Origin of the sequence: Flavobacterium sp. (assembly GCF_047602195.1) — a bacterium.
GTDB lineage: Bacteria > Bacteroidota > Bacteroidia > Flavobacteriales > Flavobacteriaceae > Flavobacterium.
The window spans coordinates 288358-403700 of record NZ_JASGHW010000002.1 but is presented as its reverse complement, the minus strand read 5'-3'; the positions used below and the strand labels follow the sequence as shown (position 1 = coordinate 403700).

The 115343-nt window shown below is 47.2% G+C and carries 90 protein-coding genes, 1 tRNA gene and 3 pseudogenes (2 of these 94 only partly in view); 49 read left to right on the top strand and 45 right to left on the bottom strand.

All coding sequences use genetic code 11. The annotated features are described in order from the left end of the window. The 7 genes from QM717_RS02735 to QM717_RS02705 all read left to right on the top strand — a co-directional run. On the top strand, window positions 1-553 hold the 3' portion of the coding sequence (locus tag QM717_RS02735) for a DUF3109 family protein (protein WP_415034588.1). Its footprint begins 14 nt before the window's first position; the window shows 553 of its 567 coding nt (coding positions 15-567); its start codon lies beyond the left edge, outside the window; the stop codon is at window positions 551-553. 266 nt (window positions 554-819) lie between these two features. Continuing rightward, the gene (locus QM717_RS02730) at window positions 820-1806 is read left to right on the top strand and encodes a ribonucleotide-diphosphate reductase subunit beta (protein ID WP_415034586.1); all 987 of its coding nucleotides are present in this window, start codon (window positions 820-822) and stop codon (window positions 1804-1806) included. Window positions 1807-2028: 222 nt separating this feature from the next. Continuing rightward, the gene (locus QM717_RS02725) at window positions 2029-4482 is read left to right on the top strand and encodes a ribonucleoside-diphosphate reductase subunit alpha (protein WP_415034584.1); all 2454 of its coding nucleotides are present in this window, start codon (window positions 2029-2031) and stop codon (window positions 4480-4482) included. 68 nt (window positions 4483-4550) lie between these two features. Further along, the gene (locus QM717_RS02720) at window positions 4551-5057 is read left to right on the top strand and encodes an RDD family protein (RefSeq protein ID WP_415034582.1); all 507 of its coding nucleotides are present in this window, start codon (window positions 4551-4553) and stop codon (window positions 5055-5057) included. Window positions 5058-5064: 7 nt separating this feature from the next. Beyond that, window positions 5065-5307, top strand: a complete 243-nt coding sequence (locus QM717_RS02715; protein ID WP_415034580.1) for a hypothetical protein — start codon at window positions 5065-5067, stop codon at window positions 5305-5307. 15 nt (window positions 5308-5322) lie between these two features. Next, the gene (gene dgt / locus QM717_RS02710; RefSeq protein ID WP_415034916.1) at window positions 5323-6666 is read left to right on the top strand and encodes a dGTP triphosphohydrolase; all 1344 of its coding nucleotides are present in this window, start codon (window positions 5323-5325) and stop codon (window positions 6664-6666) included. A gap of 74 nt (window positions 6667-6740) precedes the next feature. Continuing rightward, window positions 6741-9446, top strand: a complete 2706-nt coding sequence (locus QM717_RS02705) for a T9SS-dependent M36 family metallopeptidase (protein ID WP_415034578.1) — start codon at window positions 6741-6743, stop codon at window positions 9444-9446. 55 nt (window positions 9447-9501) lie between these two features. Here the strand turns inward: QM717_RS02705 and QM717_RS02700 are convergent, their stop codons facing one another. Together QM717_RS02700 and QM717_RS02695 are read right to left on the bottom strand one after the other, a co-directional pair. Beyond that, a complete protein-coding gene (locus QM717_RS02700) occupies window positions 9502-11283 on the bottom strand; it encodes a 1-deoxy-D-xylulose-5-phosphate synthase (protein ID WP_415034576.1) in 1782 nt (593 codons plus the stop codon). 45 nt (window positions 11284-11328) lie between these two features. After that, entirely contained in the window at window positions 11329-11943 is a 615-nt protein-coding gene (locus QM717_RS02695; RefSeq protein ID WP_415034574.1) for a hypothetical protein, read from the bottom strand. On the opposite strand from QM717_RS02695, the gene QM717_RS02690 reads away from it, so the two are divergent. From QM717_RS02690 to QM717_RS02675, 4 genes are all read left to right on the top strand, one after another. After that, complete coding sequence (locus tag QM717_RS02690) at window positions 11942-12385, top strand: nucleoside deaminase (RefSeq protein ID WP_415034572.1); 444 nt, start codon at window positions 11942-11944, stop codon at window positions 12383-12385. The two genes, QM717_RS02695 and QM717_RS02690, sit on opposite strands and share 2 nt — an antisense overlap. A gap of 169 nt (window positions 12386-12554) precedes the next feature. After that, complete coding sequence (locus tag QM717_RS02685) at window positions 12555-18059, top strand: alpha-2-macroglobulin family protein (protein ID WP_415034570.1); 5505 nt, start codon at window positions 12555-12557, stop codon at window positions 18057-18059. Between the two features lie 41 nt (window positions 18060-18100). Beyond that, window positions 18101-20473 (top strand): penicillin-binding protein 1C, encoded by a 2373-nt coding sequence (pbpC, locus tag QM717_RS02680; RefSeq protein ID WP_415034568.1) that lies wholly within the window; start codon window positions 18101-18103, stop codon window positions 20471-20473. 45 nt (window positions 20474-20518) lie between these two features. Next, on the top strand, window positions 20519-22909 hold the full coding sequence (locus QM717_RS02675; protein WP_415034566.1) for a T9SS type A sorting domain-containing protein: 2391 nt from the start codon (window positions 20519-20521) through the stop codon (window positions 22907-22909). A 227-nt stretch (window positions 22910-23136) separates the two neighbouring features. On the opposite strand, the gene QM717_RS02670 is transcribed toward QM717_RS02675, so the two are convergent. After that, window positions 23137-24681 (bottom strand): Rne/Rng family ribonuclease, encoded by a 1545-nt coding sequence (locus QM717_RS02670; protein WP_415034564.1) that lies wholly within the window; start codon window positions 24679-24681, stop codon window positions 23137-23139. 401 nt (window positions 24682-25082) lie between these two features. Next, window positions 25083-25373 carry an HU family DNA-binding protein gene (locus QM717_RS02665; RefSeq protein WP_091143810.1) on the bottom strand — a complete coding sequence of 97 codons (291 nt, stop codon included), beginning with the start codon at window positions 25371-25373 and terminating at the stop codon, window positions 25083-25085. A 131-nt stretch (window positions 25374-25504) separates the two neighbouring features. Between QM717_RS02665 and mutY the strand changes: the two genes are divergently transcribed. Next, window positions 25505-26536, top strand: a complete 1032-nt coding sequence (gene mutY, locus QM717_RS02660; protein WP_415034562.1) for an A/G-specific adenine glycosylase — start codon at window positions 25505-25507, stop codon at window positions 26534-26536. On the opposite strand, the gene QM717_RS02655 is transcribed toward mutY, so the two are convergent. Both QM717_RS02655 and QM717_RS02650 read right to left on the bottom strand, forming a co-directional pair. Further along, window positions 26533-26943 carry an RDD family protein gene (locus QM717_RS02655; RefSeq protein WP_415034560.1) on the bottom strand — a complete coding sequence of 137 codons (411 nt, stop codon included), beginning with the start codon at window positions 26941-26943 and terminating at the stop codon, window positions 26533-26535. The genes mutY and QM717_RS02655 overlap by 4 nt on opposite strands. A 39-nt stretch (window positions 26944-26982) precedes the next feature. After that, window positions 26983-27483, bottom strand: coding sequence for a hypothetical protein (locus tag QM717_RS02650; protein ID WP_415034558.1), 501 nt, complete (start codon window positions 27481-27483; stop codon window positions 26983-26985). Between the two features lie 185 nt (window positions 27484-27668). Between QM717_RS02650 and QM717_RS02645 the strand changes: the two genes are divergently transcribed. Genes QM717_RS02645 through gldD form a run of 3 tightly spaced genes read left to right on the top strand, consistent with a single transcriptional unit; the run spans window position 27669 to window position 29970 of the window. Continuing rightward, window positions 27669-28091, top strand: a complete 423-nt coding sequence (locus QM717_RS02645) for a single-stranded DNA-binding protein (protein ID WP_415034556.1) — start codon at window positions 27669-27671, stop codon at window positions 28089-28091. A 23-nt stretch (window positions 28092-28114) separates the two neighbouring features. After that, window positions 28115-29404 carry a gliding motility-associated protein GldE gene (locus QM717_RS02640; RefSeq protein WP_415034554.1) on the top strand — a complete coding sequence of 430 codons (1290 nt, stop codon included), beginning with the start codon at window positions 28115-28117 and terminating at the stop codon, window positions 29402-29404. Beyond that, window positions 29404-29970: a gliding motility lipoprotein GldD gene (gene gldD, locus QM717_RS02635; protein WP_415034552.1), complete on the top strand. Its 567-nt coding sequence runs from the start codon at window positions 29404-29406 to the stop codon at window positions 29968-29970. Before QM717_RS02640 ends, gldD begins: the two co-directional genes overlap by 1 nt. Window positions 29971-30075: 105 nt before the next feature. Here the strand turns inward: gldD and QM717_RS02630 are convergent, their stop codons facing one another. Then, window positions 30076-30600 (bottom strand): heavy-metal-associated domain-containing protein, encoded by a 525-nt coding sequence (locus QM717_RS02630; protein ID WP_415034550.1) that lies wholly within the window; start codon window positions 30598-30600, stop codon window positions 30076-30078. Window positions 30601-30718: 118 nt separating this feature from the next. Here QM717_RS02630 and QM717_RS02625 point away from each other — a divergent pair, with 118 nt between their 5' ends. After that, complete coding sequence (locus QM717_RS02625; RefSeq protein WP_415034548.1) at window positions 30719-31585, top strand: DMT family transporter; 867 nt, start codon at window positions 30719-30721, stop codon at window positions 31583-31585. Between the two features lie 48 nt (window positions 31586-31633). On the opposite strand, the gene QM717_RS02620 is transcribed toward QM717_RS02625, so the two are convergent. Then, on the bottom strand, window positions 31634-33670 hold the full coding sequence (locus QM717_RS02620; protein ID WP_415034546.1) for a M16 family metallopeptidase: 2037 nt from the start codon (window positions 33668-33670) through the stop codon (window positions 31634-31636). A 1-nt stretch (window position 33671) separates the two neighbouring features. Continuing rightward, window positions 33672-34995, bottom strand: a pseudogene (locus QM717_RS02615) (M16 family metallopeptidase). 445 nt (window positions 34996-35440) lie between these two features. Here QM717_RS02615 and rplU point away from each other — a divergent pair. Together rplU and rpmA are read left to right on the top strand one after the other, a co-directional pair. After that, window positions 35441-35824, top strand: a complete 384-nt coding sequence (gene rplU / locus QM717_RS02610) for a 50S ribosomal protein L21 (RefSeq protein WP_415034544.1) — start codon at window positions 35441-35443, stop codon at window positions 35822-35824. A gap of 18 nt (window positions 35825-35842) precedes the next feature. Beyond that, a complete protein-coding gene (gene rpmA, locus QM717_RS02605; RefSeq protein ID WP_091143777.1) occupies window positions 35843-36103 on the top strand; it encodes a 50S ribosomal protein L27 in 261 nt (86 codons plus the stop codon). Between the two features lie 243 nt (window positions 36104-36346). Here the strand turns inward: rpmA and QM717_RS02600 are convergent, their stop codons facing one another. The 4 genes from QM717_RS02600 to ahcY form a co-directional block, all read right to left on the bottom strand. Next, window positions 36347-36874: a ferritin gene (locus tag QM717_RS02600; protein WP_415034542.1), complete on the bottom strand. Its 528-nt coding sequence runs from the start codon at window positions 36872-36874 to the stop codon at window positions 36347-36349. A 247-nt stretch (window positions 36875-37121) separates the two neighbouring features. Continuing rightward, window positions 37122-39119: an endo-beta-N-acetylglucosaminidase gene (locus QM717_RS02595; protein WP_415034540.1), complete on the bottom strand. Its 1998-nt coding sequence runs from the start codon at window positions 39117-39119 to the stop codon at window positions 37122-37124. A gap of 195 nt (window positions 39120-39314) precedes the next feature. After that, the gene (locus tag QM717_RS02590) at window positions 39315-39719 is read right to left on the bottom strand and encodes a hypothetical protein (RefSeq protein WP_415034538.1); all 405 of its coding nucleotides are present in this window, start codon (window positions 39717-39719) and stop codon (window positions 39315-39317) included. Window positions 39720-39814: 95 nt separating this feature from the next. Then, window positions 39815-41131, bottom strand: a complete 1317-nt coding sequence (gene ahcY, locus QM717_RS02585) for an adenosylhomocysteinase (protein WP_415034536.1) — start codon at window positions 41129-41131, stop codon at window positions 39815-39817. Between the two features lie 205 nt (window positions 41132-41336). Between ahcY and QM717_RS02580 the strand changes: the two genes are divergently transcribed. From QM717_RS02580 to QM717_RS02545, 8 genes are all read left to right on the top strand, one after another. Then, entirely contained in the window at window positions 41337-41978 is a 642-nt protein-coding gene (locus QM717_RS02580; RefSeq protein ID WP_415034534.1) for a 4'-phosphopantetheinyl transferase family protein, read from the top strand. Between the two features lie 219 nt (window positions 41979-42197). Then, window positions 42198-44123, top strand: coding sequence for a T9SS type A sorting domain-containing protein (locus QM717_RS02575; RefSeq protein ID WP_415034532.1), 1926 nt, complete (start codon window positions 42198-42200; stop codon window positions 44121-44123). Window positions 44124-44232: 109 nt separating this feature from the next. Then, window positions 44233-44958, top strand: a complete 726-nt coding sequence (locus QM717_RS02570; protein WP_415034530.1) for a geranylgeranylglyceryl/heptaprenylglyceryl phosphate synthase — start codon at window positions 44233-44235, stop codon at window positions 44956-44958. Window positions 44959-44980: 22 nt separating this feature from the next. After that, window positions 44981-45223: a YkoF family thiamine/hydroxymethylpyrimidine-binding protein gene (locus QM717_RS02565; RefSeq protein ID WP_415034528.1), complete on the top strand. Its 243-nt coding sequence runs from the start codon at window positions 44981-44983 to the stop codon at window positions 45221-45223. After that, entirely contained in the window at window positions 45220-45843 is a 624-nt protein-coding gene (gene pnuC / locus QM717_RS02560; RefSeq protein ID WP_415034526.1) for a nicotinamide riboside transporter PnuC, read from the top strand. Before QM717_RS02565 ends, pnuC begins: the two co-directional genes overlap by 4 nt. Further along, window positions 45804-47918, top strand: a complete 2115-nt coding sequence (locus QM717_RS02555) for a DUF4301 family protein (protein ID WP_415034524.1) — start codon at window positions 45804-45806, stop codon at window positions 47916-47918. The genes pnuC and QM717_RS02555 overlap by 40 nt, the downstream gene beginning before the upstream one ends. Next, window positions 47918-48322, top strand: a complete 405-nt coding sequence (arfB, locus tag QM717_RS02550) for an alternative ribosome rescue aminoacyl-tRNA hydrolase ArfB (protein ID WP_415034522.1) — start codon at window positions 47918-47920, stop codon at window positions 48320-48322. The genes QM717_RS02555 and arfB overlap by 1 nt, the downstream gene beginning before the upstream one ends. A 239-nt stretch (window positions 48323-48561) precedes the next feature. Further along, on the top strand, window positions 48562-50754 hold the full coding sequence (locus QM717_RS02545) for a TonB-dependent receptor (RefSeq protein ID WP_415034520.1): 2193 nt from the start codon (window positions 48562-48564) through the stop codon (window positions 50752-50754). A 52-nt stretch (window positions 50755-50806) separates the two neighbouring features. Here QM717_RS02545 and QM717_RS02540 read toward each other — a convergent pair whose 3' ends face one another. Then, complete coding sequence (locus tag QM717_RS02540) at window positions 50807-51232, bottom strand: hypothetical protein (protein ID WP_415034518.1); 426 nt, start codon at window positions 51230-51232, stop codon at window positions 50807-50809. Between the two features lie 161 nt (window positions 51233-51393). On the opposite strand from QM717_RS02540, the gene greA reads away from it, so the two are divergent. Together greA and QM717_RS02530 are read left to right on the top strand one after the other, a co-directional pair. Then, complete coding sequence (greA, locus tag QM717_RS02535; protein ID WP_415034516.1) at window positions 51394-51870, top strand: transcription elongation factor GreA; 477 nt, start codon at window positions 51394-51396, stop codon at window positions 51868-51870. A 38-nt stretch (window positions 51871-51908) separates the two neighbouring features. Next, complete coding sequence (locus tag QM717_RS02530; RefSeq protein ID WP_415034514.1) at window positions 51909-52298, top strand: HIT family protein; 390 nt, start codon at window positions 51909-51911, stop codon at window positions 52296-52298. A 95-nt stretch (window positions 52299-52393) separates the two neighbouring features. Here QM717_RS02530 and QM717_RS02525 read toward each other — a convergent pair. Further along, window positions 52394-53558, bottom strand: a pseudogene (locus QM717_RS02525) (sensor histidine kinase). 171 nt (window positions 53559-53729) lie between these two features. On the opposite strand from QM717_RS02525, the gene QM717_RS02520 reads away from it, so the two are divergent. Genes QM717_RS02520 through aat form a run of 3 tightly spaced genes read left to right on the top strand, consistent with a single transcriptional unit; the run spans window position 53730 to window position 55689 of the window. After that, a complete protein-coding gene (locus tag QM717_RS02520) occupies window positions 53730-54608 on the top strand; it encodes a flavin reductase family protein (protein ID WP_415034512.1) in 879 nt (292 codons plus the stop codon). 20 nt (window positions 54609-54628) lie between these two features. Then, on the top strand, window positions 54629-55006 hold the full coding sequence (locus QM717_RS02515) for a DUF3127 domain-containing protein (RefSeq protein ID WP_415034510.1): 378 nt from the start codon (window positions 54629-54631) through the stop codon (window positions 55004-55006). Window positions 55007-55053: 47 nt separating this feature from the next. Beyond that, window positions 55054-55689, top strand: coding sequence for a leucyl/phenylalanyl-tRNA--protein transferase (gene aat / locus QM717_RS02510; protein WP_415034914.1), 636 nt, complete (start codon window positions 55054-55056; stop codon window positions 55687-55689). Here the strand turns inward: aat and QM717_RS02505 are convergent. The 9 genes from QM717_RS02505 to rplM form a co-directional block, all read right to left on the bottom strand. Beyond that, a complete protein-coding gene (locus tag QM717_RS02505; RefSeq protein ID WP_415034508.1) occupies window positions 55679-57568 on the bottom strand; it encodes a DUF3857 domain-containing protein in 1890 nt (629 codons plus the stop codon). The two genes, aat and QM717_RS02505, sit on opposite strands and share 11 nt — an antisense overlap. Next, window positions 57565-59439, bottom strand: a complete 1875-nt coding sequence (locus QM717_RS02500; RefSeq protein WP_415034506.1) for a DUF3857 domain-containing protein — start codon at window positions 59437-59439, stop codon at window positions 57565-57567. The genes QM717_RS02505 and QM717_RS02500 overlap by 4 nt, the downstream gene beginning before the upstream one ends. Beyond that, complete coding sequence (locus tag QM717_RS02495; protein WP_415034504.1) at window positions 59436-60005, bottom strand: DNA-3-methyladenine glycosylase I; 570 nt, start codon at window positions 60003-60005, stop codon at window positions 59436-59438. Before QM717_RS02495 ends, QM717_RS02500 begins: the two co-directional genes overlap by 4 nt. Continuing rightward, a complete protein-coding gene (locus tag QM717_RS02490; protein WP_415034502.1) occupies window positions 60002-60649 on the bottom strand; it encodes a queuosine precursor transporter in 648 nt (215 codons plus the stop codon). Before QM717_RS02490 ends, QM717_RS02495 begins: the two co-directional genes overlap by 4 nt. Window positions 60650-60651: 2 nt before the next feature. Then, window positions 60652-64272 carry a TraB/GumN family protein gene (locus QM717_RS02485; RefSeq protein ID WP_415034500.1) on the bottom strand — a complete coding sequence of 1207 codons (3621 nt, stop codon included), beginning with the start codon at window positions 64270-64272 and terminating at the stop codon, window positions 60652-60654. 120 nt (window positions 64273-64392) lie between these two features. Continuing rightward, window positions 64393-65214, bottom strand: a complete 822-nt coding sequence (tsf, locus tag QM717_RS02480) for a translation elongation factor Ts (protein ID WP_415034498.1) — start codon at window positions 65212-65214, stop codon at window positions 64393-64395. Window positions 65215-65368: 154 nt separating this feature from the next. Next, on the bottom strand, window positions 65369-66178 hold the full coding sequence (gene rpsB / locus QM717_RS02475; protein ID WP_415034496.1) for a 30S ribosomal protein S2: 810 nt from the start codon (window positions 66176-66178) through the stop codon (window positions 65369-65371). 208 nt (window positions 66179-66386) lie between these two features. After that, complete coding sequence (gene rpsI, locus QM717_RS02470) at window positions 66387-66773, bottom strand: 30S ribosomal protein S9 (protein WP_415034494.1); 387 nt, start codon at window positions 66771-66773, stop codon at window positions 66387-66389. Further along, window positions 66773-67228 (bottom strand): 50S ribosomal protein L13, encoded by a 456-nt coding sequence (gene rplM, locus QM717_RS02465; protein WP_415034492.1) that lies wholly within the window; start codon window positions 67226-67228, stop codon window positions 66773-66775. Before rplM ends, rpsI begins: the two co-directional genes overlap by 1 nt. 225 nt (window positions 67229-67453) lie before the next feature. Between rplM and QM717_RS02460 the strand changes: the two genes are divergently transcribed. Together QM717_RS02460 and QM717_RS02455 are read left to right on the top strand one after the other, a co-directional pair. Further along, window positions 67454-68479: a LacI family DNA-binding transcriptional regulator gene (locus tag QM717_RS02460; RefSeq protein WP_415034490.1), complete on the top strand. Its 1026-nt coding sequence runs from the start codon at window positions 67454-67456 to the stop codon at window positions 68477-68479. A 3-nt stretch (window positions 68480-68482) separates the two neighbouring features. Continuing rightward, window positions 68483-69184: a class I SAM-dependent methyltransferase gene (locus tag QM717_RS02455; protein WP_415034488.1), complete on the top strand. Its 702-nt coding sequence runs from the start codon at window positions 68483-68485 to the stop codon at window positions 69182-69184. Here the strand turns inward: QM717_RS02455 and QM717_RS02450 are convergent. The 12 genes from QM717_RS02450 to QM717_RS02395 form a co-directional block, all read right to left on the bottom strand. Further along, window positions 69167-69826 carry a methyltransferase gene (locus QM717_RS02450; RefSeq protein ID WP_415034486.1) on the bottom strand — a complete coding sequence of 220 codons (660 nt, stop codon included), beginning with the start codon at window positions 69824-69826 and terminating at the stop codon, window positions 69167-69169. The genes QM717_RS02455 and QM717_RS02450 overlap by 18 nt on opposite strands. 64 nt (window positions 69827-69890) lie before the next feature. Continuing rightward, window positions 69891-71411 carry a B12-binding domain-containing radical SAM protein gene (locus QM717_RS02445; protein ID WP_415034484.1) on the bottom strand — a complete coding sequence of 507 codons (1521 nt, stop codon included), beginning with the start codon at window positions 71409-71411 and terminating at the stop codon, window positions 69891-69893. Beyond that, complete coding sequence (locus tag QM717_RS02440; RefSeq protein ID WP_415034482.1) at window positions 71401-72078, bottom strand: FkbM family methyltransferase; 678 nt, start codon at window positions 72076-72078, stop codon at window positions 71401-71403. The genes QM717_RS02445 and QM717_RS02440 overlap by 11 nt, the downstream gene beginning before the upstream one ends. Next, window positions 72075-72899, bottom strand: a complete 825-nt coding sequence (locus tag QM717_RS02435) for a class I SAM-dependent methyltransferase (RefSeq protein WP_415034480.1) — start codon at window positions 72897-72899, stop codon at window positions 72075-72077. Before QM717_RS02435 ends, QM717_RS02440 begins: the two co-directional genes overlap by 4 nt. Beyond that, entirely contained in the window at window positions 72884-74056 is a 1173-nt protein-coding gene (locus QM717_RS02430) for a hypothetical protein (RefSeq protein ID WP_415034478.1), read from the bottom strand. Before QM717_RS02430 ends, QM717_RS02435 begins: the two co-directional genes overlap by 16 nt. Further along, window positions 74049-75614 carry a glycosyltransferase family 87 protein gene (locus QM717_RS02425; protein WP_415034476.1) on the bottom strand — a complete coding sequence of 522 codons (1566 nt, stop codon included), beginning with the start codon at window positions 75612-75614 and terminating at the stop codon, window positions 74049-74051. The genes QM717_RS02430 and QM717_RS02425 overlap by 8 nt, the downstream gene beginning before the upstream one ends. Next, window positions 75611-76726 carry a hypothetical protein gene (locus QM717_RS02420; RefSeq protein ID WP_415034474.1) on the bottom strand — a complete coding sequence of 372 codons (1116 nt, stop codon included), beginning with the start codon at window positions 76724-76726 and terminating at the stop codon, window positions 75611-75613. The genes QM717_RS02425 and QM717_RS02420 overlap by 4 nt, the downstream gene beginning before the upstream one ends. 3 nt (window positions 76727-76729) lie before the next feature. After that, complete coding sequence (locus tag QM717_RS02415; RefSeq protein ID WP_415034472.1) at window positions 76730-78184, bottom strand: hypothetical protein; 1455 nt, start codon at window positions 78182-78184, stop codon at window positions 76730-76732. Further along, window positions 78181-79554 (bottom strand): B12-binding domain-containing radical SAM protein, encoded by a 1374-nt coding sequence (locus tag QM717_RS02410; protein WP_415034470.1) that lies wholly within the window; start codon window positions 79552-79554, stop codon window positions 78181-78183. The genes QM717_RS02415 and QM717_RS02410 overlap by 4 nt, the downstream gene beginning before the upstream one ends. After that, window positions 79551-80333 carry a class I SAM-dependent methyltransferase gene (locus QM717_RS02405; protein WP_415034468.1) on the bottom strand — a complete coding sequence of 261 codons (783 nt, stop codon included), beginning with the start codon at window positions 80331-80333 and terminating at the stop codon, window positions 79551-79553. The genes QM717_RS02410 and QM717_RS02405 overlap by 4 nt, the downstream gene beginning before the upstream one ends. Then, window positions 80323-81783 (bottom strand): B12-binding domain-containing radical SAM protein, encoded by a 1461-nt coding sequence (locus tag QM717_RS02400; RefSeq protein WP_415034466.1) that lies wholly within the window; start codon window positions 81781-81783, stop codon window positions 80323-80325. The genes QM717_RS02405 and QM717_RS02400 overlap by 11 nt, the downstream gene beginning before the upstream one ends. Next, window positions 81776-82678, bottom strand: coding sequence for a nucleotidyltransferase domain-containing protein (locus tag QM717_RS02395; RefSeq protein WP_415034464.1), 903 nt, complete (start codon window positions 82676-82678; stop codon window positions 81776-81778). The genes QM717_RS02400 and QM717_RS02395 overlap by 8 nt, the downstream gene beginning before the upstream one ends. Before the next feature lie 300 nt (window positions 82679-82978). Between QM717_RS02395 and QM717_RS02390 the strand changes: the two genes are divergently transcribed. Then, complete coding sequence (locus QM717_RS02390; RefSeq protein WP_415034462.1) at window positions 82979-85612, top strand: DUF5916 domain-containing protein; 2634 nt, start codon at window positions 82979-82981, stop codon at window positions 85610-85612. 92 nt (window positions 85613-85704) lie between these two features. Here QM717_RS02390 and QM717_RS02385 read toward each other — a convergent pair whose 3' ends face one another. The 5 genes from QM717_RS02385 to QM717_RS02365 form a co-directional block, all read right to left on the bottom strand. Further along, entirely contained in the window at window positions 85705-86364 is a 660-nt protein-coding gene (locus QM717_RS02385; protein ID WP_415034460.1) for a DUF1579 domain-containing protein, read from the bottom strand. A gap of 83 nt (window positions 86365-86447) precedes the next feature. Then, entirely contained in the window at window positions 86448-87590 is a 1143-nt protein-coding gene (locus QM717_RS02380) for a hypothetical protein (protein WP_415034458.1), read from the bottom strand. A gap of 1 nt (window position 87591) precedes the next feature. After that, the gene (polA, locus tag QM717_RS02375; protein ID WP_415034456.1) at window positions 87592-90423 is read right to left on the bottom strand and encodes a DNA polymerase I; all 2832 of its coding nucleotides are present in this window, start codon (window positions 90421-90423) and stop codon (window positions 87592-87594) included. Window positions 90424-90541: 118 nt separating this feature from the next. Next, a complete protein-coding gene (locus QM717_RS02370; RefSeq protein ID WP_415034454.1) occupies window positions 90542-91999 on the bottom strand; it encodes a GEVED domain-containing protein in 1458 nt (485 codons plus the stop codon). A gap of 33 nt (window positions 92000-92032) precedes the next feature. Continuing rightward, the gene (locus QM717_RS02365) at window positions 92033-92185 is read right to left on the bottom strand and encodes a hypothetical protein (protein WP_415034452.1); all 153 of its coding nucleotides are present in this window, start codon (window positions 92183-92185) and stop codon (window positions 92033-92035) included. Between the two features lie 148 nt (window positions 92186-92333). Between QM717_RS02365 and QM717_RS02360 the strand changes: the two genes are divergently transcribed. From QM717_RS02360 to QM717_RS02340, 5 genes are all read left to right on the top strand, one after another. Continuing rightward, the gene (locus QM717_RS02360; RefSeq protein WP_415034450.1) at window positions 92334-93008 is read left to right on the top strand and encodes a response regulator transcription factor; all 675 of its coding nucleotides are present in this window, start codon (window positions 92334-92336) and stop codon (window positions 93006-93008) included. Between the two features lie 73 nt (window positions 93009-93081). Beyond that, the gene (locus QM717_RS02355) at window positions 93082-94395 is read left to right on the top strand and encodes a sensor histidine kinase (RefSeq protein WP_415034448.1); all 1314 of its coding nucleotides are present in this window, start codon (window positions 93082-93084) and stop codon (window positions 94393-94395) included. Between the two features lie 94 nt (window positions 94396-94489). Continuing rightward, on the top strand, window positions 94490-94684 hold the full coding sequence (locus tag QM717_RS02350) for a hypothetical protein (RefSeq protein ID WP_415034446.1): 195 nt from the start codon (window positions 94490-94492) through the stop codon (window positions 94682-94684). A 165-nt stretch (window positions 94685-94849) separates the two neighbouring features. After that, window positions 94850-96085 carry a metallophosphoesterase gene (locus QM717_RS02345; protein ID WP_415034444.1) on the top strand — a complete coding sequence of 412 codons (1236 nt, stop codon included), beginning with the start codon at window positions 94850-94852 and terminating at the stop codon, window positions 96083-96085. Between the two features lie 75 nt (window positions 96086-96160). Then, window positions 96161-96457: a thioredoxin family protein gene (locus QM717_RS02340; RefSeq protein WP_091143626.1), complete on the top strand. Its 297-nt coding sequence runs from the start codon at window positions 96161-96163 to the stop codon at window positions 96455-96457. Here QM717_RS02340 and QM717_RS02335 read toward each other — a convergent pair. Both QM717_RS02335 and QM717_RS02330 read right to left on the bottom strand, forming a co-directional pair. Beyond that, on the bottom strand, window positions 96442-97086 hold the full coding sequence (locus tag QM717_RS02335) for a polysaccharide deacetylase family protein (RefSeq protein WP_415034441.1): 645 nt from the start codon (window positions 97084-97086) through the stop codon (window positions 96442-96444). The genes QM717_RS02340 and QM717_RS02335 overlap by 16 nt on opposite strands. Window positions 97087-97149: 63 nt before the next feature. Continuing rightward, window positions 97150-100353, bottom strand: coding sequence for a protein O-mannosyl-transferase family (locus QM717_RS02330; protein ID WP_415034439.1), 3204 nt, complete (start codon window positions 100351-100353; stop codon window positions 97150-97152). 230 nt (window positions 100354-100583) lie between these two features. On the opposite strand from QM717_RS02330, the gene QM717_RS02325 reads away from it, so the two are divergent. Continuing rightward, window positions 100584-100654, top strand: a tRNA-Gln gene (locus QM717_RS02325). Window positions 100655-100759: 105 nt separating this feature from the next. Here the strand turns inward: QM717_RS02325 and QM717_RS02320 are convergent. Further along, the gene (locus QM717_RS02320) at window positions 100760-101584 is read right to left on the bottom strand and encodes a universal stress protein (RefSeq protein ID WP_415034437.1); all 825 of its coding nucleotides are present in this window, start codon (window positions 101582-101584) and stop codon (window positions 100760-100762) included. Between the two features lie 175 nt (window positions 101585-101759). On the opposite strand from QM717_RS02320, the gene rimP reads away from it, so the two are divergent. Genes rimP through infB form a run of 3 tightly spaced genes read left to right on the top strand, consistent with a single transcriptional unit; the run spans window position 101760 to window position 106258 of the window. Next, window positions 101760-102224 (top strand): ribosome assembly cofactor RimP, encoded by a 465-nt coding sequence (gene rimP, locus QM717_RS02315; protein ID WP_415034435.1) that lies wholly within the window; start codon window positions 101760-101762, stop codon window positions 102222-102224. Between the two features lie 15 nt (window positions 102225-102239). Beyond that, window positions 102240-103484, top strand: a complete 1245-nt coding sequence (gene nusA, locus QM717_RS02310; protein ID WP_415034433.1) for a transcription termination factor NusA — start codon at window positions 102240-102242, stop codon at window positions 103482-103484. 47 nt (window positions 103485-103531) lie between these two features. Further along, window positions 103532-106258 (top strand): translation initiation factor IF-2, encoded by a 2727-nt coding sequence (infB, locus tag QM717_RS02305; protein WP_415034431.1) that lies wholly within the window; start codon window positions 103532-103534, stop codon window positions 106256-106258. Between the two features lie 127 nt (window positions 106259-106385). Here the strand turns inward: infB and QM717_RS02300 are convergent, their stop codons facing one another. Next, window positions 106386-106775, bottom strand: coding sequence for an SPOR domain-containing protein (locus QM717_RS02300; protein WP_415034429.1), 390 nt, complete (start codon window positions 106773-106775; stop codon window positions 106386-106388). 216 nt (window positions 106776-106991) lie between these two features. Between QM717_RS02300 and QM717_RS02295 the strand changes: the two genes are divergently transcribed. From QM717_RS02295 to QM717_RS02270, 6 genes and pseudogenes are all read left to right on the top strand, one after another. After that, window positions 106992-108320 (top strand): c-type cytochrome, encoded by a 1329-nt coding sequence (locus QM717_RS02295; protein WP_415034427.1) that lies wholly within the window; start codon window positions 106992-106994, stop codon window positions 108318-108320. A 95-nt stretch (window positions 108321-108415) separates the two neighbouring features. After that, a complete protein-coding gene (locus QM717_RS02290; RefSeq protein WP_415034425.1) occupies window positions 108416-111472 on the top strand; it encodes a TAT-variant-translocated molybdopterin oxidoreductase in 3057 nt (1018 codons plus the stop codon). 37 nt (window positions 111473-111509) lie between these two features. Further along, window positions 111510-112916: an NrfD/PsrC family molybdoenzyme membrane anchor subunit gene (gene nrfD, locus QM717_RS02285; protein WP_415034423.1), complete on the top strand. Its 1407-nt coding sequence runs from the start codon at window positions 111510-111512 to the stop codon at window positions 112914-112916. After that, entirely contained in the window at window positions 112906-113433 is a 528-nt protein-coding gene (locus tag QM717_RS02280; RefSeq protein WP_415034421.1) for a DUF3341 domain-containing protein, read from the top strand. Before nrfD ends, QM717_RS02280 begins: the two co-directional genes overlap by 11 nt. Window positions 113434-113441: 8 nt before the next feature. Continuing rightward, window positions 113442-113987 carry a c-type cytochrome gene (locus QM717_RS02275; protein WP_415034419.1) on the top strand — a complete coding sequence of 182 codons (546 nt, stop codon included), beginning with the start codon at window positions 113442-113444 and terminating at the stop codon, window positions 113985-113987. A gap of 30 nt (window positions 113988-114017) precedes the next feature. Continuing rightward, window positions 114018-115343: pseudogene (locus tag QM717_RS02270) on the top strand (quinol:cytochrome C oxidoreductase); it runs 274 nt beyond the window's last position.

Sequence of the window (115343 nt, the reverse complement as noted above, 5' to 3'; positions counted from 1 at the left end):
CAAAACCATCATTTCCGAAGACATTCTTGAAAAAGATTTTGTCTGCAACCTTTCCGCTTGCCATGGCGCCTGCTGTGTAGACGGAGATGCAGGTGCGCCTTTGAATGAACAAGAAACAAAGGTGTTAGAAGATATTTACCCGCAAGTAAAACCATTTCTCCGACCCGAAGGAATTGCCGCTATCGAAGCGCAAGGAACCTGGGTGGTCGGTTCGGACGGTACACTTGAAACGCCGCTGATCGACAGTAAAGATTGTGCCTATGTAATCTTCGACGGCAAAACCGCGCTGTGCGGAATAGAACAGGCGTACAACCAAGGGAAGGTGTCTTGGAAAAAACCCGTTTCTTGCCATTTGTATCCGGTGCGTGTCAAGGATTTCTCTGAATTTGCCGCAGTCAATTATGACCGTTGGGACATCTGTGATGATGCCTGCACTTTGGGAAAGGAGCTCGAGGTTCCGGTTTACAAATTTGTAAAAGAAGCACTCATTCGCAGGTTTGGGCAACAGTGGTATGATGAACTGGAGCAAGTAGCCAACGAACTCAAAAAATAATTTTTCTTCTGCCTGATTCGGCTTTGTTTTTTCAATATTCCAAAAGCCTCTGTTTACGGCACTCTTATTAAATTTAACTTTTTTAAAGTATTGATTTAAAGCAAATTGCGTTTTGATAAAATGCGCATTTCGCCTCGGTTCGTTGTTAAAAACTAGGGGCGATTGTGAATAAGTTTGACTTTCATTTCAGGATTCAAATACCAATCTTTGTAGACGGAAATAAAAGCCAAAAAAGTGTTAAAATTTCCCCCAAACCACACTATAATATGTCAGCAATAGAACCGATTTTACAGGAAAACAAAAACCGTTTTGTCATTTTCCCAATCAAGCACCACGACATCTGGGAATGGTATAAAAAAATGGAAGCCAGTTTTTGGACTGCTGAAGAAATTGACCTTCACCAAGATTTGTCCGACTGGAACAACAAACTCAATGCCGATGAAAAATATTTCATCAAGCACATTCTCGCCTTTTTTGCCGCCTCTGATGGAATCGTAAACGAAAATCTCGCCGAGAATTTCGTCAACGAAGTCCAATATCCCGAAGCCAAGTTTTTCTACGGCTTCCAGATCATGATGGAAAACATTCACAGCGAAACCTACTCGCTTCTGATCGACACCTATGTAAAAGACGAAGCCGAAAAAGACCAGCTTTTCAACGCACTCGAAGTGTTTCCTGCCATCAAGAAGAAAGCCGAATGGGCCTTGAAGTGGATCGAGTCCGATTCGTTTGCCGAAAGGTTGATTGCGTTCGCCGCTGTAGAAGGGATTTTCTTCTCGGGTGCATTTTGCTCAATTTATTGGCTCAAAAAACGCGGACTCATGCCGGGTTTGACGTTCTCTAACGAACTCATTTCTAGGGATGAAGGCGTGCATTGCGATTTCGCCGTGCATTTACACAACCACCACCTGGTTCATAAAGTGCCGACGGCGAGAATCCGCGAAATTATTGTCGAAGCGCTCAATATCGAAAGGGAGTTCATTACCGAATCGTTGCCGGTAAGCTTGATCGGAATGAATGCGAACCTGATGACGCAATACCTCGAATTTGTCACCGACCGTTTGCTCGTGGAATTGGGTTGCGCCAAAGAATACAACGCATCGAATCCTTTCGATTTCATGGACATGATTTCGTTGCAGGGCAAAACGAACTTCTTCGAGAAGCGCGTGGCCGAGTATCAAAAAGCCGGGGTTATGAACAGCAGCCAAGGCAACGACGATTCACAAAAAATCAGCTTCGACGCCGATTTCTAGCAATAAAATCAAGACATAGGAGTTCAATACACCATTTTTGAATTCTGAATTTTCAGATTGCCCGAATGCCTAGCCCCGATTGCGGCGGCATCCTTTTGCGAAGCATGAGCAAAAGATACAGCCAAAAGCGGGACCAAGCTTCAAACAAAACAAAAACAAAACCATTACAATTAACCCGAAGCCAGGGAAGGGATTTCCTGTTTTCACAAAACACTTCTGCTTATGTATGTAGTAAAAAGAGACGGCCACAAAGAGCCGGTCATGTTTGACAAGATTACCGACAGGATCAAAAAATTGTGCTACGGCCTCAACGATCTCGTCGATGCCGTGAAAGTTGCGATGCGCGTCATTGAAGGATTGTATGACGGCGTAACGACTTCGGAACTCGACAATCTCGCTGCCGAAACCGCTGCGGCGATGACCATTGCGCACCCTGATTATGCGCAATTGGCTGCACGTATCGCCATTTCGAACTTGCATAAGAATACCAAAAAATCGTTCTCGGAAACCATGTACGACATGTATCACTACGTCAATCCGAGAACCGGAAAAGAGTCTCCGCTTTTGTCCGAAGAAGTGTTTAAGGTGATTGAAGAAAACGCCGAATTCCTCGACTCTCACGTCATCTACAACCGCGATTTCAACTACGATTACTTCGGTTTCAAGACCTTGGAGCGTTCGTATCTGCTCAAAATCAACGGAAAGATCGTCGAGCGTCCGCAGCACATGCTCATGCGTGTGGCCGTCGGGATCCACTTGAACGATTTGACTGCGGTTATTGAGACCTACGACCTCATGTCGAAAAAATACTTCACGCATGCCACGCCGACCTTGTTCAACGCCGGAACACCAAAGCCACAGATGTCTTCGTGTTTCCTTTTGGCAATGCAGGACGACTCGATCGACGGGATTTATGATACATTGAAACAAACGGCCAAAATCTCGCAATCGGCGGGAGGGATTGGTTTGTCGATCCACAACGTAAGGGCGACGGGTTCTTACATCCGCGGTACGAATGGTACTTCTAACGGAATTGTTCCGATGTTGCGTGTGTTCAATGACACGGCGCGTTATGTGGACCAAGGCGGGGGCAAACGCAAAGGAAGTTTTGCGATTTATATCGAAACCTGGCATGCCGATATTTTTGAATTCCTCGACCTCAGAAAAAACACCGGAAAAGAAGAAATGCGTGCGCGTGATTTGTTCTTGGCGATGTGGACTTCCGATTTGTTCATGAAACGCGTACAGGAAGACGGCAAATGGACCTTGATGTGTCCGAACGAATGTCCAGGATTGTATGAGGTTTATGGCGAAGAATTTGAGAAATTGTACGAATCTTACGAAGCGGCCGGCAAAGGAAGAAAAACCATCGATGCACGCGAATTGTGGGAGAAAATCCTCGAATCGCAAATCGAAACCGGAACACCTTACATGTTGTACAAAGATGCCGCGAACCGCAAATCGAACCAGAAAAACCTCGGGACGATTCGTTCTTCCAATTTGTGTACTGAAATTCTAGAGTACACTTCCAAGGACGAAATCGCCGTATGTAACCTCGCATCGATCTCGTTGCCGATGTTTGTCGAGAATGGCCAATTCAACCACGAATTGTTGTTCAACGTTACCAAGCGTGTGACCAAGAACTTGAACAAAGTCATCGATCGCAATTATTATCCAGTGCCACAGGCCGAGAACTCGAACATGCGTCACCGTCCGGTAGGATTGGGCGTACAAGGTCTGGCCGATGCGTTCATCATGTTGCGTATGCCGTTTACAAGCGACGAAGCCAAACAATTGAACCAGGAAATCTTCGAAACACTTTATTTCGCAGCCGTTACCGCTTCGATGGAAGCCGCCAAGGAAGAAGGGCCGTACTCGACTTTCCAAGGATCGCCGATTTCGCAAGGAGAATTCCAGTACAACCTTTGGGGGTTGAAGGACGAAGACCTGTCAGGTCGTTGGGATTGGGCTTCGCTCAGAAAAGAAGTGTTGGAACACGGTGTCCGCAACTCGCTTTTGGTGGCACCGATGCCGACCGCGTCGACGTCGCAAATTCTCGGAAACAACGAGGCTTTCGAACCGTATACCTCAAACATTTACACGCGTCGCGTATTGTCGGGCGAATTCATCGTTGTCAACAAGCACTTGCTCGAAGACCTCGTCAAACGCGGATTGTGGAACGAAGACCTCAAACAGGAAATCATGCGCCACAACGGTTCGGTACAGAACATCGAACGCATTCCGCAGGATTTGAAAGACTTGTACAAAACCGTTTGGGAAATGTCGATGAAAGACATTATCGACATGTCACGCCAGCGCGGGTACTTCATTGATCAGTCGCAATCGCTCAACTTGTTCATGCAGGACGCCAATTATGCGAAACTGACCTCGATGCATTTCTACGCTTGGCAATCGGGTCTCAAAACGGGCATGTACTATTTGAGAACCAAATCGGCCGTAGACGCGATCAAGTTTACGCTCAACAACGAGAAAAAATCAGAGCCACAACCCGTAGCCGCCGAAGTGGCCGAAGTAGTGGAGACTGCTGCTGCAACGATCACTACGCCAGCCGCGCCGGTATCCGATTCGGAGCCGATCAGCGCAGAAGAATACCGCGCGATGATTGAAGCCGCGCGCGCTTCACAAGGCGACGACTGCGAAATGTGCGGTTCTTAAAATAACTGACCCAATAATCAAGAAACGGCCGTCTGTATAGGGCGGCTGTTTTTTCTTTAAATACTTTTATGGAATCAAAATTTACAGATGTAACCGACAATATGCTTGCGCCGCACGGGCTTCGGATAGCCAATTTGGTTATTGATTACCTCGCCATTACGGGGGTGTCATTTGTGTTTGGCCTCGTCGTCGGGATTATGGGAATGCGTCTGGACGGCAGCATTGAACCCTCATTTCTGGACGAGATGAATAAGCTGCAGGAATACCTGCTCGGGATTGTGATCGCGATGGGTTATTATGCGGGATTTGAATTGCTGACGGGCGGAAGGACACTTGGAAAACTCATTACGGGAACCATAGCCGTTACTGAAAATGGCGAATTGCCGTCTTACCGTACCTTGCTGATCAGGAACCTCTGTAGGTGCATCCCTTTTGATGCATTGAGTTTTTTGGGCAGCCCGTGCAGGGGTTGGCATGATTCCATTTCAAAGACCTGCGTCGTCCGGAAAAAAGTACTCGATGAGCACAAGATGGCTTTTTTGAATGCCATTGAAAACACAAACGAAACAAATTAGGCAAGCTATGACCAAAACAAAAGGGGTTTATGTCGGAAAAATAGAACAGGATGAGAAAGGGAATTACTTCTGCGGACCATACCTGCTTGATTTCAAGACGGTACATGTGGGAAAATTCAAGATCGGCGACGAGGTCAATCTCAAATCGGTAATTGCCAATCCGAGTGATGCGAGCCTTGCGAAATACGAAAAAAAGTCGCGCGATTTTTCCCTGGTCAAAGACAATCCGGATCCCAAAGACCCAAAATAACCCCAACGAAGTATGATGCACTGGGAACAACTTTTATCATTGCGACGCCAAGGCGACAAAGGCAAGCGTTTGCGAAAAGAGCAAGACGACACGCGGCTCGGCTTTGAGGTCGATTATGACCGCATTATTTTTTCCTCGGCTTTCCGGAGCTTGCAGGATAAGACGCAGGTCATCCCGCTTTCCAAAACCGATTTCGTCCATACGCGGTTGACGCACAGTCTCGAGGTTTCGGTGGTCGGGCGCTCGCTCGGACGCTTGGTCGGAAAAAAAATCATCGAGAAATATCCGTATCTGGCCGAAATTCACGGTTACCACATGAACGATTTCGGGGCGATCGTGGCCGCGGCATCGCTCGCGCACGACATCGGGAACCCGCCGTTCGGGCATTCGGGTGAAAAGGCCATCGGCGAGTATTTCAAAATCGGCAACGGGCTGCGGTACAAAGACCAATTGACAGAAAAACAATGGCAGGATTTGGTCGATTTTGAAGGCAATGCCAACGGTTTCTCGGTGCTGACGAGTTCGCGCCCCGGAAACGAAGGCGGATTGCGGATTTCCTATGCGACCCTTGGCGCCTTTATGAAATACCCCAAGGAAAGTTTGCCCAAAAAGCCCACTTCGAACATAGCCGACAAGAAATACGGTTTCTTCCAGAACGACAAGGCATTCTTTTCGGAAGTCGCGGCTGAACTCGGTTTGATTCCCAATAAATCGGGGCCGGACATCGGTTTTGAAAGACACCCGCTCGCGTATCTCGTCGAAGCAGCCGATGATATTTGTTACACCATTATCGATTTTGAGGACGGGATTAACCTCGGGCTGGTTTCAGAAGATTATGCGCTCGAGTATTTGATCAAATTGGTCAAGGACAGCATCGATACGGCCAAGTACAAAACACTCCAGACCAAAGAGGACCGCATCAGTTATTTGCGCGCGCTCGCTATCGGCAGTTTGATCAACGACGCGGTCAATGTCTTTGTGGAAAACGAAGAATTGATTTTACAGGGCAAATTTCCCTACGCCTTGACGGACAAAAGCAAATACAAGGCGCAGATGGACGACATCATCAAGCTCAGTGTCAAGAATATTTACCAGAGCCGCGAAGTCATTGAAAAGGAAATCAAGGGGTATCAAATCATCAATACCTTGCTTGATAAATTCATTACAGCCTACAACAATAATCTTGAAGGCTGCGCGACCAATTACGACAAACTGCTCCTAAAGGTATTGCCCGAAAGACACCAGCTCGAAAGGGAAAATCTGTATGACCGATTGTTGCACATTTGTCATTTCGTATCGCTACTCACCGATGGGAATGCACTCATTTATTACCGCAATATTTTGGGGCATTTGGATTAACCGTTAATGTTTGGCGCAATAGTATGTTTTAACAAAAAATTCACTATGTTTGTCAATCAAAAAATTTATTAATCATGAAAAAAATTACGCTATTAGGTGTTTTTCTGGTTTCTATGGTGGGGTTTGCCCAAACCAATAAGCAGAAAATCCAGACGTATTTCGAAAACAACCGATCGAAGTACGGCTTGAGTGGACAGGACATTTCCGACTTGACCATTCAGAATGAAGTACTTGGATCGGGTACGAAGATTACAAGCTGTTATGTGTCGCAAAGATATAACGGGACTGAAATTTATAATATTCAGGCCAACGTGTCCATCAAGGATGGCCAGGTTTTGCGCGAAAACAACACCTTCATTGCCAATGTCGCACAGAAGGTAAACGCCACTGCACCGGTATTGACCATGTATGAGGCTGCTTCAAGAGCTTACAGCCAATTGGGCATGGGTTCAGATGCTTCATTTACACAAATTGAAAACCTGAACGGCAAAACCATTTTGCTCAGCGATGGAGTACAGGAAGACCCAATCACCGCAAAATTGGTTTACCAGCCTATGGGCAACCAATTGAAATTGGCTTGGGCATTCCAATTCTATACACACGATGCCAAGCACTATTGGTCGGTGAGAATCGATGCGCTCAACGGGCAGGTTCTCGACAAACAAGATTTGACCATCAACTGTACTTTCGGTAACGGCAGACATTCCGAGCACAACCACGGTTTCAACTTCTACGAGGCTGGCTTCAAGAACAGTGCTGAATCGGTATTGGAAGTCAATGCAGGTTCTTACCGCGTAATTCCTTACAACTACACGAGCCCTAACCACAGCCCGTTCCAAGTGATTACTTCTCCAAGCAACGCTTTGGCTTCACCAAACGGATGGCACAACGCCAACGCTATCGGCGGAACCACTGCAGGTTTGATCTTTACTTATTCAAGAGGTAACAACATGTTGGTGCAGGAAGATGCCAACGGTGACAACGGAACTGGTACCAGAGCAGACGGTGGTGCTGAGTTGAACTTCGATTTCAGCTATCCTGGACCAACAGGAATTCCTAACACTTACACGAACGCTTCGATCACCAACTTGTTTTACATGACCAACATCATGCACGACGTTTGGTACCAATATGGTTTCGATGAAGCCAGCGGTAACTTCCAACAAAACAACTTGGGTAGAGGTGGTGTCGTTTCGGCGGCAGGTGATGCTGTTTTCGGCGATGCACAGGATGGTTATTCCCAGACTACACCAACATTGAACAACGCGAACTTTACACCGACAAACGATGGTGTACGTCCGAGAATCCAAATGTTCATGTGGGATTTGGGTGCGCCTCCAACCAACTTTATCATGATCAATTCACCGGCTCCTATCGCTGGACCACGTGCGGCTACAACCAACGTATTCGAAGGGACGGATCAAATTCCGGTACCGGTTGCGCCAAATGGGATTACTGCTGATTTGGTATTGTACACCAACGTACCCAACAATGGAACGGCCCAACACAACAACCCAATCACAATCCACAACGCTTGCTTTCCTGCAACGAATGGTTTCGAATTGAGCGGAAAAATCGCTTTGATCAGAAGAGGAAACTGTAACTTCTCCAACAAAGTGAAGAATGCACAAGACAATGGTGCTTTGGCTGTAATTGTTTACGATACAGTTCCAAACAACCCGGTAAGACTTTCAATGAGTTCTACAGGAATCTTGGGAATCACTATTCCAGCGGTTTTCGTAACCAAGGAAATCGGTGATGCTTTGGCTGCTGAGGTAGCTAACGGACCAGTAAATGCAACTTTGGAAGTACCGGCTGACCTTTACAGATTTGCCGATGGTAGCTTTGACAACGTCGTTATCGGACACGAATACGGACACGGTATCTCTAACCGTCTTGTCGGTGGAGGTTTGGCAGGATGTATGACCAACTACGATCAAATGGGTGAAGGATGGTCTGACTGGTTCGGTTTGATGATGCAAATCAAAGCAGGCGAAACAGGTGTTGAGCCTAGAGAAATTGGAACCTATGTCATCAACCAACCAAACGATGGTTTCGGTTTGCGTGATTTCCCTTACTCAACCGATATGGGCGTCAACCCAAGAACTTTGGTGGATTCGAACTTGCCAATCCCGGCAGACCCTGCTGATACGGCTTACCGTTACAAAATCGGTGAATTCTGGGCTTCATGTCTTTGGGATTTGACTTGGGCTTACGTTGAGAAGTATGGTTTTGATGCCGACATCTACACTGGTACAGGTGGAAACAACAAAGTGATGCGTTTGGTTCTCGATGCTTTGAAACTCGAGAATTGTAATGCCACCAATATCGTAACGGGTAGAGACAATTTGTTCGCTGCTGACCAGGCAACTACTGGCGGTGCCGACTACTGTTTGATTGCTGACGTATTCACCAGGAGAGGTGTTGGTTTGAACGCTTCTGCCGGAAGTGCCAACGACTGCAACGACCAGGTAGAAGACTTTACTGCTTTCCCAGAAGGTCCAAACTGTACCTTGGGCGTGAACTATTTCCAAGCAAAAGACATGTTCCGCGTCTATCCGAACCCTTCAAACGGTACGTTTAACGTTCGCATCAGCCAGTATGTCGGAAAAGTAAGCATGCAGGTAGTTGACATCAACGGAAGAGTCGTTTACAACACCAACAACGAAGATTTCAACGTGGAGAAAACAGTTAACCTGAGCCACTTGCAAACAGGTATGTATGTGTTGAAAGTGAATGGTTCTGAAATCAACTTTACACAGAAACTCATGATCAACTAAGCATTGGTCATCCAAAATAAAAGCCGGTACTCAGTGCCGGCTTTTTTATTTTAATTTATTTCAAAAAGGAATAGGATTTCAATTTTTCGAGCAGGCTTTTGGTATCAAACCCACAAATAGCTTGTAGTTGTTCGACCGTTCCATGTTCCGGGAAATGGTCGCGAATTCCCAAGATTTCGAGCTTGGCCTTGTATCCATTGGCGCTCGCAAATTCAGAGACCGCACTGCCAAAACCACCTTTAACCACGCCATCCTCAACAGTCAGGATGCGCTCAAACTTTTCAAAAATCTGATGGAGTTGGGATTCGTCCAAAGGTTTTACAAAACCAAAATGGTAATGCGCAAAATCGCCCGGATTGTCCAGTGCCTTGAGCGCGGCGGTCACATGATTGGCTACGGTTCCCGTACTTAGGATCGCCGTTTGGTTTCCTTCTTTGAGACAGACCGCTTGGCCGATTGGAACCCGCCGATACGGTTGTTGCCAATCCACCGTCACGCCACGGCCCCTGGGGTAACGGATCGCAATCGGATGCGCCAATCCCAATTGTGCCGTGTACAAAATATTGCGCAAATCGACTTCATCATGCGGTGCATAAATCATCATGTTGGGAATGCAACGCAAATAGGCCAAATCAAAAATACCGTGATGCGTGGCACCATCTTCGCCCACGATTCCCGCCCGGTCCAGGCAAAAAATGACCGGTAGATTTTGCAAAGCCACATCGTGGATCACCTGATCGTACGCGCGTTGCAGAAAAGTCGAATAGATGTTGCAAAACACCACCATGCCCTGTGTGGCCATCCCGGCCGATAAAGTCACGGCGTGTTGTTCGGCAATGCCTACATCGATGGCACGCTCAGGGAAGACATCCATCATGAACTTGAGCGAACTTCCCGACGGCATGGCGGGCGTAATGCCTACAATTTTGTCATTTTTCCGGGCCAAATCCAATACGGTCAAGCCAAAAACATCCTGGTATTTGGGTGGCAAATGCGCCTCCGATTTGGGAATGATTTCCCCGGTAAGCTTGTCAAATTTTCCCGGCGCATGGTATTGCACCTGATTTTCCTCGGCCTGTTGCAACCCTTTTCCTTTGGTGGTGATCAGGTGCAGGAATTTGGGGCCTTTTATCGTTTGTAAGCGCTTTAGTTCTTTGATGATGGCCGAGAGGTCATGGCCGTCGATTGGACCGCTGTAATCGAAATTAAGCGACTTGATCATGTTGTTCTGTTTCGGATTTTTGCCTTCCTTGACCGAAGTCAGGTAATGTTTCAAGGCGCCTACGCTCGGATCGATCCCAATCGCATTGTCGTTCAAGATGACCAGCAAATTGACATCGGTGACCCCGGCATGGTTGAGTCCTTCAAATGCCATCCCCGAGGCAATCGAGGCATCGCCCACGACTGCAATATGATTTTTGGTGTCGTTTCCTTGCAAATGCGAAGCGATTGCCATACCCAAAGCGGCAGAAATCGCCGTCGATGAATGGCCCACACCAAAAGTGTCGTATTCGCTTTCACTGCGCTTTGGAAAGCCCGAAATGCCGCCGAGTTGTCTGTTGGTGTGGAAAATATTTTTCCTTCCGGTCAATATTTTATGCCCGTAGGCTTGGTGCCCGACATCCCAAACGAGTAAATCTTCGGGCGTATTGAACACATAATGCAAAGCGATTGTCAATTCCACCACACCGAGACTAGCGCCCAGATGCCCTTCCTTGACCGAAACGATGTCAATGATAAAATCGCGCAATTCCTTGGCCAGTTGCGGAAGCTGGTCCTCGCGCAAAAGCCTTAAATCGGATGGGTTTTGGATATGTGAAAGTAAATTTTCAGGCATCGGCTGGCAAAAATGTACACAAATTTACGATTTAGTTTTGTTTGCCTAATAATTACTTTCGCTCATTGTAATGGAATCTTTGTAGACTTTGATTTTGGGCATCTTTTTTTCGGGAATCACCATGCCGTAAACAAATTCATCAGTTTTGTCGCATGATGGCTGCGCAACGGTATCAGCTCCGATGTTGCCAAGCACCGGTTTTCCCAACAAGTCTTCATTGGCAGAAGAATCTACAACAATTTCAACTGCGTCGATTGCGCGTTTTTCACCATTCCTATCGGAGCAGCTAAACAATGTGGTTCCCATAGCGACAAACAAGGCAAGCAAAAACATTCGGCTGAAACTCATTTGGGAATGCAATACTTGTCTCGGAATCGAGATGACCAGCCGATCCAGTTGCTGTGTTTCAAACCTGCCGCAAATGCTTTTGTTTTGATGTGCGATAAAGTATTGCTGGATTTGGGGATTGCTCATTTTTGTAAAATCGACTACACATTTAGAACAGTTGTTGCAAAATCGTCCGTTGCTTTTCGGAGCCATGTTTTCCCATTTCTCGGGACAAGGCTCGGGAACTGAAATTTTAAATTGCTCTTGCATGGTGGTTTGTGTTGGTTTCATTCCATAACGCAGTTTGTGATGAAAAGCGTATTTTTGGCACATGGAAAATGTATTTACCGACGAGTACTTCATGAAAAAAGCCTTGCAGGAAGCCGAAATGGCGTTTGAAAAGGGCGAAATTCCCGTCGGGGCTGTAATCGTCGTGAACAACCACGTCATTGCGCGCAGCCACAACCTGACCGAAATGCTCAACGACGTGACCGCGCATGCCGAAATGCAATCGATTACCGCTGCGGCGAATTTCCTCGGCGGCAAATACCTCAAGGATTGTACGCTTTACGTCACGCTCGAACCCTGTCAGATGTGTGCCGGCGCGTTGTATTGGAGCCAAATTTCCAAAATCGTTTTTGGCGCGCGCGACGAGCAACGTGGCTTCATCGCGATGGGAACGCAGTTGCATCCCAAAACGGCCGTAGTCTCGGGTGTGATGGCCACTGAAGCCGCCGATTTGATGCTGCGTTTCTTTGCCCAAAGGCGCAAGTAATCCGCGTTGTTGCGGACCTTCTTTTATCGCGAATTTTCTTTATAAAAGATTCGGAAAAAATACCTTACTTTTAATACAATATAAAAATCGGTTTCGCAGTTATGGCAGAAATCCGGATGTTGAAATGCATTTGGATCGCCACGTTCTGTAACCATAAACTCTTGATACGATGAAAACAAAGGGAATAATTTTCGTGTTTTTCACTTTTTTGGTATTCCAGGCTTGCAACAAAAAAACGGCAGCCGAATTCAATTCAGATTTTTCCTTATTCAAACAGTACATCACGAGTTTTACGGCGGGCATCGTCCCGGCGCGATCGGACATCCGTGTGGTGCTGGCGTTCAATAAATCCGAATGGAAAGCCAACCAGCCACTCGACAATGAGCTGTTCAGCATTTCGCCTTCGGTCGATGGGAAAGTGGTCGCGCTTTCGGGCAACACGGTGGCGTTCATTCCCGAAAACAAACTGGACCAGAATACCGAATACCAAGTAACCTTCCACCTGTCCAAAATTGTCAAAGTGCCTGAAAAACTCAACGATTTCAACTTCTCGCTCAAGACAATCAAACAAGATTTTACGATTACGACCAACGACGTGCAATCGTACAGCAAAGATTTCCAATACCTCAATTGTACGCTCAAATCGGCCGACGAACTCGATTTGGCTACGGCGCAAAAACTGGTTTCGGCCACGCAGAAAGACCAAAAGCTCAAGATCAAATTCGACAAGACCTTGAGTTCGAAAACCGAATTCCGTTTTGTCGTCGACAGCATCAAACGCCATGTCGAAGATTCCGAAATCGAAATCGCCTACGACGGCAATGATTGCGGCATCGACCAAAAGGGCCTCATCAAATTCCCGATAGCGGGCAAATCGAATTTCAAGATCATCGATGTGGTCGTGCCTGACGACAGCAACCAAAGCTTGCTCGTCAATTTTTCGGATCCGTTGCAGAAAGGCCAAAACTTCAATGGGCTTGTAGCTGTTGAAACTGCCGAAAACCTCAAGTTCGCCACACAGGGCAACGTACTCAAGGTGTTTTTCGAACAACCGCTCAAAGGCAATTTGCTGCTCGAGGTTTTCGAAGGCATCGAAAGCGAGGAAGGCTATAAAATGAAAAAGGGGTTCGCGACCAAAGTATCGTTCGAGCAAATCAAACCCAATGTGCGGCTGATGAGAAACGGGACCATTTTGCCGAGTTCGAGCAACCTCAAACTCAATTTCGAGGCGGTCAACCTCAAGGCGGTCGATGTTAAGGTCTACAAGATTTACAAGAACAATATCCTGCAATTCCTGCAGGAAAATGAAATCAACGGGGCACGCAACCTGCGTCAGGTGGCACAACCGGTGGCCAAACGCGTGTTGAATCTACAAGGCAATTCGCTGACCAAGCTTGACAAATGGAACACTTTTGCACTCGATTTGGCCAAGATCATCACGCCCGATCCGGGGGCGATTTACCGCGTCGAATTCGAATTCAAAAAGAAATATTCGCTTTACAAATGCGACTCGACCGAACCCGATGAAGACACCGAGGAACCGGAAGATCCCGATGAAAACGATGTCAATTACAGCGGCGATTATTACGACGATTATTACTATGATGATTATGAATGGCGCGAACGCCAGGATCCGTGTACGAACTCGTATTATTACAACACCAAGATTGCGACGAATGTTTTGGCTTCGGACCTCGGCGTGATTGCCAAACGCGGGGAAAACAAATCGTATTTCTTTGCCGTCAATAACCTGTTGACGACCGAACCCGTGGGCGGTGCACAGATTGACCTGTACAGTTTCCAAAAACAGAAATTGGCATCTTCCAAAACCGATGCTTCGGGGACGGCTTATTTCAAGCTCGACAAGTTTGCCTATTTCGCGATTGTGACGCAGGGCCAGCAAACCACTTATATGAAGCTCGATGACGGGACTTCGCTATCGGTTTCCAATTTCGATGTATCGGGCGAAACGTTGCAGAAAGGGCTCAAAGGATACATTTATGGGGAACGCGGGGTGTGGCGTCCGGGTGATAATCTGTACCTGTCTTTTATCTTGAACGATGCGGCGAATCGATTGCCCAAAGCACACCCGATTAAATTCCGACTTTCGGATCCGAATGGCAAAGTCGTCTACCAGAAAATCGTCAAATCAAACGACCTCAATCATTATGCATTCGTCGTGCCGACCAATGCCGATGCGCCGACCGGAAGCTGGGAGGCGATGGTCAATCTTGGTGGGGCGCGTTTCTACAAGAACATCAAGATCGAAACCATCAAACCGAACCGACTGCGGATCAAGAATTCATTCAACAAAACCATCCTGACTTCGGCTTCGCCAAGCGTTGCCAATCTAGAAGTGACCTGGCTGCACGGTGCCATCGCGAAGAACCTGAAGGCCGATATGACGGCCAAGTTTTCGCAACAATCGACGACTTTTAAAAACTATCCCAAGTATGTGTTTGACGATTTGGTCCGCAAATTCGGCACCGAGGAAATCAATGTGTTTTCCGGACGAATCAATGAAAACGGCAAGGCTTCTGTCAGTATCGAACCCCAACTCGAAAACGAAGCACTAGGTATGCTTAAGGCGGCATTTGTGACCAAAGTCTACGAAGAAGGCGGCGATTTCAGCACCGATGTGATGAGCACTACCTATTCGCCGTACAAGACCTACGTTGGGCTTAAATCGGCAGAACCCAATAAATATGGCATGCTCGAAACGCGCAAGATGAACCGTTTCGATATTGTGACTGTCGACGAAAATGGCAGGCCGAAACCGGTCAACGGACTCGAGGTCAAGGTATACAAGGTCGAATGGCGTTGGTGGTGGGATGCTTCCGAGGACAATTTGTCGAATTACAACGCGGCCAACGGTACTATCGCATTCAAAAGTTTTATCGTTAATACGGATGCGTCGGGCAGGGGTGCTGTCCAATTTTCGGTAACCGATGAACAATGGGGCAGGTACATGGTTCGCGTCATTGACCCCAATGGCGGACATGCCACTGCCGAAACGGTTCTCATCGACTGGCCATATTGGTCCGGCAAAACGAGGAATACCGATGCGTCTTCGGCCAATATGCTCGTGTTTTCGACTGATAAAAAGAATTATGCGGTAGGCGAGAAGGCACAGGTTTCGTTTCCGTCGAGCGAAGGCGGGCGTGCGTTGATTTCGATTGAAAACGGCTCCAAAGTCGTCAAGGCACTTTGGGTCAAAACCGTCAAAGGAGAAACCAAGGTCGATGTGCCAATCGTTCCCGAAATGGCGCCGAATGTCTATTTCAACATTACTTTGCTGCAACCGCATGCCAATACAAAAAACGATTCGCCGATTCGTATGTATGGTATAGTACCTATAGAGGTAGTCGATAAAAACACTATTTTAAAACCCAAAATTTCGATGCCCGATGTACTCAAACCCGAGCAGCCTTTTAGCCTCAAGGTCAGCGAAGAATCGGGTAGGCGGATGACTTATACGATTGCCGTCGTCGACGAAGGTTTGCTTGACCTGACACGTTTCAAGACGCCTAATGCCTGGGACAGTTTCTATGTCCGGGAGGCGCTGGGTGTGAAAACCTGGGACATTTACGACGACGTGGTTGGTGCCTATGGCGGTAAAATCAACCAGATTTTCAGTATCGGGGGTGACCAGGATTTGGGCGGTGGGAAAGCCAAAAAAGCCAACCGTTTCAAACCTGTTGTGATTTATCTCGGTCCTTTTGTTTTAGAAAAAGGCCAAACCAAAGTCCACAAATTACAATTGCCAAAATATGTCGGTTCGGTCCGTACGATGATCGTGGCCGCCGATGCAAATACCAGTGCTTACGGAAATGCCGAAAAAGCCACGCCGGTCAAGAGTCCGCTGATGGTTTTGGCATCGGTACCGCGTAAAATTTCCCCTTCTGAAAAAGTCACGATTCCTGTAACCGTGTTTGCGATGGAAAACGGCATCCGCAATGTCAATGTCCAAATCAAGACCAATAACGGACTCAGGGTCATTGGGAATGCCTCACAAAACCTGTCTTTCACGCAACCTGATGAAAAATTGGCTTATTTCAATTTGGCCGTTGGGGGCGCGACGGGTATCGGAAAAATACAGGTCGTCGCGACTTCGGGTGGACAAAAGTCAACCTATGAGGTCGAGATCGACATGACCAACCCGAATCCGATCACCCATACATTCAAAGATGTCATCCTCGAACCCAACAGCAGCAAAACCCTGTCATGGGAAACCTTCGGTGTGGCCGGAAGCAACAGCGCGCGACTGGAAGTTTCATCCATCCCGACCATCGATTTCAACCGCAGGCTCCAATATTTGATTACCTATCCGCACGGTTGTGTCGAACAGACGACTTCATCGGTATTTCCGCAGTTGTTTTTGGGTGACGTGGCCGATATTACGGGTGAACGCCAAACGCAAATCCAGAAGAATATTACCGCAGGGATCAACCGTTTGGGCGGGTTCCAATTGGCCAACGGCGGTTTTGTCTATTGGCCAGGCAATACCTATGCCGACGATTGGGGCAGTTCTTATGCCGGGCATTTCATGATCGAGGCCGAGAGAAAAGGGTATGTGTTGCCCATCGGTTTTAAAACCAAATGGATTGCCTACCAGCAGAAAGAAGCCAAAACCTGGCGTTTCTACCCGCAATACGGCAATGATTTGGCGCAGGCGTACCGTTTGTATACCTTGGCTTTGGCCGGATCGCCTGACTTGTCGTCGATGAACCGTTTGCGCGAAACCGCCAACATTTCGAATGAGAGCAAGTTGCGGTTGGCGGCGGCTTATGCCTTGGCTGGACAAAAATCGGCTGGGGAGCTGTTACTGGCCAAAAGTGTGATTGACCAGGAATACCAACCGAACGGTTATTACTATTATTACGGATCTTCGGATCGGAATCGGGCAATGACTTTGGAAACCTTGGTGTTGTTGGGTCAAAAACAAAAGGCATTTGCCATGGCCCTTAAATTAGCCAAAAGCTTATCGGCCGATCAATGGATGAGTACGCAAACGACAGCTTATGGTTTGTATGCGATGTCGAAATTTGCCAAAGATAATGGCAGCAAGGGAATAGATGTTGATTACATTAAAGATGGAAAGGCCGTTCAATTGGTCAGCGGCAAAGCATTGGCGGACCGAAATCTTGCAGTCAAAAACGGCGGCAATACCGTAACGATCAAAAACAACAAGAACAATACGGTTTATGTCCGTGTACTCCATTCGGGAATCCTGCCCATAGGCAAAGAGCAGCCGTACCAAAGCAATATCGCTGCTGGAGTTGTATTCAAAAACCGGAAAGGCGAGATCATCAATGTCGGCAAGATGGCCCAGGGAACCGAATTCATCGCCGAGGTCACGATCAAAAACCAAAGGAGCGAACGCGTCGAAAATGTCGCGATGACCCAAATCCTGCCTTCGGGCTTCGAGATCGTCAATACACGCTTTACGGATTACGGCGATGCGCTCAACAACACCGCCGATTACATCGACATACGCGACGACCGTACGAATTTTTATTTCCCGCTCAAGGCCAATGAAACCAAAACCTTCCGGGTGTTGCTCAATGCATCATACCTCGGTGTTTATTATTTGCCGGGGCTGCAATGCGAAGCCATGTATGACCATTCCTATCTCGCACGCACCAAGGGGCAATGGGTTGAAATAATAAAGTAATTTAACCACTTTGTGAAAACTCAGTGAACTTTGCGGTTAGAATGAAAGCTAAAGTCTCCGCGTTTTTAAAGCGCATCCTCTTTTGGATCAAAAGCAACCGGATCAAAAGCAGCATTGCGTTTTTGATGCTGGTTGTCTATTATTTTTCGCTTCCGCGGAAATTGTTCGAGGAACCTTACGCGACTGTCATCGAAAGCCAGGAAGACGAACTGTTGGGGGCCAAAATCGCACGGGACGGGCAATGGCGTTTTCCGGCCCAAGATTCTGTTCCTGATAAATTCAAAAAATGTGTGATCTATTTCGAAGACCGGCATTTTTACCATCATCCGGGATTCAATCCGGTGGCAATGGCCAATGCCGTCAGGCAAAACAGCAGCGCGGGAAAAATTGTCCGTGGCGGCAGTACATTGACCCAACAGGTCATTCGGTTGTCGCGCAATGGACAAGGCAGGACCTATTTCGAAAAAGCCATCGAACTCCTCCTGGCCACACGATTGGAATGGCGCCATTCCAAAGATGAAATCCTCGAATTGTATGCCGCGCATGCGCCTTATGGCGGAAATGTCGTCGGTCTGGAAATGGCCTCATGGCGGTATTTTGGGGTAGAGTCGCACCAACTCTCATGGGCGGAAAGTGCAACGCTGGCGGTTTTGCCCAATGCGCCAAGCCTGATTTATCCTGGAAAAAACCAACAACGACTATTGACCAAACGCAATCGCTTATTACTCAAACTGCAACAAGAAAAGATCATCGACCGGCAAACCTACGAATTGGCCATAGCCGAACCCTTGCCGCAAAAACCCTATGACTTGCCCCAGCTAGCGCCGCATTTGCTGCAACGGATTGCCAAAAACCACGAAGGCCAACGCATCAAGACCACGATCAATCTTTCGTTGCAGAATCGCGTGAACCAGATCGCGAAATATTACTACAACCAATACCGGCAAAATGAAGTGCACAACCTTGCCATTTTGGTCGTCGATATCCAAAACCGTGACATCATCAGCTATGTGGGCAATGCGCCGACGGACAAGGAACACCAGAAAGATGTCGATGTCATTTCGGCCCCAAGAAGTACGGGCAGCATCCTCAAACCGTTGCTGTATGCCGCGATGCTCGACCAGGGCGATTTGTTGCCGAATACTTTGGTCGCCGACATCCCAACGCAGATTTCAGGCTACAAACCCGAAAATTTTAACCTGACTTTCGACGGGGCGGTTCCGGCACACCGCGCGTTGGCACGATCGCTGAACATCCCGGCGGTATTGATGCTGCAGGATTTTGGCGTCAATAAGTTTTATGAAGAACTGCAGCGTTTCAGACTCAGGGACATTTCGAAACAACCCGATCATTATGGGTTGTCGCTCATTTTGGGGGGCGCCGAAAGCAATTTATGGGATTTGTGCCGAACTTATGCCGGAATGTCCTCGACGCTCAACTATTTCAACGCGAATCAGGCAAAGTACCGTACCAAAGAATTTGCGGAATTGAATTATGTGGATGGTTTCAAAAATGATTTCGGCGCACCAAGTTTCAACAAAACCATTTTGGGTGCGGGAAGCATTTATTTGACGTATAAGGCGATGGAGGAAGTCAACCGTCCCGAAGGGGATGAAGCATGGAAATTTTACGACAGTTCGCTTAAAATTGCCTGGAAAACCGGTACAAGTTTTGGCAACCGCGATGCGTGGGCCATCGGGACGAATTCGAGGTATGTGGTTGGGATTTGGGTAGGCAATGCCACGGGCGAGGGCCGGCCCGAACTGACTGGGGTTTCAAGCGCCGCTCCGATTTTATTCGATGTGTTCAATCTGCTGCCGCGAAAACGTTGGTTTGCCGAACCACTCAACGATTTGGAAGAAGTGGATGTTTGTGCGCAAAGCGGTTACCTGGCCAAAGACGATTGTCCAAAAATCAAACAGATGATTCCATTGAAAGGAAAAACGACAGCCATCTGTCCGTACCACAAAACCATTCATTTGGACCGAACCCAGCAATACCGTGTCAACAGCAGTTGCGAAAATGTAGCAAACATTGTAACCAAAAGCTGGTTTGTTTTGCCGCCCGTGATGGAATGGTACTACAAAAGCCAGCATATCGAATACCAATTGTTGCCGCCGTACCGCGGAGATTGTATAGGGACCACTACCGGAGTGATGGATTTCATTTATCCAAAAGCCAATACCAAGATTTACCTGACCAAGAATTTCAACAGCGAGGTACAGCCCGTGGTCTTGAAGGTGGCGCATCCGCAACGCGAGAAACAGTTGTATTGGTATATCGATAATGTGTATCAGGCTACGACACAAACATTTCATGAATTGCCCATTTCACCAACAAATGGATTCCATGTCATCACCGTTGTAGATGAAAGCGGGAACGAAATCCGCAGAAGGATAGAAATTGTACGCTAGGGAATCAAAATAATTTATAAATTGCACCAAACCAAAACATTGCATATGAAAATAAAACTACTTGTTCTCAGTTTATTGTTCCTGCCGTTTGACTTTTTCGCGCAGGTGACCGCTTATCCCGTTCCGGACATCAACCAATGCGAAAATGCGGTATTCGACCTTAGCCAGCAAACCCCAATCGTTCTGGGCAACCAAGGACCTTGGCCGTCGGCCTATGAGGTCATGTATTACACTTCTCAGACAGGCGCGCAAACCGGAAGCAGCGAAGGGGCGATATCAACGATGAATTACCACAATTACACACTTGTGGGCGATAGCCAGATCATCTACATCCGTGTGATGCGGGTCAGCCCGTCTGCATCGGCAGTGACCGCTTTTACAATCCGCAACAGCTACATTCCGCCGATGGTGGGTATGCCCGATATCGTGGCCTGCGGACCAATCATTTTACCGCCGCCGGCACCCGGAACTTCTTTCAATACAGGGCCTAACGGGACGAACCCGCCGGTCGATAATCCGTTCTTTTTCACAATGTATGTGCACAACAGCAATGGCTATTGTTCGAGCGATTATCCGTTTACGATTACCAGGGTACCGCCAGGGCCTTATCCGGTACAAGATGTTTCGGCTTGCACGGCTTATGCGATTCCGTATGTCGATGGAGCATTTTACTACAACAATCCAGAAGGGACAGGGAATTATTTTGCGGCCGGGACGCCTATTACCAGTTCGATGACGTTGTATGCGATTCCGGCGGGGTCCAATAGTTGTTTCCAACCCAATTCATTCGACGTACACATCGGTACGCCCGAAGTCAATCAGCCGGCGACCCCTCTGTACGGTTGTTTTGCCGATGTCGCGGGACAATCGACCTATGATTTCCACACCAAGTTCTTTGAGATTGCGACTGCGGCCGGAAATATATTCAGCGTGCACAACTCGCAACTGGAGGCAGAAAACAACCAAAACGGGATTGATTATGAGCAGCCTTTGAACATCACGGCACCGCAAACCGTATACGTCAGGGTCAGCAATGGCGGCAACTGCTATTCGGTAGTGACGCTCGACCTGATTCCTGAGACATGTACCTCCAATACGATATATGGTTCGATTAATTTCAACCAGGACAACAACGGATGTGAACTTTCTACGATACGCGCTCCTTATACCGAGGTGATCAGAACCTTTGGCAACCGAACCTTTTCGACCTATACGGACATTGCGGGCTATTATTATTTTGAAGGGGTCCAGGAAGGCAGCAATACGCTGACCACCATTGTACCTGCCAATTTCTCGGCGTCACCAGAGAGCCAAGAAGTTGATTTGATAGGCACAGAATCTTGGGTCGATGCGGCGCCGTTCTGTTTTTCGGCTACGGGCACATTCAACGATCTTGAAATCAATCTGATTCCCGTAGGTAGCCCGAGGCCCAATGGAACCTTGTATTACAGCATGTATTTTGCCAACAAGGGAACAACGGTTTTGAGTGGTTCTGCAGTGCTTCAGTACGATGCCGCTCGCCTGACTTTTGTCGAGGCGCCTCCTGGATCGGTACAGGCACCGGGGACAGTTACGATCAATTTTACCGATTTGCAACCATTTCAGATTTGGGGTGGAAGCATGCATTTTACCGTGAATCCACAGCCGGCGGTTGTGTTGGGCGATGTGTTGACGGCAACGGCCAGCGTGACCACATCGATCGATGAAGATTTGCAAAACAATACGGCTGTGGTGTCGCAAATCGTGGTCAATTCGTATGACCCGAACGACATCATCGTACACGAAGGGGCATTCATCACCCCGGAACAAGCCGACGATTACCTGCACTACACCATTCGTTTCGAAAATGTGGGAACCGCTGAGGCCATCGATGTCTTGATCAAAAACAAACTCGACGACCGCTTGGATTGGTCGACTTTTACACCGTTGGGCAGCTCCGCTTATGGTATGCGTATCGGGCGTAGCGGTGCCGATCTTGAATTCCGGTTCGACGGGATCAACCTGCCACCGAACATGGACAATGATCCGGATTTGGTAGGATATGTGAGCTATAAAATCAAGCCGTTGCCTGGTTTGACCGTAGGGGAAGTCATCTCGAACGATGCGGCTATTTATTTTGACGATAACGCGCCGATTTTGACCAATACGGTCACGACGCAAATCGAGGCTACTTTTGGGGTCGTGGAGAATGAATTCGACACACTCAAGATTTATCCGAACCCATCGCAGGAGGTAGTAAGTATCGATTGGAAAACGAATTCGAAAACGATTGGCGTTGCCATTTACGACTTGCAAGGCAAATTGATCTTGGAATCGAACCGCGAAATGGTTTCTGGAAAAACATCGGTCGATGTGTCGAGAATCCAAACGGGGATTTATTTGATGAAAGTGACTGCCGATGGAAAATCGACGGTGAAGAAATGGGTCAAGTTGTAAGAAGAAAGACCGTTTCACTGTTAGAACCAAGACCGCTTCGCTGCTAGAACCAAGATGGGAAATGGATTCGTTTATGAGTTTGCGTGAGGGATTGCAGCAAGGTGCCGCGCACCGCGGAAAGCCCGACGGCGCATAGCGATCGTGTTTAGTATGAGGTGTTCAAGCGCCGGCACGCCCAAATGATATAAAAACAAAAAACCGCCAATCATAATGAAAGGCGGTTTTTTTTATTCTTTTATGGCATTTCCTTTATCGTCAAAGAAATGATACTCCAGATACGTGTAAGCGTCACGAGGTATGATTTTCACCCATTTCCGGTGCTCGAAAAACCATTTCGAGCGCGGTGATGGAAAACCTTTACTGAGGTAAGCAGCCACAAACGGGTGTGCGTTGAGCACCACTTTCTTGTGGGTTTTGATAATGCGTTCCAGATCGGTGTTGATCTTGTCGACAATCTGGATCGGCGCTTCGATTTCGCCGTTTCCGTTGTTCGGATCTTCTTCCCTGGTTTTGATGTTGACTTCGGGGCGGACCCTTTGTCGGGTGATCTGCACGAGACCGAATTTGCTCGGCGGCAGGATCTTGTGTTTGGCTTTATCGTCGCTCATTTCCTCGCGGAGGTGGTCGAACAGCACTTTTCTGTTGTCGGGGTTCGACATGTCGATGAAATCGATCACGATGATGCCACCCATATCGCGCAAACGCAATTGTCTGGCAATTTCAGCGGCGGCAATCATGTTGACCTCGAGCGCGGTGTCTTCCTGGTTGGTCGCCTTGTTCGAGCGGTTGCCGGAGTTGACGTCGATGACATGCAACGCTTCGGTGTGCTCGATAATCAAATAGGCGCCTTTGCTCATGGAAACGGTTTTTCCGAACGAGGTCTTGATTTGTCTCTCGATGTGGTACCTTTCAAAGATCGGGGTGTCTTTCGACTGATAAAACTTTACTATTGATTGTTTGGAAGGCGCAATCTCCATGAGATAGTCCTTGGTTTGGTAATACAACTCCTCATCGTCTATGTGGATTCCGGTAAAGGAATCGTTGAAAACATCGCGGAGTATCGAAGAAGCCCGGTTGAGCTCTCCCAATACCTTTGACGGATGATGGGCCGTTGGTAATTTTTTACACATTGCAGTCCACCTGCTTAAGAGGTTCTGCAAATCTTTTTCTAATTCGGCGGTTGACTTGCCTTCGGCTACCGTTCTGACGATAATGCCGAATCCTTTCGGTCTGATGGCCTGGACAAGTTTCTTGAGGCGGTCCTTTTCTTCGCGTGAATCGATTTTTTGCGAAACCGATGTACGGTCGGAGAAAGGCACGAGAACGATGAATCGGCCGGCCAGTGACAGCTCCGAGGAGATGCGTGGACCTTTGGTCGAAATCGGTTCCTTGACCACTTGTACCAGTACAGATTGATTGGCGCTGAGCACATCGGCTATGACCCCATTTTTGTCAATCTCTTTTTCAAACTGGAAGTTTTTTAGGGTGAAATCTTTTATTTTACCTGCGCTTACAAGTTTTAAGAATTTCAGTTGGGAAGATAAATTGGGACCGAGGTCGTGGTAATGCAAAAAGGCGTCTTTTTCGAAGCCTACGTTTACAAAAGCGGCATTGAGCCCGGCAACCGGTTTGCGGATTTTCGCGATGAAAATGTCGCCCACCTGGAAGTTGCTTTTTTCTTCTTCCTTGTGCAATTCTATTAGTTTTCCATCTTTTAATAAGGCAAAATCTACGGCTTCAGAACTCGATCTGATGATTAATTCTTTATTCACATCGTAAATTTTTATCCAAATTCAATTTTAGATTTTAGATTTTGGATTTTAGATTGTGTTGCAATCTGAAATCTGAAATCAGCCATCTGAAATCAAAAGCGGATGGATTAAACAATATTTACAGGTATTTTGTACCCGAAGGAAATGAGATTTTCGGATTTTCGGATTTTCAGATTCCCAGAAGTGATGCACTGTCTGATAATCCGATGGTCTGACGATCTTATAATCCAATCTCCAATTTCAATGAACGTTCAAAAAAGAAAAAAGTAGCATTACACTACTTTTTCTTTTTGTGGCGGTTAGCTCTCGCACGTTTTTTTCTTTTGTGCGTCGCTACCTTATGTCTTTTTCTTTTTTTACCACTTGGCATACTAAAAGGTTTAGGTGATTAGTTAATAAGATTATTTTGCTTCGTTATTCGTTTTTACGCCTTCCACAAATACTTTTGCAGGTTTGAAAGCGGGAATGTTGTGAGCAGGGATTTTAATAGTCGTGTTTTTCGAAATATTTCTTCCTGTTTTTTCAGCTCTGGTTTTGATAATAAAGCTTCCGAAACCTCTTAAGTAAACGTTGTCACCTGTCTCGAGTGAAGTTTTCACTTCATCCATGAAAGATTCTACAGTTGCCTGAACATCGCCTTTTTCAAGACCTAACTTTTCTGAAATTTTCGCTACGATATCTGCTTTCGTCATTTTCTTGCGGTATTATTAATTATTGTAAAAATTTGAGAGTGCAAATATAGGAATTAAAAATTGTAATATTCAACCTAAAACATTAAAATTTAATCACATAAACATTTAAATTTGCGAGCCAAATTTTTAACATGAATTTCACTAAAACGCTTATCGCGTGGTATTTACGGCACAAACGCGATTTGCCGTGGCGCCATACCACCCATCCCTACCACATTTGGCTGTCCGAAATCATGCTGCAGCAAACCCGTGTCGCGCAGGGAATGCCCTACTATTTTGCCTTTACTGAGGCTTTTCCTACCGTGTTCGACTTGGCCAACGCCCCCGAGGAAAAAGTGCTCAAGTTGTGGCAAGGGCTCGGTTATTATTCGCGTGCGCGCAACCTGCATAAAACCGCACAAATCGTCGCTTTTGATTTTGGTGGAAATTTTCCAAATAACTACCACGATTTATTGAAACTCAAAGGGGTAGGCGAATACACCGCGGCCGCGATCGCTTCCTTTTCCTTCAATGAAGCGGTTCCGGTGGTCGATGGCAATGTGTTTCGGGTTTTGGCGCGTTATTTTGACATCGGGACCGATATTGCCAACGCTTCGGCCAAAAAGGAATTTTCGGCGCTGGCTTTGGCATTGATGCCCAAGGACGACCCCGCTATTTTCAACCAGGCGATGATGGAATTCGGAGCGTTGCAATGCGTGCCCAAGAATCCCGATTGTGGTGTTTGCCCGATGAATTCGGGTTGCCTGGCTTTGAAACATAAAAAAGTAAACCAGCTTCCGGTCAAGTCGAAAAAGACAAAGGTCAAAAACCGCTTTTTGAATTATCTGGTAGTCGTTGATGAAAATGGGAATTCGGTCATCCAAAAAAGAACCGCAAAAGGCATTTGGCACAACCTCTACGAATTTCCACTGATTGAAACCGAAACCGAAGCCGATCTGGAGTTCGTACTCCCAAAAGTGGCCACGCTTTTTCCGCAAACGCTTTCCGTTTCAGAATCCAAAAGAGTCAACCACAAACTGACGCATCAAAACCTGAATATTGTTTTCTGGAAAATCGAGGTCGCCGGAGTGCTTGAAAACGCCATCAATTATGATGCATTGCAAACTTTTCCGTTTCCGATTGTGATCCACAATTTCATCGAACAAAACTGGAAAGACAGTTAAGGAGTACGTACCGTTTTTGATTGAGCCAACCAATCGTGAAAAGTTTGTTTGCCAAAAAGCGAATAAAGCATGGGCAGCAAAAATGAAAGGGTGACTGTTTTTAGAAACGAACGCAATATTCGGGTAGGAACCGATAAGGGTTGCCCGTTTTGTCCGATCGTTTTGAGTTTAAAAATCCTTTTTCCCAAGGTCCTGCCACCGAATGCTGCATCCGTCAATGCCAAATAGACAAAGAGGATTATAAAATAACAACTGAAACTAATGACAAATTCCCTGTTGAGCACTAGGAATGAACCTAATCTTTTGTTCAGTTCGAAAGCATCCGTAATCAAGACACAGGCAAATTGAACGACAAAGCTGTCTATTAAATAAGCCAAAATTCGTCTACCCAAATGTTCGATTTTCATTAGTTTCAGTTTTTTAAGAATGGTAAAAATACGACAAAACTATTTTTCAGGCTCAAGCGTAAGCGTAACTCTTATGTACTTTTCTTTTTTGTCGTTTTCTTCAATTTTATAAGTGTCGCTTTTGATGTAATATTGCTTGCCTTCGATGTCGTTCGCGTCACTTTTTGAAATGGTTAGCGTCGTTGGATTTTTTTCTTGGAAAATTTTTCTGGCTTCCGCTCCAAAATCGTTTAGAAATACATCGGCCACCAAACCACTGCCGCCTGTAGGCATCGTAATTTCAAAGCACGTAAAATAGGGATAATTTGTATTGTTGGCACGGCAACAAAGAATTGCAGAAGTTGAAATACTGGCGCCAAATCCTGAAATGCTGAAATTCCACTTTCGGCAAGCCTCACCCAATAGTCGGGCATCGGGTAAAGAAAGGACTTCTAAAGTGTTTAGATTGCAACGGCTATCGGTCGATGGCGGTCTGTTGAAGGCGTGCAAGGGAATTGATAGAATGGTTAACGATAAAACGGCTAATAACAAATTTTTCATGGCGTGAAGGATTTAAATTAATAGTATAAAGCATAAACAAGGTAAAAGTAACTTGCTTAATCTTAAAACACATACAGTATTTCTGTAGCAATTGTTAATTTTTACAGCCTTCAATAATCAAAAACCAAAATCTCTTTTTTTTTCAAATAATTGCTTAAATTTGGTCAAATACAATCCATACAAAAATGAGCGGAACCTTAAACAAAGTATTATTGATTGGGCATTTGGGCGATGAGGTAAAAATGCATTATTTCGATGGGGGCAACTGCATCGGAAGATTTCCGCTGGCGACCAACGAAACCTACATCAACAAAACCACCAACGAAAAAATCACCTCGACCGAATGGCACAACCTCGTGGTGCGCAACAAAGCCGCCGAGATTTGCGAGAAGTATTTGTCCAAAGGCGATAAAATTTACGTGGAAGGCCGCATCAAATCGCGCCAATGGCAGGCCGAAGACGGCTCGACCAAATACACCACCGAAATCCAGGTGACCGAATTTACGTTCCTGAGCGTCAAAAAAGAAATGGACCACAAAGGGATGTCCGACAAGACGCCCAATTTCGAATCGCAGAATCCGGCCGCTGAAAACGACATGCCGTTCTGATTGTTTAACCAACCTGTACCAATTTGGACCCTGAGCCCAGTTTACTGCAATCGATAGACACCAATTTACTGTTTGGTTTTACTGCCATTTTCATCCTGCTTGCGTGTTCCGCATTGGTTTCGGCTGCCGAAGTCGCTTTCTTTTCGCTTTCGCCGAATGATTTGACCCTTTGCGCGCAGCAACACCCCAAAAAAGCCGACATCATTTCGAAATTGCTGGAGAGGCCCAAAAAGCTACTGGCGACATTGGTCGTAGCCAATAATTTCGTCAACATCGGGATTGTCATTTTGTACGCGGCCATTGGACATGGTATTTTCGCCGCGATCGCGTCGCCGATTCTCAAATTTGCCGTCGATGTGGCCGTCGTTACCTTCGTCATTTTGTTGTTCGGGGAAGTCTTGCCGAAGATTTATGCGAACCGCAACAATGTCAAGTTTGCGTGTTTCATCGCCGGACCGTTGTCTTTTCTCGACCTGATCTTGACCCCGGTCAGCATTCCGTTGCGCAAATTGATCAATTACCTGCACAAGAAACTCGGCAAGCAAAAAACGAATTTTTCGGTCGACCAACTCTCGCAGGCTTTGGAGTTGACGTCTTCGGAAGGCACTTCCCAAAACGAACAAAAAATCCTCGAAGGCATCGTTTCTTTCGGAAATACCGATACCAAGCAGGTCATGAGCCCGCGAATCGATATCTTTGCACTCGACATCGAGGAAACATTTGCCGAAGTCATGCCCAAAATCACCGATAAGGGATTTTCGCGCATTCCGGTCTACCGCGACAACATCGACCAGATCGAAGGCGTATTGTTTGTTAAGGATTTGATTCCGTACATCAACAAAAAGGAATTCGATTGGAAAAGTTTGTTGCGCGAGCCGTTTTTCGTGCCCGAAAATAAAAAACTCGACAACCTGCTCAAGGATTTCCAGACGATGAAGAACCATTTGGCGATCGTGGTAGATGAGTACGGCGGCACCTCGGGATTGGTTTCACTCGAAGATGTGATCGAGGAAATCGTGGGCGACATCAGCGACGAATTCGACGACGAACACCTCAATTTTTCGCAGATAGACGAACGCAATTTCCTGTTCGAGGGCAAGATCAACATCAAGGATTTTTGCCGCATCATCGAGGCCGAGGAAGAAGTTTTTGAGCAACGAAAAGGCGAAGCCGAAACGTTGGCCGGGTTCATTCTCGAAATATTGGGCAATTTCCCCAAAAAGGGGCAGAAAATAAATTTCGACCGCTACCGTTTTACGATTGAGGCGGTCGACAAGAAACGCGTCAAACAAATCAAGGTTACCATAGAATAATGCTTAAGAACACCATTACCATTTTTGTAGTTTCCATCGTATTGCTGTCGGTTTTTGGATGCAAAAAAGAAACGCTTCCCAAACCGTCAAGCCAATTGCGGCTCGATTATACCGAAGCCGAATACGTGCATTTCGAAAACAACTGCCCGTTTACCTTCGACATGAATTCGGATGCGATCATCAAGGGAAAACCCGATTGCAATTTCGAGATCCATTACCCGAAGATGAAGGCCACGGTGTACATCAGCTACAAACCCGTCGACAACAACATCAATATCTTGCTCAAGGACGCGCAAAAATTGACCTACGAGCACGTGATCAAAGCCGATGATATTTTGGAGCAGCCATTCATCAACCGCGACAATAAAGTCTACGGAATGTTTTACCAGGTCAACGGCAATGCGGCGACCAATGCCCAATTCTACGTAACCGACAGCACCAGACATTTCATCGACTGCTCGGTGTATTTTTATGCCAAGCCCAATTTCGATTCGGTCATGCCGGCGGCGAGCTACATCAAGAACGACATGCAGAATTTGATGGAGAGTTTGCGTTGGAAAAAATAGACCGCGTAGCCTGAAAGAACGTTTCGCTGCTAGACAAAATAAAAGAGCCAAGAATCAAGATTTACAGGTCTTGGTTCTTGGCTCTTGGTTCTTTAAGTTAAAAGATTACGCCTTTTTCTCGTCGGCTGAGCAATGCTTTTTGGCCGAGCAGCAAGCGGGTTTGGCTCCGTTTGATTCGGTAGCACAAGATTCTGTTTTCTTGGCTTTTTTCTTGTCGGCTTTCTTTTCTTTTTCCTGGTCCTGTACGTAAAGTGCCGCGTGGTTTCCGGAAGTGTTTACGTTAGAAACCTTGTAGGTTTTTCCATCGGCGGCGGCCTCTACCGTTTTAACCAATGTTTCGGGCGTTTGTTTGTTGGCGTCGAACTCGACAGTAGCCGTTTTCTTTTCAAAATCAACTTCGGCTTTTTCTACACCGTCCATTTCGGCCAATTTCTTTTCGATGGTTTTCGCACATCCGATGGCACAGGACATGCCGTCGATGTTGAAGCTGGCGGTTTCCATTTTAGCAGGCGCGTTGCTTTGGGTAGAAGCTACGGCTGTTTCCTCCTTTGGCGCGCTGTCGGTTTGCTTGCAGCTTACAAAAAATACGCCGCACACCGCCATGGCCAATAATGATTTTGTAAAATTCATAATATCAGTTTTTGAATGTTGAATGTTAAGTTTGGTCTCTCCTCGCCACAAAAATATAAAAATAATAGCGCGGTAATTCATAAAATTATTACAATTTTGGAGACTCAAATCACAACAAATGGACAACAAACAGCTCAAATGGATTTTGCTGATTATCATGGCCTTAATATGGGGCAGCTCTTTTATCCTGATCAAAAAGGGATTGATTGGGCTTGATCCTTACCAATTGGGTTCGTTGCGGATGATTTTCGCAGGAATGTTCCTGCTCGTGATCGGGTTTCGGACGCTTCCGCAGATTCCACGCGACAAATGGAAATTCATGTTCCTGACGGCGATGTTCGGGATTTTTATCCCGGCCTATTTGTTTGCGATTGCCGAGACGAAAATTGGAAGCTCGATAACGGGCGTTTTGAATTCATTGGTGCCGTTGAATTCTTTGATCCTGGGCGCACTGGTGTTTGGCCTCAATTTCAAGAGAATCCAAATCATAGGCGTGAGCATTGGTTTTCTGGGCAGCCTGATGTTGGTTTTCACCGGAAGCGATACGCAAACCACGGCCAATTTCTTTTATGTTTTTCTCGTTTTCATCGCGACGCTTTGTTATGCGCTCAATGTCAATATCGTCAAGAAATACCTGGCCGACATCGATTCGCTGACAATCGCCACGGGAAATTCAGCGGCGATGATCGTACCGGCTTTTGTGATTCTGTGCTGTACGGGCTTTTTTGAGGTGGTTCACCTGTCCAAGGTGCAACATTCGATGGCTTTTGTCTTTGTTTTGGGGCTTTTTGGAACCGGAGTCGCCAATTTGCTTTTCTTTCGATTGATCAAGATCTCGTCGACGGTTTTCGCCACTTCGGTGACTTACCTGATTCCAATCGTGGCGTTCTTTTGGGGATTGGTCGACAATGAAATGTTGTCGCCGCTGCAGTTCGTTGGTGCCTGCGTGATTTTGGTGGGCGTTTACCTGTCGAGCAAAAAATAAAAAAGACCGTCATTACAACGGTCTTTTCCTCTCTTTAACTATACTCAATTATTGAAAATCGGTGTCGGAGACACCTTCATTAATTTTAACGTCCGTGGTGGTTAGGTCGATTTCCATACCGATGTTGAGCGTCGTATGGTAAGGGATTTTGATGCCCTTGACGTCGCGGTAATCGCCCAATGCAATCATTTGCGTTACCTGCTGACCTGCCTGTTCAATGGTTTTGGATTCGGCAACTTTCAATCCCGACTTGACATCGAAATAATAAGTGCTTTTCCCATCTTTGATAACATAAGCGTCGTTGCCGTTGATGGCCTCGATGCCGTTGAGTGTTACGCCCGTCTTTTTGGCCAAGGCGAGCTCGCTGAACGGATGCGCTTCCGATTTCATCTCGACCAAGTCGTCACCGGTCAAATCTTTTCTCTGGCCCTGTACGACGGTATAAGCACCTTTGTCGTTGACGACCTGTTTCATCATCGACATGCCCATGACTTTTACCTCACGCGACATTTTTCCAGTGGTGGTTTTGGAAGTCAATTCCATTGGGGCGCCCTGTACGGTTCCTGAAGAAATCGTCAGGATCGATTTGACACCGCTCAAGGCTTTTTCGCCACCAATTGTCTTGATGTAATTGTCGAGGACGGATTTGGCGGTAACACCGGCCGGAACGGCTGCTTTGGCCACGATTTTCTCGCTTGGGTTACCGAACTTGTCAAAATAGAAAATCGGGATCTTGAGTTTCTCGAGTGCGGGCAATACTTCTGAGCCTTTTCCGGTGATGATGATGCGCGTATTGTCGATCAGGAAATATTTGTTGGCCACACGCAGGATGTCGTCGGCTGTGACCGCATTGATGCTTTTGATGTAGTTTTCGTAGAAATCGGCCGGGAGGTTCTCGGTTTCGATGTTGAGTGCATAACGCGCAATGGTTTGCGGTTTTTCGATCTGCATCACAAAACGTCCGATGTAGCCCGCCTTGATGTTCTTGAGGTTTTCCGCCGACACTTTTTCGGTACGGATGCGTTTGATTTCCTTGATGAACTCGACCACCGCGCTATCGGTTACGGCATTCCTGACCGATGACGAGGAGGAGAATTTTTTGACATATTTCCCGAAGCCTATAGTCGAACCGGCCCCGTAAGTCCAGCCATGCGCCTCGCGCAAATTCATGTTGAGGTAGCCGTTGAAATCGCCGCCGAGGATTTGATTCGCGACAATCGCGGGGAAATAATCAGGGTCGCTCATTTTGAGGTTGACCGTATTGACGAGCGAGATTTCCGATTGTACGGCGTTCGGCATATCGATAAAATTGATCTGCAGGTATTGTACATTTTTCGGGTCGTTGTACGAAAGATTCGGTGCGGAGGCATTGGTCCAGGAACCGAAGAGGTCTTCGACTTTCGGTTTGACCTCATTGAGTTCGACGTCGCCGATAATGACCAGATACGCGTTTTGCGGAACGAAATATTCCTGGTAATTGTTCTTGACGTCATTGAGCGTGACATTGTTGATGGTCTGCTCGCTCAAATATTCGCCAAACGGGTGGTTTTTTCCAAAGGCGAGTACATTTTCTACTCTCCTGGCGACCGACGGGACGCTTTTTTCTTCGGTTTTAAGTCCTTCGATCAATTTGGCTTTTTCCTTATCGAATTCTTCCTGGGTGAAGTTGGGGTTCAAGGCACCGTCGGCCATCAATTCCAGTACGCGTCCGGCGTATTTGGACAAACAGTTGGCCGTGGCCCCGTTGGAAGAATATTCCACATCGGCCCCGAGAAAATCCACTTCCTCGTTAAAAGCGTCTTTAGAAATCGTCGTGCTGCCGTTTCCGAGCAATCGGCCCACCATACTCGCCACACCTTTTTTACTGCCTTCTGCATAAGGCGCATTGTCGATATAGAGGTTGAACGAAGCGCGTGGCAATTTGTGGTTTTCCACAACCAAGACCTTGAGCCCATTGGGCAATGAAAACGTTTCAGGCTTGTTGATTTTTATCGAAGGCGCCGGTCCCTGTTTGGGTTGTGGTCTGTTTTGTGCTTGCATAATGAAGGTGAAAGACAAGCATAAAAGTAAGATTGTTTTTTTCATTTTAATTTGCTTTGTCTTTGGCTGGAACATAATCCAGGATTAGTCGTTGATTTGGATTCAAATATTTTTTCGCCACTTCGCGGATTTCCTCACGTGTGATTGAGCGGAACATGTCGATTTCGGTATTGATCAAATTGACATCGCCGTACAATAAATAATAAGTCGCCAGGTTTTCGGCTATGCCTTCCACACTCGCGTTGCTGTTGACGAATTGGTTTTCGAATTTATTCTGCAATTTCTGGTAATCCTTTTCAGAAATGAGTTCGGTTTGCAATTTGACGATTTCTTCGTCCATTTCTTTGACGAGCGATTCGGTGGTGTTTTGCCCGAGCGGCAATCCGTAAAGCACATACAAACCATAATCTTCCTGGCTCACATTGAACGCGCCGATTTGCAATGCCATTTTCTTGTCGTCGACGATTTTCTTGTACAGACGCGAACTTTTTCCATCGCTCAGAATACTTGAAATCATGTCGAGCACACGGGCGTCACGCGTTTTCATCGATGGGGTGCGGTAGGCCGCCACGACTGCCGGAATCTGTATGTTCGGATCCTGGTACTCGGCTTTGAGGGTTTGCGTAATCGGTGATTCGGTAAAGGTTTCGCGTTTGATCGCCGGGCCTTTTTTAATAGGGCCGAAATATTGCTTGATCCATTTGCGGGCCGATGCACCGTCGAAATCACCGGCTACGATGAGCACGGCGTTGTTTGGAATGTAGAATTTTTTGTTGAAGGCTTGGAATTCCTCGAGCTTGGCTGCATCGAGGTGTTCCATCGAACCGATGGTTGTCCAACGGTACGGATGCTTGAAGAACATATTTTTCTTGACCTCGGCCAAGAACTTACCGTAAGGCTGGTTGTCGTAACGCAGGCGTTTTTCTTCCTTGACGACTTCGTTTTGGGTATCGACCCCTACCTGGTTGATCACCGGGTGCATCAATCTTTCGGATTCCATCCAGAGCCCGAGTTCGAGGCTGTTTGATGGGAAAACTTCGTAATAATAAGTGCGGTCGTCAGAAGTGTTGGCATTGTTGATGCCGCCATTTCCGGTCACGATTTTCATCCAGTCGCCGCGTTTGATGTTTTGCGTGCCTTTCGAACAACAGGTGTTCGAAAAAATGGGCAAAGCCAGTTCTTTCTGGATTTTCGTCTTTGGAACCCACATGGTACATCACCGAAGTAATCACCACCGGCGCCGATGGGTCATTGTGAAGAATGACGTGCAACCCATTGTCGAGGTCGTATTCCTCAAAGTTGACTTTCTGGGCCGTAACGGTTCCGCCAAGCGTAAGTGCAGCACTCAAAGCCATTACTGTTTTTTTCATAAAAAGATTAATAATTGGTAAGTTTCGTATTGGTAATCAAACGCTAAAGTTTGTTACGCCAAATGTAAATTTTTATTCGATACCTGAACAAATAAAAACGGGCAAATATGAACAAATTCGCGCTAATTTTTCAGAGGCTTAAATTTTTAGACAGAATTGTAGTGGTTGTCTGAATAATTTGGGATTGTGCCTCGGTCTTTAGACAGTGAATGAAATGAGTTGGGAGTTTGCGTTAGGGATTGCTTCGCCAGTTCGCTTCGCTCGTGTGAGGTAAGCACCGCGGGCAGCCGATAGCCCGGGCCGTAGGCAACGCCCAAAATTCCAATATTTTACGTCTTGATTCTTGGCTCTTGGTTCTATTTTCTAAAAAAATTACGCAACGGGTTGTGTGTATAGGATTTAGTTGTATATTTGCGCTCATTTTATAAACAAATAAATCATTGTTATGTACGCAATCGTAGAGATAGCAGGGCAACAATTTAAAGTAAGCAAAGACTTAAAGGTTTATGTTCACCGTCTTTCAGGCGACGAAGGATCGAAAGTAACTTTCGACAAAGTTCTTCTCGTTGATGACAACGGAACAATCACTTTAGGCGCCCCGGCTGTAGAAGGTGCTTCAGTAGAAGCCAAAGTGTTACAACACTTAAAAGGTGAAAAAGTAATCGTTTTCAAAAAGAAAAGAAGAAAAGGATTCAAAAAGAAAAATGGTCACAGACAGTACCTTACACAAATCCAGATTTCTGGAATCACTGTAGGCGCTGCCCCTAAGAAAAAAGCTGCCGCTAAGAAAGAAGTAGCCGAAGAGACCGCAACTGAAGAAAATAATTAATTTTAAAAAGATAACGTCATGGCTCACAAAAAAGGTGTCGGTAGTTCCAAGAACGGAAGGGAATCAGAATCGAAACGTTTAGGCGTGAAGATTTACGGCGGCCAGGCTGCCATCGCTGGTAACATCATTGTTAGACAAAGAGGTTCGAAGCACAACGCTGGAGAAAATGTTTACATTTCTAAAGACCACACATTGCACGCAAAAGTGGACGGGGTTGTAAAATTCCAGAAAAAGAAAGACAACAAGTCTTACGTTTCTATCATTCCTTTCGAGGCATAAGAAACGGTCAATCCAATAAAAAAGCCCATTCGCAAGAATGGGCTTTTTGTTTTGTTTTTGGTCGGGCGTCAGGCGCTTGGATATTTTTCTTAAAAATCAACATTTGTAGGCGCCGCCGGGCTGTAGGTCCCGACGCTTCGGGACGCGGCACCTTGCTTCCATCCCTCACGCAAACCCCGTCTTTATTCAAGAGTCTTGGTTCTTGAGCACAGCGGTCTTTCTTCTAACAGCGGCAGCGGTCTTTTATTGAGCGCCACCTTTTGGGGTTCCGGCCACATTGTAAATCGTAAGCTGCTGGATGTCGCGGTCGAATAAATACAAACCGCCCTTGTCGTCGCCAATCAGGTTGATCTTGTCCAAAATCGCGCGCGCCTGCGCTTCTTCCTCGATCTGCTCGGTCACGTACCATTGCAGGAAGTTGTGCGTCGCATAATCTTTCTCCTGCAGCGTCACATCGACCAAATCATTGATTGAGGCCGAGACGAAAATCTCGTGGTCGTGCAATTCCTGGAACATCTCGCGGAAGGTATTGAACGAAACGTTCGGCGCCTTGAGTTCCGAAATGTTGGCCAGACCGCCGCGCTCGTTGATGAATTTCACCAGACGCAGCATGTGCATGCGCTCCTCGTCCGATTGTTTGTACATGAATTGCGCCACGCCTTCGAGTCCTTTGGCTTCGGCCCAACAGGCCATGGCGAGGTATATCTGTGAGGATTCTGCTTCAATCCGTACTTGCTTGTTCAGTGCTTTTTCGATAATTTGTGATAACATGGTATTGCTGTTTTGATTGTCCTATAAAATTACGCAAAATAAAGCCTCGATAATTTGTATCGGTTCTAAATTTAAGGCTTTGCGCTAGTTTAAAACGGTTATAAGTAGGGCGTGCCGGCGGTTCAGCCAAAGTGTTTTTGTCGACATTTGGTGGCCGCCGTCAGGCTGTCGCGACTCGCTTTTTTGCGGCCGAAATCCGGGCTGCAAAAAGAGCTCAAACAAACGCTCCATCCTTCACGCGGGATCATTATTTCACCACGATTTTCTTCGTCACCACCGTGTTGTTCTGGTCCACAAACTTGACCACATACGTCCCCGATGACAAACCATTCGCGTCGAAAGCATAAGTGGTCTTTTGGTTCAAACCAATTGCGTCGGTCTTTACTTTCCGGCCCTGCAAATCATATACGGTATAATTGACTTGTTGTGCGTTCGGCCAGTTGAGTGTAAAATCGATGCGGTCGCTATCCGGATACGAAACCGTCACGAAATGCGAAACCGCATCGGGATGGTCGGTGCCGAGTATAGTGGTTACCAAATCCAACTGCCCGATATTGACCGAATAACCCACGACATCCGCATCCGATTCGAAACGCAGGCCAATCACGGCCAGTTCGCGGTTTTGGAAATTAGAAGTATCGGTATCGCCATTCACCCAAACATCGCCGGTTTCATTAATGGTCAACTCGTATTTCTGCGAGGGTTCATCCGAAAACACCAGCAACAGTTTCATGTTTACTTGCAGTTGGTTGGTTTCTTTGTAATGGATCATCATATTCGAAACAACGCCCATGTCAAAAGTCATCGGGATTTTTGTCTTGAAAAGCATCAGGTCTACGGGCGCATTGGCTGTGAGGTTTCCGCTGACTTTCAAGGAATTCCCGCCGTTGTATGCGTCTTCAAAATCCCAGGTCGCATTCAAACCCGAGTTCGGCGTAAAGGCCCATTGCCAGGTCGGCAAAATATCCTGCTCGTTCATGTTGTGCCAAGGGCTGCTGCCTGTTTGCTGCCCGTGGATGAATTTTTTATTGCCGTGTCCGGTACAAAAATCGGTTCGGAATTCAGGATCGGTAATTACGGTGGTTTCGGGAACCCAATTGGCAAACCCTTTCCAGCCCGTCGCATCGACAATCGCCGGGTTGCCGTCCATGCCGGCAAACATGCGCTTTTCGGCATTGTAGAACGCATCCACATCGGATGGGTCGTTGTTGAAGTTGCTAAAAACCGAACTGTTGTAAATGCAATTGGTTGCAAACAAACCCAGCGAAGTCACCGCGCCAACCGACGCATTGTGCAGATTGGTCATGAACGTATTGCCGTTGAGCTCAAAATTGCCCTGGTTCCTGTCGGGCCAGATGTCGGCACCGGTAAACACCTCGTAAGGCGAACGCCCGATAGCGATGGCTCGGTTGCGCGACACATTGGGTACGGCCGCCGCACTCCAGAAGAAATTGATAAAAATACTGCTGCTTACACGGGTCTCAAACGTTCCGTCGGCATCCTGGTCATCCTGTACAAACGGACTGTTGTTGCTGTTGAGCCTGTTTTGCCAACCCACCGATCCGCTCAAGATCATCGCGTCGTACCACATCACTTCCTTGCCCACGGCCTCGACCGCTGTGGTCAGGTCGCGCAGGAAATCGTGCATTTGCCCGGCCACGGTCGAATTGGTTGCCGTCTCTTGGTTGATGAACCAACCGTCGAATTGGTAGTGTTGCATCATTTCGACCATTTTTGGGATCGCGATAAAATTCCCGCTGCCGTCTACTTCGAGGAAATTCTGCAAAGTGGCCGTCGATCCGCCGAAAGCTGTAGGGGCGAAAAACACGTTGCCATAAACCTTAACGCCGTTCTTGTGCGCCGCATTGGTCCAAGGCGAAGAAGGCAATTGGATGGTCTGCGACGAAGTCCCGCCAAACCAAATCAGTTTGTCAATATACGCCCAATGGGTGAAATTGTATAGATTGAATTGACTTTGCTCGCCGTAATAATTCCCGAAATTGTTCATGCCATCGGGCAAATAGGCAATCTGCATGTCGTTGCTCAGTGCCGGGTTGAACTGGGTAGCGGTGTTGGTGAATCGTGTGGCCAACGGTTCGGTGGCAATCAGATCGTTCGAAGCCGTGGGGCCGTTTGCCGTCCAGGCTTTGAGTTCATTGACCGTTAAGATGTAAGGCGCGGTGTTGATGATTTGCGAAAAGGCGCTTCCGCAGAACAGTAGCGAGAGGAGGGTAATTTTCTTCAAGAGTAGTTGGTTTTATTCCGCTGCGTCCCCATACCATTCGGCTTTGCATTTGTGCAAACCGAATGAGCTGTATTCGCTTCGGATGGTAGTTATACAATGTGTTGTGTAAATATAAGTAAAAATAAAAGGCCACGAATTCACGAATTTTCATTTTTAAATTCGTGAATTCGTGGCTTCCAAAAAAACAGTTGACTTTTATTTGGCTTTGGCCTTTTCGAGCGCCTCATTGTAGTTTTCCTTGAGGTCTTCCTTGGCTTCGTTGAGTTTTTCCTTGGTCGCGGCGGCGTCTTCCTTGACGTTGGTTTTTACTTTGTTCCAGGCCGCTTCGGCTTCATCGGCGGTTTTCTGGGCCGCTTCCTGCGCCTTCTTGTCGCCTTTGGCTACGGCATCCTTGACGTCCTGTTTGGCTTTTTCCCATTTGGCCTTGAGCGAATCCGATTCGACGGCGATCCCGTGGGTTTCGGTCGTTGTGGTGGTCGTTACTACGGTATCGCCATCGACCTGGTCGGTGGTCGTGGTTTCGACGGTTTCTTTTTTGCAGGCGGTGAGGGCCAACGCGCCGAAAAAGGCCAGCGCGACATTTTTGATATTCGTGTTCATGGTTTGTGATTTTATGATTGGATTAAAGTTAAGTAAATTCCAATAAAAAACCCTTACAGAATTGCAAGGGTTTTTAATATCAAAAGAATTTAATCTTAGTATCTGTAATACTCCGGCTTAAACGGACCTTCAACCGTCACACCGATGTATTCTGCCTGGTCTTCGCGCAAAGTTTCGAGCTCGACGCCCAATTTTGCCAAGTGCAAAGCCGCTACTTTTTCATCGAGGTGTTTCGGCAACATGTACACCTCATTTTTGTAGTTCGCGCTGTTGTTCCACAATTCGATTTGCGCCAAAGTCTGGTTCGTGAACGAGTTCGACATCACAAAAGATGGGTGTCCTGTCGCACAACCCAAGTTCACCAAACGGCCTTCGGCCAAGATGATGATGTCTTTGCCGGCGATGGTATATTTGTCCACCTGTGGTTTGATCTCGATTTTAGAAGCGCCGTGGTTTTTGTTGAGCCAAGCCATGTCGATTTCATTGTCAAAGTGACCGATGTTACAAACAATCGCCTTGTCTTTCATCTGCTCGAAGTGCGAGCCCAAAACGATGTCTTTGTTTCCTGTCGTGGTGATGATGATATCAGCGTTTCCGACAACCGTGTTCAATTTTTTGACTTCGAATCCGTCCATAGCAGCCTGCAATGCACAGATCGGGTCGATTTCAGTTACCGTAACGATTGATCCAGCGCCACGGAAAGAAGCCGCAGTTCCTTTTCCTACGTCACCGTATCCGCAAACGACCACTCTTTTACCAGCGAGCATCACATCGGTTGCACGACGGATCGCGTCTACCGCTGATTCTTTACAACCGTATTTGTTGTCGAATTTCGACTTGGTCACTGAATCGTTGACGTTGATCGCCGGCATCACCAAAGTGCCGTTTTTCATTCTTTCGTACAAACGGTGAACACCAGTAGTCGTTTCTTCGGACAATCCTTTGATGCCTGGAACGAGTTCCGGGTAACGGTCGAACACCATGTTGGTCAAATCGCCACCGTCGTCCAAGATCATGTTCAAAGGTTTGCGGTCTTCACCAAAGAACAAAGTTTGCTCGATACACCAGTCGAATGATTCCTCATCGAGACCTTTCCAAGCGTAAACTTGAATGCCAGCAGCAGCAATCGCAGCAGCAGCCTGGTCTTGTGTAGAGAAAATGTTGCAAGAAGACCAAGTCACCTCGGCGCCCAAAGCGATCAGTGTCTCGATCAAAACCGCCGTCTGGATCGTCATGTGCAAGCAACCTGCGATGCGTGCGCCTTTGAGCGGTTGCGAAGCGCCATATTCGGCACGAAGCGCCATGAGTCCTGGCATTTCAGCTTCGGCCAATTCAATTTCTTTTCTTCCCCAAGCCGCCAGGGAAATGTCTTTTACTTTGTACGCCACGAAAGGCATTGTCGTTGTACTCATTATCGTATATTTGTATTAGTCATAAAAATGTGGCGCAAATTTACGGATTTCCTTTTTAATTAATTGATTAGAAAATTAGAAAATAAGTCAATTAGATAATTTGTAAGTAATTGAAGTCGAATGATTATCTATTTAGTGGCGGAATTTAAATCAAAGCGATTTGCATTTTCTAATTTCCTAATTTTCTCATTGACTCATTTTTCTCATGCCATTACACCACATCATACGCCACAGCGAAAACATCCAAATCTACCTCTGGAAAATCCTTGAGACCGAACAGCAATTGTTGTCCGAAGTCACGCTCAACGAAAAAAACCAGCAAAGGCTTCAAAACATGAAATCCGAGATGCACCGCCGCGGTTTTCTGAGCGTACGCAAATTGCTCGAGTACAACGGCTACTCCGACTTCGACCTGTATTATGACGAAACCGGCAAGCCGCACCTGCACGACGGCAAACACATCTCCATTACCCATTCGCATGAATTCTCGGCCATTGTGCTCAGCGACACCAACATCGGGATCGACCTGGAAAAGCAACGCGAGAAAATCCGCATCATCGCCGATAAATTCACCGCGCCGCTCGAGGAAACCTATCTCGACCGTGAAGACGCCGATTACATCCCCAAACTGACCGTGATCTGGGGAACCAAGGAAGCGATTTTTAAAATCCGCAACGAAATCGGTATCAGTTTCAAGGACCACATCGCCTTGGTTCCGTTTGAAATTGGCGACGGAAAAGCCAATGCTATCCTGAGTTTCAACCAAACCACGGCTGATTTCTCGGTTTACTTCGAGGAAGTCGAAAACTTCACATTGGTTTACGCCATTGAACAAACCAACCGATAGGATTGCTGTGGCAAACGTTTATCCGCTTGGTCCGGACGAATATCCTTTGGAATCGAACGTTGGTACATTCTTTAAAATGCTTTTTGGGGTTTCTTTTATTTTTGTTTCGGTTAAAAAAGCATTCATCGGATCTTTTAACGCCGGTTGATCTTTTTATTATTCCGCAAAGCATTATCTTGGCCGAATTTTTTAAGCGAACATTAATCCATTTACCCTAATATGAAATTTAAAATTACTTTGTCTTTGATGGCATGCCTTTCTGTAGGCCATTTGTTTTCCCAAGGTTTCGGCAATACGCCAACCAATTGGACCATTCCACAAGGGGGGCATACCTATTCCACGATCAATTACGGATACGACGCGCTTGCCGATTATTCACCGGGAGGAACCGTCGGAGACCAAACCTGGAGTGTCATGGACATGAACGGTGATGGCAGACCCGATTTGGTGGTTACCGCCGAAACCGTAGAATTCGAACAGTTTTCGAACCAAGCCATCGCTTTTGGTACGGGAAGCAATCGCTATTGGAAAGTGTATCTGAACAACGGCAGCGGGTACAGCACGACCCCGACCAATTGGCCCATTCCACAAGGCGGACACACGTATTCGACCATCAATTACGGCTATGATGCGTTGTATGGTACGCCGGAGGGCACTGTCGGAGACCAGACCTGGAGCGTCATCGACATGAACAACGACAATAAACCCGATCTCGTGGTCACCGCCGAAACCGTAGAATTCGCCCAATTTTCGAACCAAGCCATCGCTTTCGGCAGCGGAAGCAACCGCTATTGGAAAGTGTATTGGAACACCGGCAGCGGGTTCAATACGACGCCGACCAACTGGACGATCCCGCAGGGCGGGCACACTTATTCGACGATCAATTATGGATACGATGCGCTTGCCGATTCTGCAGGCGGTACTTTGGGAGACCAAACCTGGAGCGTCATGGACATCAACGGTGATGGCAAACCCGACTTGGTGGTTACCGCACAAACCGTAGAATTTGCCCAATTTTCGAACCAAGCCATTGCTTTCGGCAGCGGAAGCAGCCGTTATTGGAAAGTATATTTGAACACCGGCAGCGGGTTCAACACCACATCGACCAATTGGCCGGTTCCACAAGGCGGACACACTTATTCGACGATCGATTACGGCTACGACGCGCTTGGCGCTTCGGCAGAAGGCACCATCGGCGACCAGACTTGGAGTGTCATCGACATGAACAACGACAACAAGCCCGATTTGGTGGTCACCGCAGAAAGAAAAGCATTTGCCGGATTTTCAAACCAGGCCACCGCATTCGGCACCGGAAGCAACCGTTATTGGAAAGTATTCCTGAATACCGGCAGCGGATTCAATACCACCTCGAGCAATTGGACGATTCCACAAGGCGGTCATACTTATTCGACGATCGATTATGGCTACGACGCGCTTGCTGCTTCGGCGGAAGGCACCATCGGCGACCAGAGCTGGAGTGTCATCGACATGAACAACGACAACAAACCCGATTTGGTGGTCACCGCAGAGCGGAAGGCAATTGCCGGCTTCTCGAACCAAGCCACCGCTTTTGGCACGGGCAGCAACCGTTATTGGAAAATATTCCTGAACAATGGCAGCGGATTCAACACGACTTCGGGCAATTGGTCCATTCCGCAAGGTGGGCACAGCTATTCGACCATCGAATACGGCTACGATGCGCTGGCTTATTCCACAACGGGAGGTGAAGTGGGCAACCAGACCTGGAGTGTCCTCGATATGAACAACGACAACAAACCCGATCTGGTGGTCACCGCCGAATCGGTGGAATTTGCCCAATTTTCGAACCAGGCGATTGCTTTTGGTTCAGGCAGCAACCGTTATTGGAAAGTGTTTTTGAATACAGGTGTTTTGCAAACCAATCATTTTGACACTAACGCAGATGGCATTGCCGTTTATCCGAACCCATCGAACGGGCAGTTTCATGTCGAGACGGAAACCGCAGCCGAAGCGATGGATCTGGAAGTAATCGATCTCGCCGGTAGGACAATATTACAGCAAACGGCTGGCAATACCATCGATCTTTCGGGTTTCCCTAAAGGAATGTACCTTCTCAATATCCGCATTGGCCAGGAGTCGTATTCCAAGAAGCTGATGCTCCAATAAGGATTTCCTCCAAAACCGCTAATCCCAAATTCTAAAACGAGTTTGGGATTTTTTATCCATTTCGCGTCATCGATCATCTACCCGATTCTTTGCCGTATATTTGCGTCCGATGAGACTACAAGTGCACCCTATTTACGATGAGATTTTAACGGCGAAAGCACAAAGCCGTAAACTGCTTGCCATCTTGCTCGACCCCGACAAAATTGTGTGGGAATCGCTCGACCAGATGATTGCAAAAATCAACCTGTCGCCTGCGACGCATATTCTCATCGGCGGAAGCCACGTGACGAGCAACGACATTGACAAGCTCATTTCCGAAATAAAAAAAGGTTGTCGATTGCCAATCGTTTTGTTTCCCGGAAATCCGTCGCAGATTTCGCACGAAGCCGATGGAATTTTATTCCTGTCGCTGATTTCGGGAAGAAACCCCGATTTCCTGATCGAACACCAGGTCAAGGCCGCGCCGATACTCAAAAAATCCCGACTCGAAATCATCCCGACGGGTTACATTTTGATCGAAGGCGGCAATCCGACCGCGGTAGAGAAAGTCAGCCAGACCAAACCGCTGAGCCGCACCAATATCGAAAAAGTGGTCGCGACCGCGCAGGCCGGCGAGATGCTCGGCAAAAAATTGATTTACCTCGAAGCCGGTAGTGGTGCCGATTTGGCCGTACCTTTGGAAATCATCACGGCCGTTTCTAAAAACACCGACGTTCCGCTCATCGTTGGCGGCGGCATCCGAAACAAAACCGGGATCCAAGCCGCGCACGACTCGGGCGCCGATTTGGTCGTCATCGGGACCGCTTTTGAAAACGACATGCATTTCTTCGAATAAATTTACATCAAACACAACCTACATGAAAGTATCCGTCGACATCAGCCTGTATCCGCTCGATAAAAATTACGAAAAACCCATTATTGCGTTCATCGAAAAGCTCAAGGAATCCCCTTTTACGGTGCTCGAAAATCCGCTTTCGACCCAAATCTATGGCGATTACGATGCCGTGATGGATCTGATCAAAAACGCGATGAAAGAAACCTTCCTCACCGAGGAAATGGCAGTCTTCACGATGAAATTCATCAAAGGCGACCGGTTATGATCGATTTTTTCCTTGCCTCGTACAAAGACACGCCTTGGCTGGTGATTGTTCTCGAAGCGATTACTTTTTTCTTTGGGATCGCGAGCGTGTATTATGCGAAAAAGGAAAACATCCTGGTTTACCCGACCGGTCTCATCGCGACGACGATTACGGTGTATTTGTTTTACCGCACGAATTACATCGGTGACATGGTCGTCAATTTCTATTATTCGGTCATGAGCATTTACGGCTGGTACCTGTGGGCGAAAAAGAAAGACGGCAGTCCCATCGTTCAGGTCTCGCGGACCAATACTGTTGAAAAATTAACAGGAATCGGCGTGTTTCTTTTCACAATTATCGTAATTTTCGCGATTTATAAGGTTTTTGGTTACGAAATCAAAACCGACAATTATATTGACATCTTTGTCTCAGGCTTGTTTTTCACGGCCATGTGGTTTATGGCGCTCAAGAAAATCGAGAACTGGACCTTGTGGATTATTGGCGATTTGATAGCCGTCCCGTTGTACGCCTACCGAGGTTACGGGATTTTGGCGGTCGAATACATCGCTTTTACAATACTGGCCATTTTGGCTTACATAGAATGGAGGAAAATCTTAAACAGCAACCTACAGATACCCTAAGGATTGCGATATACGGTCCAGAAAGTACCGGAAAAACCACGCTGGCCAAACAGCTCGCCGATCATTTCGAAACGGTCTGGGCACCCGAATTTGCACGCGATTACCTGCAACAGAAATTCGATGATGCCGGTGCAATCTGTGAACCCGAAGACCTGATGCCGATTGCCATCGGGCAAACCCAACTCGAAAATGACGCGCTGTTAACCGCCAACAGATTCATCTTTTCCGATACCTGTTTGATGGTCACCAAAGTCTATTCGGAAATCTATTACAATTTCTGCGACCCGATCCTCGACAAGGCCGCGCGCAAGCACAAGTACGATTTGTTTTTCCTGACCGACATCGATGTGCCGTGGGAGAAGGACGACTTGCGCGACCGCCCCGATGACCGCGGCTACATGTTCGACAAGTTCAAATCGGCCCTGATCGAGAACAACAAACCCTACATTACGCTTTCGGGCAATCCGGAAACGCGGCTGCAAAAGGCGATTACCATCATCAACGATTTGGTGCGCAACAAGGAAATGGGCTTTTCGTCCTATGATTTCGTGCAGATGTACAACCACGATGTGCAAATCGACGCGATCAGGAAACAACTCGACATTTTCAAATCGGGCATCGCCAAATCGATTCTCGAACGCGCCGCGACCAAAAACGACGGAATCCTCAAACTTTCTGAGACCGAATTCGAACAATACGCCCGCGATTTCGACACGCGCAAATCGAACCTTAAATTGATGAAATTCGTGCCTGCTTCGGGTGCGGCAAGCCGTATGTTCAAATTCCTGAGCGAATTCCTCAACGATTTCGACATCGAGAATGAAACGATCAACGCCTACATCAACCACAAAAACGCAAGCAACCTGACCGTGTTCCTGGCCGGTATGGAAAAGTTTCCATTTTTTGAAAAAGTCGACCAGAAATTGCGAGAGGTGCATCCCAAATTCAATTCCTGGGAGAGCGACCGCAAGAATTACATGTTCATCACGATGATGCTTTCGGGACAGTATTTCGATTTCTGCAACAAACCCAAAGGGATTTTGCCGTTCCACAAATACACCACGCACACCGCCACACCGATTGAGGAGCATTTGAACGAAAGTGCTTTCTACGCGAGTTCCAACGGGCATTCGCATTTGCATTTCACGATTTCGGAAACGCACCAGTTGCAATTCGAAAAAATCATCGAGAATGTAAAGGAAAAAGTCGAAAAGCAATCGGGAACCCGCATCAGCATCGACTACACCTACCAGAAAAAAGGAACCGATACCATTGCCGTCGATCTTGAAAACCGACCGTTCCGTTTTGACGACGGCCGATTGTTTTTCCGTCCGGGCGGACACGGCGCGCTGATCGAGAACCTCAATAACCTTGACGCCGACATCGTGTTCATCAAGAACATCGACAACGTCATCCAGAACCACATCGAAAGCATCGCACTTTACAAGAAGGCTTTGGCGGGCGTGCTGACCGAATTGCAGCAAAAGGTTTTCGAGTATTTGAAACAGATCGAAAAAGGCGAAATCAAGGCCGAGGACATCGACGCCATCATCGCATTTGCCCAAACCAAGCTCAACATTTCGGTGATTGAAGATTTTACCAAGTATGCGCTCGAATACAAAATCGAATACATCCGCGAAATCCTGAACCGACCGATCCGTGTGTGCGGCATGGTCAAGAACGAAGGCGAACCCGGCGGCGGCCCATTTTGGGTACGCGACCTCAAGGGCAATATTTCGCTGCAGATCGTCGAAGCCTCGCAAATCGATCAGAACAATCCTGAACAGGCGGCCATTTTGGCCAGCTCGACCCATTTCAACCCGGTCGATCTGGTTTGTGCGACGCGCAATTACAAAGGCGAACCTTTCGATTTGCGTCAATTCGTAGACCCAAAAAGCGGCTTTATCGTCCAGAAAACCAAAAACGGCAAAGACATCAAGGCGTATGAATTGCCCGGATTGTGGAACGGTGCGATGGCCAAATGGATTACGATTTTTGTCGAAGTGCCGCTCATGACCTTCAACCCGGTCAAAACAGTCAATGATTTGCTCAAATTCGCCCACCAGCCGCAATAATGGACGCCGACAAAATCTTAACGGAAGTCAGCTACAAAGCCGTGCGCTCGGGTGGGGCAGGCGGACAGAACGTCAACAAGGTTTCGTCCAAGGTGATCTTGAATTTTGATGTGAACGCCTCGCAAAGTTTGTCCGATGAAGAAAAAGCGCTTCTGCTCAAAAATCTGGCAACACGCTTAACCAACGAAAATATTCTCATTCTCAACGCCGATGACGACCGCAGCCAACTCAAAAACAAAGCGATCGTGACCCAGCGTTTCCTCGAAATGATCCAAAAGGCGCTCGTCATTCCCAAAAAACGCAAAGCGACCAAAGTACCGCGTTCGGTCATCGAAAAACGCATCAAGGCCAAACGCAACCAGTCGGAAATCAAGCAATCACGCAGAAAGCCAGACGTGAATTGAAATTTTTCTGAAATCTGACAATCCGAAAATCTGATAATCCAAAAATCTTAATTAACTTTGCGCCGTCTCAAAGGGGTGCTCTACCAAGGGCTGAGATTATACCCATAGAACCTGGGCGGGTAATGCTGCCAAGGAAATCGCTGAGCCAAACCGGATGCGCACCGGCAGAAGCAAGGCAAAATCATATTTAATTTTTAACCAAGAATAATTACCCCTTTTATTCGTAAACAACTTTACGAATGAAATTTTTATTCAAAACATTTGGGCGTGTCCCTGCGGGCCAGGCTTTCGGCAGTACACGGTACTTTGCCTCAATCCTTCACGCGGCCGCCGTTACCGCCATCCTGCTCACTGCTACGACTGGTTTTTCGCAGGAAAAAACCACCGACACCACCAAAGTCAACAAAATTGACGAGGTTTTGGTTTCTGCCGTGCGTGCCAATTCGAAAACGCCGGTCAGTTTTTCGAACCTCAAGAAAGAGGAATTCGAAAAACGCAATCTCGGGCAGGACATTCCTATTTTAATGAACTTTATGCCCTCGGTCGTCACGACTTCCGATGCGGGAAATGGAATCGGTTACACCGGTATCCGTGTCCGCGGTAGCGACGCCACGCGCGTCAACGTGACCATCAACGGTGTGCCGTACAACGATTCGGAAAGCCACGGGACTTTTTGGGTCAACATGCCCGATTTTGCCTCGTCGGTGTCGAGTTTGCAATTGCAACGCGGCGTGGGAACTTCCACCAATGGCGCGGGTGCTTTCGGCGCGAGCCTCAACATGCTCACCGATTCGTATTCGGAAAAGGCGTATGGCGAAATCTCGAATTCGTTCGGGAGTTTCAATACGAGAAAACACACGGTCAAAGTGGGTTCGGGTTTGCTCAACGACCATTTTGAAATCGCGGGCCGCTTGTCGAATCTGGCTTCCGACGGTTACATCGACCGCGCCGAAACCGATTTGAAATCGTATTTCCTTCAAGGCACTTACGTCGGCAAAACCACGTTGATCAAAGCCTTGGTTTTTGGCGGAACCGAACGCACCTACCAATCCTGGAACGGCATCGATGCTGAAAAGCTCCAAACAGACCGCACATACAATTCGTCTGGCGCGTTCACCGATGCGTTTGGCAATGCGCGTTTCTACGACAACGAAACCGACAATTACCAACAAGACCATTATCAGTTGCACTGGAACGAAAAGATTTCGGCTGCGTGGAGCACGAATCTCGCTTTGCATTACACCAAAGGCAAAGGTTATTACGAAAACTACAAGGAAAACGAAACCGTCGACGGTTATCCGGGCATCAACCCGACCGAATTCCTCGAGGACGAAGACGGTAACCTGACGATTCCCGCCACCGATCTGATCCGCCAGAAATGGCTCGACAATGATTTTTACGGAACGACTTTTTCGGTCGACTACAAGAAAGAGAAATTCGATATTGTCTTGGGCGGCGGCTGGAACAAATATGAAGGCGACCACTTTGGCAAGGTCATTTGGGCGCGTTCGGTTTCGGGTGAATTGGGCGACCATTATTACGATGACGAAGCAACCAAGATCGATGGCAATATTTTCGCCAAGGGCAATTACAAAATCACCGAAAAGTTCAGCCTTTTTGCCGATCTGCAATACCGTCGCGTGAGCTACAAAGCCGATGGTGTGCAAGCCGAATTTGCCGATGATGTCTTCAAATTCTTCAACCCGAAAGCCGGAATCACCTTTACCCTTGATGCCCAAAACAACTTTTACTTTTCCTACGCCAAGGCCAACCGCGAACCCAACCGCACCGATTATGAGAATGGCAATCCGGAACCGGAAAAACTCGATGATTACGAACTCGGATGGCGCCACGATGCGGGCAAGATCAAATGGAATTTGAACGGTTATTACATGGCCTACAAAGACCAGCTCATCTTGACCGGCGGTTTGGACGACGTGGGCAATTACATCCGCAAGAATGCCGAGAAAAGTTACCGTTTGGGAGTAGAAGCCGAAGCGATGTGGCAGCCGATTGCCAAACTCGGCTTGCAAGCCAATGTAACGTACAGTTCAAACGTAGTTCGCGACGGCGACAGCTTCAGCGGCAATGAAATTGCATTTTCGCCTTCTGTCATCGGCGGCGGGATGATTACGTACCAGCCGCTTCAAGACTTGCAGATTTCATGGCTGCACAAATACGTGGGCGAGCAATATTTGAACAACGACGAACAAAAGGAAACGCAATTGCCGTCTTATTACATCAATGATTTGAACGTGTCCTACGAACTCAAAACCAAGACGATTTTCAAATCGCTCGTGTTCTCGGGATTGGTCAACAATGTTTTCGATAAAGAATACGTGTCAAACGGCGCCGATTATGGCGGGGGTTATGTGTATTATTACCCACAGGCCGGAATCAATTTCCTGCTGGGATTGACACTGAAATTTTAGATTATTTTATTTTAGTTCAACGAAAGTCCCGATGGTTTGCCATCGGGATTTTTTAATTGTAGATGCGCAAAACCTCACCCTGGATTTCATAACGGTACGGCTTCATCGTATAACTGCCTCCTCCCACACCGGTCAACAGGCTGTACTCGAAATTCTCGCACGAGCATTTGGAGGTCGTGTTGTTTTTGATCGTCATTCTCGAACAGGCTTGCGGATATTGGTTCGGACAGGCGGCTTCCCAGGCACGGTAATCGGTATCGGAAATTTTCATGACAATAAGCCCCGAAATCCCGGCGCCATCGATGTCTACGGGAACAGGATTCAACGGAGAATTGAGACCCTGGTACTGTGGCAGGTTTCGGTTGATCGAGACCGAGAAAGAGTATTCCGGTAGGAAAGGATTTACGTTTCTTCTGTCGGAATCTTTATCGCAGGCAAAAAGCAGCGGCAACAGCAATAGGCAAAGGGCTTTTTTCATTCTAAATATTTATTAAAAGCATGATGGAAACAAATTTAAATTATTTACCTTTGGGTTCGTTATGATTAACATATAATTATAGCCTTAAATAAAAATATATCTTTGCAAAAAGGAAATCCCGTCGAGATGGGATTTTTTCTATTTATATAAATGACAGAATTATGAGTGCAGTATCTTATTACACCGCGGAAGGACTAAAGAAATTAAAGGAAGAACTCGATTATTTAAAGAACGTTGCGCGACCTAAAGCGTCGCAGGATATAGCCGATGCACGCGACAAAGGCGACCTGTCTGAAAATGCAGAATATGATGCCGCCAAAGAGGCGCAGGGCTTGCTCGAAATGCGCATCGGAAAACTCGAAGAAGTTTACGCCAATGCCCGTCTGATTGACGAATCACAACTCGATACTTCGAAGGTTTTGGTGTTGTCGAATGTCAAGATCAAAAATCAGGCAAACGGCATGGAAATGAAATACACCTTGGTGGCCGAAAGCGAAGCCGACCTCAAGACCGGGAAAATCTCGGTGACTTCCCCAATCGGGAAAGGATTGCTCGGCAAATCGGTAGGCGAAGTCGCCGAAATCACCGTGCCGAATGGTACGCTCAAGTTTGAAGTACTTGAAGTTTCAAGAGACTAATGTCTGAAAATCTGATGATCTAAAATCTGACAATCCAAATGAGTTCCATCTTCACCAAAATCATCAACGGCGAAATTCCAAGCTACAAAGTGGCCGAGGATGATCGCTTCATCGCTTTTCTCGACGTCAACCCGAATGCCAAAGGGCATACGCTTTGTGTCCCGAAACAGGAAATCAACAAGATTTTCGACATGGAGGAAGACCATTATTTGGCACTGATGACCTTCTCGCGCAAGATTGCCAAAGCGCTCGAAAAAACCGTCGAATGCAAACGCATCGGTGTGGCGGTCATCGGACTCGAAGTGCCGCACGTGCACGTCCACCTGATTCCACTACAAGACATGGACGATATGCGTTTTGAGCGTAAAGTCAAATTGGAAAAAGAAGAATTTGAAAGTTTGGCCAAAGCAATTGCCGCGAATTTATAATTGTTATAATTTTATTGGCCACGAATTCACGAATTTGATTTTTTAATTCGAGAATTGCTTCGTCAATTCGCCACGGCTTGGGTCGTGGCTCTTTTTTAACTCGGTTTTTTAGGCTCTTTTTTAAACGATACCTGCATCGTCGTGCCTTTGTTGACTTCCGAAGTAAGCACTTTGATTTTCCCTTTGTGGTATTCTTCGACGATGCGTTTGGTCAGCGACAATCCCAAACCCCAGCCGCGTTTCTTGGTCGTAAATCCGGGTTCGAACACACTTTTGAATTGGTTTTTGGGAATGCCTTTTCCGGTGTCCGATACCTTGATCTTGATGAAATGCCCGTCGTCTACAATCTGCACCGAGAGTTTGCCCTTGCCTTTCATCGCATCGATGGCGTTCTTGACCAAATTCTCGATCGTCCAACTGTGCAAGGTTTCATTGAACGACACATAAATCGGTTTCTTCGGGCCTTTGAATGAAAATTGCACCTGACCCGAAAAACGCGACTGCAAATAATCATACGATTCCTGCGTCGCGGCAATGATGTCCTGTCTTTTCAAGCAACGGCTCCGACCCGATTTTCGAGAAGCGGTCGGCAATCGTCTGCAATCGCACCACGTCTTTTTCGATTTCGGTTACCGTAGTTTCATCGACATTGTCGGCCTTCATGATTTCGATCCACCCCAAAAGCGACGACAAAGGCGTGCCGATCTGGTGTGCGGTTTCCTTGGCCATTCCGGCCCAAAGGCGGTTTTGCGTCGCCATCTTGGTGCTTTTGTAAAAATTGTACACGAGCGCACCAAACAGCACAATAATCAAAACCAGTGCAATCGGATAGTATTTGAGTTTGTTGAGCAGCGACGAATTCCCGTAATACAAATACTGGAATTTGCCCGGCACATATTCCACCGCGATGCGGTCGTTTTCCCTTTTGAGTTTCTGTAGCAAGGCTTTGGCCTCAGAGGCATTTTTGGCAATCTTCTCATCGATGTTCGCCGTGCTCAGTATCGAATCCTTGTCGTCGGTCTGGATGATCGGAAGCGTGGTATTGTGGCTGATGACCTTGAGCGGCAACTCCAGATCGGTGTGTTCGTTGGCGTTGAGCAACGTCTTCTGCGCCTCGGCCCAATGCTCCATCTTGACGCGTTCCTCGTTTTTGAAAATCTGGAAAAAAGTATAGGTGTTCCAAAGAATCAGCGTCACAATGACAAACGACGCGGCAATGAGGATCCAGCGGGTGAGGTTTTTTCGCTCCGAAAATTGCATAAGATGTATTTTGGTGGTTAAAGATAACGAAGAATTAGTCAATTAGTCAATTAGACAATGAGATAATTGACTAATTGTCTCATTGTCTAATGGTCTCATTTAGTTAATAACTCCTGACAACAAACTTCCGTGATGTGGTTCCGTTTTTTTATTTTTGTCCAAAGCACGTTTATGATTACCATCGACCCCAAAGAAGTTCCTACCGCCAAATTACACGCCTACCTGCAAAGTGCCGTCGCGCCGCGTCCCATCGCGTTTGCGAGCACAATAAGCGCTTCGGGAAAGCCCAATTTGTCACCGTTCAGCTTCTTCAATGTCTTTAGTGCAAACCCACCGATTTTGGTTTTTTCGCCCGCACGCCGCGTGCGTGACAACACCACCAAGCACACCTTGGAAAACGTCAAGCAAACGCGTGAAGTGGTCATCAATGTCGTCAATTACGACATCGTGCAACAGGCTTCGCTTTCGAGCACCGAATATGCCGAAGGCGTCGATGAGTTCCTCAAGTCGGGACTCACGAAATTGCCTTCCGATTTGGTCAAGCCTTACCGTGTGGCCGAATCGCCGGTACAATTTGAATGCAAGGTCAACGAAGTGATTGCCTTGGGTGAAAACGGCGGAGCCGGGAACCTGGTCATATGCGAAGTGGTTAAGGTCCACGTTTCCGAATTGGTCTTGGATGCCGACGGCAACATCGACCAGCACAAAATCGACCTCGTGTCCAGGATGGGCGGCAACTGGTATTCGCGTGCCAACGCCGGCATGTTCGAAGTCCCAAAACCTTTGACCACACTCGGGATCGGTGTAGACCACATCCCCGATTTCATCAAGAAAAGCCCGGTATTCAATGGCAACGATCTGGGCATGCTGGGCAACGTCGAGGCATTGCCTACAAGCGAGGAAGTGGCTATATTTGTAAACGAGAATTTTGCCGTAAAAGGCGTGTTGAGTGCCGATGACGAGCACAAAAAACACCAAAAAGCCAAAGAATATTTAGAAAACAACGACGTGCTTTCCGCCTGGAAAGTGTTGCTTGCCAAACCAAAATAATAATAGTAAAACAAAAAGAGATGGAAGTTACAGGAAAAATCAGAGTAATCAATGCGGAACAGCAGGTGAGCGCCAGTTTCAAGAAACGCGAATTGGTCGTGACCACCGACGAGCAATATCCGCAGCACATCATGATCGAATTCACGCAGGACAAAACCGACCTGCTCAACAGCTACAAACCGGGCGATGCCGTAAAAGTATCGATCAATTTGCGCGGCCGCGAATGGGTCAATCCACAAGGCGAAACCAAATATTTCAACAGCATCCAAGGTTGGAGAGTCGAGAAGCTGCAAGCCGAAGCCCCGGTGCAACAGGCGCCACCGCCAATGCCAACGGCACAAACCTTTGAGCCGGCGAGCAATTTCAACGAAGAAGAACACGACGATTTGCCGTTCTAAAAACATAAAATTTGATAAAAGCCCCGATATCGGGGCTTTGTTTTACGATGTATTTTTTATCCAAGGAATTGTTTTTTCCGTCGGTCGAGCAGGCCGACAAATACGGATTGCTGGCTGTTGGTGGCGACCTCTCGCCCGAACGGCTCATGCTCGCCTACCGCAACGGGATTTTCCCGTGGTTTGACGACGACGACCCTATTTTGTGGTGGTCGCCCAATCCGCGTATGGTGTTGTTTTTTGACGAACTCGTTATTTCCAAAAGCATGCGCAACATCCTGAACCGCGGGATGTTCAAGGTGACTTTCAACCAGGATTTCCGCAGCGTCATTTCGAATTGCAGGGAAATCAAACGCGAAGGCCAGCAAGGCACTTGGATTACCAATGAGATTGTCGAAGCCTATTGCCGGCTGAACGAACTCGGTATTGCACAGTCGGTTGAGGTTTGGCAAAATGACGAACTCGTGGGCGGTTTGTACGGTATCGACCTGGGGCATGTTTTCTGTGGTGAAAGCATGTTCTCGAAAGTGTCGAATGCGTCCAAAGTCGCGTTTATTTCGCTTGTCAAATATCTGCAGCACAGCAATTACAAACTACTGGACTGCCAATTGCACAACAACCATCTGGAAAGCCTCGGCTGTCGGGAGATTCCGCGCGAAGATTTCCTTAACCTGATCAGGATTTAGTCAAAATAAGAGATGATTTGTAGAAATCGTAGGCCGCATTGATCAGGTCACGGTATTCGGGATAGCGGTCTTTCTCGAGGTGTGTAAAATTGTAAAATTCTTCTATTTGGATTTTAATAAGCCCACCCTCGATAGTACCTTTCGATTCAAACGACCCAATTACGTCACCGGCCTCATTGTGCAGTTTTTTGTTGAATAGCAGATTCTTGATGTCCTTGACTGTATAACCTTCTGGTATGCGGAAAGTGATGTCGTGCAGGTACATCTTCGGATAGGCAAGATCGATCGGATGGATGCGTTCGGTTTCCTGATAGAGGTCGTTTTGCTTGCCGAGCACTTTCCCAATGGTCACGAGGTAATTTCTCCCGGCATTTTCAACCCATGATTCTTTGATGACGGCCTCTGTATTGATCGTGAACGGTTTGTCTTCTTCGTAATTGAATTTGTAAGCCTCATTTTCGAAAGAGTATTTTTTAATTTCGACATCGACATCTTTGTAACTGGTTTCTTTGGCCATTTCTTTTTGCTTGTCTTCGGAGAAGCGTTTGAGGATGTTGCGGTACAAATAGGCGCGGTAGCCGTTGTCGGTTTTCTTCTTTTTGACCGTCACCGTTTCCATATCGTTGTCGAGTGTGATGTCGTTTTCTGTTTGGGTCAGGTTGTCTTTCATCGACACGCCGCCGACCACGACAAAGGCGTGTGTCATGTGTTTGTTTTTGGGTGTATACTCGACAGCTTCATTTGCTAGGGCAGCCGATACAGGTGGTCCATAAGGCATCCAATAATCGAACGGACAAAGGTATTTATCGGTTTCTGGAATGTAAATCATGATTTCACTGAGTGCGGCGGGAACGGCTTTTTGCGAATCGAATTTGTTCTCAAACTTATCGGTCGAAATAATAAAGCGATAGGGGACTTTGAGGTAAGACAATACATCGGTATAAAGATACAACACCATTCTCGGTGTAATTTTTTTGGTTTCGAAAACTTTCTTGTAATTGTCCTGCCGATCCAAAGCGATATTTTCTTTGAGGTAGATGTCCATTTTCTTGAGCCTTTCATCCAGCGGAATCGAGGTGTCACCGAGTTGCAGTTCTTCGACAAAATCCCGTACCATAGACTTTGCATTATCACCAGCCGCATAGTTGGTAATGCTGTGGTAAAGCGCCTCCCATCCAAAATCATTTGCAGAACTGATGCGGTAATACAGTTTGGCCACATAGGCCATATTGGCCGCATTTTGTTCTTCCTTGAAAGCAGGCAGGTCTTTGGCGGTATAAATCTGATAACCCGAAACGGATTTTTTTTGCATCCCATTGTAGGCATCAACAACGGTCGTGGCCCGGTTGATATTGTTGAGCTGGAATTTGGCATCCATCACCGGAATCCTGCGCTGGAAATATTCACCACCGCTCAAATCGGGATAATCTTTGATCACATAATAGTATTCGATGATATCGCCGGTCTGGACGCCTTCGAAAACAAACTGCCTTTCGTTTGATTCTTCCTTTTCGATGATGCGGTCTTTGGAAAGCTCCTCGATTTTGCCGTCGCTTTTGATCACACGGGCCTTGAGGTCGCGGTAGTCGCGTACATAGCGTTTGTCGATGTTAACCGTATTATAGTTCTTGATGCCTTCGGGTTGCTGTATCTTAATGGCCACATGTTTCACCACAAAAGCTTTATAGGTATATTCACCCACGCGGTTGTCGTAAAGCCGGTAATCTTGGAGCACGACTGCCGGATAGGATTGGAATTCCTCCGGCACATCGCGGAAATTCGGGGTCGCATCCCAAGTGTAATTCTTGACTTCTTCGGGTTGTTGGGCATGCACCAACGGGGCAAAGGCGAGCAACAGTAAGGCAATTGTTTTTCTCATTTTTTGGTCAATACGAGGTTTTGGTTGTAATGTTTGGTGATGGTCTTGATGGCGGTGTTCCACGCAGGAAAATCGGATGGATTGAGCAACAAAGTATTCATTTTCATGTCTTGGATGATGCGCAGTTTCTGGCCGTTTTGGGCATAAGTAATCGAGGCCGAAAGCAAATCGGTGTCGAGTTTAAAGTCCTCTGGTTTGAAATCGAGTGTATAATCCTGCGGAATTTCGAACTCGTAATCAAAATGAAATGATTCCTTATAATCAAACTGATAAGGCACTTTGCGCTGCTGCGTGTCGATCCTTAGGTCGGCGTAGGGAAAGAATAAAATGGGTTTGAAAAACAATTGGCCATCGGCCAACCGTACCCACTTCTCCAATGTGAAACGGTTGCCGATTTTTAAAGGTTCTGGGCTAACATTGGCGTTGCTGACTTCGATTTGTGAGGTGTTGATCTGTCCGATGAATTCAGAAAAATAACTTCGGAGCAGCTCTGATTTATCGATGGTCGATTGGTAATGTCCGTTGAATTCAGACTTGACAAAACCACGCAGTTCCATATCGACCTTGCCTTTTAATTGATTGCCTTCGAGCGTAAAAGTAATTGCTCCCGAAGTGTTGTTTTGTGCAGCATCGATTACCGGAACGGTGACGAGTTCGTATTTGCCGGCGTCAATTTTGAGCAAAGCCTGTTTGCCTTGGATGAATGGCGTCGGATTGGGAAATATGCCAAACTCTCCCGTTGCGTCCAGGAATTGATAGGCATTATCGATTTTGGCCACCGCAATCATGTGGTTGTCCACAATCGGCGTGGGTACTTTTTCGTAAGTGTAATTGTTGTGACGGGTTCCTATCCAACCCAAATGCGATTCGATGCCGGCGAAATTCAGCATTTCATTGAGCAGGTTGGCCATATCCTTACAGTCGCCATACTTTCGGGTGTAAACATCGGCGGCCTCGCGTGGAATAAAGCCGCCCATGCCATCTTCAAAGGCCACATAATTGACATTAGCCTTGACATAGTCAAAAATGACACGGGCCTTGTCATAGTGCCCCGAAATGCCCTGGGTCAATTGTGCTGTTTTTGCCTTGAGTGCGGTTTGGTCTGTAATATTGATGTCTTTGACCGTCTCAAAATAAAAATGATACAGGTCATCTACATTGCCCAATACCTTTTGCACGCCTTTGTCGGTGGTGTAATTTTTTATGTAAAAAATGAGGTGTGGGCTGTAATAAGAACGTTGCGGTGCATTTTTGATGACCTCGTCTTTTTGGGCATCGCGCAATTGCCATTTGTAGACCGTATAGTTGCCCTCTTTGTTGGTCGAGAACGCAATTTTATCGGTATCATCGCCGTGCAGCACATAGCCGATTTCAATATCCTTGGCAATACGCAGGCTGATTTCGGACAGTTTGCAATCAAGGCCATCGCGGAAATAAAATTTATCGAGAAATTGCGGTTTCTTGTATTGCTTTCGATAAGCCGAATACGTTTCACTTCCGGGAGCCAGGGCTTCGAAATAGTAGAACTTGTACTTCATATCGTGGTAAAAAATGTTCTCGATTTCCAAATCGGCAGTCCGAATGTCCTTGACCTTGAGTTTCTTCTTATCGGGGGAAATGGAAAAAGCCTCCACTTCGGTGATTTCTTCAAAACTCGCACTGTAATCGATGCGGTTGCCTTTGACAAATTGGTGGTCTTTGTCGCCGACCCATTTTTTTTCTTCCGAGAACAGGGAAATTTCGGGCTTATTGTATTTGACATCTATCGTATAGGTGTCTTTTTTGCTGATAATGTATGAATTGGGCTTGCTTTGAGACCAAAGCGAAACCTGAAGCAAAACCAATAATCCTATAAGATGGATGCGATTCATGGATGATTATTTTTTCTCCAGCAATCGGCAACGTGATCATTGACCATTCCGGTAGCCTGCATGTGCGCATAGACGACGGTCGAGCCGACGAACTTGAACCCGCGTTTCTTCAAGTCCTTGCTGATGGCATCCGAAAGTGGCGTCGTGGCCTTGATGTCACTGAGCGTCTGGATTTGGTTGTCGATGGGCTTGCCGCCCACAAATCCCCAGATGTATTTGGAAAACGAACCAAATTCCTTTTGCACTTCCATAAACGCTTTTGCATTCGAAACGGTACCGCGGATCTTGAGTTGGTTGCGGATGATGCCCGCATCCTGCATCAATTGCTGAACCTTGTCCTCGTCATATTGGGCAATTTTCTTGTAGTCGAAATTATCGAATGCCTTTTTGAAATTGGGGCGTTTGCTCAAAATCGTGTACCAACTCAAGCCGGCCTGGAAGGTTTCGAGCAATAGAAATTCGAATAAGGTTTCATCGTCATAAACCGGGTTGCCCCATTCGTTGTCGTGGTAATTGCGGTACAGGTCGTCTTTCTCGCACCAACCGCAGCGGATTTTTGTTTTCATTCTTTTTCGTGTATGTATTTGTCAATTAACGCATGGGCCAGGTAAATGACCGGGGTCAGGATGATCGCGATGAGCAACTTGACCGAATAACCCGCCAGTCCAGAAGCGATGTAGGTCGACGTGTCCATTTTTCCCGTCATCCAAAACGCAATCCCGAGTACGATAAAGCTGTCAAAAAATTGCGAGATGACCGTCGATCCGGTACTCCTGAGCCAAATCATTTTCTTTCCTGTTTTGTTTTTGACGAAATGGAAAATCGTCACATCGATGATCTGTGAAACCAAAAAAGCCGCTATGCTGCCCACGATGATCCACATGCTTTGCCCGAAAACGGCATCGAACGCGTTGTCGGAAACCCCGCTGATTTCCGAAGCGGGAATCCGTATGGCCACAAACAACAGGAAAAAACAATAGGCGATGAGTCCTGCCGTGATGAACGACAACCGGCGAACGCCCTTTTGCCCGAAGTATTCATTGATCAAATCGGTGGTAATGAAAACGATTGGCCACGGCAAAATCCCGACGCTCATCGGGATCGAACCCACATTGATGAGTTTGGCCCCGATGAGTTCGGCCACGACCGCATTGGTGATGAAAATCCCGGCCAGGATCACATAAATTGTATCTTTTTTGGTCTTGAACATAATCAGTAAGCGGGAATTATTTCTTCATTCGTTGGCTCTCGTTTGCTAAAACTCGCGCGCCAATGATCTTCATGCAGCGAGGCATTGATGATGGTTTTGTATTGCTGTTCGAGCTGCTCGTCGGGTGGATCGGACACATAAGAAACCGAAGTAAAGGCTTCGGGATTGATGCGGTTGCCGTCGTTGACAAAAGCCACCGTGTGCAATTGGTTGATGTAGTCTTCGGTATCGGGGTTCCAGATTTTGAGGCGGTGGAAGAAATAGGTCGTTGGTTTTCCATTGCGCAAAACGATTTGTTTATGTACCAACGATACGCTGTCTTTTTGGGTCAGGTCGCCGAAATTGTACACGGCGGCTTCGGCGATTTGCTCATCGGTGAGCTGGTCCATGAACGAGCGGTTGTTCTGGTTCAGCAATAGTTGGAGCATCAAAAAGCGGGTGGATTTGGCTTGCAGTGCTGCGTCGATTTCGGCTTCGGATATACGGTTGTTGCGCACCCCCAAACGCAGCATTTCGGCTTTGAGGACCTTGTCGTCGAGTGCATTGAGGTGATGGAACAACTTGTCGATTTCCTTGTCTTTTGGAAATTTGGACAACAGGTTGACATATTCCACGAGTTCGGTCGAGGAATAATCATAATCTTCCTCATCATCCATTTTGGAGCGATCTGCGAGCCTTTTGTATTTGAGGTTGGCGTCATTGGCGAGTGTTTTCCTGAACGAACCGAGGCTTTTTGCCGTGATCTGGCCCGAGTCGATCAGCGTATTGCAAAGACCGATGATGGGCAGTTTGTATTCCTCGGTCTTGTAAAACTGGGGCAGGGCCGGAACCAATATCTTGCTGTTTTCGGTATCTTCTTCGAGGTAATCGAACAAACGCGTCAGGCTGTAGTGGTTTTCCAAAAGCGGTAGGTCCTGTTGCATCAATTCGAGGATTTTTTTGCAGGCGGCTTTGCTCTTTTGCCGCGCCAATCCGGTGAGTGCGGCAACCTTGATCGTCGCGCTGCTGGTGTTGCGCTTGTAGATTTGCTCCATGAAATTTACTACGCGCTCGTCTTTGATGCCTCCGATTTCAATCAACAGGTTGGCAAAATAGGCGCTTTCGTCTTCCCTAAAGTTGAATTGGCTCGCAAAAGCCGTGATGTTGTCAAAATCGGCGGTTTCCAATTCGAGGCTGTAGGTCGAACCCAAGGCCGATTCGCGGATGGTATCGTTTTCACTGCGCGCGTCTTTGATGAAATCCAGAATATTGTTGCCCGTGGCTGAGGACAGTGCCGCTTTGCTGAATGCGAGCGAATGGAAAGTTTGCTCTACAAAGACATCGCTGTAAAGATCATTTTTGTCTGCCAAGGTCTTGAAGGTGAAATAGCGGTCGGGCCTCCAGAGCACCTGGTAACGGATGGCCTGCTGCGAACCGGGTTTGGAAACGACGGCTTCAAAAGTACGGATGTTGTTGGCGCTGTCGAACGATTCCTTTTCGCTCAGCATTTCGTATTTTTCAGCCGGTTTGTCGATCAAACTGGGCCAAGTCGATTCCTTGAGTCCGGGTTTGCGATAGGTCTGGTATTCGAGCAACGAGGTCGCCGCTTGGTCCTCGTGGTATTCATAATCGGGCGGAAAAGCATCGTATTCGCGCAGAAATCCCTTGCGAAAACCGGCGCGAAGCGAATCCAAGGGTTGTGGTTTCTGGTATTTGTTGTAGGTATTGAATTCCATGTCGACCGATTTTCCCGATCCTGAAAGGAAAGTATATTTTCGGTAGGACTGGCTGAATTCGTCCGGCATGTCGAATTCGCGGTCATCGATGTGCAGGAACAATTTCGGGTTGGCCTTTTCGGGAATATCGATGTTGAAATGCGCAATCGTATCGCGGTAGGTTTTGACCTTTCCGCTGTATCGGAACGGCGCCGTGGCGAACGAATGGAAGAAGCGGTCGCTGTTGGCATCAGAAGCATTGACGGTCCCCAAAAGATAATATTTTGGGCCTTGAATGACGGTCTTCAACCGAATTTTGCGGCTGCCCAACAGCGATTCAGAAATCAATCCGTTTTTGTCGTAAGCGGTCTTGAGCGTATCGATGCTGTGCTGCAGGTAAAATTCCTGGTGGATCTGACGGTGTTCGAAAGCGGTATCTTCCAATTGTCGGGTGTCATCGAGCGTCCGCTCAAGCAGGAAGTAATACCCTTTTTCGGTATCGTCATAGGCTTGGATTTCGATGTTGTTGGGCTTTTCGGTGTCGTTGCCGTACATCAGGTGATAGCTCGGCAAATCGACCGTAAAACCCCCTTTCCTGGGTTCGAGTTTTTCCCATGCAGATGCAAACGGGCGCAGTTTGATTTTGTCGAAAACCGCGGCCTCGTATTGCCTTACGTAATTGCCGTTACCAACCATCGAAACAGCAATGAGTTCCAAAGGCGTGAGGTAAAAACGATAGTGTTGGTGGTTGCCGGTTTTTGTGACATTCTTGATGTCGTAGCCGCGGTAGCTGCCGGTCTCGAAATAGTTCTTGCCGAGTATGTCGCCCGGAATGTTTTCGAAGAACAGGCTGTCGAGTACCTTGTGGTCGAACGGTTTTGCGTCTTTTTGGAGGAAGTCATACAGTGGAATCCTTTTGATTGTCGTGGCTGCGCCGCTTGCGTAATCGGGGGAGACGATTTCCTTGTCGAGGAACAAAGTATAATTGTTGAGCGGAACCGAAACCATCTGGTCGTCGAGTACGGTGGCTTTGTAATTGGGATTGGGGAAAAAATCCTCGATCGTTTTCTTCTTGTTGCGGCCCACATCCGAAAATTCGTCGATGATCGGCTTGACCGTGTAGCCTTTGTTGCGCAGCATTTGAATGATGCCCTGTTTGCCGGCCAGATGTGCCGCACCAACCCCGGCAAATACGCTTCCGGTCCTGGCCAGCGAATCGAGGCTGCGGGCCATGATGGCGTTGCGGTCGACGATCAGGGCTTTGTGTCCCTTTTGCGAAAACATCAGGCGGTAGAGCGAGTCGAGCATCACGACATCTTTTTCGCGGTAGTATTGCTTGAGCACCTCGGTGAAGCTTTTGTTCTTGACCAGTTTCAGCAGCGCCGTTTTGTTGGGTTCGACTGGCGAGAGGTCTTCGGGTTTGAGCTGGAGCAGCATCAGTACCGATGATTTCGCATCCTCGAGCCCGATGATTTTCTTCTTGTATTTTTTTCCCGTCTGGAAAATGAACATGTCGAGCACCGTGCTTTCCTGGAAATCGGCGCGCGTACCTTCGATGTCATCGAGTGTCTTGTTGAAATAATTGTTGCTCACAAAGGCCGAGGCGACGGCTTCCTTTTGGATTGGGGACAAATAAAATTCCGTGTAGAACTTATAGCTGCTTGCCTTTTCATCCACATCGAACAGGTCGATCAATTCGCCCCAGCTTTCGGGATTGCTTTCGTTGGAGACGATATCGGCGGCGAGCAGATGTTCAAAAAAAGCATCCGAGAGCCGGAACGATATTTTCTCGTTGACGTGCATCGTTCCATACAGATAGGATTTCTTGGCCAATCCGTTGCCCGAAATTTCCCAGAACAACGAATGGTCTTTCTGGGCATGCGCAAAGAAACAGCAGGAAACAAGCAGTAAAAGGAAGTGTTTTTTCAAAGCCAATTTTTTAGGGATTAACAAATATAGCGGAAAATTGCATGCGCCGCTCGTGTTGTTTTTAGGCATAAAAAAACCCGATTCGCAGGGAATCGGGTTCGGTATGTGAATTAATAAGGATTAACCTAAAGCCACTCTCTTGAAACCTGTTACAGTAAGTCCGGCGTCAACCGATTTTACGTAAGCAGAAACGCTCATCGAACCATCCTTGATGTAATCTTGGTTCACCAAAGTGTTGTCTTTGAAGAAACGTTGGATTTTTCCTTTGGCGATGTTGTCGAGCATAGCCTCTGGCTTGCCTTCCTGACGCAATTGGTCCTTCGCGATTTCGACTTCTTTTTCGATGATTGAAGCGTCAACGCCTGTTTCATCCAAAGCGATCGGGTTCATCGCAGCGGCTTGCATCGCTACGTTCTTGGCCGCTTCTTCAGCGCCAGCTACGTTAGCAGAAAGTGCCACCAAAACGGCGATTTTTCCGGAGTGAACGTAAGAACCGATGAACGCGCCGCTCAATTTCTCGAACGATCCGATCTCGATTTTCTCACCGATGACACCGGTTTGCTCGATCAATTTCTCGGAAACGGTGATTCCGTTGAAATCGGCTGCGAGGAAAGATTCTTTGGTCGCGTGGTTCAAAGCCAAATTGGCCAAATCGGTAGCCAATTTTACGAAACCTTCATTTTTACCTACGAAGTCGGTCTCACAGTTCAAAGTGATCACGACACCTTCGGTTTTGTCTGCATTGACGACAGCGATAGCAGCACCTTCGGTAGACTCACGGTCTGAACGGTTGGCGGCTACTTTTTGTCCTTTTTTACGCAAGTTTTCGATTGCCAAATCAAAATCGCCATCGGCTTCCACCAATGCTTTTTTGCAGTCCATCATCCCTGCGCCAGTGATTGTTCTTAATTTATTTACGTCTGCAGCTGTTATAGTTGCCATGTTTTTTAATTTAAAGATTAAATGATTTAAAAATTTAAATATTCAAAAATTCAGATGAACTGAATATTAAAAAAGATTGAAGAAATTGATTCTTGAAAGCTGCGTTTACCGACAATCTTTCAATCTTTCAATCCTTCAATCTTTTAATTGAAGATTACTCTTCGGTTTTTTCTTCCGCCTCAACAGCAGGAGCTTCTACTTCAGCAACCGGGGTTACTACTTCAGCAGCTTCTACAGTTTCGGTTTCGTTTTCATCTTCTACGATTGCGTCGGCGTTTCTGTTCGAAAGTCCGTCGATAACCGCAGCAGTGACGAGAGATAAAATTTTATCGATTGATTTTGAAGCGTCATCGTTGGCAGGGATTACGTAGTCAACCTCACGTGGGTCAGAGTTCGTATCTACCATGGCGAAAACTGGAATGTTTAATTTGTGCGCTTCTTTAATTGCGATGTGTTCAGCTTTGATGTCAACTACGAAAAGGGCAGCTGGCAATCTTGACATGTCGGCGATAGAACCTAAGTTCTTCTCCAACTTGGCACGAAGACGATCAACCTGTAAACGCTCTTTTTTAGAAAGGGTCTGGAACGTACCATCTTTCTTCATTTTATCGATAGAAGCCATTTTCTTAACAGCTTTACGGATTGTAACGAAGTTGGTCAACATTCCACCTGGCCATCTTTCAGTGATGTAAGGCATGTTTGCAGATTTTGCTTTTTCAGCAACGATATCTTTTGCTTGTTTTTTGGTAGCCACGAAAAGGATTTTGCGGCCTGAAGCAGCGATTTTCTTCAAGGCTTCGTTCGCCTCTTCGATTTTAGCTGCAGTTTTATACAGGTTGATAATGTGGATTCCATTACGCTCCATGTATATGTAAGGAGCCATGTTTGGATCCCATTTTCTGGTCATGTGTCCGAAGTGAACACCTGCTTCCAGTAATTCTTTAACTTCTACTTTGTTTGCCATTTTTAAATTTTTAGTTTACGTTCTGTTGATTAGCAATGTTCTGTTTAATTGAAAGATTTAAGTATTTAATGATTGAAAGATTTTGTAATCTTTTAATTTTTTCAATCTTTTAATCATTCAATTCAGTTTCATTTAGATGCTAAACTAATTTCCCGAAGGAAGCAACAATAACTTTTTTAATAATTGTAATAAATTCCGCAAAAAACGATTAACGTTTAGAGAACTGGAATCTCTTACGTGCTTTTTTCTGACCGAATTTCTTACGCTCGACCATTCTTGGATCTCTTGTCAATAAACCCTCAGGTTTCAAGATCGCTCTGTTTCCTTCGCCCACTTCACACATCGCGCGAGACAAAGCCATACGTACAGCTTCTGCCTGACCTGTGGTTCCTCCTCCGTAAACGTTTACTTTTACGTCAAAGTTGTCAGCGTTCTCCGTCATTTGGAGTGGCTGCATTACTTTGTACTGTAAAGTAGCGGTCGGAAAGTAAGTTGCGAATTCTTTTTTGTTTACCGTGATTTTTCCTGTTCCTTCAGAAACATAAACACGTGCTACGGCTGTTTTTCTACGGCCGATTTTGTGAATTACTGCCATTACTTCAAATCGTTTAGGTTAACAGTTTTAGGTTTTTGAGCCGCGTGTTTGTGCTCTCCGCCTACAACAACATTCAAATTTCTGAAAAGCTCTGCACCCAATTTGTTTTTAGGCAACATACCTTTCACTGCTTTTTCTACCAAAGCTGCAGGGTTTTTCGCCTGTAAAACTTTAGCGGTCAAAGTTCTTTGTCCTCCTGGGTATCCGGTGTGACGCATGTAAATTTTGTCGTCCATTTTAGAACCCGTAAGGTTGATTTTTTCTGCGTTGATAACAATCACGTTATCTCCACAGTCCACGTGCGGTGTGTAACTCGGCTTGTACTTTCCTCTCAAGATCATAGCGACCTTAGAAGCCAGACGCCCCAAGTTGTGACCATCAGCATCAACGACTACCCACTCTTTGGTGACTGTCGCCTTGTTGGCTGATACTGTCTTGTAGCTTAATGTGTTCACAATAATTTATTTTAATTAAACATTCCATCCCCAATAAAGGGGATGCAAAAGTACAATTATTTATTTGAAATGCAAACGCCTATAAAAGATTATTTTACAGATTGAAAATCAGTCGCTAAAATTACACAAAATCCCAATGAATTAACCCTTCAGGAGGCCGCTCCGAAAATTATATTCTTATATTTGCGTTGCTCACTACTTATGACCATACCAATCTGAACCAAAATGAAAGAAAAAGCGACGCTCAAACAAATCGCCAAAGAACTGCACGTATCCGTTTCCACGGTTTCCAAAGCGCTCAACAACAGCCCGGAAATCAGCGAACCCACCAAAGTCCGCATCCAGGAATACGCCAAGCTCAAGAATTACAAGCCCAACATCATCGGGCTCAACCTCAAGAACCGCAAGACCAAGACCATCGGTGTCATCATCCCGAACATCCTGAACCATTTCTTCGCCAAGGTGTTCAGCGGCATCGAAAAGGTGGCCGAAGCCAAAGGCTACAACGTGATCACCTGCATCTCGAACGAATCGCTCGACAAGGAAGTCCATGCGCTTACGATGCTCAGCAACGGAACGATTGACGGTTTCATCGTGTCGATTTCGGAAGAAGCGCAAAAGCTCGGCGAATTCTCCCATTTCAAAAACATCATCAGCGAAGGCACACCGATTGTCATGTTCGACCGCGTCAGCGAAGAAGTGGCCTGCGACAAAGTCATCGTCGACGATTTCGATTCGGCCATCGACGCGACGCAGCATTTGATCAGTCTGGGCTGTAAAAAAATCGCACTTTTTTCTTCGATCGACAATTTGAGCGTCGGGAAACTGCGTGCCAAAGGCTATTTCAAGGCACTCGAGAACAGCGGCATCAAAGCCGATGACCAACTGATTGTCTTGACCGATTCGGCCGAAGACTTCGACAAAAAAGCGGCGAGCTTGTTTACCAAAGGAAAAATGGACGGTATTTTCGCGCTCGACGAACACGCCTCGGTTTCTTCGATGAAAATGGGCCTGAAGGCCGGATTCCAAATCCCGGAAGAATTGCAGGTCATCGGTTTTGCCGATGGCGTGTGGTCGCGCAGATTGACCCCGAGCCTTTCCACGGTGAGCCAGCACGGTCCCGAAATCGGCGAGGCGGCCGCGAGCATGCTCATCGAACAACTCGAAAGCAAGGAAGAAATCCCGACCTACACCACGCGCGTCATCAAAACCGAATTGCGCCAACGCGACTCGACCCGAAAACTGGCGTAATCGATGTTCCGAAAAAAAATTAAAAAGATTGAAGACGACGCGTTCATCCGAAGGCTGCGTTCCTCGGTGTTGGGCGAAGGCATGCTCATCGACGGCAACATTTACCTGATCGACCACGCCATCCAACATTTGCCCGAAACCGGTGCAATCGTCGAAGTCGGGATTTACGGCGGCGTATCGACCAATCTCATTACGTATCTGCTTCAGAAATACCAAAAGAGCCATACTTTCTTCAATTGTGATCCTTGGATTTACGAAGGCTACGACGACCAATCTAATCCAACGACCACGATCGATGGGCGCGACGACGTCGACCGCATCCAGTTCATGGAATATGTCAGGAACGCCTACAAGAACGCAACAAGTTTACTGAGCAAAATACCACCGCACACCATCCATGCCAAGGCCGATGCATTTTTCGACCATTGGGACCAGCAAAACACCTTGACCGATATTTTTGGGAAAACCGCAAACCTGGGTGGCGGTATCGCACTGGCTTACATCGACGGCGACCATTCCTATGCGACGGCACAATCCGATTATAAAAATGCAGCGAAACATTTGGTTCCGGGCGGCTGGCTGTTGTTTGACGATTCGCACGATGCGCTGTCTTTCGGAAGCGCGAAACTGATGAAGGAAGTACTTCGGGATGACCGGCTCGAACTCGTGATGAAAAACCCGAATTATTTATTCCGACGCAAGTAACCGGAAAATGTAATTGGTCTCGGTCACGACTTTCTTTTCCTGCGCCAATTGAAATTCGATTTTGTTTTTTGCGGCAATCGTTTGGATGCGCACCAAATCGCAATCATCCGAAAGGATCATGTACGTTTGAGCGGCCAAAAAGGCGGGCAACTGCGCAAACAGTTTTTCGAAATACTCAAAATCTTCCCCGCAAAACCAGGCGTTTTCGGCCATAGATTGTGGCGCTTTGGGATAATACGGTGGATTGATCACGATGACATCAAACGAATTTCCATCAAGGCTTTCAAACAAATCCGAATGCAGGATGTCAGGCGAAACGCCATTGTCCGAGGCATTTTTGCGCAGCGCTTCCAGAGCCACTTCATTGATGTCTGTCGCCGTCACCATCGCACCATTTTTGGCCGCGACAATAGAAATGATCCCACAACCGCAACCCAACTCGAGTACTTTTTTTCCGCGCAGATCCATCGGATCGAGAAACTGCAGCAGCAATTTCGTACTGATGGTGATAAACGGCGGAAACACGGTCGGTTCGACCCAGACCGAAACCCCACGGTACGCATATTTGCGCCGCTTTTTAAGGTAATGCGCGCTGGCTTTCTGCAACAGCGGGCTCAGGATGCGTTTGACGATGGCTTTCATATTAAAATAAAGGCCGCGAATGCACGAATTTTTATTTCAAATTTGTGCATTCGTGGCAAAAAAATCATTCCGAATAAAATCCTTCAATTTCGGGCTGGCGGTACTTCCACAATTTGTGCAACGCCTTGATCTCATAAGGATAATGGTAAATGCCGGTCTTGTACCGCAATCCCGAAACCATCTGCAATAATTGTTTTTTATAGCCGCGGATGCGAAAATCGGAAACCGTCGGGTAATACCCATTCAAAACCGTCTCGAAATTTTTGATTGTGTCAATCATATACGGCTTGAGCCAAGGCGTGAGCGGGTTTTTGCGCAAATCGAAATTTTCCCAACTCGGGGAAATCCATTCCTCCAAAGTCTCGGGAAACGAAAATCCCGCATCGATGATCTGTCGGTACAATTCGGAACCTTCGGTAGGCACCGGACTGAACAGATAAATGATGATTTCAGCCTTCGGATTGATCTGCTTGATCTCGCGGATGAAATTGATGTCCCACAAAATCTGGTCGTAGACTTCCTTCTCGGTCTTGGCGGGCATGCCGAGCACAAACGACAATTCGGGGACGATGTCGGCGTTTTTCATACGCAGCACAAAATCCTTGATCATCTGCCCGCTTTGCGTGCCGCCTTTGTTCATCTGTTTGAGTACCGCGTCGTTGCCGGTTTCTGCACCTAGGAAAATCATCTTGCAACCGGCCTTGCGCATGAGCTTGAGCTCGTCGTCGGTATACATATTAATGGTGTCGATGCGGCCTTCTCCCCAATAACTGATGTTGTCGTCCATGATCAGTTCGGAGAATTCGAGCACGCGTTTCTTGGCCGTAAAGAAATTGTTGTCGTGGAATTCGACCGCATCGATGTGGTAGGTCTGTTTGAAATACTTGACGTCTTCGTAAATGCGTTTGGCCGACATGCCTTTCCATTTGGCATTGTAAATCGGCACGACGGCGCAAAACGAACACGAAAACGGACAGCCCATACTCGAATGGTACGACAGCGTTTTGCCGCCCATAAAGGTTTTGGCCAGGTAATTCCTGACCGGATAAAACGAATTCAGGTAATCGTAAGGAAACTTCGGCAAAGTGTCCTGGTCGAGCAAGGCTTCTACCGCTGTTTTGACGATTTCGCCTTGGCCGTTTTTGTAAATCAGGTTTTTGACCAGCGGCAGGGTTTCCAATTCGTTGGCCTCGATCGCGCGGATGAGTTCAGGAAAGGTGTTGTCGCCCGGACCGTTGATCACATAATCGACCGCGCCCGAATTCAAGGCCACCTTGTATTGGTTCGACGCAAAATAACCGCCCCAAACCGTCACGATTTCGGGAAATTGTTCGCGGATTTTCTTCGTGAATGGAATCGCCTGGCGCAACTGCGGACCCGGCATGACCGTCGATCCGAAGTATTTGAATTCACCCGATTTAAGGTAATTTTCAATCGTTTGCCACGGATCTTTCTCGAGGTTGCCATCGACGAAAACATAACCGTATTTGCCGTGGATCGACGCGCCGACCTGCAGGATCGAATTGGGGATCCGGTGTTTGCCATTGGCACTTTTCGGGTTGAATATAATGACTTTATTGTTCATTTTTTACAAAGATATTGCCGTGCAGACGTGCTTTTGGCAATGATTTAAACACGGTTTTCATGGTCGTCGCATCCACCCAACGGTCGAACTGGAATTGCAGTTTTTCGTTGCGGACATAATTGAATTGGGTTTTTCCGTTGTCGAGCAGGTCGATAATCTTTAAGGTGTCTTCGGTAAAACCGCCCGTAAATTCAAATTCAATGAGCGGAATCGGATGGCTCAAATGCGACAGGATTTCGAGTTCGTAGCCTTCGGTGTCGATCTTGCAGAAATCGGGCAGGCCAAAATCGGCAATGAGTGCATCGAGCGATTTGACCTGGACGGTTTCGGTTTCATTCCAATGGATTTCATCACAAGTGAAATAATCGACAAATGCGCTCGAAAGTGTGGCGACTTCCGAATGGTTGGCCAGGTGCAATACTTTCTCGTCTTCCTGCGCGCCCACCGCAAACGGATGGAAATCGAAATCGGGATTTTTGTTTTTCAAAGCCGTCAGCACCTCCCAACACGAACTTTGTGGCTCAAACGCAATGACTTTGGCCCCGAGCGACAACAACAATTTGCTTTTACTACCATGGTTTGCACCGATGTCAAAGCACAGTGCGTCCTTTTCGATGAGCTTCGAATAGAAACGTTTGTTGCGGTACCGGGTCAAGAAATTGTTCATCCGTTTTGATAGGTTAGCGTAATATAAGTAGGCATTTCTGGACGCATGCGGGCGTACAGATTCTGCAGCAGTTTGGCCCGGCTATTTTTGACCAAAAAACCGATTTTCTGCAGCCAATCGATGTCCGATCGATCGAGATAGCCTTTGACCGGCCCGATGTAAAGCCCGATGTGGTAACTTTCGCGAAAGCGTTTGGCGGCCGTTTCATTTTCGGTCTTCTTTTTTTGCGGATTGCCAAACCAGGTGTTCCCGAGCGAGATGATCCTGCCGCCTTTGGTCAGCAGCGGAATCAGGCTTTGGATAAAACCGACGGGATTTTGGGTGTAAGCCAGGCAATGGTTGAGCACGATCAAATCGAAAGTCTGCGGTTTGAATTCGTTTCCGGCGGCTTCTACGTTGCACTGCACGGCTGTAATATTATCGGCCCTTTTTTGGATGTTCCCGAAACCGTCATACGGATGCGAAAAATAATCGATTCCGATCACGGCTTCGGATTGTTGCGCCAGGTATTGGGTAAGCCAGCCATTCCACGGCCCTATTTCGAGCGTGTTGCGGAAGGTTTTGCCTTTGGTCAACTGTTTGAATTCCCGAAGGCTCTGACGTCGCCATTTCCACGATTTGTCGCGTGCGAAGGTTCCGAATGGCAGCAATTCCCATTCGGCGGGCGAAGGAATATCGGCCAGTTCGTTGCGGTAGCGTTCAAAAATGACGAGGTATTGGTTGAGGTGGTGCTCGAATTCGGCATCCATGTACTTCCAAAAAGCGCCGGCAAACCGGAGGCGGTCCTCAAAATGAATCGTATGGCTCAGGACGGTACGCATATTCTTGTTTTTTTATGCGCCGCAAAAGCGACGGCCGTAATCAAAAACTGTTGGAACGTGACAATCCACAACAGTTGCTCCAATCCCAAATGCCACCAACGGCTGGCCGATACGACCAACCCGATTAAAGTGGCTGTTCCAAAAATATTGATGAACAACACCTCGTTTTCGCGATTTTCTTTGTTCAACTGTAAAATCCAAGGCAGGTAAACAAAACTGCTCATGCTAAAAAGCAACGATGCCAGGACAATCGAAGCATTGGTTGCAATGCCAAAAGCGAAATACAACAGCACAAGCATCGCTGTCACGCCCAGAGGAACAACCAAGAACCCAATTTTGCGCAGCCATACTGAATAATTGCCACGCGCCACTTCGTTGAGGCGATAGAAATTGGGAACATAAGGCCCCGAAATGTACATCGCCACCGATTGGATGTTCCACAAGAATGCCATGATGATCTGGTATTTGCCAAGCGTTTCATCATCGAGCAGCCGCGAGACGAGCAACACATCGATCTTGCTGTGGACCAAACCGCTCAGGCTCAACAGTGCAAAGAAAAAAGCACCCGGCAATAGTGGTCTGCTGAAACTTCCGAAGTCAAAATCTTGGCGGAATACAACACACAAAACCAAACTTTTGCACAGCGTCGGAATCCAGAAAACCATCAATAACCCAGAAAGGTCTGCGGTCGTGTTTCGCATCAACACCAAAGCAGCCAACTGTAGCGCCAGGAACAGCAATTCGAGCGCGATGGCGGTTTTGAATCTTTTGTCGCGCAGGATCAGGATATCGAAACTTTGCTGGGCAAATCTTCCCAAAACCAAAAGCGAGAATGCGACAAAACAATCCGCCGGAATCCAACCAGAAAAATACACCAAAGGCAAAACCGCAACTAAAAGCAGTAGCCTTTGTACCAACAAAGCAGAGAATTGCCTGCTGAATTGGGCCGTATGTTGTGCCAATTGGCGTTGAAGAAAATCCTTATTGCCCCAGGAAACAATACTGCTGACGATTTGCTGCACGACCACGATGGCCACTATTTTTCCCCAAACCGAGGCATCGAAAAGACGCACTACGGCCAGCGACAGCAACAGCGTAAACACCGATGGCATCATTTGCCAAAGGCCATTTCCGAGGATGTGGGGCAATTTATTCATGCGATGGATCGATGGTTTTTTTTCGCAGGGTGTAAAACCCGATGCCGCGGTCGAAATCGGACAGGTAGACAATCGTGCGGTTGTTGATGAGCAAAGGCTTGAGTTTGTTGCTTTGGTCATGGGTGACCGCACTTCCGTTGACCATGATCTCGTTTCCGTGCATCGGTAATTTTTGAATATGATGCGCAGATAAATCAAAGGTTGCTTTGTTGGCACCAGATTCGTTCCAATAATGATAAGTGAGCTTCTGATTGGCTACGCTAAAGTCGTAGACCAACATCGGTTCGTTTTTCCCAAAAACCACGGCAGAATCAGGGGGTGTTTTTTGGGAGAACAAAAGGACCAATAGCATTGGGACCAACGCAACGGCGCCTACTTTCCAGATTTTTATTTTCTGGTAGACCAATGAAAAAACGAGTGTCAATAGCAGCAACACCGCAAAAAGCCTCAGATAATTCATCGGAAACGCATACGCCATAAACCAAGAAACCGGGATGTTGTTGATACAGAAGATCAGCAGCAAACCCAACACTTTTTTCCAGGTCCGGATGGGATTGCATACCAAGGCGATGAACGGAAAAAGCAGCAGGATAAAAGTATAGGTGCTGCCGTAGGGCGAAGTCAGGATGAGCACCAAAATCCAATAGGAGAAGGCAAGCAAAGGCAGTTTGACCTTGCGCGAAACATAATAGCCGATCGCGATGAGCTTGATCTTGAACGCAACGACCAAAGCGGCAAACCAAAGCGGCAGATTGAAAACCGGATGCGGATTTTCGATCGGGTCAAACACCAGCATTTGTTTGAGGAACATCAAAACCGATTGGTAATTGGGGACAAAACCTTCGGAGATTTCGCCATTGGCAGCTTTGGGCAATACTTTTTCGGCGAAGAAAATCCAAATGTCCAAACCGCCAAAAAGCACAGACATTGCAAACAAAGCCATGCCGCAAATGCCCGTGTAGGCGAGCAACTGGAACTTTTTGCGAAACAAGAACAGCAACAGCAAAGCCACCGGAAAGATCTTGAACAGGATGGCGAACGAAAGCAATACGGCGGTCTTGAATTTTTCGTTGCGTTTGTAGGCGATCCAACTTTCGCCGAGCAAGAAGAACAACAGCAAGTACACCTGCCCAAAAAGCAAGTCGTTTTTGATCGGGACAAAAAACAGCACCGGAACCAACCACATGTAAATCGGTTTTACCCGGTAGAAATCGGCCAGGCGTTTGAGCGTAAACAGAAACAACCAAATGCTGATTCCATTGAAAACCAGTTTCGCCGTGGCAAGACCTAAAAAGGACAACGGCAAAAAACACAAGGCCAAGAAAGGCGTGTTCGGCGCATAGCTCACAAAGATATTTTGGTAACCTTCGTGCGCAATCGATTTGTTGAATTCGTAAGGAAAATACACCCAATGCGAAAAATGGCCCTGCGCGAGGAATTTACCGCCGAAATAATAATTGGCAAAATCATGCACCGGAAAATCGATGGCCTGGTACAGGTAGAACAGGCAAAGTAAGGCAGTCGGCAGCAGGTAGTATTTTTCGAGTAGGGCTTTCATGGGCTGAGGTGGTTGACTTCGGTTAAAGAGGCTTCACGCACATGGGTGGACACGGTCAAGCCTTTGAAAGGCGCAAACGCTTCCACATCTGTACGGTGGTATAAATTGCCCAGGAATGGGAATTCTTCATAAATGTGTGTCGGTTGGCCGGCCAGTAAAGTTTGGACTTGCGCCACGGGAATATTCCATTCCAAGGCGAGCCTTTCGGCCGAAGGTTCCATGAATGAAATGTACAACAATTCGGTCAAGGTGTGTTGTTGTTTCTCGGCAAAACGGACGCCACCCGGCAATGCCAGCTTTTGGTTGGTCAACAGTGCATTGTAGGCGACCAGTTTGTCCTGCAATTGCAGATAGGTCAAAAAGCCCGGAAAATTGTCCTGTTTGTTGAACATGGGGGATATGATCGATTCGTGGCACCACATGCATTTGGCCGGTTTGCCGGCTTCCGAATGTGAACTTGAAGCGTGGTTTTTGCGGTTGCCGTCGGCATCAAAAATACCAAATCGGACTTGGGCGTTGGGCATGATGTCAATTGTTTCGTATTCGTAAATCGCGCCGGTGACCGAATCGGTTTCGGTCGAAACAAACAACTGGTGCAGGCCATTGGGTTGCGAAAACTGTATTTTGCGGTGCACGCGCGAGACGCCCGAATGGTTGACATAACCGATTTCTGGTTGCAGTTGGTATTGCGAAAGCAAATCGGAGAACTTCTCGGGAACGCCGGTAATTTGGTAATAATGTTCGGGCGCACCAATCAACAGCGCGATGTAGCGGCCCAGGTCGATACTTTTGTTTTTTTGGTATTCGTCCGACGACCTGATTTTATCGTGCAGGGTTTTTATTTTTTGCAGCGCTTGTGCATTGAAACCGAGCTCCTCGGGATGCAGGATGATTTGATCTTGGCCCACCTCAATAGCATAGGGTGCATTGGGAAGCATCGCGCCGCAATACGACAACGCCCATTGCAACCCGATCGCCGATTTGTCGATGGTGTCTTCGGCGTAAGCCTTGTTCCATTGAAGGGTCAGCGTCTTGTTTTCGGCCAAAACCGTCTCGGGCGAATAGTGGTACGCCGATACAAAAAGCAGGAAGAAAGCGATCATTTGCTGCATGGCCTAACTTTTAGAGATACGGAAGATATAATAATCGGTGTTGTTTAAGATGTTTTTTTTGAAATTTTCGATGAATTGTATGTTCATTCCATCCACTGGGGTAGGAGAAAGCTTATAATTGGAAATGTAAATGAAATCCGCATGCGTTTGCAGGTAATCGTTGAGTTGAGCAAGGACCAACTGCTGCGACATTTCCTGTCCGCAAGCCGAATCCCACGGGCAGAAACTCTGCTGGCTTTGTGGGCATAAAAACCAGACCTTTTTCCCGAGATATGCACTGATGATGGTACCGTCGCAGGTGGGCGAAACCACGGGCAATCGATCCAGTCGGTATGAACGAAGATAAGCCACGGCAGCTTTGCCTCCGGTAAACGGATGATTCCAATCGATTGCATAGGCGATGATTCCGCTGGCCAATTGCAGGGTCAATATTCCATAAATCACTGGTTTCGCATAAGTTTTCGAAACCTTCTGTGTGCTTTCGGAATCGTGATCGAGCCAAAGTGCCATGATCAAGATCAGGTACGTGATCCCGTCAAAGCGCGCCCCACTGCGTTGGGTGATGAAAAAGAACAGTTGTATCCCGAAAAACGCCAGATAGGCAAAAAACAATATTTTCCTGCTCCGCAAAAGCAAAAGCGGAAGCGCATAGCAGCACAACCCCAAGACCGCCGAAAAAGGCTTGGAGACCGCAATCAAGAAATGTGTATTCCAAAAATGGATCGAACGAAAATCGGGCAGAACCAACACGCCATTGAAAACCGAAATCAAACCTTTGGTGCACTTTTCGGCAATCGGAATATGCTTCTGCGGTTCAAAAAACCAAGCCGCATCGGTTGAAATGATTTGTGCGGCAACGGGCAGCAATCCAACGATAAAGACTGCAATTGAAAGGTGAAATGCCTTTTTTTGATACCGTTGTTCATACCGTTGTTCCCAAAACAGCAATCCTACAAAAGCCATGGCGGGCACGGCAAAAATCAAATGCGTATTGGCCGCCAGGACCAGGAACAAGACCAGCAACGGCAATTTTTCCTTTTGCCGATAGGTGGCGCAGGCCATAAACAAAAATAGCACGCCCAGCATATAATTGCGGCTGATGAGGCTGTATTCGAAAACGAAAAAATAACCAAAAACGAACAAGGTCTTGAAAATCGAGTTGAATGGCGCCTTTCGCAAGAAAACGATGGCGGCGGTGGTGGCGATCAGGACATGAACCAACTGCATCCCAAACGGATCGACCGTGAACCGGGCAATGACAAACAACAGGCTGCTCCACAACAACGGATGGCCTTCGTGGCGTGTGTTGCGGAACAATTCGGCTAATGAACTGCTGTCGCGTGCCAAAAGCCAGTGCTGTGCTTCGTCGAGCCAAAGTTCGTGGTGCAGGATTCCCATCAGAGCGATGGCGAAATACAAACCCGCCAAGAGCAAATGATATGGGATGGAGCGTTTCATCTGCTGATCGACATTAAAGCGCCGGCCAGAATCGACTTGGTCTTGTGCTTGAGCGCCTTAATCGTGTTGTTTTTTTGGAAATTGCGGTGCGACTCGACTTCGTGCACGACTTTAGAAACCGCATAGTCGTAATACTTCCGGGAATAATGGCGTTTGAAATCAATTTCGCGGTCGGTGGAAGTTTCCCAGTTCGGTTTGACGGTAATTTCGTTTTCGATTTCTTCGTACAATGAGGTGCCTTTGATCGGGTAGGCGACCGTGATCGTGTAGTGTGTCGGATTGGCTTCCTTCAAATACTGGATCGTTTCGGAAATATCCGATTCATTCTCGCCCGGATAACCCACCATGATGAACGTTCCGGTTTCGATACCGAGCGCATTGGTGTCCTGGATCATTTTCTTGACATGGTTCACATCGACACGGCGGTCCATGAGATCGATGATTTTCTGCGAACCGCTTTCGGCCCCGATCCAGATGCGGAAACAGCCCGCTTCCTTGAGCAGGCGCAGGATTTCTTCGTTTAATCTTTCGGCGCGCGTAATGCATTCAAAACGGATCTGTGCATTTTGCTTGACGACTTCCTCGTGGAAAGCCGTGAGCCATTTGTGGCTGATCGTAAACACATCATCGACGAACCAGATCGCATCGGGATTGTATCGGTCCTTGAGCATTTTCATTTCGGCAGCGACCTGGTCGGCGGGACGGCGGCGGTAACTTTGGCCGTAGACCGCGGTGCTGCACCATTTGCAGGTGTAAGGACAGCCGCGCTGGGTAGAAATCGTCATCGAACTTTCACCGTGGTTTTGCTTCCAAGTGTCCAAATATTTCTGGTTCGGGATCGCGTCGCGGTTGGGCAGCGGCAATTGGTCGAGCTCGCGGAATTTGGTGCGGGCCGGTGTTTTGACGGCCAATCCGTTTTCGAGGTAGGCGATGCCGTTAACCGTCGAAAAATCGCCTTGGTTTTGGATGGCCTGGTACAATTCGAAAGTCGTTTCCTCGCCTTCGCCAATGACCAGAAAGTCGGCGCCGGTGTTGAGGTAATTATCGAGATTGTAACTCACGTCGGGACCGCCGAGAATGATTTTTGGGAAACGGAATTCCGCTGTTTTTAACGTTTTGACGAGCTTGACGACTTCAATCTTGGTCATCAGATTGGTATAAATCGCAACGACTTCGGGTTTTTTCTCGCGGATGAAATCGAGCTGTTCTTCCTTAGAATAGAAAGTACTGTCAAAAACGTCATTGGCGATGCCCTTCGAGAGCAGGTAAGCCGAGACATACAACAAACCCAACGGCGGATAAGGCTTCATGATGCGCTGTTCCTTCGGATCCTGCGAAAGATAATAACCATGGGTCAACAGGATGCTCATCGTTTCTGCAGGTTAATGAGATAATGATCGGCATGGCGTGCGAGGAAGCCGCTGTTTGCTAGGGCAATATCACAACTGTCCAGAAAGGAAACCAATTTTTGTTTTTTGCTGAAATGCGGCTCGAGATACGAGGGCGGAACAAAGAAACCAATCGGATGAACCGTTTTCAAATCGAAATAACCGCTGGCCAATGCAGCCGTTTTCGAAGGATTGTGGTAATACGTCAACACGCTTTGGCCGTCCACATTGGCAATGGCGCTGTGGCTTTTGCGTCTGAATGCCTCCTGAAAATTGGCTTTGGCCAGAAAATAAAATTGTTCCCATTTGGTATTCTTGGGCATGATGACCAGTACCAATTGTCCGTTTTCCGAAAGCAATTCGGCGGCATTTTTAAAGAACAATTCGAGCCGGATCTCGGACAGGCAATTCAATCCGCCGAAATTCGAAAAGATCAAATCGAATTGTTCGCCCGAAAACGGATGCGGCAAATCGTTGATGTCCGCCTGAAAGAAAACAGGGTTAGCCGTGTCGGATTTGCTTTGGGCCACAGCAATCATCGCTTCGGATATATCGGTGGCGACGACCTCATAATTTTGCCGGGCCAGCCAAAACGCATCTTCGCCCGTGCCGCAATTGATTTCGAGGATTTTCTTCGGGTTTTGTTTTTTCAGTACTTCCGACAATAAGGCATAGACGCGTTTGCGCTGCGCCTTTCCGATGACCGAATGCGTGAAAGCCGTATCGTATTGCTTGGCAGCCTTGTCAAAATCATTGGCCATTCTGTAGTTTTTTGAGCACAAACGTATCGACGATCGTGCTGGGAATGTAATACCCCAGTTTCATGACCGAAGCCATTTTTCCAAATGAAAACTCGAGCGGGTTGCGCACCATCTTTTGCAGGTTCACCACGCCTTGGGTTTTGCGGTATTCCTTGTGGACGAAGCGTTGCAGCCTGCGGTAATAATCGGTCTTGAACGTTCCTTTGAACATCATGTCCAAATCGTCCGAGTCTTTCCAATTGGCTTTCTGGCGCAATTCATCCTTGACTTTTTCATAGAATTTGGTTCCCGGCAACGGATACGAAACCGAAATCCCGATGTTGTCGGGCACGAGTTCCTTGACCATATCGATCGTTTGGAGAATGTCGTCGGTGTTTTCGCTGAGGTAGCCGAATTGCAGGAAGAACGCCACGCGGATGTTTTTCTTCTTGAGCAATCGCGTCGCTTCGTAAATCTGCGTGACCTTGGTGCCTTTGTCCATCGCGTCGAGGATTTTCTGCGAGGCGCTTTCGGCCCCGACCCAAACTTCCTCGAGACCCGATTCGGCCAACAGGTCGATCATGTCTTCCTTGAGCAACAAATCGACACGGCTCTGGATGTAGTACTTGATGTTGAGCTTGCGTTTTTTGAGCCCGTCGTTGAAATCCCTGACCCAGTTCGGTTTGAGCCCAAAGATATCGTCGCACATCCAAAAACGGCGCACTCCATAAGACGAGCGCAGGAATTCGATGTGGTCGGCGATGTATTCGGCCGAATGCGAATTGTAGCGGTTGCCGTAAATCGGTTTCGCGCACCAGTTGCATTTGTACGGACAGCCGCGCGTGGTGGCGATGTTGAGCGTGAATTTTTGGCCGCTTTCGCGCCAGATCAGTTTGTATTCGTTCATGTCGACCAAATCCCAAGCCGGGAAAGGCAAACTGTCGAGTTCGTGTAAGACGGCGCGTTTGGCGTTGGTCTGCGTCAAGGCACCATTTTGGAATGCGATGCCGGCAATGGCTGCGGGACTTTCGTTGCTTTCTAAGGTATTGACGAGTTCGAGCAGCGTCATTTCGCCTTCGCCCAAAATGATGAAATCGGCGCCTTTCTCAAGGTATTCCGCCGCGTGATCGGTCGAATCGGAACTGCAGACGATGACCGTGCAACCGTTCTTTTTGCCCAGTGCGATCATTTCAAAACAAGCCTCGCGCATCGTGGTCAGGCACATTTTGGTCAGGTAATTGAAACCGTCGTCGTAAATGACCAGGTATTTCGGGCGTTGGATTTCGAGGATCGGTTGGATGCTGCTTGGGTTGTCGAGCAAATTCGTATCGAAAAGCCGCACTTCATAACCATTTTCGCGCATCAACGAAGCCGCATACAAAGTGCCCAGCGGCGGAAAAGGCGTTTTGTTTTTCCACTGCTTCGGGTCGAGTTTGTAGTAATACGAATGCGAGAAAAGAATGTCAGACATACTCTTTTTGTAATACTATGTTGTGGTTTTTGCGGATCTCCTCGTATTTTTCATTGAGCGAACCAATCACTTTCTTCTGGAAATTGAGCGGGTGGTGCTTTGAAATATTCTTGGTCGATTTGAGCGCGATCTTGAAATCGTCGTGCGTCATTTCGTTGAACTTGAATTGCCAAAAAGTAACCGTTATTTTCTTAAAACAGTTGTCGAGCCAATTACCCGACCTGGTGTCGAGCAGCCGTTCGATGATTTTTACCATCGGCAATTTACGGATTTCTTCGGTAGTGTCGAGATTGGGCTTGAATTGTCCAAAAACCTCCGAAACCCATTCGTTTTTGCGGTAGAACTCGGCAAAAGCAGATTTGCCCTGGAACGGAATAAGCGTCTTGATTTCGGTAGCGGTGAAGCGGTTTTTTTCCTCGACTTCCAAATTGCCCGAAGACATGAAATAATTGATGCAGAAATATTTGCGCGAATTGAGCAGGAACAGTTTTTTGTACAGCATCAGGAAAGTTCGGCAAAGCCACAGTTTATTAGGCTTGGTGATCACAAAAAAATCGATGTCGCTGTTGCTGTCGTAATAGCCTTTGGACAAGGAACCCGAAACGCCGACGGCTTCCACAAACGGGAATTTTGAAATGAGTTTGGCCTTTTGCTGCGCTTTGACCAAGGCTTGGACCGCCATGAGGTTGCCTTTTTTCCTTCGTTCGATGTGGCTCAGGTTGGCATCGACCATATAATAGTCGTCTACCTTGACGATGACATTTTGTGCCACGAGTTCATCGAGATGCCTGCGTGTGGTTTCGCAATCCTTGGTGAGCGAAAAGTTGCAGATTTCTTCCAGTTTCAAAGGGTAGTTGAATATGGAAAAATAAAGGATGGTCTTTAAAGTATCCAAAGCAGTGATTTTTACGGTTGGTTGATTAAGTCTTCCTGAAGATGTGTGGCGGTGTTAATGGTTGCGTAAAATGTGTTTTGTTTTTGAATAAAAACGCGTTGTTTTAATTAAATAATTGAAGGTCTATGATTTAGGCTTTAATATTAATTAAAGATACGGTTAATATTTTTGCCAAAAAGCGATATTTTTTGAAGACCAAAGATTTTCTTTGCTTGAAATGTTAAATTTTGGATCGATTTCGAGCGCAAAAGTGTAACACAACTTTAAAGGACTAGTCTATTCGGAAATAAAAACTGCAGCATGAACCACGCCCAAAAACTATTGGCCCTCTTGGCCCTCATCGCTTTCCAATCCATTGCTGCACAGGAAAGACCTGTCATTGAGAAGAAAGTCTACACCACCAAAGCACTCGATGGTATCGAATCGCCAGAAATAGACGGGCTCATCAACGAAAAGGCATGGGACATCGTCGATTGGACCGGTGATTACATCGAAAACCAACCCGATGAAAATACACCGCCCACCGAACAGACCAAATTCAAGGTCGTCTACGACAAAAAATTCCTCTATTTCGCCTTCCGTTGCTACGACAAAGACCCGAAAGGCATCGTCAAAAGATTGTCGCGCCGCGATGGTTTTGAAGGCGATTGGGTAGAAATCAATATCGACAGTTACAACGACAAACGCACCGGATTTTCGTTTACCGTTTCGGTCTCTGGCGTCAAAGGCGATGAATTTATTTCCGAAAACGGCAACAATTGGGATGGGAGCTGGAACCCGATCTGGTACATGAAGACCAATATCGACGACGAAGGCTGGACGGCCGAGGTCAAGATTCCGTTCAGCCAACTCAAATTCGGTGAAAGTAAAGAACAGATCTGGGGATTGCAATCGACCCGCCGGTATTTCCGCAACGAGGAGCGTTCGGTCTGGCAACGCGTCCCGAGGGATGCACCGGGTTGGGTAAGCGAGTTTGGCGTTTTGCGCGGTCTGTTCGACCTGCAACCGCAGAAGCAACTCGAAATCCAACCGTTTGTGGTTGCACAGGAAGAAACCTATGAAAAGGAACCCGGCAACCCGTTTCGTACCGGCGATGACTTCAAATTGAATGGCGGACTCGATGCCAAAATCGGCATCACCAACGACTTGACGCTCGACTTGACGATCAATCCCGATTTCGGGCAGGTCGAGGCCGATCCCGCGGCGATTGCACTCGACGGTTTCCAAATCTTTTTTGAAGAGAAGCGTCCGTTCTTTGTCGAAAACAAGAACATCTTCAATTTCCGTTTTGCCGATGGGTCGGACAATTTGTTTTATTCGCGCCGTATTGGCCGAAGCCCACAGGGATACCCGATTACGACCGTCGGCGAATTTGTCGATATTCCGACCAATACGACCATTTTGGGAGCGGCCAAATTCAGCGGCAAGACCAAAGATGGGTGGTCACTCGGGATTCTTGAAAGCGTCACGGCCAAGGAATATGCACGCATCAACGACAACGTCAACAAAAGGCGCGCGGTCGTCGAACCGATGACCAATTATTTGATCGGGCGTGCGCAAAAGGATTTCAACCAGCGCAACACCTATATCGGTGGGATGTTTACCGCGACCAACCGTAAACTCGACGGTACTGAGGTCGATTTCCTGCACAGCGCCGCCTACAGTGCCGGTATCGATTTCAACCACAACTGGAAAAACCGCAAATATTTCCTGACGGCCAATTTTGTCACAAGCCATGTCAAAGGCAATGCGCAGGCGATTACCAATACACAGCGTTCGATCACGCATTTATTCCAACGAACCGATGCCGGTCATGTCGCCGTTGACGCTACACGGACTTCGCTCACCGGAACCGGCGGACGCATCGAAGGGGGCAGGCAAAGCGTCGGGAATTGGCGGTATTATGGTTTGCTGATGTGGCGTTCGCCCGAACTCGAACTCAACGATGTCGGTTTTTTGCGTCAGGCGGATGAGATCAGACAATACGGAATCCTGACCTATCAGATTTTGAAACCGGTCGGTTATTGGCGCAGTTTCAACACCCGTCTGGAACAATTCACGACCTATGATTTCGAGGGCAATTTCAACCGGTTCCAGGTGTCGCTCAATACGAATTCGAACCTCAAGAACAACTGGAATGTCAATTCGCAATTCCAATATAAACCGCGCATTTTTACCAATACGGTTTTGCAGGGCGGGCCGCGTTTTCGGTATTCGCGCGAAATTTTCGAGTCGCTCAATTTCAACACCGATTCGCGCAAGAAGCTCTATTTTTATGGCGGCGTCTATGCCTCGCACGGGAAGGACAATTCGTTTTATTATACCGAATTCGATGCGGGCTTTACCTATCGCCCGATCAATGCGTTTACGTTGTCGGTTGGGCCAAATTACAGCCGCAACAGCAGCAAGACACAATACGTGACCGAAACCAATTTTGGCACGACACCGCGTTACATCATGGCCGACTTGGACCAACGCACGCTCAGCGCCTCGATCCGCCTGGATTACAACGTGAATCCGAATTTGACGATCCAATACTATGGGCAGCCGTTCATTTCTAAAGGAACATACCGCAAGTTCAACCGCGTGACCAACCCGACTGCCGAAAATTATAGGGAGCGCGTGGCTTGGTTCAATGCCAGCCAGATTGCGTTCGATGGCATTAGCGACAGTTATTCGATCGATGAGGATCTCGACGGCACGACCGATTATTCGATCGGCAACCCCGATTTTTCGTATGTGCAATTCCGTTCGAACCTCGTGTTGCGTTGGGAATACATCCCGGGTTCGGAAGTGTTTTTGGTGTGGTCGCAAGGCATGACAGGTTTCGCCGACACACGCGAAAATTTATTCGAAGGGCTCGATTCGCAAATCCTCGGACAAAAACCCGAGAACATCTTTTTAATCAAAGCGACTTACCGTTTCGTTTTGTAAACGAAACGAAAATTTCAAAAAACAAATTCCAAATTCCAAGCGTCCTCAAGAACGTTGGAATTTGGAATTTTACTATTGGAATTTGGAAAAAACTACTTTTTTCTCGTCATCAAGATCTCCATCGACTTGTACTCCTTGCCGCTAGGGTCGGTGTCGAACATTTCCATTTTACGGGTATTGTCGTCCACCATGGCAAAGGTCTCGCGCATTTTTTTCTTTTGGCCGGTCATCGGATCGGTGCATTCGCCGCTCATGTTCATCGTTTTGGTCGCGGCATCATAGTCTCCCGTCATGCTCATCACACCGGTTCCCATGTTGTCGATCCAGGTCGAGATGTATTTTTTGGAGGCGTTGTCATAGCCCACGGTTGCTACCCCTTCGAAAGGCTGACCCATCATGTTTCCGGTGTAACGCGATTCCTGGTAGCGCCCGCCCATGATCATCTTGCTGGTCGAGGTCATTTTGGTTTTCATCGGTTTTGGATCGTTGGGTGCCATCCACATGGTCGATTCGCATTCCCAATTGCCATTGTCCATGGCGAGCATTTTGTGTGGTTCGCCCGGTGTGGCATAGGCTTCCCAGGCTTTCATCATCGCTGCGGAATCCATCGGTTTGGCCGCTTCGGCAGTTTCGGTTGGTGCCACTGCCGTAGTGTCGGCTGGAGTTGCCTCGGCGGCAGGTGTTTCTTCGGCTTTTTTGCAGGCTGCTGTCAACAGGACAATCGCCGCAAGGGATAGGATTGTTTTTTTCATATGTTACTTGTTTTTAGTTGTTTGCATAAAAATACAAAAATTAACACGACCGATAAATGGCATTCTTTTAATTTTTTAACAAACTAAAAACGATAAGGGAAGGAAGGATTCCTATAAGCGCGCAACAATTCAAACGGGACCAAAAACGGTTCTTCGCAATTTCTGGCCAATCGGTAAAAATAAGGCGTGAAGTTGATGCCTTTTGTAGTGAATGCCCACGAAACAGATTCCCAATACTCGAGTTCGGTGTAATCGCAGGGGTCTTGCTCTTGGCCTTCCGGGGAAATTGCCGGCTTTTTAAAATGATATTCTTGATTGAGCAAGGCATACAACTTGGGCGCAAAATAGTTCTCGCGATATTCCCAGCGTCGTTCATCATTGCCTGCAATCTGTTGTGCCGACGGATCGAATTCCAATATTTCATCGAGCCCATATTCATACCCGTTGTGCATATCGATCAAATTGCCCGCATGCCAGACATCGGGATGCGCGCCGCCACAATAATAGAAGCAGTTGATTTCAAAACCGAGCAGATTTTGGTCGAGGTAACCCATTTCGATGCTGATTTCCATGCCTTTCCCATCACTGTAATCGTAACGCGAGGCGCAACCGAGTTGGTTGATGGCGAGCTGGTAATGGATCCGCTGCAGTTTTTGGTTGACGATGTCGCGTTCTTTTTTGGGAAAACCATCCACAAGGCGAAACATTGGCGCGGCGCAATGCGTCTCTGTGTACCAGTCGATTTTCTGGCCTTTAAAGGTCGAAGTGGAGTCTTTCCTGAACGACAAAAGTTCGGCTTTGGCCAAATCGAACGGCTGATCGTCCTTGTCATAATCGAGCCAGTTGTATTTTTCCGAAAGGTAGGAATAGCTTGTCGGATGCAACGAAACAGCCAACGACTTGCCGTTTTTACCTTTCCAGGTTCCGACGAGCGAAAGGTCTGCCTTTTCGGTCAAGGTGAATTGTTCGAAAATAGTGTCGTGGTCCTCAAAGAAAAAAGTAAACCCGTTTTTCTCGCGTCTGCCTTCGAGCACGATGTCCTTGAGCGAATTTTTATAGAAATAACGAACGTCCAGTATCCGTTTGTCATCCGATGCGTATTCGGTTCCGGTATAATCCGAAAAAAACATAAAAATGTCCTGCTTGCCCAACTTGCCTTCGAGCGCGTATCGTTTTTGCGCCGTCATGGAAAGCGTACAAAGGAGGACGACGATCCAAAGTCTCATCTTAATGTGCTTCAAGCCAATTCGATCCGAGTCCCATTTCGACTTCAAGCGGCACGGCCATCTGGAATGCGTTTTCCATTTCATGCTTGATCATCGGCTGGATTTTCTCGATTTCTGAGTTGTGGACATCGAACACGAGTTCGTCATGCACCTGCAACAACATCTTGCTTTTCCAATTTTCAGAGGTCAATTTTTTATGGATGTTGATCATCGCAATCTTGATGATGTCGGCTGCGCTTCCTTGGATTGGGGCATTGACGGCATTTCGCTCGGCTGCTCCGCGTACGACCGCATTGGCCGAATTGATGTCTTTGAGGTAACGCCGTCTTCCCGAAATCGTCTGCACATAACCGTTTTCGCGCGCAAAATCGACCTGCTTGCTCATGTAGGACTTGAGTTGCGGATAGGTGTTGTAATAAGCCGTGATCAACTCTGCGGCTTCCGAACGCGACAAATCGGTCTGGTTGCTGAGCCCGAAAGCCGAAACGCCGTAGATGATTCCGAAATTGACCGTCTTGGCGTTGCTTCGTTGGTCGCGTGTGACTTCTTCCTGTGGTACATTGAACACTTTGGAAGCGGTCGAACGGTGGATGTCTTCTTTTTCCTGGAACGAACGGATCATGTTTTCCTCACCGCTGAGCGCCGCAATGATGCGCAATTCGATTTGCGAGTAATCGGCAGAAAGCAAAGTGTAATTTTCATCGCGTGCGACGAATGCCTTTCGGATCAATCTTCCGCGTTCTGTTCGAATGGGAATGTTTTGAAGGTTCGGATTGTTCGAGCTCAAACGCCCGGTAGCCGCGACGGTTTGCATGTAATCGGTGTGGACGCGGTTGGTGATCGCATCGACTTGTCCGGGCAAGGCCGTCACATAAGTACTTTGCAGTTTGACGAGCTGACGCCAGTCGAGGATATCGGCCACGACCGGATTGTCCTTGGCCAGATAGCTTAAAACTTCTTCGCCCGTGGCGTATTGTCCGGTTTTGGTTTTCTTTTGCTTGTTGCCACCGATTTTGAGTTTCTCGAACAAAATATCGCCGAGCTGTTTCGGGGAACCGAGGTTGAATTTCTCGCCGCAGGCTTCGTAGATCTTGGTTTCAATCGCTTGGATTTCCTTATCGAATTGCAGCGAAAGTTCCTTCAGGAAATCGATGTCGAGTCGGATGCCTTCGGTTTCCATTGCCGCGAGTACCGAAAGCAACGGCACTTCGATTTCGTCGAACAATTTCTTGGTGCCGGCCTTTTCGAGAATCGGGCCGAAATGTTGCTTGAGTTGGTAGGTTACATCGGCATCCTCGGCAGCATACTCCTTGATTTCTTCGAGCGCCACATCGCGCATCGACAATTGGCCTTTGCCTTTTTTACCGATCAAGGTTTCGATTGATTTCGGCGAATATTTGAGATAGGTTTCACTCAGCACATCCATGTTGTGGCGCATGTCTGGATTGATCAGGTAATGCGCGAGCATCGTGTCGAAAACGGGCCCTTTGATCGCAATGCCGTATTTGGACAAAACCTTGAGGTCGTATTTGACGTTCTGTCCGACTTTCTCAATGGTTTCGCTTTCGTAAAACGGCGCGAATTTTTGCACAATCGCTTTGGCGTCGTCGTAATTTTCGGGAATCGGGACATAAAATCCTTGGCCTTTTTCCCAGGAAAACGAAAGCCCGACGAGTTCGGCGTTGAGCGCGTCGATGCCGGTCGTTTCGGTGTCGAAGCTCACGGACGTTTGCTGCATCATGTTCTGTAACAGCAATTTCATCGGGAAATCGCCCTCGATGCTTTGGTACAGATGCGGCGTATTTTCTAAGGTATTGTAAAAATGGTTCTGCGGCGTATCACTTTCTTCCTCAAATCCGAACAGCGAGAATTGGTCTTCGTTGGTTTTCTTGGGTTTTGGAGCCGAAGTCGTTTCTCCATTCGAATTGATTTCGTCATATTCCGCACCACCGCCAAACAATTTGTCGAACTGCGTCTTCATTTGTCGGAATTCGAGTTCGTTGAAAATCGCATCGGTCTTGGCCACATCGGGTTTCGACAATTCATAGTCATTTTCGTCAAAGGTCACGTCGCAATCGATGATGATCGTCGCGAGCTTTTTAGACATGATGCCTTGGTCCTTATTGGCCTCAATTTTATCTTTCAAGGCGCCTTTGAGCAAATGCGTGTTTTCGAGTAAATTCTCCATCGAACCGAACTCGGCGAGCAATTTCTTGGCGGTTTTTTCACCCACGCCCGGCAATCCCGGAATGTTATCGACGGCGTCGCCCATCATGCCGAGGTAATCGATGACCTGTTCGGTACGCTCGATCTCGAAGCGCGCCAATACTTCGGGAACGCCCCAGATCTCGATGTCGTTGCCCAATCGCGACGGACGGTACATGAAAATATTTTCGGAGACCAATTGGGCGTAATCCTTATCGGGGGTCACCATGAAAACCTGGTAGCCTTGTTTTTCGGCTTGTTTGGCGATGGTGCCGATCAAATCGTCTGCCTCGCAACCCGCAACTTCGATGATCGGGATGTGCATCGCGCGCAGCAATTCCTGGATCCATGGCACGGCGATCATGATCGCTTCGGGTGTGGCATCGCGGTTGGCCTTGTAATCGGTATACATTTCCGAACGCACGGTGCTGCCGCCTTTGTCGAATGCCACGGCCAGATGGTCGGGTTTTTCGCGTCTGATTACATCGAGCAGGGAATTCATGAAACCGAGAATGGCCGAGGTGTCCATTCCTTTGGAATTGATCCTTGGGTTCTTGATCAGGGCGTAATATCCGCGGAAAATCAATGCATAGGCATCGAGTAGGAAAAGGCGTTTTTGAGCTGACATAGTGTAGTTTTGTAAGGTTTCAAAAATACAAAACTAAACCAGTAAAACGGAAAACCGATGCAAAATAAATCTGCACCGGTTCGCAAAAAAACAACTAACGAAATTAAAATGAAACGGATTATTTCCGGATGATTTTCTGTTGGGATGCGCTTCCGTTTTCGAATTCGATTAGGATGGCATAGACGCCCGATTTTTGGGTCGTCAAATCAATGGTGTTTGATTTTTGGTTGGCCACCAATTGTCCGAGCATGTTGTAAATGCGGATGTTTTTGATGGTTTCGGCCGTTTGGATTTGGAATAAGCCGTCGGTCGGATTCGGGTAAATGGAAACGGCTTTCTTTTCGAAATCCTGATTGGCTAAAGTGTTTCCGATTTGGATTGAATATTCTTCAACTTGCCCATAATAGGCATTCAGACAAGCATCAAATTCCCCGGGTTCATAAACATTCCACAGGTCTTTGATGAGGCGCATTCGGGTGGTTCCCAAAAGGGCATTTTCTGGAATCGTGATGCCGATGGTGGCCGTGACGTCATCCTCACCTGTTGAAGGCAAGAGCGAAACGGTTTGGTATTCGGTATCCATATCGTAAACACCGTCTTGATTCCAGTCGAAAAAGACGCGGATGTCGTGCTCTAATGGGCCCACGGTATTTCCTTTTACGGTCAGGGTATACGTTTCTCCACGATTCACATTGGCCACCATGGAAGTAAAATCTTCATAGGCCGGCGTCGCATTGACGATAGGGGAAGTGGCATTGTTGAGGTTGGCAAAATCGACGAGCGAAATCGGTTCCACATCATAATCGACCGATACCTCGCAATATTGCGGATGGTTCTGGATGCAACGCACCGACAAACCTTGCCCTCTCGTACTGCCTGCACTCGGGTTGACGATGAAATTGCTGTAATACAGATATTTGGCGTAATCATCATTGTCGCTCGTGGTCTTGCTCCAATAATACCCGCGAACGCCGGTGAAATTGAAACTTCCCGATGGCAATTTGGAGCCCGCAATCGTCAGTTTGAGGCTGCTTTCGAAAGCAGTGGCGATATTGGTAATGTTTTCGGCGGCGATGATGGCTTCCCAGTCGGCTTTGGTGGGAACGCTCCAATGGCTGCCAAGTGCCTTGCATGGGTCGCAGCCATTGGTGGCAGTGGCTTCTTGTGGTGATTTGGCGTTCCATTGGTCGGTTGAAGTCCCTTCCGACCACCATTCAGGTGAAGTGGAATAAAAGCCGTCGCCGGGAGCAATTCCCGATGGATTGTTGGGTTGCGGTGCGATTGCTGTTGGCGTGGCATTCCTTTTTTGATGCCCGTCCGTCCAGCGTCCCCATTGGTAGAGATCGCCGTATCCATTTTCATCGGTGGCCGAAGTGGCGACGCTTTGGCTGCCGAGGTTTTGCTGCAACCAGACTTTGCCGTCTTTGCCGCGAACGGTCGTATAAGTGGTTTCGTTTCCGTTGTTATTAAAGGTAATGCAACCTACATCGCCAACAATAGGCCCGGGTGGTTGACAATCCTGTGCCAATAGGCGTCCGGCAAACAGCATTAAAAGCAGTAGATAATTTTGTGTCATGGTATTTTTAATTAGTCAAGCAAAATTATTTATTTAGACTAAATAAAAATAATAATTATTCCATTTTTCAGAAATAAAAATGTTTTTGGCGCTATGGTTGTCAATTGCAAAGAAAATTAACGCTAAAATTTTCAAGGCTTCTTTTTTACAAGAAAGGAATTGCAAAAGCAAAGCTGGATTCTTCATCTGAACTTCATTTTCGCGTGTTACTTTTACAAGGTTAAATAAATCTTTTTGAAAAACGACATGAAACTCGTTTGCCTAAAAGCTGGTAAAGAAATTTATCAGCTTTTGTTTTAATATTCGTAATTTTAGTCGACCATAAAGCATCCAGATGAACATCCTTATTGTTGAAGACCACGCGGAGCTTGCTTCCGAAATCATCGATTACCTTTCCCAGAACGGCTACGTTTGCAAATGGGCGCGGACTTGCGAAGACGCGCTCGAGGAGGTTTCGGTCAATACGTTCGATGCCATGCTGCTCGATTTGGGTTTGCCCGATGGCAGCGGATTTGAAGTATTGCAATCGGTACGCAAAACCCAATCGAATATGGCGGTCATCATCATTACGGCGCGCGGCGAACTCGACGATCGCATCAATGGATTGGACCTTGGTGCCGACGATTACCTGACCAAACCATTTGCGCTGACCGAGCTTGTCGCACGACTCTATGCCATCATCCGTAGAATGCATGGGTTTGTCGTCAATGAAATCGACCTGCACGGTTTTACGTTGCAGTTGCAGGATTACAAAGTGCGTTATGGGGAACATCCGATCAATTTGACGAAGAAGGAATTCGATATTTTTCAATATTTGGTGCTCAACAAAAACCGGGTCATTACGCGTTTGCAACTCACCGAGCACATCTGGGGCGACATCCTCGAAGTCAATTCCGATTCGAATTTCATCGATGTGCATGTGCGCAACCTCAGGAAAAAACTCGACAAGCATACTACTTTGGAATGGTTTGAAACGGTGCGCAATGTCGGTTATCGAATCAATGTCTAAATTTTTAGCCACGAATTAAACCAATTGGCACAAATGATTCGAGCTAATTTGTGTCATTTGCGGCCAACAAAATATGAAATTCAAACACCAACTTTCCATCTTCAATGCGCTGACCCGTTTGCTGGTCATCCTGGTGCTGTGGCTGCTGTTGCCGGTATTGGTCGAGAAAGTGGTTTCGAAACACATCAACCAGACGCTGCTCGAGAAAAAGCAGAATTTCATCGCACACCTCGACAATGAGGAAATCAACGACTTCCTGATCCGCAACGATACTTCCGAAACCTATTCGAGTTATTCCACTTTGCACAGCGAGTTCCTTCAATTGTCATTATTGCAGCGAAAGGCCACGGGGCAAACCATTTTCCTGACCGAGCCACGCGTGATCGAGGAAGAACAAAACGATTACCGCATCCTGCAATACGAATTCGAATACGATGCGCATTTTTACCTGCTCGAGATCGGCAGCAACCTGAGCGAAATTGAAGAACTCACCTTTGTGATCCGGGTTTTTATCCTGATCGTGCTCGTCGTGATTTTGCTCGTGACTTTTTTGATGGATACCTTTTACATCGAATACCTGCTCAAGCCGTTCTACAAAATCATCGACACCAAGATCAGGCGCGTCGACCAGCCCGAGAAGTTCGACCATACGCCCATTGCGTCCACTTCGGCCGATTTCGAGCAGCTCGACACGGTTTTGAACCAGATGATGGACCGCATCGGCGAATCGTTCCGGCAGGAAAAGCAGTTCATCGCCAATGTGTCGCACGAATTGCTCACACCGATTGCGCTGCTCAAGGGCAAATTCGAAAACCTGCTGCAAAACGACTCGCTCGACGATGCGGCGATCGACAAAATTGCGGGCGCGCTCAGGACGCTCGATCTGCTCAAGAAGGTCATCAATAATTTATTGTTGATCTCGCGCATCGAAAACAACCAGTATGAGGCCAACGAAATCATCCATTTTGCTCAAATTGTCGAAAACCTGATCGATGATTTGGCCGACCGCATCGAAGAAAAAGGACTTTCGGTAGAGCGACATTTCCACTACCAGCCCGAATTCAAAGGCAACGGGACGTTGATCCACATCTTGTTGTACAATCTGGTGGTCAATGCCATCAAGTACAACAAACCCAAAGGCAAGATCCTGGTCGAGGACGGATTCTCAGAAAACAAATATTTCATTGCCATCACCGATACCGGAATCGGCATGGAACCCCATCAGGTTGCAAGTATCTTTACACGGTTCACACGTATCAGCAGCGATCAGGAAGGGCAGGGGCTCGGGCTGGCCATTGCACATACCATCGCCCATTTTCACCACCTCACCATTGAAGTCTATTCTACACCCGGACAAGGCACGACGTTCACGCTTTTGTTTAATTAAAAGTTAAAAAAGAGGAGAACTGACAATCTTCATTTGGTCTTCATTTTACGGTACTACCTTTGACCTGTAATTAAACCATTAAATACTTTTAATCATGAAAAAATTAGCATTATTGGTTGCAGTCTTCGGATTGGCTACAGCCACAACTTTCGCCCAAGATGCCACAGCAAAACCGGTGAAACACAACAAAAAGCACAAAACAGAAGCGAAAGCCGAAGTGACCAAACCGGATGCAAAGGCCACCAAGGCCGAAGCGACGAAAGCCACCGACGCAAAAGCAAAAAAATAATAAGCGCAAAGGCTTATTGAATTCATAGTGTTATAGTTTTGGTTGATGAAGCCGGTGATGCGAGTCACCGGCTTTTCTTTTTGCGATGGTACAATCGTTAAATTTTATCCAACAAAAGCGCGGTGCATTGGCTTTCTTTGTTAATTTGTGTAAACTTTCCAAAAAATGCTGCGGTTCTGGATTATTTTCACCCTTGTCTTACTGCTGATTGAATTCTATGCATTCCAGGCTTTCCGTACGGTGATCAAGACACGTTGGATGTTGGGCGCCTACATCATGGTCAGTCTGTTTGTAGTAGGTTTTATCTTTTATGCCATTGCGCATTATGACCGTTCGGTAGGGCAGACCAAGCAGACGTTGATGGCGCTCGGGTTGCTTTTGCTGATTTACATTCCCAAGATTTTACTCATGTTTTTCATGTTCGGCGAAGATGTGTACCGGGTGTTCCGCGCCGGATGCAACTATTTCTACCAGTCGGATGTGGATGCCGGTATTTTTCCGGCCAGGCGAAAGTTTGTGAGCCAAATCGGATTGGGTTTGGCGGCAGTCCCGTTTTTGTCGTTGATCTATGGGATGACCATCGGGAAATACAATTACAAAGTGATGCGCCAACAGGTCTTTTTCCCCGACTTGCCCGATGCTTTCGATGGATTCAAGCTCACCCAGATTTCAGATGTCCATAGTGGCAGTTTCGACAATCCCGACAAAATCAACCACGCCATCGACCTGATCAACGAGCAGGATTCCGATTTGATTTTGTTCACGGGCGACATCGTCAATGTGCATGCCAAGGAAATGCATCCTTGGATCGAGGCTTTCAACCGCATCCGTCCGCATGCATTTGGCAAGTATTCGGTTTTGGGCAACCACGATTACGGCGAATACGTCGAATGGCCGTCGCAGAAAGAAAAAGCCGAAAATTTTGCCGCGATTAAGGACCTGCACCGCCAAATCGATTTCAAGCTCATGCTCAACGAGCATGCGTTCCTGCAAAAGGGCAACGACAAGATTGCATTGGTCGGCGTGGAAAACTGGGGGCGCAATTTCAAGCAGGCCGGCGATTTGCGCAAAGCCTCGGAAGGTTTGCAAAAAGAAGATTTCAAGATATTGATGAGCCACGACCCAAGCCATTGGGAAGAACAGGTCAAGCGACACGAAAAGAACTTTCACCTGACTTTGTCCGGCCATACGCACGGGTTGCAGTTCGGAATCGAAATTCCCGGTTTTTTCAAGTGGAGCCCGGCGCAATACATTTACAAACAATGGGCTGGATTGTATGAGGAATTCGGAAGATACGTTTACGTGAACCGCGGTTTTGGGTTCCATGCCTATCCCGGCCGGGTAGGAATTATGCCAGAAATAACGGTGATCGAACTAAAAAAAGGCGAAAAATTAGCATAATTCGTTAAAAATGCTACATTTGTATCCTCAATATCTCAAATCGAACGATTTAGGAATTAAAAATATTTTGGTTTTATGTCAAAATTTGGAGAATTAATCAACGCACAAGTACCCGTACTGATCGATTTCTACACCGAGTGGAACGAATCGTCGGTTTCGATGCATCCGGTCATCCGCGATGTGGCGGCGGCATTGGGCGACAAGGCAAAAGTCATCAAGATTGATGTCGATAAAAACCAGGAATTGGCCGATGCCTTACGCATCAAAGGGCTTCCTACACTGATGATTTACAAGGAAGGGCAGATGATCTGGAGACAATCCGGGGAATTGGACGCCAACACCATCATCGGACTGGTTCAGGAACAAATCTGAGCCGGCACTTCACAACGGTATCCGTTCTCGGATAAAAATCCCAACGTTTTAGGCAACGCATATTGAAGGTTCTTAAACGCCTTGACGCTGTCATGGAATACGATAATACTTCCCGGTTCTACATTTTTCAACACGTTTTCGAGGCATTGCTCGGGCGTTATGTTTGGGTCGAAATCGGCACTTACAATGTCCCACATAATGATTTTATAACCGAGTTTGTGTAAACGCCTGGCCTGGTCGCGTTTGATTTTGCCATAAGGCGGCCGCATGATTTTGGTCGGTCTGGTGAACTCGGCAATGGTTTGCCAGCACCGTTCCACATTGTCGATGTATTGCCCTGTCCCGGTTTTCCAACCGTTGAGGTGGTTGAAGGTATGGTTGCCGATTGAATGCCCAGCCGAAGTGACTTTATTGAAAATATCCGAATGTTTGCGCACATTGTCGCCGATGCAAAAGAAAGTGGCTTTGGCGTTGTGTTGGTGCAATTGTTCCAAAACCCATTCGGTCACTTCGGGAATCGGGCCGTCGTCAAAAGTAAGCCAGACGGTTTTTTTGTTGGTCTTGAAATCCCAAATGTATTTGGGGAACAGCCATTTGATGATCGGGTGCGTTTTAATCCAAAGTTTCATAGCGAATATAAAAAGAAAATGCAGCAATCTTCATCACTGCATTTTCCAGATAAGCGTTTGTTGTTATTCGTCGTCGCGTCCGAAACGCTCAAACATTTTGTTGTATCTGTTGAAAACCGTTCGATTTTTGGCGTAATATTCGGCATCGCCACGGTCTTTCATGACTTCGAGCAATCCACGGTAGCGTTCAATATCGGTGATGATTTCGATCATGATGTTGTTCTGTTCCGATGGCTCGAGGTTTTTGTAATAATCCAAATTCTGCTGGTATTTCACGATGAGTTGGTCAAGCAATTGGCGCGCCTTGGCTTTTTCGCCCACTTCATAATAACCGCCCGCAAATGGGTCAAGCAAGGAATAGTAACCGAAATATTCGACAGGCATCTTGGTCATCGCCAAATCGATTACTTTTTTGGCCTGTTCCTTTTTGCCTTCGTTGATTTGCTGTTCCATCAGACGCGCGAGGTTGGTGCGGTACGAAATACTGTTCTTGCGCGTTTCCGGATCGTGGTAGATTTTCGGACTTTCGCTGTTGCCCCAATCCCATTTCATAACGATGTTGTACATCTTGTCGGTGTCGATCTGGCCCATGTCGAGCGGGCTGCCATCTTTAGGGATCGGCGTGCGGATTGGTACGAGTTTGTACACCATACCGTCCAATTGGAGGTAATCCTTCATCCACAGGTAATCGTCGTCGCCGAAACTTCCTCCGGTGAAATAGATCGGGCGTTTCCAATCGTTGTTGGCCAATACATCGAGCATCATCAGACGGTTTTTGTACAATGCCTGCCCTTTGATTTCGATGTCGATATACGGCACGATCGAGTCATAATATTTAGGCGCAACGACTTTATTCTTGATGATGTTTTCCTTGTTGATTGGGATGCGGACTTTATTGGTCGGATAGAAATGGACAAACTGCCCGTTTTGCATCTGCGCCATCGTCTGCGGATTGTCGCTCGCAATGAACCCGATAAAATCCTTAAGGTTCCAACGGTTTTCGGTTTGCGGATTGTGGAACGCATAATCGAGTTTGTCCCCGACGTATTGGTCGTGCTTGAACGAAATCGGCAGTCCATCCGAAGTGTAAGTCTTGCGCTTCATCTGGTCGATGTACCAATCGGTCATGAACAGGCTGGTGTTGACAATCTTGATGTCGGGTCTTACACCTTCGATTTCCTGGGCGTACCAAAGCGGGAACGTATCGTTGTCGCCAATGGTAAATAAAATCGCATTGGGCTCACAGGAATCCAGGTAAGCCTTGGCCATCGCAATCGCGGTGTATTTGCCTGAACGGTCGTGGTCGTCCCAGTTCTGGGAAGCCATCAGCACCGGAGCGGCCAATAAGGAAGCGGCGATTGCCACCGGTCCGGCGATTTTGGGTTGTAGGTAATTGGCCAGTTTTTCATAAATCGCGTAGATTCCAAACGCAATCCAGATCGCGAACACATAGAATGACCCGACGAGCGCATAATCCCGTTCACGCGGTTCGAACGGACGCTCATTGAGGTAAATCTTCAAGGCCAATCCGGTAAAAAGGAACAAGACCAATAAAATATAGAAACTCTTGAGGTCGCGGTTGGCGTGGTACACCAAACCGATAATCCCGAGGATAAATGGCAAAAAGAAATAGACATTGCGTCCGTGGTTGTTCAAGACATCGGCAGGCAGGTTTTGCTGCGATCCGAGATGTGCTTCGTCAATAAAATTGATGCCGCTGAGCCAGTTGCCATCGAGGTTGTCGTATTTGCCTTGGATGTCGTTCTGCCTTCCGGTAAAATTCCACATCAAATACCTCCAATACATATAGCCGAATTGGTATTCGACCATAAAACTGAGGTTGTCCCAAGTGGTCGGTTTCTGGATGTTAAGGTAATCACCATATTCCTTGAGAAACGTCACATAGCCATCGTTGTCGATCTGCTTGGCGGCATACGCCTTGCGGAATTCGGCCACCACATTGACGAGTTCCTGTTCCTCTGCATATTCGGGTTTGATACGGAATTCGAGTGCATGTGTGAAATTCATATAATTTTCGGCGTGCTCGGTGCTCCACATCCTTGGCAGGATGGTTTTGTGGTTGTCGTCGCTGTTCTGTTCGGCGTTTTTCCAGTTGTTGGTGATGATGTATTTGCCGGTTTTGTAGTCGCGTTCGTAGTTGGGTTTTTTGTCGAGATACGGCTGGTTTTCATCCAGTCCGGCGAACATGTCCGAGAATTGCGGGCCATAAAACAATGGATTGACGCCGTATTGCTCGCGGTTGTAATAAGCCAAGACCTCGGCGGCATCCGATGGTTTGTTTTCGTTGATCACGACATTGGCATTGGCGCGGATTGGCAACATCATCCAGGTCGAGAATCCGATCAGGATGAAAAGCACGCAAAGGATGATCGTGTTGTACAAAACCTGTCCTTTTTCCTTGGTTTTCTTGAGCCCGAAATAAAACAAACCGATGATAGCCAGGAATACGAAAATTGTTCCCGAATCGAACGGCAGGCCCAAGCTGTTGACCATGAAGATTTCGGTTTTTCCAAACACGGCCATTGTCCAAGGCAACAACAATTTGAAGATGAACAACAGGATCGCGATCACGACCGCATTGGCGATGATGAAATTCTTAACCGTGATGGTTTTGTAATGTTTGAAATAATACAGCAGCCCGATGGCAGGAATCGTCAGCAAGGCCATAAAGTGGACCCCGAAAGAAAGTCCGGTCATCAAGGAGATGAGCAACAGCCATTTGTTGCCACGTGGCGTGTGCATATCGGCTTCCCAACGCAGACCAAGCCAGAACATGGCCGCAATGAACAAGGTCGCCATCGCATACACTTCCGCTTCGACGGCATTGAACCAAAAACTATCTGAGAAAGTAAAGGCAAGTGAGGCTACAAAAGCACTTCCGAGGATTACCTTAAGCTTGGTGTCGTCAAGTTCAGAAAAACTAGAGACAAATTTGCGCAACACAATCGTGGTCGACCAAAACATGAACAAAATCGTAAAGGCGCTTGAGAAAACCGACATCATGTTGACCATCAGGGCCACTTGTTTGGCATCGGGGGCAAACATGGCGAAAAAGGCACCCATCATCTGGAAAAGTGGCGCCCCGGGCGGGTGACCGACTTCAAGTTTGGCGGCAGTGGCAATGTATTCGCCGCAGTCCCAAAAACTCATGGTGGGTTCTACGGTGAGGGTATAAGTAATAAGAGCGATTGAAAAAGTAAGCCAGCCTGTAATTGTATTCCATTTACTGAAATTGAATGTCGCCATACGGAAATGAGGTTTATTGAAGTTACAAAGAAACTATTTTTTTGCTTAAGGAATGGCGCATTAACAAAAAATTCTCCCATTTTACCTATGCCTGTCAATCCTTTTGCGCAGATTCAAAAGACTTTAGCTTCGGTGCAAATGTTACAGCAAAAAAAATGAGAAAAAAACAGTAAAAATTTGCGAAGAATAAAATTTGTTTTAAATTTGCACTCGCTTAACAGCAATGGAACTGGCCTATGGTGTAATGGTAACACTACGGTTTTTGGTGCCGTCTTTCTAGGTTCGAGTCCTAGTGGGCCAACTTCACAGAATCCCGATCAGCAATGGTCGGGATTTTTATTTTGCTGATTCCCAACAAAAAACCCTCCGTTTCCGAAGGGTTTTCTATTTTCAAGTGAAATAATGCTTAGATTTTGAAGGTGATCACCGGGCGAACTGCATGGTTGACCAAGTCTTCGCTGATGCTTCCGTTGAAGAAATGTGCAAATCCAGTTCTGCCGTGCGTACACATCCCGATCAGGTCGGCGTTGACACTGTTGGCGAAGTTGAGGATGCCTTTTTCGACATTTACGTCGTTATAGATGTGCATCGAGTGGTTCGGGTAATCGAACTCGGCCATAAAATCGGCCATGATTTTCTCGGCAACTGCGGTTGGCTTGAATGTGTTCGGGGTGTTGACCATCACGAGCTTGAGCTGGGCGTCGAAACCTTTGGCGAATTCGAGCAATTGACGGAACGGTTTTTTGATTTCCTGTGAAAAATCCGAAGCGAACACGAGGTTTTTGGCATTGAATGTACTCATCTCGTTTTTGATCACGAGCACTGGAACCTCGGCAAAGCGAACGACCTTTTCTGTATTCGATCCGATGAACATTTCCTGAAATCCGCTGGCGCCGTGCGACCCCATGACGATGAAGTCGATGTTGTTTTTCTTGCTGACGCCCAAGATGCCTTCGAAGGCTTTTTCAAACTGGATAATTTCTGAAACATTGATTCCTTTGAGGTAATCCACGTCCATAAGATCTTCCAGGTTACTGATGGCCTTGTTCTTGAAGAACATGATCTCAGGAATGTCGCTTCCCGATCCGACGGCGTCTGTTCCTTGGTGTGGCAGTTCAAGCATGTGCAGCAAAATAATTTCGCTGTTGTTCTCGCGCGCAATCTGGGCAGCAACTTTTAGAGCGTATTCAGCATGTTTGGAAAAATCGGTTGGAACTAAAATTCGTTTCATAATAAGAAGTGTAAGAAATTTATTTTGAAAATGGTTTGTTTTTTATACAATAAAGGTAAGAATTATTTTTACATACCGCATGATTTTTGATTTACAAAAAAATGATTATATTTGCAGCGTTATTTATTAGAAACTAAATAATGAGGGGACAGGAGTCCCCTCTTTTTATAATCATATGACATTTAAAGAGAAAGTCAGCGGTTTGCTCGAGGAAGGATTGAAAGCGAATCCGTCCCTTTTTTTAATCGACCTGACCATTACCGACGGTTTCAAGATTATTGTTACCTTAGATGGCGATAACGGCGTCACTTTGCAGGATTGCATCGACATCAGCCGCGCCATCGAACACAATCTGGATCGCGAGGAGCAAGATTTTTCGTTGGAAGTGGCTTCGGCCGGGCTTTCGACCCCGCTCAAAACCGTAAGGCAATACCAAAAAAACATCGGGCGCACGCTGATCGTAAAGACCAATGACGAGAAAATCGAAGCCGAATTGACCGCTGTCAATGACGATTTCATCACACTCGAATGGGAGGCGCGCGAACCCAAAAAAATAGGCAAGGGAAAAGAAACCGTTCAAAAGAAACGCGAACTGCCCTACGCAGAGATCAAAGAAGCAATTGTTACAGTAACATTTTAAATTTAAAGAGTTGGCATGGAAAATTTAGCCTTAATTGAATCATTTTCAGAGTTCAAAGACGACAAGTTGATTGATCGTGTAACGCTAATGGCGATATTGGAAGATGTGTTTAGGAATGCACTGAAAAAGAAATTCGGTTCGGATGAGAACTTTGACATCATCATCAACCCAGACAAAGGCGATATGGAAATCTGGAGAAGACGCGTGATCGTAGCCGATGACGACCTCGATCTGGAAAATGAAGAGATTACACTCACCGAAGCGCGCAAAATCGAACCCGATTTCGAGATTGGCGAAGAGGTTTCAGAAGAAGTAAAATTGATCGATTTGGGAAGAAGAGCGATCTTGGCTTTGCGCCAAAACCTCATTTCCAAGATCCACGAGCACGACAATACGAATCTTTACAAGCAATTTAAAGATTTAATTGGCGATATTTACACAGCCGAAGTGCACCACGTTCGTCCAAGAGTTGTAATTTTGGTCGACGATGAAGGCAACGAGATCGTTTTGCCAAAGGAAAAACAAATCCCAAGCGATTTCTTCCGCAAAGGCGACAACGTGCGTGGTATCATCGAAAGCGTGGAGTTGAAAGGCAATAAGCCGCAGATCATCATGTCGCGTACGTCGGAGAAATTCCTCGAGAAATTGTTCGAACAGGAAATTCCGGAAGTGTTTGACGGTTTGATCATGGTCAAAAATGTAGTCCGTATCCCGGGCGAAAAGGCGAAAGTAGCCGTTGATTCTTACGATGACCGCATCGATCCGGTGGGGGCTTGCGTCGGAATGAAAGGTTCGCGTATCCACGGCATCGTTCGCGAATTGGGCAACGAAAACATCGACGTGATCAACTACACCAGCAATGTTAACTTGTACATCACAAGAGCATTGAGTCCTGCAAAAGTGTCCTCGATTAAGATCAACGAGGAGGCCAAAAGGGCCGAAGTGTATTTAAAATTGGAAGAAGTTTCCAAAGCGATCGGTCGCGGTGGACACAATATTAAATTGGCTGGTCTGTTGACTGGTTACGAATTGGATGTCATCCGCGAAGGCAACATTGCCGAAGAAGAAGACGATGTAGAATTGACAGAGTTCTCAGATGAAATCGAAGACTGGGTAATCGAAGAATTTGCCAAAATTGGTCTCGATACGGCCCGAAGCATCTTGAAACAGGATGTGGAAGATCTCGTCAGAAGAACCGATCTCGAGGAGGAAACCATCCTTGACGTGATGCGCATCCTCAAGGAAGAGTTCAACAGTTAAGAAACTGCTGCCACAACACAACAACAAGGTATTAACAAAAAGATTATATGTCTGACGAAAGAGTAATAAGAATTAATAAGGTTTTAAGGGAATTCAACATTTCTTTGGAAAGGGCCGTCGATTATCTTAAGGATAAGGGAATTGCCATTGATGCCAACCCGAACGCCAAGATTTCCGAGTCGGAATACGGCATTCTGCAGAACCAATTTGCGGGAGACAAAGGCAACAAGGAAGCGTCCAAGGAAGTAGGCGAGGAAAAGCGCAAGGAGAAAGAAGCGCTGCGCATCGAACGCGAAAAAGAAATCGAGGACAAGCGCAAGCACGACGAAGAACGCCAAAGACTCGAAGTGATCAAGGCCAAGGCCACGGTTACGGGTCCGAAGCAGGTCGGCACGATCGATCTCAATCCGCAAAAGCCAGCCGAAGCTCCGGCACCCGCTAAACCTGTTGAAACGCCGGTACAACCGGTAACCCAGGCCCCGGCACAACCGGCACCGCCCAAAGCGGAGGAGCCGGCCCAAGAGGAAGCCATTACAACCCAATACCAGAAATTGTCAGGCGCTACCTTAACCGGTCAAACCATCGATTTGTCACAGTTTGACAAACCAAAAAAGAAAAAAGAAGACCTTAGGCCGGGGGGCAATCCTGCGGCTAATGGCGGGGCAAACAATGCCAATGCCAATAAAAATAAGCGCAAAAGAATTCCTTCCAAACCGGGCGACGTAAGGCCAGGCGGGGCTGGAGCTCCAGGTGCCGGTGGTCAAAACCGTCCTGGTGGCCAAGGCCAGAACCGATCTGGGCAAGGCGGACAAAACCGTCCTGGATTCCAGAAAGGAAATCGTCCAGCCGTTGCGGCCAAAGTAGAGCCTACTGAGGAAGAAGTGAAAAACCAAATCCGCGAAACGCTCGAAAAATTGCAAGGCAAAGGCGGCAAATCAAAAGCGGCCAAATACAGAAGGGACAAAAGGGATTCGCACCGTCAAAAATCGGATGACGAACAAAGAGCGCTCGAAGAAGGCAGCAAAACACTAAAGGTAACCGAATTCGTTACCGTTGGAGAGATTGCGACCATGATGGATGTGCCCATCACCAAAGTCATTGGAACTTGCATGTCACTCGGGATCATGGTGACCATGAACCAGCGTCTCGATGCAGAAACGCTAACCATTGTAGCCGACGAATTCGGTTATGACGTAGAATTCATCACAACCGATCTCGAAGAAAACATCCAAGTTGAAGAAGACAGGGATGAAGATCTCGTTACCCGTGCGCCAATCGTTACTGTCATGGGTCACGTCGATCACGGTAAGACTTCCTTGCTCGATTACATCCGTAAGGAAAATGTAATCGCGGGCGAATCGGGTGGAATTACACAGCACATCGGGGCTTACGGGGTAACCTTGGACAACGGCCAGAAAATCGCCTTCCTCGATACACCGGGTCACGAAGCGTTTACCGCGATGCGTGCGCGTGGTGCCCAGGTCACCGATATTGCGATCATCGTGATCGCTGCCGACGACGACATCATGCCGCAAACCAAGGAAGCCATCAGCCACGCACAGGCGGCGGGTGTTCCGATTGTGTTTGCAATCAACAAAATTGATAAACCAAACGCCAACCCAGATAAAATCAAGGAAAGATTGGCGGGCATGAACTTGCTCGTCGAAGATTGGGGCGGTAAAATCCAGTCGCACGATATTTCGGCCAAGGCCGGGACGGGCGTCAAGGATTTGCTCGAGAAAGTATTGCTCGAGGCCGAAATCCTTGATTTGAAAGCGAATCCGGATCGTTTGGCGACCGGAACCGTTGTAGAAGCGCAGCTCGACAAAGGAAAAGGTTACGTGGCGACGATTCTCGTACAAAACGGAACCCTGCGCATCGGCGACTATATGTTGGCCGGTAAAAACCACGGAAAAATACGTGCGATGCACGACGAACGCGGCCATGCCTTGAAAGAAGCGGGGCCATCAACGCCGGTTTCTGTACTTGGTTTGGATGGTGCGCCAACGGCGGGGGACAAGTTCAACATCTTCGAAGACGAAAGAGAAGCCAAGCAAATTGCGGTCAAACGGACCCAATTGCAACGCGAGCAATCGGTCCGTACGCAACGCCACATTACGTTGGCCGAAATCGGACGCCGTATCGCGCTCGGTCAGTTCAAGGAACTCAACATCATCATCAAGGGTGACGTGGACGGTTCTGTGGAAGCTTTGACCGATTCATTCTCGAAATTGTCCACCGAAGAAATCCAGATCAATATCATCCACAAAGGTGTTGGTGCGATCACCGAAACCGACGTTATGTTGGCCTCGGCCTCGGATGCGATCATCATCGGATTCAACGTTCGTCCTGCCGGAAATGCCAAGCAATTGGCCGAGAAGGAGGAAATCGATATCCGTCACTACTCGATCATCTACGATGCGATCGATGACTTGAAAGATGCGATGGAAGGAATGCTTTCGCCGGAGATGAAAGAAGAAATCACCGGTACGGCAGAAATCCGCGAATTGTTCAAGATTTCCAAAGTGGGTACGATTGCCGGTTGTATGGTCACCGACGGGAAGATTTTCAGGAATTCACGCATCAGACTCATCCGCGAAGGCGTCGTGGTTCACGAAGGCGAACTCGCTGCGCTCAAGCGTTTCAAGGACGATGTGAAAGAAGTATCGAAAGGCTACGATTGCGGTATCCAGATCAAAGGCTACAACGACATCGAGATGAACGATTTGATCGAAGCTTTCCAGGAAGTTGCGGTCAAGAAAAAATTGAAATAAGAGCCTGAGTAGTTTAGTGTCTTAGCGCCTGATTTTTCTAGGTTTGTGAAAAAAAAAAGCGTCCCAATTGGGACGCTTTTTTTTTCGTGTTTTCTTATTTTGTGTGCTTTTCTCAGGCACTCGGGCACTATTTATTCGGCTTAATCAAAAACGCATTCGGGTATTTCTTTTTGACTTCGGCGAGGTTGCGTTCGGCTTCGATCCGTGACTTGAAGTTACCGATCCAAACCTTGTAAGTCGGCGTGCTGAAAACGATGGTGCCGTCGAAATTTTTGAAGTTTTGCCTGAAATCACCGAGCGTTTTTTTGGCGGTTTCGCTTTCCCCGTTGTAGATCTGGATTTTGTAGCGGTCGTTGACGGTAATCGACGAATTTATTTTTCTTTTTTCGTTGAGCAACTGTTCAAATTTTGGGTCTTGGCTGACTGTCATATTGCCGTCCTGCGCAAATAAATCTGGCGTAGAAAAAAGGGCCAAAAAAGCGACCAAAAAAAGGTTTCGAATTGTTAAGAATCTCATAATGCGGTGATTTTAATACAAATGTACTATTTAATGAATAAAGTGGGATTAAAAATATTATTTAGAATTAATATAAATTGATATTTAAGACTATTTTAAGGTTTTGAGAATAGCTCATAAGTCGTATTTTTGTGCAAGTTTTTAAAACAAGTGTGCATTTTTTGGGCCATCGCGTTCTAAAAATCATACCAAATCTAGTCGATAATCATTTAGAATATGAAAAAAGTGGGTAACCATAATTCGATTTCAAGGGCGCTGTTCTTAAGTTTTGCCCTGTTAACGTTCTCCTTCACTTCAATGGCTCAAGATGCTGCTCCGGCGGCTGCAACTGCTGCTCCTGCTGCCGCGGCTCCTGCTGCTGGCGCGGGTGACCCGGTTCAGGGGAAGGCGCTTTTCAACGCGAACTGTGCGGCCTGTCACAAACTTGATGCTGCTTCAACCGGTCCGGCGCTCAGAAACGTAGCCGAAAAGCACGAAAAAGCCTGGTTGTACAAATGGATCCACAACAGTTCCGATATGATCAAATCGGGCGATGCTGCTGCAGTAAAACTTTTTGCCGACAACGGTCAGAAGGTAATGACGGCGTTCCCGCAATTGTCTGAAGCGGATATCGACAACATCATCGCCTATACTTCTGAGCCTGCTCCGGCAAAAGATAAAAACACAACTGCAGGGCCTCCGGGAACTGCTGCTGCAGACAGCGGCGTTTCAAGCAACATGATCCTCGGTGTGCTTGGTTTTGTGTTGCTGATTTTGGTGGTTATGTTGGTCATGGTGAACAATGTGCTTTCGAAAGTGGCCAAGGCCAACGGTATCGAAGCAGAGCCGAAAGAAGCCAAATTGCCGATTTGGAAAGCATTTGCCAAAAACCAATTCCTGGTGTTGGTATCTTCAATTTTCTTGTTGCTGACTGCGGGTTACCTGTTCTACGGATGGGCGATGCAGGTCGGTGTAGACCAAAACTACGAACCGATCCAGCCAATCCACTATTCACACAGAATCCACGCCGGAAGCAACGGTATCGATTGTAAATACTGCCACTCTGCGGCGCGTGTGAGCAAGAATGCCGGTATTCCTTCTTTGAACGTTTGTATGAACTGCCACAAAAACATCTCTGAGGTTTCCGATACTACGGCGACTGCTGAGCATACCAAGGCGTTCTACGACGGTGAGATTGCGAAATTGTATGCGGCAGTGGGTTGGGATAAAGCGACGCAAACGTATACCGGAAAAACACAACCGGTGAAATGGGTGCGCATCCACAACTTGCCTGATTTCGTTTACTTCAATCACTCTCAGCACGTTTCGGTGGCTGGAATCGAGTGTCAGACTTGTCACGGCCCGGTACAGGAATTCGAACTCATGAAGCAATTCTCGCCGCTCACGATGGGCTGGTGTGTGGATTGCCACAGAAAAACCGATGTCAAGATGGAAGGCAACGAATACTACACTAAAATTCACGAAGAACTGTCCAAGAAATACGGCGTAGACAAATTGACTGCGGCGCAAATGGGAGGTCTCGAGTGCGGTAAGTGCCACTACTAGAAATTTGTTTAACCGTGGATTTGTTTAACAGAATCAACGATTAACCGAATAACCGATTAAACAGAAAATAATTAAGAAGCTAATATTTATATACGATGTCATCAAACAAAAAATACTGGAAAAGTGTTGAGGAGCTAAACGAAAACAGCTCTATTGTTGAGGCGCTTAGAAATAACGAATTTGTAGAAGAAATCCCAACGGATGAATTTCTTGGCGACAAGGAAGCTTTGTCAGGTTCAAATACTTCAAGACGTGATTTCTTAAAGTACGTCGGATTCAGCACGGCTGCTGCTACTTTGGCTGCCTGCGAAGGTCCGGTACACAAGTCTATACCTTACGTGGTTCAGCCGGAGCAAATCATCCCAGGGGTTTGGGATTATTATGCGACTTCTGTTTTCGACGGGTTTGATTTTGCAAACCTGTTGATCAAGACCCGTGAAGGCCGACCGATCAAGATTGAAAACAACACGATGCCAGGGGCGAAGTTCGCAGCCAATGCGAGAATCCATGCTTCTGTTTTGTCTATGTATGACAGTATGCGTCTCAAGGAGCCAAAAATCGGCGGCAAAGCTGCTTCTTGGTCAGACGTCGATGCCAAAATCAAATCGGCTGTAGCTGCAGGCGGACCCATTGTGCTTCTTACCAATACCTTGGCGAGCCCGTCGACCGAAAAGTTGATCGCGGAATTCCTTGCCAAAAACCCAACAGCCAAGCACGTCGTTTACGATGCGGTTTCTTCTTCTGAGACACTCGATGCGTTCGAGATGGCTTATGGCGAAAGAGCGTTGGTGGATTATGATTTCGGAAAAGCTTCGACGATTGTTTCTGTTGGTGCTGATTTCCTTGGAGATTGGCAAGGCGGAAGCTACGATTCAGGCTATGCGCAAGGCAGGATTCCAAGAAACGGGAAAATGTCGCGCCACATCCAGTTTGAGGCGAACATGACCTTGTCTGGTGCTGCTGCTGACAAACGCGTTGCGATGTCGGTTGCCGATCAGAAACAAGCCTTGGTAAAAATATACAACGTGATTACTGGTTCTGCAGTAGGCACTGGAAAAATCGCCAACGAAGACGCGGTGAACAAAGCGGCCCAGCAATTGAAGGCTGCCGGAAGTGCCGGAGTACTCGTTTCGGGGATTGAAGATAAAAATGCGCAATTGCTCGTCTTGGCCATCAACCAAGCGTTGCAAAGTGCGGCGTTCACTACGGTTGGAACGCGTCAAATCCGCAAAGGATCCAATGCAAAAGTGGCGCAATTGATCAACGACATGAAGGCAGGCAATGTCCAGACGTTGATCATGAGTGGCGTTAACCCGGTGTATACTTTGCCAAATGGCAAGGAATTCAAGGAAGCGCTCAAAAAAGTGAAAACTTCGGTTTCGTTCTCTTTGAGAGAAGACGAAACAGCTTCGGCAACGACTATCGCTGCTGCGGCACCACACTACCTCGAATCTTGGGGTGATGTGATGATCACCAAAGGAACCTACAGCTTGACGCAGCCGACGATTCGTCCGTTGTTCAATACTAAGCAATTCCAGGAGGCTTTGATGTCTTGGAATGGTGCTGCGGGAACCTATTACGATTATTTGAAAGCGACGGCTTCTGACATCACTGCCGGGGCTGCTTGGAATAAAGTATTGCACGATGGTATTCATGTAGGCGCTGCTTCGGCTGCTACAAGTACTGGCGGTGCCAATTTCGCGGCTGCGGCTGCTGCTTTGGCGGCTTCCAAATCGGCGGGCAACTTCGAATTGAACCTCTATACCAAAACCGGTATGGGAGATGGGCAACAGGCCAACAACCCATGGTTGCAGGAATTCCCGGATCCGATTACACGTGTGTCTTGGGACAACTACGTAACGGTTTCCAGAGCCGATGCCGAGAAGTTGGACTTGACCAACGAAATCGTAGCCAACGGTGGTTTGAACGGTAGCTATGCCGACCTCGTCGTGGATGGTGTTGCGTTGCCAAATGTACCGGTAATCATCCAGCCAGGACAAGCCGTTGGAACCATTGGACTTTCTTTGGGTTACGGCCGCAAGGAGTCGATGAAAGAAGAAATGAAAGTAGGGGTTAACGCCTACACTTTATACAAAGGATTTAGTAATGTACAATCGGCATCGATCAAGAAGGCGTCTGGGGAGCACGAGTTTGCTTGTGTTCAAGGACAGAAAACCCTGATGGGCCGTGGAGACATTATCAAGGAAACGACCTTGGAGATTTTCAATTCTAAAAATGCCGAGGTTTGGAATCCACAGCCGGTGGTGTCTTTGGATCACGAAGAAGTGGCTGCGACAAAAGTAGATTTGTGGGAATCGTTCGACCGTTCGGTAGGGCACCACTTCAACTTGTCGATCGATCTCAATGCTTGTACAGGTTGTGGGGCTTGCGTCATCGCTTGCCACGCCGAAAACAACGTCCCTGTAGTGGGTAAATCGGAAGTAAGAAGAAGCCGTGATATGCACTGGTTGCGTATCGACCGTTACTATTCTTCTGAAGATACTTTCGCAGAAGACAACGAGAAAAAAGAAAACTTCGACGGATTGTTCGGCGAAAAAGGTTCGTTGGGCGGTTTCGGCCAAATGGAGCACCCGAACGACAACCCGCAGGTATCTTTCCAACCGGTAATGTGTCAGCACTGTAACCACGCACCATGTGAAACGGTTTGTCCGGTAGCGGCAACGTCGCACTCGCGTCAAGGTCACAACCACATGGCTTACAACCGTTGTATCGGTACCCGTTACTGTGCAAACAACTGTCCATACAAAGTACGTCGTTTCAACTGGTTCCTCTACAACGGAAACAGCGAATTCGATTACAACATGAACGATGATCTCGGAAGAATGGTATTGAACCCAGACGTAAACGTTCGTTCACGCGGGGTAATGGAAAAATGTTCTTTCTGTATCCAGTCTACGCAAGCCGTAATCCTCCAAGCCAAGCGCGAAGGAAGACCGGTTGCCAAAGATGAATTCAACAATGCCTGCGCTTGTTCTGCAGCTTGCAGCAGCGGTGCGATGGTGTTCGGTGATGTAAACGATAAGGAAAGTGCCGTGGCTAAATTGGCAGAAAACGAAAGGATGTACCACTTGCTCGAGCACGTGGGAACCAAGCCTAACGTATTCTACCACGTCAAAGTCAGAAATACCTAGTAACAAGTAAATTAATAAGCAAACAATATAAAGGATTATGTCGTCTCACTACGAAGCACCCATTAGAAAACCTTTAGTTATTGGTGATAAATCTTATCACGATGTAACAGTAGACATAGCCGCGCCTGTTGAAGGAAGGGCTAACAAACAATGGTGGACAGTATTTTTAATTGCATTAACCGCGTTCCTTTGGGGAGTTGGTTGTATCGTATACACCATCTCTACCGGTATCGGAACCTGGGGATTGAATAAAACCGTTGGATGGGCTTGGGATATTACCAACTTCGTTTGGTGGGTAGGTATTGGTCACGCGGGAACGCTGATCTCGGCCGTACTCTTGTTGTTCCGCCAGAAGTGGAGAATGGCGATCAACCGTTCGGCTGAGGCGATGACGATTTTCTCGGTAGTTCAGGCTGGTTTGTTCCCGATCATCCACATGGGTCGTCCTTGGCTCGCTTACTGGACGCTTCCGATTCCGAACCAATTCGGGTCGCTTTGGGTGAACTTCAACTCACCGCTCCTTTGGGACGTATTTGCGATTTCGACTTACCTTTCGGTATCACTCGTATTCTGGTGGACAGGACTTTTGCCCGATTTCGCCATGCTCCGCGACAGAGCCATCACACCATTCACAAAAAGAATTTACACCATCCTTTCTTTCGGATGGTCAGGAAGGGCCAAAGACTGGCAGCGTTTTGAAGAAGTATCTTTGGTACTCGCAGGTCTCGCTACGCCACTCGTACTTTCGGTACACACAATCGTATCCTTCGACTTTGCTACCTCGGTCATTCCGGGATGGCACACCACCATCTTCCCGCCGTACTTCGTTGCCGGAGCGGTATTCTCAGGGTTTGCGATGGTAAACACACTCCTCATCATCATGAGAAAAGTGTGCAACATGGAAGCTTACATTACTTTGCAGCACATCGAATTGATGAACATCATCATCATGATCACCGGATCAATCGTAGGTGTGGCTTACATCACTGAGTTGTTCATCGCTTGGTATTCGGGCGTAGAGTACGAACAGTATGCGTTCTTGAACCGTGCAACCGGTCCTTACTGGTGGGCTTACTGGTCGATGATGACTTGCAACGTATTCTCTCCACAGTTCATGTGGTTCAAAAAATTAAGAACGAGCATCATGTTCTCTTTCGTTATCTCGATTGTGGTAAACATCGGTATGTGGTTTGAGCGTTTCGTAATCATCGTGACTTCATTGCACCGCGATTACCTGCCATCTTCATGGACGATGTTCTCGCCAACCTTTATTGACATCGGAATCTTCATCGGAACCATCGGATTCTTCTTCGTATTGTTCTTGCTCTATGCACGTACTTTCCCTGTAATTGCACAGGCAGAGGTGAAGACGATCTTGAAAACTTCGGGAGAAAACTATAAGAGAGAAAGAGAAGCTAATAAACATTCACATCATGAGCACTAATAAAGTTATACACGCCATTTATAATGACGATGATGTCTTGATGGACGCCGTAAAACAAACGCGCAAAGCCCATCACCATATTGAAGAAATCTACACGCCGTTTCCGGTTCACGGACTCGACAAGGCGATGGGACTCGAACCAACCCGTTTGGCGATCTGCGCTTTCATCTACGGCTGTATCGGTTTATCGACTGCGACTTGGATGATGAACAACATCATGATTTCGGATTGGCCACAGGACATTGGTGGTAAGCCAAGTTTCAGCTACATCCAGAACATGCCGGCTTTCGTTCCGGTAATGTTCGAGATGACCGTATTCTTTGCGGCACACTTGATGGTGATCACGTTTTACATGAGAAGCCGTATGTGGCCTTTCAAACAAGCCGAAAACCCGGATGTAAGAACAACAGACGACCACTTCTTGATGGAAGTTGCCGTGAACAATAACGAAAATGACCTCGTTTCATTCTTTGAGAAGACTGGAGCGGTTGAAGTTAAAGTAATCGAAAAGCATTAATCACAGATATGAAAAAGGTATATAACATAGTACTTTTAGCAGGTATCGCCATTTTCGCTACTTCGTGTCAAAACACCAAGAAGCCAAACTACCAGTACATGCCAAACATGTATGAATCGGCAGGATACGAAACCTATTCCGAGTCTAATGCTTTCAAGAACGGTAAAGAAGGACAGCTTCCGCCGGCGAATACCATCAACAGAGGATTCGACGTGTATGAGTATCCCAACACCACTGCCGGATACGAAGCGGCCAAAGCCAATTTGAAATCTCCGCTGGGACCATTGTCGGAAAAAGACATGGAAAAAGCGAAAGGACTTTTCGAAATCTACTGCGCCATCTGCCACGGAACGGCCGGTGACGGAAAAGGGAAATTGGTCAAGCAAGAGAAATTCCTCGGGGTACCAAGCTATAAAGACAGGGTCATCACCGAAGGCAGCGTGTTCCACGTAGAAACCTACGGATTGAACGCCATGGGTTCACACGCGAATCAATTGAGCAAACACGAACGTTGGTTGGTGGCGGCTTATGTGATGGAACTCAAAAACAAATAAGAATTGTAGAACAAACTGATCGTAATAGATATGTACACATTTTCAAGTAAATTAAAAACATTTTCTTTTATCCTGATGGTGGTCGGACTGCTCGGGATAGGATATGGTTTTTTAACTGCACCCAAAACTATACAGGACGTGGAGCAAATCCTGGCTGCAGAAAGCCATGGCCACGGAGGCGGTCACGGTGAAGCTGCCGGACATGAAGCCAAAGGCCACGAGACCGAAGGTCATCATGAAGCTGCCGCTGCCGAAGGTCACGAATCTCACGAAGCTGCAAAACCAGCCCAGGCAAATGACAACCATGAAGCGCACGCTGATACCGCTGCCCACGCTGCTCCGGCGGTTGCGGCAAACGTTGCAGACAAAAACCTCGATTCGGTACATGTAGATACGATTTCAGTTGTTCCTGCAACAGCGGTTGCAGATTCGCATAACAATAATTTCGAGCCGTCTTCTTTCGAGCCGTAAGGCTGTAGCAGAAGTGCACGATGCACACGCCGAGCACGAAAAGCACTTGCACCACGTATTGCACCAGTTGCAAAACAAACCATGGGCTGCTTTGTACGTGGCTTGTATTTTCTTCCTGTTGATTTCTATGGGTGTATTGGCATTCTATGCGATCCAACAAGTGGCACAGGCCGGATGGTCTCCGGTATTGTTCCGTGTGATGGAAGGCATCACGGCTTACTTGCCGGTGGCTTCGGTCATTTTCTTCGTAGTATTGTTGCTTTGCGCTTTCCATGTGAACCACTTGTTCGTTTGGATGGCCGATGGGGTAACGACTCCGGGACATGAAAATTACGACAAACTTATCGCCGGTAAATCAGGTTACCTGAACGTATCGTTCTGGTTGATCCGTGCGGCTATTTTCTTAATCGGATGGAACCTCTACCGTCACTTTGCCAGAAAAGGACAATTGGCGCAAGACGAAGCCAACGACGACAGCAATTACAAAAAAGTGTTCAAGATGTCGGCTGGATTCCTCGTGTTCTTTATCGTAACCGAGTCGATCATGTCTTGGGACTGGATCATGTCGGTTGACCCGCACTGGTTCTCGACTTTGTTCGGATGGTACGTTTTCGCGAGTTTCTTCGTAAGCGGCATCACCACCATCTGTATGATTACTTTGTACCTGAAAGGAAAAGGCTATTTGGAGCATGTCAACACAAGCCACATCCATGATTTGGCCAAGTTCATGTTCGGTATCAGCGTATTCTGGACGTACCTTTGGTTCTCGCAATTTATGTTGATTTGGTACGCAAACATTCCTGAAGAGGTAACCTATTTCGTAACCCGTATCAACGATTACACTGTTCCGTTCTGGGGTGCGGTCGTGATGAACTTCGTGTTCCC

Coding starts and splice junctions, on each gene's coding strand:
- QM717_RS02620 (WP_415034546.1), bottom strand. CDS start 33,670: ATGAAAAAAACAATCTTACTTTTATGCTTGTCTTTCACCTTCATTATG.
- QM717_RS02675 (WP_415034566.1), top strand. CDS start 20,519: ATGAAAATAAAACTACTTGTTCTCAGTTTATTGTTCCTGCCGTTTGAC.
- QM717_RS02455 (WP_415034488.1), top strand. CDS start 68,483: ATGTTCCGAAAAAAAATTAAAAAGATTGAAGACGACGCGTTCATCCGA.
- QM717_RS02335 (WP_415034441.1), bottom strand. CDS start 97,086: ATGAAACTTTGGATTAAAACGCACCCGATCATCAAATGGCTGTTCCCC.
- QM717_RS02430 (WP_415034478.1), bottom strand. CDS start 74,056: ATGAATAAATTGCCCCACATCCTCGGAAATGGCCTTTGGCAAATGATG.
- QM717_RS02355 (WP_415034448.1), top strand. CDS start 93,082: ATGAAATTCAAACACCAACTTTCCATCTTCAATGCGCTGACCCGTTTG.
- QM717_RS02445 (WP_415034484.1), bottom strand. CDS start 71,411: ATGAACAATAAAGTCATTATATTCAACCCGAAAAGTGCCAATGGCAAA.
- QM717_RS02730 (WP_415034586.1), top strand. CDS start 820: ATGTCAGCAATAGAACCGATTTTACAGGAAAACAAAAACCGTTTTGTC.
- QM717_RS02495 (WP_415034504.1), bottom strand. CDS start 60,005: ATGAAAACAAAAATCCGCTGCGGTTGGTGCGAGAAAGACGACCTGTAC.
- QM717_RS02405 (WP_415034468.1), bottom strand. CDS start 80,333: ATGGCCAATGATTTTGACAAGGCTGCCAAGCAATACGATACGGCTTTC.
- QM717_RS02345 (WP_415034444.1), top strand. CDS start 94,850: ATGCTGCGGTTCTGGATTATTTTCACCCTTGTCTTACTGCTGATTGAA.
- QM717_RS02720 (WP_415034582.1), top strand. CDS start 4,551: ATGGAATCAAAATTTACAGATGTAACCGACAATATGCTTGCGCCGCAC.
- QM717_RS02515 (WP_415034510.1), top strand. CDS start 54,629: ATGGAAGTTACAGGAAAAATCAGAGTAATCAATGCGGAACAGCAGGTG.
- arfB (WP_415034522.1), top strand. CDS start 47,918: ATGGACGCCGACAAAATCTTAACGGAAGTCAGCTACAAAGCCGTGCGC.
- QM717_RS02505 (WP_415034508.1), bottom strand. CDS start 57,568: ATGAGAAAAACAATTGCCTTACTGTTGCTCGCCTTTGCCCCGTTGGTG.
- QM717_RS02370 (WP_415034454.1), bottom strand. CDS start 91,999: ATGACACAAAATTATCTACTGCTTTTAATGCTGTTTGCCGGACGCCTA.
- QM717_RS02520 (WP_415034512.1), top strand. CDS start 53,730: ATGATTACCATCGACCCCAAAGAAGTTCCTACCGCCAAATTACACGCC.
- QM717_RS02365 (WP_415034452.1), bottom strand. CDS start 92,185: ATGAAGAATCCAGCTTTGCTTTTGCAATTCCTTTCTTGTAAAAAAGAA.
- QM717_RS02690 (WP_415034572.1), top strand. CDS start 11,942: ATGGAAAATGTATTTACCGACGAGTACTTCATGAAAAAAGCCTTGCAG.
- QM717_RS02695 (WP_415034574.1), bottom strand. CDS start 11,943: ATGTGCCAAAAATACGCTTTTCATCACAAACTGCGTTATGGAATGAAA.
- QM717_RS02555 (WP_415034524.1), top strand. CDS start 45,804: ATGGAGGAAAATCTTAAACAGCAACCTACAGATACCCTAAGGATTGCG.
- nrfD (WP_415034423.1), top strand. CDS start 111,510: ATGTCGTCTCACTACGAAGCACCCATTAGAAAACCTTTAGTTATTGGT.
- QM717_RS02435 (WP_415034480.1), bottom strand. CDS start 72,899: ATGCGTACCGTCCTGAGCCATACGATTCATTTTGAGGACCGCCTCCGG.
- QM717_RS02450 (WP_415034486.1), bottom strand. CDS start 69,826: ATGAAAGCCATCGTCAAACGCATCCTGAGCCCGCTGTTGCAGAAAGCC.
- ahcY (WP_415034536.1), bottom strand. CDS start 41,131: ATGAGTACAACGACAATGCCTTTCGTGGCGTACAAAGTAAAAGACATT.
- greA (WP_415034516.1), top strand. CDS start 51,394: ATGAGTGCAGTATCTTATTACACCGCGGAAGGACTAAAGAAATTAAAG.
- QM717_RS02415 (WP_415034472.1), bottom strand. CDS start 78,184: ATGAAACGCTCCATCCCATATCATTTGCTCTTGGCGGGTTTGTATTTC.
- aat (WP_415034914.1), top strand. CDS start 55,054: ATGTATTTTTTATCCAAGGAATTGTTTTTTCCGTCGGTCGAGCAGGCC.
- pbpC (WP_415034568.1), top strand. CDS start 18,101: ATGAAAGCTAAAGTCTCCGCGTTTTTAAAGCGCATCCTCTTTTGGATC.
- QM717_RS02385 (WP_415034460.1), bottom strand. CDS start 86,364: ATGAAAAAAACAATCCTATCCCTTGCGGCGATTGTCCTGTTGACAGCA.
- QM717_RS02540 (WP_415034518.1), bottom strand. CDS start 51,232: ATGAAAAAAGCCCTTTGCCTATTGCTGTTGCCGCTGCTTTTTGCCTGC.
- rpsI (WP_415034494.1), bottom strand. CDS start 66,773: ATGGCAGTAATTCACAAAATCGGCCGTAGAAAAACAGCCGTAGCACGT.
- rplU (WP_415034544.1), top strand. CDS start 35,441: ATGTACGCAATCGTAGAGATAGCAGGGCAACAATTTAAAGTAAGCAAA.
- QM717_RS02570 (WP_415034530.1), top strand. CDS start 44,233: ATGAGACTACAAGTGCACCCTATTTACGATGAGATTTTAACGGCGAAA.
- QM717_RS02400 (WP_415034466.1), bottom strand. CDS start 81,783: ATGTCTGACATTCTTTTCTCGCATTCGTATTACTACAAACTCGACCCG.
- QM717_RS02490 (WP_415034502.1), bottom strand. CDS start 60,649: ATGTTCAAGACCAAAAAAGATACAATTTATGTGATCCTGGCCGGGATT.
- QM717_RS02320 (WP_415034437.1), bottom strand. CDS start 101,584: ATGAAACGAATTTTAGTTCCAACCGATTTTTCCAAACATGCTGAATAC.
- rimP (WP_415034435.1), top strand. CDS start 101,760: ATGACATTTAAAGAGAAAGTCAGCGGTTTGCTCGAGGAAGGATTGAAA.
- QM717_RS02275 (WP_415034419.1), top strand. CDS start 113,442: ATGAAAAAGGTATATAACATAGTACTTTTAGCAGGTATCGCCATTTTC.
- QM717_RS02600 (WP_415034542.1), bottom strand. CDS start 36,874: ATGTTATCACAAATTATCGAAAAAGCACTGAACAAGCAAGTACGGATT.
- nusA (WP_415034433.1), top strand. CDS start 102,240: ATGGAAAATTTAGCCTTAATTGAATCATTTTCAGAGTTCAAAGACGAC.
- QM717_RS02715 (WP_415034580.1), top strand. CDS start 5,065: ATGACCAAAACAAAAGGGGTTTATGTCGGAAAAATAGAACAGGATGAG.
- QM717_RS02645 (WP_415034556.1), top strand. CDS start 27,669: ATGAGCGGAACCTTAAACAAAGTATTATTGATTGGGCATTTGGGCGAT.
- QM717_RS02460 (WP_415034490.1), top strand. CDS start 67,454: ATGAAAGAAAAAGCGACGCTCAAACAAATCGCCAAAGAACTGCACGTA.
- QM717_RS02530 (WP_415034514.1), top strand. CDS start 51,909: ATGAGTTCCATCTTCACCAAAATCATCAACGGCGAAATTCCAAGCTAC.
- rpmA (WP_091143777.1), top strand. CDS start 35,843: ATGGCTCACAAAAAAGGTGTCGGTAGTTCCAAGAACGGAAGGGAATCA.
- QM717_RS02655 (WP_415034560.1), bottom strand. CDS start 26,943: ATGAAAATCGAACATTTGGGTAGACGAATTTTGGCTTATTTAATAGAC.
- QM717_RS02725 (WP_415034584.1), top strand. CDS start 2,029: ATGTATGTAGTAAAAAGAGACGGCCACAAAGAGCCGGTCATGTTTGAC.
- QM717_RS02565 (WP_415034528.1), top strand. CDS start 44,981: ATGAAAGTATCCGTCGACATCAGCCTGTATCCGCTCGATAAAAATTAC.
- QM717_RS02705 (WP_415034578.1), top strand. CDS start 6,741: ATGAAAAAAATTACGCTATTAGGTGTTTTTCTGGTTTCTATGGTGGGG.
- gldD (WP_415034552.1), top strand. CDS start 29,404: ATGCTTAAGAACACCATTACCATTTTTGTAGTTTCCATCGTATTGCTG.
- QM717_RS02360 (WP_415034450.1), top strand. CDS start 92,334: ATGAACATCCTTATTGTTGAAGACCACGCGGAGCTTGCTTCCGAAATC.
- QM717_RS02700 (WP_415034576.1), bottom strand. CDS start 11,283: ATGCCTGAAAATTTACTTTCACATATCCAAAACCCATCCGATTTAAGG.
- QM717_RS02410 (WP_415034470.1), bottom strand. CDS start 79,554: ATGAGCATCCTGTTGACCCATGGTTATTATCTTTCGCAGGATCCGAAG.
- QM717_RS02625 (WP_415034548.1), top strand. CDS start 30,719: ATGGACAACAAACAGCTCAAATGGATTTTGCTGATTATCATGGCCTTA.
- QM717_RS02665 (WP_091143810.1), bottom strand. CDS start 25,373: ATGACGAAAGCAGATATCGTAGCGAAAATTTCAGAAAAGTTAGGTCTT.
- QM717_RS02440 (WP_415034482.1), bottom strand. CDS start 72,078: ATGAACAATTTCTTGACCCGGTACCGCAACAAACGTTTCTATTCGAAG.
- pnuC (WP_415034526.1), top strand. CDS start 45,220: ATGATCGATTTTTTCCTTGCCTCGTACAAAGACACGCCTTGGCTGGTG.
- QM717_RS02425 (WP_415034476.1), bottom strand. CDS start 75,614: ATGAAAGCCCTACTCGAAAAATACTACCTGCTGCCGACTGCCTTACTT.
- QM717_RS02500 (WP_415034506.1), bottom strand. CDS start 59,439: ATGAATCGCATCCATCTTATAGGATTATTGGTTTTGCTTCAGGTTTCG.
- QM717_RS02280 (WP_415034421.1), top strand. CDS start 112,906: ATGAGCACTAATAAAGTTATACACGCCATTTATAATGACGATGATGTC.
- QM717_RS02545 (WP_415034520.1), top strand. CDS start 48,562: ATGAAATTTTTATTCAAAACATTTGGGCGTGTCCCTGCGGGCCAGGCT.
- QM717_RS02630 (WP_415034550.1), bottom strand. CDS start 30,600: ATGAATTTTACAAAATCATTATTGGCCATGGCGGTGTGCGGCGTATTT.
- QM717_RS02380 (WP_415034458.1), bottom strand. CDS start 87,590: ATGAGACTTTGGATCGTCGTCCTCCTTTGTACGCTTTCCATGACGGCG.
- QM717_RS02420 (WP_415034474.1), bottom strand. CDS start 76,726: ATGCAGCAAATGATCGCTTTCTTCCTGCTTTTTGTATCGGCGTACCAC.
- QM717_RS02390 (WP_415034462.1), top strand. CDS start 82,979: ATGAACCACGCCCAAAAACTATTGGCCCTCTTGGCCCTCATCGCTTTC.
- QM717_RS02575 (WP_415034532.1), top strand. CDS start 42,198: ATGAAATTTAAAATTACTTTGTCTTTGATGGCATGCCTTTCTGTAGGC.
- QM717_RS02350 (WP_415034446.1), top strand. CDS start 94,490: ATGAAAAAATTAGCATTATTGGTTGCAGTCTTCGGATTGGCTACAGCC.
- QM717_RS02295 (WP_415034427.1), top strand. CDS start 106,992: ATGAAAAAAGTGGGTAACCATAATTCGATTTCAAGGGCGCTGTTCTTA.
- dgt (WP_415034916.1), top strand. CDS start 5,323: ATGCACTGGGAACAACTTTTATCATTGCGACGCCAAGGCGACAAAGGC.
- QM717_RS02330 (WP_415034439.1), bottom strand. CDS start 100,353: ATGGCGACATTCAATTTCAGTAAATGGAATACAATTACAGGCTGGCTT.
- polA (WP_415034456.1), bottom strand. CDS start 90,423: ATGTCAGCTCAAAAACGCCTTTTCCTACTCGATGCCTATGCATTGATT.
- QM717_RS02340 (WP_091143626.1), top strand. CDS start 96,161: ATGTCAAAATTTGGAGAATTAATCAACGCACAAGTACCCGTACTGATC.
- QM717_RS02685 (WP_415034570.1), top strand. CDS start 12,555: ATGAAAACAAAGGGAATAATTTTCGTGTTTTTCACTTTTTTGGTATTC.
- rpsB (WP_415034496.1), bottom strand. CDS start 66,178: ATGGCAAACAAAGTAGAAGTTAAAGAATTACTGGAAGCAGGTGTTCAC.
- QM717_RS02290 (WP_415034425.1), top strand. CDS start 108,416: ATGTCATCAAACAAAAAATACTGGAAAAGTGTTGAGGAGCTAAACGAA.
- mutY (WP_415034562.1), top strand. CDS start 25,505: ATGAATTTCACTAAAACGCTTATCGCGTGGTATTTACGGCACAAACGC.
- QM717_RS02650 (WP_415034558.1), bottom strand. CDS start 27,483: ATGAAAAATTTGTTATTAGCCGTTTTATCGTTAACCATTCTATCAATT.
- QM717_RS02580 (WP_415034534.1), top strand. CDS start 41,337: ATGCCATTACACCACATCATACGCCACAGCGAAAACATCCAAATCTAC.
- QM717_RS02300 (WP_415034429.1), bottom strand. CDS start 106,775: ATGAGATTCTTAACAATTCGAAACCTTTTTTTGGTCGCTTTTTTGGCC.
- tsf (WP_415034498.1), bottom strand. CDS start 65,214: ATGGCAACTATAACAGCTGCAGACGTAAATAAATTAAGAACAATCACT.
- infB (WP_415034431.1), top strand. CDS start 103,532: ATGTCTGACGAAAGAGTAATAAGAATTAATAAGGTTTTAAGGGAATTC.
- QM717_RS02590 (WP_415034538.1), bottom strand. CDS start 39,719: ATGAACACGAATATCAAAAATGTCGCGCTGGCCTTTTTCGGCGCGTTG.